Genomic DNA, 111,737 nt, shown 5'->3' on the forward strand with positions numbered 1-111,737 from the left:
AATTCGTGGATTTCCAGCGGCAGATCCGCGCCCCAGAAATAATCGACCTCCTCCATCAGAAAGCCGGTCACGCCCAGACCGAGCATGAGCGTCATCATCAGGAGCATCACCAGCGCGCCCAACGGCGAATGCCCCAGGCGGTGGTAGGGCTGGCCGGCAATCAGCGCACGCAGATGTGCACCGAGGCGTGCCCGAGTCGGCCAGAAATCCGCCCAGCGCGCCGCTGGCGTGCCGACGAAACCCCATACCAGGCGGATCGCCAGCCAGGCCACGGCGTAGTAACCGAACCAGCGATGCCAGTCCTCGCCCTCTTCGGTGAAGAAGTAGTTGGCCAGGAAAGCGCCGGCCAGGGACCAGTGGAACAAGCGCACCACTGGGTCCCACACGCGCACGATCGCGGCGCTCATCAGCCTTCTACGTTGCTCTTGACCGGCTTGCCGCTGACCGGATCGAAGTAGATCTCGACCTTCTTGCCGTCCTTGTCGAAGCCATAGATTTCGTAGCAGTTGCCGCCAGTGACCTTGAACTTGTTGATCTCGTAGCCCTGGGCCTTGAGGTCGGCCTGGAACTTGTCCTGATCCTGCCACTGCGACTTGTCGGCAGTGGTGCATTCGGTCGCGGCGAAGGTCAGCGGGCTGGCCAGAGCCAGAGACAGCAGAAGCAGTTTGCGCATGGTGTAGTCCTCTCGCGTGCAGGGAAAAGTGTGTCTGCTGGGGACTACTCTGGTGCCTGAACCTTAAGACTCTATTAGCGCACGCCAAATCGTAGCCCGGATGCAGTCCAGGGGGATCGGCAGGGATAAGGCTACGAACCATACAACCGCTGGGTGGGACTGGACCTGTGTGGGTCGCAGCTAAAGCCCGTCCCATGGGCGAGCGTCTCAGAAGGCTAATCGACCTGGCCGTCCACTACAGGCCAGCGCTCGCCGACGCTCCAGGCGTCACACTGGTAGCGCCAGACTCGCCCCGCAGCTTGTCGCCCCGATACTGGATGCCGATATCGAGCTGGGGGCTCTTCTCCGGCTTGATGCCAGCGAAGGCGTTGCTCGCGCCAGCTCCCCGGCGACTGGCCAGCCTCTGTCTACCAGGGCCGGGAAATGAGAGAACACCGACAGTAGCCGCAGGCATGCACCTGCACCACGGGGCGACTGACATCGGGCGGCTCGGCACGCAGTGGCGACGCCAGAGGCGCCAGCAGGACAAGAAGTCCATGCTGGGCTGCCACGGCTCGCCTGCGTGCCGTGAACAGCATCAGTGCTGATGCTTGCCGTGGTCGTGAGCCTCGCCATGATCATGGCCTGCCGGCGCGTCTTTCTGCACGGCAACCTCGACCTCGACAGCACCGGCTTTCTCGAAGGTCAGGGTCAGCGGGAAGCGCTCACCGTCCTTGGCCTGCTGCTTCAGGTTGAACAGCATGACGTGATAGCCCATGGGCTCGAACTTCACCTCGCCACCAGCGGGGATGGCCACATCCTGCACCTGCTGCATCTTCATCACGCCACCTTCGTGCACATGCTCGTGCAGCTCGGCCTTGCCGGCTACCGGGGTGCTCACGGCAAGCAGGCGATCGGCTTCGCCGCCCTTGTTGTGGATGACGAAATAGGCGGCGGCAGTCGGCGCCACCGGCGGCATCTCGCGCGACCAGGGGTGGTCGATATGCAGTTGACCGGCTTCGTACTCGTGGGCCTGCACCAACAGCGTCGGCAGCAGCAGGGTGAGGCCGAGCAGGGTTTTCTTCAGGGTCATGGGGTGTTGCCTCCTGGTTTGGAATCGAATCATGAGTCGAGCCTATAGCGTCCTGCGGCGATCGAACTGTTCACTCATGCCAGCGGCCGGGTCGATGGCCGCAGTTGGCGAAAGCGCGAGAGTAGCCAGTCAAGAACGAAGACCAGCAGCAGCGAAGCACCGACCAGCGGGAAGATCACGCCAAGCACCATCATCACGCCGATGGCGGTCTTCCAGCGCGGCAGGTCGTGGCGCAGCGGCGGCACGCCGAAGCGTCCGGCCGGGCGGCGTTTCCACCACAGCACCAGGCCGCTGACGGAGCTGAAGATGATCAGCAGGCACACCGCCGCCATCAGCAGTTGGTTGGCCAGGCCGAACAGCTTGCCTTCGTGCAGCATCACCCCGGTTTCAACGGTTTTCGCCACTGGCCCGTAGTCCTTCCAGCGCACGTCGGCGAGCACTGCGCCGCTATATTGATCGAAGTGCAGCGTGGCATCGTTGCGTGGATCGTCGGCGAACAGGGCGACGGTGTAAACGCCCTGCTCGCCCTGGGGCAGGCTGATGCTGTAACCCGGCTGGACACCGCGCTCGGCGGCGCTGTCGACCACATGCTGCAGCAGGTTGGTGGAGACCGCTGCGGGCTGATGCACGGCATGACCGTGATGCGCAGCATGCGGGTCGGACGCTGGCAGCGGCGTGACCTCCACCGCCCAGGCCACGGTTTGCTGGCTGCTGCTGTTGAGGCTGCCGGTCAGTTGCCCGGACTTGGGCACGTCATCCCACATGGCGGCGGGAAAGTGATTCCAGGCACCGGCGAACTGCGCGCCCCAGTAGCCCGTCCAGGTCATGCCGGTGAGCAGCATGAACAGCAGCAGTGCGCTGCCCCAGAAACCGGTCACCGCATGCAGGTCGCGCCACCACAGGCGCCCACGCGCGCTCAGGCGCGGCCACAGCACACCCGCCCCGCTGCTGCCGCGCGGCCACCACAGGTACAGGCCGGATACCACCAGCACGATGCCCCAGCCGGCGGCCAGTTCGATCAGCCGGTCGCCGACGGTGCCGATCAGCAGATCACCGTGCAGTTTGCGCACCACCGCCTGCAGATTCCACAGCGCGTCCTGACTACCGAGAAGGCTGCCGCTGTAGGGATCGACGAACAGGTTCAGCTCCTGGCCGTCCTGATTGATCACGAACTGCGCGCTGCGATCCTGCGCAGCGGGCGGCAGGTACTTGCTGACCACTACCTGCGGGTAGGCTTCACGGAGGATGGCCAGTTGCTGATCGGCACTCAGGCGCTGCTCGGCGACCGGCACCTGCATCAGGTCGGCGTACATCCAGGTATCGAGTTGCGGTTTGAACAGGTAGATGATCCCGGTGACCGACAGCAGGATCATGAACGGGATGACGAACAGCCCGGCATAGAAATGCCAGCGCCAGGCCAGGTTGTAGAACGAGGTGGACTCACGCATGACAGGTGCCTCCATCAGGGGTTTCATGAAAGGGGTTCACAACGACCCTCCTTCGTTTCGCAGGAGCGTGTTTCTACGGCTCGGCACTCGTGAGCGACGCAAACGTCGCCAGCCCAACACAGTACCGCTGAGACAGATCACCAGACCGCCAAGGCTGAAGGTGATGATCAGGGCTTCGCGCAGCAGCGGGCGCTCCAGTAGCGGCGGCCAGTCCCAGCTATGCAGCAGGTTGAACAGCCAGCGGCCGATACGCTGGCTCTGGTCATGGCGCGCGACCATCTCGCCGCTGGCCGGGTCGAGGTAGACCCAGGTCTGCTCAGGGTCATCGAAGCGCACCCGCAATACTGGCAGCGGCCGGCTCTGGGAGCCGTACATGCTCTGCGCATCGCGGGCGAAGTAGTAGGAATCGAAACGCTCCAGCCAGTCGCTTTGCAGCGCCGTATCCGGCGCCATGAGGCGGGCCGTATCGAGCAGTTGCTCACGGGGGAGCTGACGCAACAGGGTCTCGCCGAGCAACAGGCGGCTATCGCCGCTCGCATCGTGCGCCACCAGATAGGTGCGGCCATCGAGGCGACGCCATTCCAGCTCTACTACGTCCAGCTCCGTGCGCAGCAGTCGCAGGGCGCGGCTAACGTCAGCCGCCCGCAGCGCGCCGCCCTGCATCAGCGCAGCATCTAGGCGCGAACGGCTGTCGGTGGTGCCCCAGGGCCGCATGGACATCAGACCACTGAAAATCCACACCACCAGCACAACGCCGAACAGCAGGCCGCCGATATGGTGCCAACGCCACCAGCCGCCGGAATACGGGCTGCGGGAGCCGTTGCGATAGGGTTTGCGAAAACGCCAGCGCATCAGACCAACCACCATGCCCAGTACGGCCATGGCCGTGCCCAGCAGGGACAGGCCGATCACCAGTACGCGCCAGCCATTGTCGAAACCGAAGCCACCACGTAGCGGATAGAGCCAGTGCAACCAGGCACCCAGCCAGTTCCAGCGCCGCTCCTGCAGGCTGGCGTCACGCACCACTTCGCCAGTCCTGCCCGACAGGTAGAGCCAGGTACGCTCGGCATCGCCCAGCTCGACCAGATGCAGCGGGCGCTCGGCATCCAGCGCACGCGAATGCGTCCAGACATCCTCCTCGAACTGGCCGCGATAGCGCAGCGGCACATCGCCAGCATATTGCCGGGCGCCAGCCAGCGCCCAGGCTTCATCGGCGCGCGCCAAAGGCTCACCGCTACGCGCATCGAGGGTCACGCGGCGCCCGTCGGCCAGCTCCAGCAGATAGAACGGCTGCCCGCCCAGGCTGCTCAGGCGCAGCCGCTGCAACGGCAGCTGTGCCCATTGCGCCGGCACCTCGGCGCAGCAGCTCGCGGGCAGTGCCGGTAGATGCGCGAGGCGCTCGCTGCCGGTCAGCTTGGGATAGCCGACATAGAGCATCACCACCCCGGAGACGAACCACAGCGCCATCAGCAGGCACAGGCCGATACCCAGCCAGCGATGCCAGAGGTACAGCTGGCGTTTCAGCGCCATCAGTAACGCCACTGCACAGCCACTTCCAGGCTGCGCGGCTCACCCAGGTAGTACTGGGTGTTGCTCTGGTGGATGAAGCGGGCGTAGGTCTCGTCAGTGAGGTTGCGCAGCCGCGCGCTCAGTTCGGTGTGAGCATCCAGGTCGTGCTTGAGGAACAACCCGTAGACCGTGTACGACGGCACCCACATGGTGTTGGCGGTGTTGGCGTAGACCGAGGAGACATAACGCGCATCGGCCCCCACCTGCCAGTCCGGTGCGACGTCATAGGTCAGCCAGAGGTTGGCCACGCGCTCGGGGATGTTCACCGGGTTCTTGCCCTTGCGCGATACCGCCACACCGCCGACGTTTTCGTTGAACTCGTCGTATTCGGCACGTACCCAGGCGACGTTACCGGCGGCGAGCAACTGCGGGGTGATCTTGAGCGAAGCTGCCAATTCGACACCGGTAGAGGTCTGCTGCCCGGCCTGCTCGGTGGTGTTCGGCACACTGGAAGACGGCACCGAGATGTTCTTGCGCACGATGCGGTAGGCCGCCGCCGTCGCCGAGCCGCGCCCATCGAGGAAGTCGAACTTGCTGCCCACCTCGACCTGGCGACCGGTGCTCAGGTCGAAATCGGCGACCTGGGCGACCGAGGCGCTGGTCAGGGTGCCGCCTGGCGGTTCGGCCGAGGTGCTGTATTGGGTGTAGAGGCTGATGGCATCGGTGAGGTCATAGACCAGACCGGCCCGTCCGGTGAAGGCATCCCAGCGGCGATCCAGCTCGACGCGGGTTGCATGTTCGACCACCTCGAAGTCGATATGGTCGTAGCGCAGCGCGGTGATCAGCGCCAGACGCTCGGTCAGCCGGGTACGGTTCTCGACGAAGGCCGAGGCGGTATCGGTCCGGGTGCTGCGACCCTTTGTACGCGGGGCGTCCATGCCGGGGATGTCGAGAAACTCGCCTGGATTGAAACCGTTGGGATCTACCGTGTCGAAGTTCGCCGAGATCGAAAGCGGGTAGTTGGTCTGCTGGTTACGGCTGTACTCCAGGCCGAAGGCCCAGTCGCTGGCCAGGCCGAACAGATCGCCGGCATGGGTCAGCTCGAAGCGGTCGCCATTGACCTCCTGATCATGGCGCTGACGGTAAGCGGCAGAGCGGGTCACCTCGGTATTGGCGGCGTTGTAGCGATAACGCTCGAGGTTGCGGTAATCGCGCTGGCCCTTGTAGTGGTAGAAGGTGTTGCGCAGCTGGGTGGCGTCATCGAGGCGGTAGTCGGTGATCGAGCGCAGCCAGCGGGTGCGTTGCTCGTAGCGACCGTCCTCGACGTTGTAGTTGTTGAAACGGTTGTGCTTGTCGATACGCAGCTTGCCACTCAGTGGCTGCAACACCGGCGAGCCCCAGTACGGGCTGTCTTCCTGCTCCTCCAGGTACTCGATGGCCAGGGTGTGGGAGAGCTGGTCGTTGATGTCGCTGAGCAGGGAGAAGGCCAGGTTGCCGGCCTGGTTTTCCTGGCGGTCGATATAGCCGTTGGTGTGGGTGCGGCTGTAATCCAGGCGCGCGTAATGACGCGGCCCGTCGCCCTCATTGAGCGCCTGATTGACGCCGATGGCGGTTTCCCAGGTGTCGTAGCGCGAATAGCTGACGCGCCCTTCCAAGCTGTCCTTATCGCGGCTGGCGAGCTTGGTGATGTAGTTCAGGCTGCCGCCGACCGCGCCACTGCCATTGAGGAAGGATGACGGCCCGCCCAGCAGTTCGACGCGATCATAGATCCAGGCGCCGACAGGACGCGCCGAACCGCCGTACTGCAGGTTGATGCCATTGAACAACTGGCCGATCTGTGCGCCATTGAAACCTCGATAGGCGACGTAGCCGCCCCAGCCGGGTGGTGCCGAGGCGTTCACGCCGGGCAAGGCATTGGCAGCATCCTGAAAGTTGCGTACGCCCAGACGCTCCATGGTCGCCCGATCCGCCACGCTGACCGAGGCCGGATTTTCACGAGCATTGAGATTGAGGCGCGAGCCACTCTCGATGGTTTTATCCAGGTTGATGCCAGTAGCCTCGTCAGGCTCGGCAGCAACGGCAGATACGGTGCTGGCAGGCAGCGTCAAGGCGTCATCTTGCGCCCAGGCAAGGGAGGTGCTGCAGGCGAGCAGCGCCAGGGTGGTCATACGAAACATGTAGGGCTTCCAGGCTTTTGTTCGATAAGCCCGCACGCGACCTGGCCTCAAAGCCAGGTTGAACGGGCGACTTCAGAGTGCAGGAAGCAAGAAGGGAGAAGCGCGGGGATTAGCGGGAGGCCAGCGATAGCGGGCAAGACGCGGAATATGCAGGGCCGCCAGCGGACGCACACGTTCGGCCACGAGCAGGCCGAGCAACCCGAAGAACGCCGCCAGGATGATCGCGCTGAACAGACTGGCCAAGGCGCAACCCGTACCGGTGGCCGGGTTGGGCGCAACGATGCCGGAGCCGTCAAGGTCGGCGCCCGCGCCGAAGTTGCCGTCGAACGAGCAATACTGACCGTCCAGACCACTGAGTTGCATGCCGGCCATCTGACCGTGGCTGATCGCGCAGACGAACGCACTGAACAGGATGCTGAAGTACAGCACCCAGGCGGTCAGTGAGCGGTCTTGGTGGGCCAGTTTCATGGGGCGCGACTCTAAACAGAGGATGGCAGCGCGACACTGCGGTGCGTTGCCGCAGCCGTTGTGTACGAGAGTCTAGCAGGGCTTGCTGGCTTTATCGCATCAAGTGCTAACGCCATGGCGCAGCGTCCAGCAAACGCTGACAGCGCAGCTGCACGAAGTCACGCAGCAGATGCACCGCCTTGCTCAGCTGAGCACGGTGCGCGCACACCAGATACAGAGGCGTCGGCTCGCCCAGCCAGTTCGGCAGCAGCACCTGCAGGCGGCCTTCGCGCACGTCTTCGGCGACATCCAGCCAGGACTTGTAAACGATGCCCCGCCCGGCCACGGCCCAGCGCCGAGTGACATCGGCATCGTCGCAGACCCGGTCGCCCGCGACGTTCATCAGCACTTCGCGCTTGCCATCCTGAAAGCGCCAACGATCATGCGCACGGCCATGCAACATATAAAGCAGGCAGTTGTGCTGATGCAGCTCCTCCACGCTCTGCGGCGAACCGCGCCGGGCGAGATAGGATGGTGAAGCACAGAGCACCCGACGATTGTCCGGTGCCACCGGCAGCGCCACCAGGCTGGAATCCTCCGGTGCGCCGTAGCGCAGGGCGATGTCCACCGGCTCACGGAACAGGTCGGCCACCCGGTCGGCCAGCAGCAGACGCAGCTGCAGTTGCGGATGCTCGTCCTGGAACTCGTCGAGCCAGGGCAACAACGTATTGCGACCCAGATCCGACGGCGCCGACAGCTGCAATACACCGCAAATACCTTCCTGGCTGCCGACCAGTTGCTGACGCCCCTCCTCGAGGCTCTGCAACGCCAACCGGGCGTGCACCAGATACAGCTCGCCCTCGGGCGTCAGGCGCAGACTGCGCGTCGAACGCGCCAGCAGACGCACCTGCAGCTGCTGCTCAAGACGCTTGAGGGCGGCGCTGGCCACGGCTGGCGAAACATCCAGCAGCCGCGCCGCAGCAGAGAGGCTGCCGGTTTCGGCAGTACGCACGAAGAGTTGCAGGTCGTCGAAACGCAGCATGGCCGCTCACTTTCAAAATAATGATGAAAGAGACTCTATTACCCGCTGCTTTTTCTTTCCACACAAATAAAAGAGCATGGTTTCAATTCCCTACAGGAGCCAGCCATGGCCACTGCTCTCACACTGATCGCCACCATCAAGGCCCTGCCAGGTCATGCCGAGGCTGTGGCCGCAGGCCTGCAGCGTCTGGTCACGGCCACCTGCGCGGAGCCCGGATGCCTGCAGTACGCGCTGCACCGCAACAAGCTGGACCCGCACCAGTTCGTGATGATCGAACAATGGCGCGACGCCGAGGCATTGGACCAGCATCGCGCAGCGCCGCACTTCCTACACTTCACCAACGCATTCGGCGAGCGGCTTGCGGGCATCGATCTGCTCCCGCTGCAACCCCTTACCTGATTTCTCACAGAGGACCATTTCCATGAAAGCCATCGCTTACTACCAATCCCTGCCTGTCGACCATCCCGAAGCACTGCAGGACGTGCAACTGGCCGAACCCACTCCGGGTGCGCACGATCTTCTGGTCGAGGTTCGGGCCATCTCGGTCAACCCGGTCGATACCAAGATCCGCCTCGGTGTTAAACCGGAGAATGGTGCCGCCAAGGTGCTGGGCTGGGATGCAAGCGGCGTCGTCAAGGCCGTGGGCAGCGAAGTCAGTCTGTTCCAGCCCGGCGACCGGGTGTTCTATGCCGGCGCCATCGACCGTGCCGGCGCCAACAGCGAACTGCACCTGGTCGATGAACGCATCGTTGGCCATATGCCGGGCAGTCTGTCGTTCGCCGAAGCTGCGGCCCTGCCACTGACCGCCATCACCGCCTGGGAACTGCTGTTCGAGCGTCTGCAGGTTGCCGAGGGCTCGGCCGATCAAGGCCAGAGCCTGCTGATCGTCGGCGCCGCCGGTGGCGTCGGTTCGATTCTCACCCAACTGGCGCGCCACCTGACCGGCCTGACCGTGATCGGTACTGCCTCACGTCCGGAAACCCAGGCCTGGGTCCGTGAACTGGGCGCACATCATGTGATCGATCACAGCAAGCCGCTGAGCGAGGAACTGGCGCGCATCGGCATCGGCCAGGTCACCCATGTCGCCAGCCTGACCCAGACCGACCAGCACTACGCGCAACTGGTCGAATCCCTGGAGCCGCAGGGACGCCTGGCGCTGATCGACGACCCGCTGCAACCGCTGGACGTGATGCAGCTCAAGCGCAAGAGCCTGTCGCTGCACTGGGAGTTGATGTTCACCCGTTCGCTGTACCAGACCGAAGACATGATCGAGCAGCATCGTCTGCTGGAACGAGTATCCGATCTGGTCGACGCCGGCGTGCTCAAGACCACCCTCGGCGAGCATTTCGGCACCATCAATGCCGCCAACCTGCGCCGTGCCCATGCGTTGCTGGAGAGTGGCAAGGCCAAGGGCAAGATCGTGCTCGAAGGGTTCTGAGGCGCGATGGCGTGGTGGGCTGACCCAATCACGTTTCCTTGGCGGTACCGCTTATCGCCAAGCGGCCACCACGCTGGTCGGCTATTTGACTTGGATCAGAAAAAGGTCATGCAAGCGAACTATCCTGACTGTCCCCAACAAGCACCGGCGACTCGTCGCAGCTTAAGGAGGTGGTTCGCATGAAAGTTCTCGTTCAGCCGCGTGATCAGGGCGGCGAATGCCTGTGGCAGGTACGACTGGATCAGCATTGCGTGAGTTTTCGCAGTGAAGAGGAGGCCCGCCAGTTTGCCGCCAGGCTCGAAGCCCGCTTGCGCGCACCACACAACCTGCCCGACTGGCCCGTGCAGCGTCAGGCGAGCTGAATCTCCGCCCTGATTGCAATGGCGTAGGGTGTGCTGTGCGCACCGAAAAAACGGGCTAGCCCTCGGTGCGCACGGCGCACCCTACCTCGCCAGGCATCTGGCAGCCCGTCATCAGGCGCAACGCCGGACTGCGCAGCATATCCAGCACGGTATCGACCAGCGCAGGCGCCTGCTGCGCGAGGTCGAAGTTGGGCACCAGCAACCAGTTGGACTCGATACCTTCCATATAGGCATGCAGACTGACGGCCGCCCGCGCGCAGTCCAGGTCGCTCGGCAACTGACCCTTGTTGACCGCGTTGCTCAGCGCCTTGGCGATACGCTGATCGCATTCCAGGCTCAGCGCCTGCATGCGCTCGCGCAGACCTAGCAGCTCACCGGTGTATTCACACTTGTAGCGCAGGATGTCGTGGGTGCGATGAGTCTGCGGCTCGCAAGCCAGACGCGTCAGCGCCTTGATCAGCAATTCACGCATGCAGCCCAGTGGGTCTGGCTCGTCCTCGCTCTCGCTGGCACGCGCCAGTTCCTCGAGCGGCAGGCGCAGACGTTCGAGCATGGCCTGGAACAGGTCGATCTTGTTCTCGAAATGCCAATAGATGGCGCCGCGGCTGACGCCGGCTTCTTTCGCCACCTCGGCCAGAGACGCACGGGAAACGCCCTGGGCATGGAACACCCGCTCGGCGGCATCGAGTATCTGTACCCGCGTCGCCTGCGCTTCTTCTTTGGTTCTTCTGGCCATCTGTCTACCTGATTTCGCCTCTATGTAAAGCTCCGGTAAAGGAGGACGGACGAGAGTATGCAGGCAGCTTTAGGCATTTACAAACATTCACGTACGTAAGTATATTCCCCATCGATTTTTTCCCCTGCCTTCGTCCCCTTCGCCCCTTGGGCCATGATTCGATAAAAACGAGGTTCTCAGATGCACTCGAAGCCAGCCTTCGCTGTCTTGGTTTCCGCCATCGCCGTGGCAATGCTCAGTCTCACCGGCTGCCAGGAATCCAGCGCCCCACAGACCCAGCAAACCCCGCAAGTCGGAGTGGTAACGCTCGAAGCCAAACCCTTTGCTCTGACCAGTGAAGTGCCGGGGCGCACCAGCGCCTATCGCATCGCCGAGGTGCGCCCACAGGTCAACGGCATCATTCAGAAGCGCCTGTTCACCGAAGGCAGCGAGGTCAAGGCGGGCCAGCAGCTGTACCAGATCGACCCGGCCACCTACGAAGCCGCGTTCAAGAGCGCGCAGGCCACGCAACTGTCCGCCAAGTCCCTGGCTGATCGCTACAAGCTGCTGGTTGCCGACAAGGCCGTCAGCCAGCAGGCCTATGACGAAGCCCGCGCTGCCGGTCTGCAGGCCGATGCCGCACTGGAACAGGCGCGCATCGACCTGCGCTACACCAAGGTGATGGCGCCGATCAGCGGTCGCATTGGCCGCTCCGCGGTGACCGAAGGTGCACTGGTCAGCAACGGTCAAGCCAACGCCATGGCCACCATCCAGCAACTCGACCCGATCTACGTCGACGTCACCCAGTCGAGCAAGGAACTGCTGCGCCTGCGCCGTGACCTGGCCGAGGGCCGTCTGCAGAAGGCCAGCGACAGCGCCGCCAAGGTCGCACTGAAACTGGAAGACGGCAGCCACTACGCCCATGAAGGCACGCTGGAATTCTCCGAGGTGGCAGTGGACGAAAGCACCGGCTCGGTGACCCTGCGCGCGGTATTCCCCAACCCCGATCATCTGCTGTTGCCGGGCATGTTCGTGCATGCCGAGCTGCTCTCCGGGGTCAAGCAGAACGCCATCCTCGCCCCCCAGCAGGGCGTGACCCGAAACCAACGCGGCGAACCCACGGCGATGGTGGTGGGTGCAGACAACAAGGTTGAACTGCGCGTGCTCAAGGCTGATCGCACCGCCGGCAGTGCCTGGCTGGTAGAGGAAGGCCTGAACGAAGGCGACCGCCTGATCACCGAAGGCCTGCAGTTCGTGCAGCCTGGCGCTGAGGTGAAGGCAGTGCCGGCGAGCAACGTCAAGACCGAACAGCCTGCCCAAGACGCCGAACAAGCCAACGGCCAGGACTAACGGAGAAGTACTGAATGTCCAGATTCTTTATCGACCGGCCGATCTTCGCCTGGGTGATCGCCCTGGTGATCATGCTGGCGGGTGGCCTGTCCATCCTCAAGCTGCCGATCAACCAGTACCCGAGCATCGCGCCGCCTGCCGTTTCCATCCAGGTCAGCTACCCGGGTGCCTCGGCGCAGACGGTGCAGGACACCGTGGTGCAGGTGATCGAACAGCAGCTCAACGGCATCGACGGCCTGCGCTATGTCAGCTCGTCGAGCAACTCCGACGGCAGCATGGAGATCATCGTTACCTTCGAACAGGGGGTGAACCCGGATATTGCCCAGGTCCAGGTGCAGAACAAGCTGCAACTGGCTACCCCGCTGCTGCCACAGGAAGTCCAGCAACAGGGCATCCGCGTGACCAAGTCGGTACGCAACTTCCTCATGGTCATCGGCGTGGTGTCGAAAGACGGCAGCATGACCCGTGAGGACCTGTCGGACTACATCGTCTCCAACCTGCAGGACCCGATTTCGCGGACCAAGGGCGTCGGCGACTTCCAGGTGTTCGGCGCCCAGTACGCCATGCGCATCTGGCTCGACCCGGCCAAGCTCAACAGCTTCCAGCTGACCCCGGTTGACGTGCGCAGCGCCATCCAGGCGCAGAACGTGCAGATTTCCTCCGGCCAGTTCGGCGGCCTGCCAGCGGCGCCGGGCAACCAGCTCAACGCCACCATCATCGGTAAAACGCGCCTGCAGACCCCGGAAGAGTTCCGCAAGATTCTGCTCAAGGTGCAGGCCGATGGCTCCCAGGTGCGTCTGGGCGATATCGCCAAGGTCGAGCTGGGCGGCGAGAACTACGCCATCAACGCGCAGTTCAACGGCCTGCCGGCCTCGGGTCTGGCGATTCGCCTGGCCACCGGTGCCAACGCCCTGGACACCGCCAAGGCAGTGCGTGAAACCATCGAAGGCCTGGAGCCGTTCTTCCCGGCCGGCATGGAAGTAGTCTTCCCCTACGACACCACGCCGGTGATCTCGGCCTCCATCGAAGGGGTCGTGCACACCCTGTTCGAAGCCATCGTGCTGGTGTTCCTGGTGATGTTCCTGTTCCTGCAGAACCTGCGCGCCACCATCATCCCGACCATGGCGGTGCCGGTGGTACTGCTCGGCACCTTCGGCATACTTGCCGCGTTCGGTTTCTCCATCAATACCCTGACCATGTTCGCCATGGTCCTGGCCATCGGCCTGCTGGTGGACGACGCCATCGTGGTGGTGGAGAACGTCGAGCGGGTGATGCGCGAGGATGGGCTATCGCCCAAGGAAGCGACGCGCAAGTCCATGGGGCAAATCCAGGGCGCACTGGTGGGCATTGGCCTGGTGCTCTCGGCAGTGTTCTTGCCGATGGCTTTCTTCGGCGGCTCCACCGGGGTGATTTACCGGCAGTTCTCCATCACCATCGTCTCGGCCATGGCCCTGTCGGTGCTGGTGGCGCTGATCTTCACCCCAGCGCTATGCGCCACCCTGCTCAAGCCCATCGACAGCGATCACCACGAGGCCAAGCGCGGCTTCTTCGGCTGGTTCAACCGCACCTTCGAGCGCGGCAGCAATGCCTATCAGCGCGGCGTTGCGGGCATGATCAAGCGCAAGACACCGTACCTGCTGCTGTACCTGGTGATCGTCATCATCATGGCGTGGATGTTCACCCGCATCCCCACCGCCTTCCTCCCCGAGGAAGACCAGGGCGTGCTGTTCGCCCAGGTGCAGACGCCGTCCGGCTCCAGTGCCGAGCGTACCCAGGTAGTGGTCGACGAAATGCGCCAGTACCTGCTGGAAGAGGAAGCGAGCACGGTCAAGTCGGTATTCACCGTCACCGGCTTCAACTTCGCCGGCCGCGGCCAGAGCTCCGGTCTGGCCTTCATCATGCTCAAGCCCTGGGGCGAACGTCCCGGCGCCGAGAACGGCGTAGCCGCACTGGCGCAACGCGCGCAGATGCACTTCTTCAGCTTCCGCGATGCGATGGTGTTCGCCTTCGCCCCGCCGGCAGTGATGGAGATGGGTAACGCCACCGGCTTCAACTTCTTCCTGCAGGACCAGGCGGGCGTCGGCCACGAGGTGATGAACGAAGCACGCGACAAGTTCATCCAAATGGCCAACCAGCATCCGGTGCTCGACAGCGTGCGCGCCAACGGCCTGCGCGACGAGGCCCAGTACCAGTTACTGATCGATGACGAACGCGCGCGCGCACTCGGCCTGTCGCTGTCGGACATCAACAGCACCCTGTCGATTGCCTGGGGCGCCAGCTACGTCAACGACTTCATCGACCGCGGTCGGGTGAAGAAGGTCTACCTGCAAGGCGTGTCCGACGCGCGCATGAGCCCGGCAGACCTGAACAAGTGGTACGTGCGCAACGACCAGGGCCGCATGGTGCCGTTCAGTGCCTTCGCCAGCGGTGAATGGACCTACGGTGCGCCGAAGCTGGCGCGCTACAACGGCGTCTCGGCAGTGGAAATCCTCGGCGCACCGGCGCCCGGCTACAGTACCGGTGATGCCATGGCTGCCGTCGAGGAGATCGCCTCGCAGTTGCCACAGGGCGTCGGCTACTCCTGGACCGGGTTGTCCTACGAGGAACGCCTGGCCGGTTCGCAGACCACCGCGCTGTTCGCGATCTCCGCCATCGTCGTGTTCCTGTGCCTGGCAGCGCTGTACGAGAGCTGGTCGATCCCGTTCTCGGTGATGCTGGTGGTGCCGCTGGGGATCATCGGCGCCTTGATGTTCACCGAACTGCGTGGCCTGTCCAACGACGTGTTCTTCAAGGTTGGCCTGCTCACCACCATCGGTCTGTCGGCGCGTAACGCGATTCTCATCGTCGAGTTCGCCAAGGCCCAGTACGAACAGGGCATGACCTTCGCCGAAGCGGCCATCGAAGCCTGCCGCATGCGCTTGCGCCCGATCATCATGACTTCGCTGGCGTTCATCCTCGGCTGTCTGCCGCTGGCCATCGCCAGTGGTGCCGGCGCGGGCAGCAAGCACGCCATCGGCACCGGGGTGATCGGCGGCATGCTCAGCGCGATGATCCTGGCGATCTTCTGGATTCCACTGTTCTACGTCGTGGTCTGCTCGATTTTCGAGAAGAAGCGCCCCGAGCCGACCCGTGAAAACGAGAAGGAGGTACTGCAATGAGGCAGTCCCTGTTGTCCCTGGCCGTGGCCGCCGCTCTGCTCAGCGGCTGCAGCCTGATTCCCGACTATCAGCGCCCTGACGCTCCGGTGGCCGCCGACTGGCCGCAAGGCGAAGCCTATGGCAGCGCCGCCAGCGAAGGCAGCCGTGCGGCGGCCGACCTGCAATGGCGCGAGTTCTTCCGCGACCCGGCGCTGCAGCAACTGGTGCAGGTGGCACTGGAGAACAACCGCGACCTGCGTGTCGCTGCGCTGAACGTCGAAGCCTATCGCGCGCTGTACCGCATCCAGCGCGCCGACCTGCTGCCGTCGGTATCCGCTGATGGCGCCGGCACTCGCCAGCGCCTGCCGGCCGATCTGAGCCAGACCGGTGAAGCCCGTACCAGCGGTCAGTACAGCGCCACCCTGGGCGTCAATGCCTGGGAGCTGGACTTCTTCGGCCGTATCCGCAGCCTCAGCGAGCAGGCCCTGCAGCAGTACCTGGCCACCGAACAGGCCCAGCGCAGCACGCAGATCAGCCTGGTCGCCAGCGTCGCCAACGCCTACCTGCAATGGCAGGCGGATCAGGCGCTGCTGCAACTGACCCAGGACACCCTGAAGACCTTCGAGGAAAGCTACCAGCTGACCCAGCGCAGCTTCGATGTCGGTGTCGCCGATGCCCTGGCCCTGAGCCAGGCACGCAGCTCGGTGGACAGCGCCCGCGTCAGCCTCGCGCAGTACCAGCGGCTGGTCGCTCAGGATCGCAACGCCCTGATTCAACTGCTCGGCACCGGCCTGCCGGCCAATCTGCCGCAAGGGCTGAAGCTCAATGCAGAACTGCTGGAACAGGTTCCGGCTGGCCTGCCCGCCGACCTGCTGCAGCGTCGCCCCGACCTGCTGCAGGCCGAGTACCAGCTCAAGGCCGCCAACGCCAATATCGGCGCGGCGCGTGCGGCGTTCTTCCCCAGCATCAGCCTGACCGCCAATGCCGGCACCGCCAGCAGCCAGTTGTCCGGCCTGTTCGACGGCGGCTCGGGCACCTGGCTGTTCCAGCCGCAGATCAGCCTGCCGATCTTCAACGCCGGACGTCTGCGCGCCAACCTCGACTATGCCGAATTGCAGAGCGATATCCGCGTCGCCGAGTACGAGAAAGCCATCCAGGTGGCCTTCCAGGAAGTCGCCGACCGCCTCGCTGCACGCACCACCTACCGCCAGCAACTGGACGCGCAGCGCGCCCTGCTGGAAACCACCGAGACCTATTACGACCTGGCCGAACGGCGCTACCGCACCGGCGTCGACAGCTACCTGACCCTGCTCGACGCCCAGCGTCAGCTGTTCAGCGTGCGCCAGCAACTGATCGCCGACCGCCTGGCCCAGCTCAGCAGCGAAGTGGAGCTGTACAAGGCCCTGGGTGGTGGCTGGAGCAATACGGGGAGCAACGCCCCACAAGGTTGACCGCGCGTAACCCGCTTCAAGGACGACCTTATCCCACGCGCCGCCCCCGCAGTCTTTGCGGGGGCGTTTTTTTGCTGGGTCAGTCGGTCAGAGTTCGGACTTGAGCGTCTCGAACGCTTCTTCGAGATAACTGGCCACGGGCTTGGGCTGACCCACCTGCTCCTGCCAGGTCTGGATCGCCAGGCGCATGGCGCCCAGAGACGCCATGGCCACCACGCGCAGGGTCATGCGCCGCTCGGGTTGGCGCCATACCTCACAGAGCGTGGCGAACAGCTGCCTCTCCTGCTCGGCGTAATGCGCCTGCTTGCGTGCCAGCAGCGACTCGCTGGAGCGCATCAGCCGGTCGATGGCCGCCATCTGCTCGGTGGTGTAGCGGGAAATATGACTCACCAATACATCGCGCACGGCGTCCAGCGGCGCGATATCCGGCGACACCTGCAGCAGCTCGCTATGGATGCTGGCCCAGCCGGCCTCCTGCCAGGACAGGATGACGTCATCCTTCGACTTGAAATAGGAAAAGAAGGTACGCCGCGAGATACCAGCCTCGGCGGCGATCGCGTCGAGCGTGGTGCTTTCGTAACCATTTGTGAGAAACAACTGCAGCCCGACTTCGGCGATACGCTGCCGAGTAGCCCGGCGCTTGCGCTCTCGCAGGCCTTCGGCAGGCGCATTGCCCTCGGGAGGGAGAGATTCGGACATTCCAATAGCCTATTGCGATAATTGCACTGAGTGCACTAATGCTTGCACTCAGTGCAATTATTTATGCATTCAGATTAGCGCCCCATTCTGAGGTAAGGCAACGATCATGGCCAACTGGACCGCTTCCGATATTCCCTCGCTACACGGTCGCACCGCCGTCATCACCGGCACCGGTGGGCTCGGCTTCGAAGACGCAAAAGCCCTGGCCGAAGCGGGAGCGCGGGTGATACTCGCCGGCCGCAACCCTTCGCGTGGCGCGGCTGCCGTCGAGCAGATCCGCCAACTCAATCCGGGTTCAGACGTCTGCTTCGAGCAGTTGGACCTGGCCAGCCTCGACTCCATCGACGCGTTCGCCAAACGCCTTGGCGACTCCGATAGCCACATCGACCTGCTGATCAACAACGCCGGGGTGATGACGCCGCCGCAGCGCCAGGAGACGGCCGACGGCTTCGAACTGCAATTCGGCACCAACCACCTCGGTCACTTCGCCCTGACCGCCCAACTGTTGCCGCTGCTGCGCAAGGGCGATCAGCCGCGCGTTGTCAGCCTCTCGAGCATCGCTGCCAGGCAAGGCGCCATCGACCTGAGCGACCTGCAATCCACCCGTGACTACAAGCCTATGGTCGCCTACAGCCAATCCAAACTGGCCTGCCTGATGTTCGCCATGGAGCTGCAACGCCGCAGCAACGCGGCTGGCTGGGGTATCCGCAGTATCGCGGCGCATCCGGGTGTGTCACGTACCGAACTGCTGCCCAATGGCGCCGGCAAGTGGAGCGCGGCCGGCAGTGCCCGGCGCCTGCTCTGGTTCCTGTTCCAGCCAGCGGCTCAGGGCGCGCTGCCGACGCTGTTCGCCGCTACCGCCCCGCAAGCCCAGGGCGGCGCCTACTACGGCCCGAACAGGCTGAGCGAAACCCGCGGCTATCCCGTTCTCGCCAGAACGCCTCTGCAGGCAATGGACCTGGGTATGGCCAGACGCCTGTGGAACGAATCCGAACGCCTCACCGGCATGTCATTTCCCGCCGCGCCTTTGCGGGTCACCAAGCCCTACCAACTCTTTCCATAGCCTGAACAGCCGCCAGGGAATCCGCACCACGATGAACTCGACTCTGAAATACCAAGCCAGCAGCGACGACCTTGACCTTACCGACTCCGCCGACTTCGTCGCACAACCACGACGCAGAGGCTGGAAGATGCTGGCAAGCGCATTGCTGGCCATGCTGGCCGTATCGAATACGGCCACGGCCAATACCACCGAAGCAGAGGAGTCGGCCTACGAAATCAGCGATTTCGACTGGCTCGATCAGACCCGCTCGCGCGCCGTTCCGGTACGCCTTTACTGGCCGGCCAACGTGCAGCCAGGCGCCAGCGTGCCGCTGGTGGTGTTCTCCCATGGCATCGGCGGCTCACGCAAAGGCTACAGCTACCTCGGCAAGCACTGGTCGAGCCACGGCGTCGCCAGCCTGCACGTGCAGCATGTCGGCAGTGATTCTGCGCTGTGGCGGGGTAACCCGTTCGCCGTGGTGGAGCGCCTGCACGATGCCGCCCAGGAGAGCGAAGCGATGGCCCGTGCCAGCGATGTGAGCTTCGCTCTCGACCAGATGCTTTCCGCTGCGACAGGGAAGATGGGCGCTGCGGTCGACCCACAACGTATCGTCATCGCCGGACACTCCTACGGCGCCAACACGGCGCTGCTCACTGCAGGAGCACAGGTGGTCAGGGATGGCCAGGTCATCAGCTACCGCGATCCTCGCTTTGCCGCCGCGGTGATCATCTCGGCCCCGCCGTTCTATGGTGAAAACAACCTGGCAGCGGTGCTCGGTCAGGTTTCGGTACCGACCCTGCATGTGACCGCCACCGATGACGTGATCCAGATTCCGGGTTATCGCTCTGGCGCGGATGACCGCCTGGCAATCTACGATGCGGTGGCCAACCCGACCAAATTGCTGGCGGTATTTCGCGATGGCTCCCACAGCATCTTCACCGATCGCTCGTTCACCGGCGGCCCCTCGCTCAACGCCAAGACCAAGGCAGCCACGGCCGACCTGAGCCTGGCTTTTCTCGACCTGGTATTTCGCGGCGATGGCGCGGCACTGACGCAGTGGCGCAGCGACTGGCAACCCATCCTCGCTCAGGCTCGGGGCATGGACACCGCATCAGTCACAAGCCGACAACACGCCGTCAATAACTGAGACCTCGCCGCTCAGCCCAACCCCGCCAACAGCTGCGCGCAATCCTGCGCGTGCAGCCCGGTCAGCTCCGGCCAGGGGTTGTCCGGCAGGTTGACCAGCACGCTGCGCGCACCGGCGGCCTGGGCGCACTCCAGGTCGAAGCGGTAGTCGCCGACCATTACCAGCTCACGCGGCGTAACGCTCCAGCGCTCGGCGAGGTGCAGCAGCCCACCCGGATGCGGTTTGGGTGGAGCCTCGTCGCGGCCAAGAATATCCGCCCTGGCAAAGCAGTCATCCAGGCCGATGGCCTGCAACGTCAGCAACGCCAGCGAGTGAGCATTGCGCGTGAGGATGCCGAGCTGGCAGCCGCGCTCGCACAGGGTGCGCACCAGCTCGATGGCACCCGGCGCCGGGCGCGAGGCCACCGCCAGTTCGCGCTCGTGCTCGAGCAGCCAGGCATGCTTGGCCGCGGCCTCTTCTGCCGGTAGCGCCGCCAGGTGATGAAGGATGTCATCCTCCTGGGGAATGCCCAGCGCCCGCTTGATCGCCGGGAAATCATGCACGGCCAGGGTCAGGGTGCCATCCATGTCGAACACCCAGTGACGTGCTTCGCGCAGTGTTCTCACTTCCAGTCCTCACGCACGCGCGTCAGACCTTCCTGGGCTGCCGAGGCCACCAGTTCGCCCTGGCGATTGTAGATGCTGGCGCGGGAGAAGCCGCGGGCGTTGCCGGCCCAGGGGCTGTCCATGGCGTATAGCAGCCAGTCGTCCATGCGCAGGTTGCGGTGGAACCACAGCGAATGGTCGAGGCTGGCCACCTGCATGAACTTCTGGAACACCGACACACCATGCGGCTGCATCGAGGTGGTCAGCAGGTTGAAGTCGCTGGCATAGGCCAACAGGTACTTGTGCAGCTGCGGGTCGTCCGGCAGCTCGCCGGCGGCGCGGAACCACACGTACTTGACCGGTTCGCAGGGCTGCGGGGCAAAGGGGTTGATCAGAGTGACCGGGCGGATCTCGATCGGCTTGTCGCTGATCAAGCGCTCACGCATGCGCTCGGGAATCATCGGCGCCACCATGCGCGCCAGTTCGGTTTCCGACTTCAGGCCCTCGGGGCCGGGAACGTCCGGCATCTGGTTCTGGTGATGAAAGCCTTCCTCGTCGTACTGGAAGGACGCACTGCAGAAGAAGATCGGCTGGCCCTTCTGCACCGCCACCACGCGGCGGGTGCTGAAGCTGCCACCATCGCGGGTGCGCTCGACCTGATAGACCACCGGCAGGCTGGCATCGCCCGGGCGCAGGAAGTAACCGTGCATGGAGTGCACGTGGCGCGCCTCCTCGACCGTCTGGCTGGCAGCGGAAATGCATTGGCCAAGCACCTGGCCGCCGAACAGCTGGCGAAAACCGAGATCCTGGCTGCGGCCACGGAACAGGTTTTCCTCGATCTGTTCCAGGCTCAGCAGCGCGACCAGATCGTCGAGTACCTGGGTCATGGAGTCTCTCCTTGTGCAGGGGTTGGTAATCGCGGTTGGGAATAGGCCGGCAGGGACGTCAGGCGTTCATCCCATACAGCGCGGCCAAGGGTGAAATGGTAAAGACTTTGCCAGCCGCTGTCGGCATCGCCGAGCAATTCCCGCAAAGCGTCGTCGAAATAACAACCGATGCCAGTACCCGAAAGCCCGGCCGCCTCGGCTTCCAAATAGAGCACCTGACCAATCTGGCCACATTCCCAGTAGAGCCGTGGATAACGCCAGGCACCATCCGTCACGGCGCGCTCCACCCGCGCCAGCATGGCCAAGGCTACACAGCCGTCAGCGGCGATGTCCTGGCCACAACTGAGGAACCCCGCCAGGCCACGGGCGTCGCCTTCGAGCAGACGATACAGCGGCAGCTCCTCGTCCACCCGCTGCCACAGGTAATCCTCGCGTAACGGCTGCACACCGCTGCCCGTGCGATCCAGCCAGTACAGGCCAGGTTGCAGACCCTGCACGCGATGGACGAACAGCAGCAGGTCGATCTCGCTCCGCTCACCGCTCACGGCAAAGGGCACCGGTGACTGCTGCGGCATAAGGCGGTGCAGCCAGGCCAGCAGCAGTGCAGCCTGGATGCCGCTGCGACCGTCCATGGCCTGCGCGCTACGCCGACGATGCAGGATCGGCCTCAAGGGCAGGCCGGGGTTGTCATTGCGAACACCAGCAGCATCTACGCTCCAGACGGAGCGAGGACGTGCCGGCGCACGGCATAGCCCATGTATGCGCTGCAACTCGGGCCAATGGCGATACTCACGGGACAGGCGATTGGGCGCACCACTACGCTCAAGCTGTGCCAACGCTGTCAGCAGGGCCTCGGGCAGCGCGAATTCCATCGTCTGCGCCGGACCGATCCACAGCAGGCAGTCGCCGTGTTCGGCTTCGTGAAAGTCGTCTCCGTCCAGTCCCAGCAGTCCGTCCAGACGCGCCTCGGCCACGCCGTGCAGCATGCGCACCTGCCAGCCCTGCACGCTGGCGGCGATGGCCAGCGCCGCCAGGGCATGCCCCAGGTCGTGCTGGCAATAGCGGTAGGCTCGCTCGCCGTACTTCCAGGCTTCGCGCCAGGCAATGCTGCTCAGGCCGAGGAGAAAGCCGCCCGGCGGCAGGCAATCGGCAAGCTGCCGGCCAAGCGGCGGCGGCAGCTCGCTACGTATCTCCAGGGCATGGATATCCGGTGCGTAGTGAGCGAGCACAGCGGCTTCAGCCACGACACCCGGCGGCAACAGCAGATAAGCCTCGGTCGGGTGCAGGTTGCCGGACGACGGGTTGACCCGCAGCGCCCAGCGGCTGCCGCCAGCCTCCTTCCAGGCGGAAATGGCCAGGCTGTCGTACAGCAGTTGCGAGACGCTGGCTCGATTCAGTGGTGCGGGCGGCGTCTGCGGCCCGACGAATGCAACATCGTAGGCCGGCCCCTCTTCCAGCGGGCGGTGGTACAGCTCGATCAGCCGGGCACCGTTGTAGCGACGAAACGGTGCCGGCTGAGTCGCCCAATCCAACTGCCCCGGTCCCGGTGCGAAGCGCTCGGGGGCGTGTTTGCTGAGCTGGTGATAGGCGAGCACGTCCGTCATCGCTGCGCCTCCCACTGCTCGCGGCTTATGCGGTAGAGCACGTGCGGCTGCAAGGGATGACCGGACGGCACGCGCGGATGGAGAAAATCGCCGCTCTCGTCGCGCTGCATACCGATGCTACGCATCACCGCCTGCGACGGCAGGTTGGCCGGCACGGTGAAACTCAATACCTCGTCCAACCCAAGCTGCTCGAAGGCCACCGCCAGTGACGCGCGCGCCGCCTCACCGGCATAACCCTGGCGCCAGTGCGCCCGCGCCAGACGCCAGCCGATCTCCACAGCCGGTACGAACGGCGCATCGAAGCCGACCTGTGCCAGGCCGGTGACACCGATCAGCTCGCCAGTGTCGCGCCGCTCCAGCGCCCAGAAGCCAAAGCCGTGCTCATCGAAATGCGCCCGGATGCGCGCCAGCAGTTGTGCGCTCTGCTCGGCGTCCATAGGCGCGGGAAAATGACGCATCACCTCGACATCGGCATTGAGTGCGGCCAGCGCCGGCAGGTCACTGTCGCGCCAGGCACGCAGCAAGAGGCGCTCGGTGGAGGTTTCGATCAGGGGCATGGCGATTGTCTCGATTGGCTGCGACCATATGGCGTCGACTCGATGAGCACCTATTGTATGCCGCTTACAGCCTGCCCTTCGCGGCCAGGCATCCTTCCCCATGGAGAAATTCCGCCTGCTGCGTGATCACCTGGTCGACCGCGGCCTGAGTACCGATGCCGAACTGCATCATCCCAAATAATCTCCAGCGGAGGCCCTCGCCCTTCGACTACATCGCTTGCTACATGGCTGGCGAACTGTCATACGAGAACCCGCACAGAAAAGGTCTGGCAAGGCCAGGCGTAACGGACGACGACAGATAGCATGTACCACGGAGAAAAATTCAACGCCTGGAGCCACCTGATCGGCGCCGTTCTGGCGGCCATCGGTGCAATATGGCTATTGGCGCTGGCCAGCTCCACGGGCGACGTCTGGAAAATCGTCGCCGTGGCCATCTACGGCGTCACCCTGATATTGCTGTACAGCATCTCCACCCTCTACCACAGCATGCGCGGCCCGGCGAAACGGGTGATGCAAAAACTCGATCACCTGTCGATCTACCTGCTGATTGCCGGCAGTTACACCCCGTTCTGCCTGGTAACCCTGCGCGGCCCCTGGGGCTGGACCTTGTTCGGTATCGTATGGAGCCTTGCGCTGATCGGCATGCTGCAGGAAATCAAACCCCGCTCCGAAGCACGCGTGCTGTCGTTGATCATCTACGCGGTGATGGGTTGGATCGTGCTGGTGGCGGTAAAGCCCTTGATCGCCGCCCTGGGTATGACCGGTTTCAAATGGCTGGCGGCTGGTGGTGTGCTCTACACCGTAGGCATCATCTTCTTCGCCTACGACAGCCGCTTTCGCCATTGGCATGGCATCTGGCACCTGTTCGTCATGGCCGGCAGCCTGCTGCACTTCGTGGCGATCCTGTTCTACGTGCTGTAACGATTTTCTTGCGCCGATTGAAAGACGTTCAACATGGCCAGTCTTTTTCGCCTTTGCTGATAAAGCCAAACTGAGCCTCACTGCCTGCCGGCCTCAGGGTGAATGTTCTCCGCTATTGATCACCGAGGCAGCCGCAACGGCGGATAACGCTTGTATAGCGCATTCGCCCTTCCCAGTGCACAACAGGAAACCTGCAATGACGTCTCTTTCTCGCCCCATCCGCCGTGCGGCCAGCGCCACACTGCTGGCTCTTTCCATACCATTTTTCAACCCGGCCCTTGCTGCCAAGGTCGGCGACCTGGAAGTGGTCGCCGAACTGCCGATCCGCCCCGGCAACGTCGCCCCCAGCGCGGACAACCGGGTGTTTGCCACGGTCCATCCCTTCGGCGCGCCCGCTGCCGCTCAACTGATCGAAATCACCGGCCGCGACAGCTACAAACCCTGGCCCACCGGCAAGTTGCAACGCGGCACCGCCTCCGCCAACGATGCGCAGATCGATACACCGCTGGGCATCGCCATCGATGGCAAGAACCGCCTGTGGATAACCGACATGGGCCTGAACCTGGGCAAATCCCGTCTGTGGGGCTTCGATGTTGCGACTGGCGATGAGCTGTATCGCATCGAGCTGCCTTCCGATATCGCGCCCAAAGGCAGCTTTATCCAGGACCTGGCCGTCGACGACAAAGAGGGCTGGATCTACCTGGCGGACATTGCCAACCCCGGCCTGATCGCCGTAGAGATCAGCAGCGGCAAGACACGGCGCTTCAGCGGTCATGCCGCGTTGCAGGCAGAACCCGACGCCAGGATGGTCATCGGCGGCGTGCCGATTCAGTTCCAGGGCAAGCCTGCCAACGTGGCGGTCAATCCGATCACCCTGTCGGCCGACCATGCCACCCTGTTCTTCGGCGCCATGAACGGCAAGACCTGGTACTCGTTGCCCAGTAAGCTGCTGCGTGACGGCGCCAGCGACGAGCAGATCGCGGCGGCCATCCAGCGAGTCGGTGCCAAGCCGGTTTCCGACGGCGCCGGCACCGACGCCAAGGGCCGGCATTTTTTCACCAACCTCAACGACAATGGCATCGACCTGCTCGACACCGACGGCGTGCTCAAGCCGCTGGTACGCGACGCCCGACTGGACTGGCCGGACAGCGTGCATGTGGGTCACGACGGCTGGCTGTATATCTCGGTCAATCAGCTATACAAAACCCCGGCCTTCACCGGCGGCGCCGACAGCGGCACACCGCCTTATCGCGTGATGCGCGTATGGCCGGGAGAATAAGCCCCCCGCAGCCACGGCCCGCATCATCCGTGCTCTGACAACGATCATCGTTGTGCCTATCGGTTTGATCACCGATTACAAGACCGGAGTCGTTACCCACCAAGCCACTTCCACAGCGCTGGCCCTGGCCGGCACTGTGGGCAGTGGACATCATTGGAGATATTCAGCTTTAGCTCGGAGCAGGTTTCGATCAGGGGGCATGGCGATTGCCTCGATTGGCTGCGACCATAGGGCGTCGATTCGATGAGCACTGCCTGTATGCCGCTACCGCTGGTCTACCATGAGGATTACAGCCCGCCCTTCCCAACCGGGCATCGCTTTCCCATGGAGAAATTCCGCCTGCTGCGCGATCATCTGGTCGACAGCGGCCTGACCACCGATGCCGAACTGCAGCGTCCCGAACTCTGCCCAGCGGAGATCCTCTCCCTGGTTCACTGCCCCGACTACATCGCCCGCTACATGGCCGGTGAGCTGTCATACGAGGACCAGCGCCGCCTCGGCCTGCCCTGGAGCGATGCCCTGGCACGGCGTACCGTGCGCGCCGTGGGCGGCTCGCTGCTGACCGCCGAACTGGCACTGCGTCACGGCCTGGCCTGTCACCTGGCTGGCGGCACGCACCACGCGCACTACGACTTCCCCTCCGGTTTCTGCATTTTCAACGACCTGGCGGTGATCGCCCGCTATCTGCTCGAAGCGGGCCGCGTGCACCGCGTACTGATTTTCGACTGCGACGTGCATCAGGGCGACGGCACCGCGCGGCTGCTGGAAGACGAACCGGACGCCGTTACCGTGTCGCTGCATTGCGAGCAGAACTTCCCGGCACGCAAGGCGCAGAGCGACTGGGATATCCCCCTGCCGCGCGGCATGGGCGACGAGGATTACCTGAAGGTGGTAGACGACATCCTCAACTACCTGCTGCCAATCTACCAACCGGACCTGGTGCTCTACGATGCGGGCGTCGACGTGCACAAGGACGATGCCCTGGGCTACCTGCAACTCACCGACGCGGGCCTGGCCGCGCGTGACGAAGCCGTGCTGCAGCATTGCCTGGACCGCGATATCCCAGTACTCGGGGTAATTGGCGGCGGCTACTCCAAGGACCATGCAGCCCTCGCCCGCCGCCACGGCATCCTGCATCACAGCGCGGCCCGGGTGTGGGCGGCGCGAGGGTTGGGCTAGCCCCTCGTAAGGCGGGTGAAACCGGCCACAGATGAACTGGCGGGTTGCACCCGCCCTACGCAGTCCTGACGATCAGCCGGCCAGCACCTTGTCCAACGCCTGCTCCAGGGTCGCCACGGTACGCTCGATATTGCCCAGTTTGTCCAGGCCGAACAGGCCCAGACGGAAGGTCTGGAAGTCCGCCGGTTCGTCGCATTGCAGCGGCACGCCGGCGGCGATCTGCAGACCGACGGCGGCGAACTTGGCGCCAGTCTTGATCTGCCCGTCATCGGTGTAGCAGACCACCACGCCCGGTGCCTCGAAGCCCTCGGCCGCGACGCTCTTGAAGCCGTGCGCTGCCAGCAGCGCACGCACCCGGTCGCCAAGCTCCTGCTGTTGCTGGCGTACACGGTCGAAACCGAGCGCCTTGGCTTCCAGCATGGCATCGCGAAAACGCGCCAGGGCGTCGCTGGGCATGGTGGCGTGATAGGCATGGCCGCCCTGTTCGTAGGCCTGCATGATCTGCAGCCACTTCTTCAGGTCACAGGCGAAGCTGCTGCTCTGGGTCGCCTCGACACGCGCCTGCGCCGCCTCGCTCAGCATCACCAAGGCGCAGCACGGCGAGGCGCTCCAGCCCTTCTGCGGCGCGCTGATCAGCACGTCGATGCCACAGGCCTGCATGTCCACCCACAGCGTGCCGGAGGCGATGCAGTCGAGCACGAACAGGCCGCCGACCGCGTGCACCGCGTCGCTCACCGCGCGCAGGTAGTCGTCCGGCAGGATCATGCCCGAGGAGGTTTCCACGTGCGGGGCGAACACCACCTGCGGTTTCTCGGCAGCGATGGTGGCCAGCACCTCCTCCAGCGGCGCCGGGACGAACGCAGCCTGATGGCCTTCGGCGACCGGACGCGCCTTGAGCACCCGCGCCTCGGCGGGAATCCGGCCCATCTCGAAGATCTGCGTCCAGCGGTAGCTGAACCAGCCGTTGCGGATTACCAGGCACTTCTGATCGGTCGCCAACTGCCGCGCCACCGCCTCCATGCCATAGGTGCCGCTGCCCGGCACTACTGCCACGGCGTGGGCGTTGTAGACCTGTTTCAGGGTGGCAGAGATATCGCGCATCACGCCCTGGAACGACTGCGACATATGGTTCAGCGAGCGGTCGGTGTAGACCACCGAATATTCGAGCAGGCCATCGGGATCGATGTCGGGGCAGATTTGGGACATAACAGGCTCCAGCCGAAAAGGTTCGAGCTGAACCTGCCCCAACCCTGGGCAAATGACAAGGCCGGGGAGCACTCGGGTAGAATGCCCAGCCGTTCCCTCACCGCCCCGCCACCATGACCACAGACAGCCCGACCACCGCTCATCACGTCGCCATCATCGGCGGCGGCCCTGCCGGGCTGATGGCTGCCGAGGTGCTGGCGCAGGCCGGCGTGCGCGTGGAGCTGTTCGATGCCATGCCCTCGGTGGGGCGCAAGTTCCTGCTGGCCGGGGTGGGCGGCATGAACATCACCCACTCCGAGCCCAAGAACGCCTTCATCGGCCGCTACGGCGAGCACCAGGCCGAAGTCGCGGCGCTGCTGCGCGAGTTCGACGCCGACGCCCTACGCGCCTGGATCCATGGCCTGGGCATCGATACCTTCGTCGGCACCTCCGGCCGCGTATTCCCCAGCGACATGAAAGCCGCGCCGCTGCTGCGCGCCTGGCTGCGCCGCCTGCGCGAACTGGGCGTGACGATCCACACGCGCAGCCGCTGGCTCGGCTGGAACGCGGATGGCAGCCTGCGTATCGCTGGCTCGGATGGTGAGCGCGCACTGGTCGCCGATGCCTACCTGCTGGCACTGGGCGGCGGCAGCTGGGCTCGGCTGGGTTCCGACGGTGCCTGGGTGCCCCTGTTGCAGGCACGCGGCATCGAAGTGGCAGCGCTGAAGCCAAGCAACTGCGGTTTCGAGGTGGCCGGCTGGAGCGAGTATCTCAGGGAGAAATTCGCCGGTGCGCCACTGAAGAACGTAGCGCTGAGCCTGCCCGGCCAGGCGCCTCGCATCGGCGAGTTCGTGCTCACCGCAGGCGGTGTCGAAGGCAGCCTGGTGTACGCCTTTTCCGCCAATATCCGCCGCGCCATCGAGGCCGACGGCCAGGCCGTGGTTCACCTCGACCTGTTGCCGCAGATGCCATTGGTCAAGCTGCAGCAGGCGCTGGGCAAACCGCGCGGCAAGCACTCGATGGCCAAGCATCTGCATCGCCAGGCCGGGCTGGACGGCGTTAAGGCTGCCCTGCTGCGCGAGTTGGCGCCGACCGAAGCCTTCGTCGACCCAGCCGCCCTGGCGCCGTGGATCAAGGCGCTGCCGATCACCCTGTTGCGCACCCGCCCACTGGACGAGGCGATCAGCTCCGCCGGCGGCGTCCCCTTCGCGGCATTGGATGACGGCCTGATGCTCAAAGCCTTGCCCGGCGTGTTCTGCGCTGGCGAAATGCTCGACTGGGAAGCCCCCACTGGCGGCTACCTGCTCACCGCCTGCTTCGCCAGCGGGCGGGTCGCGGCGCAGGGCTTACTGGCCTGGTTGAAACCGTAGGAGCGATCACGACGCCAGGTACAGTGCGCGACGGCTGAAAAAGCACTGAAACCGTCGTGACGCCGTACGGGCTGAGGCTATGCTCAGAATTAGCGCTCTCCACACAGGTAATTCCCCGCCGTGATCCCGCTGCTGGTCTGCGACGACTCCAATATGGCGCGCAAGCAACTGATCCGCGCCCTGCCGCCGGAATGGCCGGTTTCCCTTAGCCAAGCCAACAACGGCGAGGAGGCGCTGGCCTTGATCCGCCAGGGTCTGGGCCATGTCATGCTGCTCGACCTGACCATGCCGGTGCTCGATGGCTACCAGACCCTGGCCGCGCTGCGCGCAGAAGGGCTCAGCAGCAAGGTCATCGTGGTGTCCGGCGACGTGCAGGAAGAAGCCGTGCGCCGCGTGCGCGAGCTGGGCGCGCTGGCCTTCATCAAGAAACCCGCCGACCCCGAAATCCTGCGCCAGACGCTGATCGAGCTGAAGCTGTTCGACCCGCAGGCGACACCCGCAGCGCAGGCCCAGGCCGCTGCGCTATCGGAACTCAAGGTCAGCTTCCGCGATGCCCTGCGCGAGGTAAGCAACGTCGCCATGGGCCGCGCCGCCGCGTTGCTGGCCAAGGTACTGGGTGTATTCGTGCAGTTGCCGGTGCCGCAGGTGAATATCTTCGAAGTCAGCGAGCTGCACATGACCCTCCTCGACGCCCAACGCGGCGAGCGCTTTAGCGCCATCTGCCAGGGCTTCATCGGCGAGGCCATCGCCGGAGAGGCGCTGCTGCTGTTCCATGACTCGGAAGTGGACGACATGGCGCGCCTGCTCGGCTGGCAGCCGGAGAACGAAGCGCAAACCTCGGAGATGTTGCTGGACCTGGCCAGCATCCTGACCGGCGCCTGCCTGGCCGGCGTCGCCGAGCAACTCGACCTGCGCTTCTCCCAGGGCCACCCGCAGTTGCTCGGCCAGCATGCCAGTCTCGACCAGCTGATCCAGGTCAACCGCCAGCGCTGGCGCAAGACCCTGGCCGTGGAGATCAGTTACAGCCTGGAAGGCCATGCCATCCACTTCGACCTGCTGTTGTTGTTCACCGAAGATTCGATCAAACGCCTGACCGACAAGATCGGCTACCTGATGGAGTGAGGCGATGCCCGCACAGATCGATATCAAGGAAGTTCACTGGCTGCTCGACATCGTGCAATGCATCGACGTCGGCGTGGTGGTGCTCGACCGCCAGTACCGCGTCGAAGTGTGGAACGCCTTCATGGAGAACCACTCGGGGCTGGGGCCGGACCAGGTACAGGGGCGTTCGTTGTTCGAGCTGTTCCCGGACATTGACCGCCCCTGGCTGGAGCGCAAGGTGGAAAGCGTGGTGCAATTGGGCACCCGTGCCTTCAGCCTCTGGCAGCAACGCCCCTACCTGATGCGCTTCAAGAGTTACCAGCCGATCACCGGCCAGGCCGATTTCATGTACCAGAACGTCACCCTGTTGCCGCTGGCCGGCCAGCCGGTGGAGCATGTGTGCCTGGTGATCTACGACATGACCGCTGCAGCCGTGGCGGCACTGGCGCAACCGGTTCGATAAAAACGCCGTAGCCCTGATGCAATCCGGGGCCGGCGGCAGGTGCTCCCGACTTGCATCCGGGCTCTGACGAAAAAGGAATTTACATGCTGCGCAGCGTTGAACTGAAAACCTTCGTCCCGGCACGGGACTTCGCCCTGAGCATGGATTTCTACCAGGCCATGGGCTTCAGGCGCGGTTGGTCGGACGAACAGATGGCCTATTTCAACCATGGTGATCACTGCGCCTTTCTGCTGCAGAACTTCTACGTGAAGGAACAGGCGGAGAACTTCGTCATGCACCTGCTGGTGGAAGAAGTCGATGCCTGGTGGCAGCAGATTCAGGCAGCCCGCCTGGATGAGCGGTTCGGCACGCGACTGATCGCGCCGCAGGATCAGCCCTGGGGCATGCGCGAGTTCATGGTGTTCGACCCCAGCGGCGTGCTCTGGCGCATCGGCCAGAACATCGACTAGTCGCGGCTAAAGCCCCTCCCACAGCGTGCCGTAGGGCGGGAGCAACCCGCCAACAGAGATTTCCAACTACTTCTTGCCGCCCTTGGGCTTGCTGCCAAAGCTCGGCACCTTGCGCACCGCCTTGGCCTTGGGCTTGGCGTCCTCTTCCTCGAACCAGCGGCCGAGGTGAATATTGCCCTTGCCGGCAGGCTTGGCCGCACCGGGGATCAGCTTCTGTTTGGGCTTCTTCGGTTTTTTCAGTACCTGGCCACCGACCGCAGTCAGCGGTACGCGGTGATCGGGAATGAAGTCCGGCTCATCGACACGCTTGATCAATTGCTGGGTCAGGTTCTCGATCGCCGCCAGCTGATCCACCTCGTCGGCGCAGACCAGGGAGATCGCCTCGCCCGTGCTGCCGGCGCGGCCGGTACGGCCGATACGGTGCACGTAGTCTTCGGCGTTGATCGGCAGGTCGAGGTTGACCACCAGCGGTAGGTCATCGATATCCAGGCCACGCGCGGCCACGTCTGTGGCCACCAGAATCTGCACCTCGCCAGCCTTGAAGCGCTCCAGTGCGCGCAGGCGGCTCGGCTGTGGCTTGTCGCCATGAATCGAATCGGCTGACACGCCCATGGCCAGCAGCTCCTGCTCGAGCTGATCGACACCCTTGCGGGTCTTGGCAAACACCAGCACCTGGCCCCAGCGTTTTTCCTGCAGCAGGTGCAGGAACAGCTCACTCTTGCGCTTCTTGTCTACCGGAATCAGCCACTGCTTGACGCTCTTGGCGGCAGCGTTGCGTGGGCTGACTTCCACCGACAGCGGGTCGCGCAGCAACTCGCCGGCCATCTGCCGGATAGCATCGGAGAAGGTGGCGGAGAACAGCAGGGTCTGGCGCTTTTTCGGCAGTGCGCTGAACAGCTCGTCCAGCTCGCGGGCAAAACCCAGGTCGAGCATGCGATCAGCTTCATCCAGCACCAGGGTCTGCAACTGGGAGAACTTCACCGCGTTCTGCCGATACAGGTCGAGCAGTCGCCCCGGCGTGGCCACCAGCACGTCGACACCCTTGCGCAGTTTCATCATCTGCGGGTTGATGCTGACGCCGCCGTACACCGCATAGCTGGTCAGGGGCAGGTGCTGGCCGTAGCTCAAAAAGCTCTGCAGCACCTGCTCGGCCAGTTCGCGGGTCGGCGTCAGCACCAGCGCACGCACGCTGTTGCTCGCCACCTGCGGCCCTTCCAGAGTCAGACGCTGCAACACCGGCAAGGCGAAGCCGGCAGTCTTGCCGGTGCCGGTCTGCGCAGCAGCCATCAGGTCGCGCCCCTTGAGCACGGCGGGAATGGCCTGGCTCTGCACCGGGGTCGGGGTCTGGTAGTCGAGTTCGGTGAGGGTGCGCAGCAGCGGCTCGATCAAACCGAGGGAGGCGAAGGTCATGGAGGGTAACCGAAGGAAGTAGGAAAACTGGCGCGTAGTTTACCCGTTCGTGCCCGTAAAGCACCGCTCTGTAGCCCGGATGCAATCCGGGCTACGACGGCTAAGCCGCGGCCAATAGCGCACGCACCTTGGCGGCAGAGAGGTTCTGCAACTGGCAGAGAAAGGCATGATCGGCCTGGTGCCGGCCATGGCGCTCGCGCAGCAGGCCGAACAGGTGCAGTGTCAGGTTCGCTGCCATCTCGGCGTCGGCCAGGGCACGGTGAGCGCGGCCGGTATCCGGCAGACCGGCCCAGGTGTTGAGATTGCCCAGCTTGTGGCTTGGCGCCTCCGGTAGCAGACGGCGCGACAGCAGCAGCGAACAGGCGAAGGGCTGCGCACGACGCCGACGCACGCGCGCCAGCTCGGCGTCCCAGAACTTCTGGTCGAAGGATGCGTTATGCGCCAGCAGCGGCCTTTCGCCGATGAAGTCGGCCACCTCGTTCATCACCTGATCCGACGGCGGCGCCTTGCGCAGCATGGCGTTGCTGATACCGGTGAGCTGCTCGATGAATGGCGGCACCCAGGCACCGCTATTCATCAGACTCTGGTAGCGGTCGACGATGCGCCCGTCCTCGATGATCGCCACGCCGATCTCGGTGGCGCGCGCCTGGGTCGGCGACACGCCAGTGGTTTCGAAATCGATTACTGCAATGGATTCCACGTACGCCTCAATGATTACGGAGCAAAAGTTCACCCTCGATGGGCACGTACAGGCTGGCGGCGCGAATCAGCGACTGCGCCGTCAGCCCGGGCGCGCCATAAGCGATGGCCTCGACGCCACGACTGCGCACACGCTCGAGCAACAAGTCGAAATCACCATCGCCAGAGGCCAGAACGATCTCGTCGACGCGCTCAACCGCGTCGAGCACGTCGATGGTGATGCCGACGTCCCAGTCGCCCTTGGCCGAGCCGTCGCTGCGCTGGATGTAGGGTTTGAGCTTCACGGTAAAGCCCAGCTTGCGCAGGATCTGCTGGAACTGCTGCTGCTTGGCGTCGCCACGGTCGATGGCGTAGGCGTAGGCCTCGGCGATCACGCCACGGCGACTGACTTCGGCCCACAGCACGCTGTAGTCGAAATGGCAGCCATAAACCTGGCGCACCGTGTAGTAGAGGTTCTGCACATCGGCGAATACGGCGATCTTCTTCACCGGGAGTCCTCGGGGCGACGAAGGCGCCAGTATGCCAGAGCTGGGCCGCGGATGCGGCCGGGGACTGGCCCGGGCGTGGCACAGCCCCTATCCTAGCCGCCATGACGCCTCTACAACTGCTGTGCCAGCGCAACCTCGACCTGCTGCAACGCCTGGATATCGCCCATCGCCTGGTCGAGCACGAGCCGGTACTGGATTACCCCACCGCCCATGCCGTGCGCCAGCGTTTCGGTCTGCGCGGCGTGGAGAGCAAGAGCCTGTTCCTGCGCTTCGGCGCCGAACGCTACGCCATGCTGATCAGCCTCGAAGGCGCTCGCGCCGACTGGACCAGGCTCAAAGCGCTGCTGGGCAGCCGCCCGCGCATCGCCAGCGACGAGGAACTGATCGAACACACCGGCTGCGTACCGATGTGCGCCTGTCCGTTCGGCCATGACGCTGACATCACCCTGCTGATCGACCGCGCGGTGCTGGCCTGCGACTTTCTGCAGTATTCACCCGGCCCACCCGAGCTGACCCTGGAAGTGCCCGGCAGCGAACTGCCGCGTCTGCTCGCCGCGCTACCCAATGCGCAGCTGGAGTACCCTTGAACCCATTCGACTGCCCTGGCGCATGGCTACAGAGCCCACGCCCCGACACTTGGTAACCTGCCGATGAGCCCTCTTTCCATCCTCCGTGATGCCTGGTTTTTCTCCAGCCACAACCTGGCGGCCATTGCCCGCCTGACCCTGCCGCTGTTGCTGCTCGAAGCCATCGCCCAGACGATCCTCGCCGCCCAGCTCGGCGAAGACGCCAACCCGGCCTATGGTGTGCTGCTCGGCATTCTCTTCTACCCGCTGTACGCGGCGCCGCTGATTCTCTTCCTGCATGCACGCAGCATCGGCCAGACGCCCGGCAACGCGCAGCTGTTCGCAGCCGGCCTGCAACTGTGGCCGACCTTCGCCCTGATGACCGGATTGAGCACCCTGGCAATCATGCTCGGCCTGTCGCTGTTCATCGTGCCGGGCATCTGGATCATGATGCGCCTGGCCTTCTCCGAACTGATTCTGGTACTGCGCCAGGAGCCGCCGCTACGCGCGTTGCAGGCCAGCTTCACGTTGACCGAAGGGCGCTTCTGGCCGGTGTTTGCCTGCCTGGCCAACGTGCTGGTGCCCTTGTGGCTGCTCGACTGGTGGACGCAACCGAGCCAGAGCGACACCCTGCTATGGGTGCTGCATCAGACTGGCAACGGCTTCCTGCAGCTGTTCGCCATCGTGGTGCTGTTCCGCCTGTTCATGCTGCTCGAACCGCAGCAGGCGGCAAAAAGCGAAAACAGTGACTAGCAGGCTGTTGAAAAAACTACCTGCTAGGCTTGCAGTTTTGGCCTGCGTAAGGAGAGCGCCATGAGCGAAACGAACCTTAGCATCCTGTCCCACGTGTCCATCGGCACCAACGATTTCGATGCCGCCAGTGCCTTCTACGCCAAGGTGCTGGCTACCCTCGGCTGTCGGGAAATCATGCGCCATCCCGGGGCGGTGGCCTTCGGCCGCGAGTACCCGGAGTTCTGGGTGCAGACGCCAATCAATGGTCAGCCGGCGACTCTCGGCAACGGCAGTCACTTCGGTTTCGTCGCCCCGAACAAGGCCTCGGTGCATGCCTTTCACGAGGCAGCTTTGGCAGCCGGCGGCCAGGACGAAGGCCAGCCAGGCCCGCGCCCGGACTATGGCGAGCCCTACTACGGTTGTTTCGTCAGGGACCTCGACGGTCACAAGATCGAGGCGGCTTACTGGGATATGGAGCTGATGTACGAGCTGTACGTCGAGCCGCACGAGCATGGCTGACACAACCTGCTACTGATGCGCCACCACCGTCTGATAACGCCGTGCCGCTCGCGCTACCCAGCCCTCGCGTAGCAGGGTCTCCAGCGCAGCCGCAAGCTGCGGCAGACGCGCCAGGCGCTGACGGGAAAAGCCGATATAGAGTTCGGTGCGCGCCTCGGGACGGTAGGCTGCCTTGACGATGCGACCGCCCAGTTCGGGGGTAAGCAAGGCGTAGTCGACCTGGCAGTCGGTGCCCACCAGTACGTCGATGCGGCCACGTGCGAGCATCTGCAGCAACTGGCTCTCGTTACTGACACCGACCTTGTTCAACTGCTGATCGCCATCGAACGGCTGGAAGTACACCGATTCCAGCACATGGCCGATGCGCAGCCCGCGAAGTTTCTCGTAGCTGTCCAGGCGCGTGGCCAGCGCCGGATTGGCGTAGAAACGCGGCGAGCAGGCGTAGTACGGCGCTTCCAGATACTGAATATAGCGCTCACGCTCCGCCGTCCTGGCCAGCCCGGTCATCAGATCGGCCTTGCCCTGTTCCAGCGCAGCCAGACCTCTCGCCCAGGGCGCGCGCTCCACATCGAAACGCAGCCCAGTGCGCCGTGACAGTTCGGCCAGCAGATCGATATCCAGCCCCTGCAACTGACCGTTCTCATCCTCCATGCGAAAGGGCGGCCAGAGATCGGTCATCACCCGTAGGGGTTCGCCTTCGCCAGCCCGGCACAGAGGCGTCAGAATCAACAGTGCGAGTAGCCAAAGACGCATCAATTGCGCCCCGAACGCTGTGGTCGCAACCCGGAAAGCCGCGGTAGCAACACCCGCTCGAACAGCCTCGGGAAGAAGCGCGCCAGCACCCGGGCACGCCAATCGACGTTGGACAACACCAGCAGACGCCGACGCTTGAGTGCCCCATGATAGATGGCCTCGGCGACATCCTGCGGCGAAGCCACCTTGCCCATCGCCAAGGGAGGTTGGGCAGCCACCGAGCCGTCACCGACCAGAGCGTTCTTGCGCAGGTCTGTCGCGGTAAAACCTGGGCACACCAGCATCACGTTCACGCCCGAGCCCTTGAGCTCAAAGCGCAGCGTCTCGAACAAGCCGTGCAGCGCGTGCTTGCTGGCGTTGTAAGCGCTGCGGTAGAGCAACGGCGCGATACCCGATAGTGAGCTGAGCACGATTATCTGTCCGCCGCGGGCAATCAGGCTGGGCAGCGCTGCCTGGGTGCAGTAGAGCGCGCCGAAATAGTTGACCGCCATGACCCGCTGGAACACGTCCAGACTGGTCTCGGCGAAGGTGCTGCGATGAGTGATCCCGGCATTGTTGACCAACACATCGATACCGCCGAAACGCTCCACCGCCAGCGCCACCGCGCGCTGCACCGCTTCGGCGTCAGCCACGTCGCAGAGCAGCCCAAGAGCCTCGGCGTTGTGATGATCGGCCAGGTGCTGCACCAGGCTGTCCAGCGCTGCCTGCTGCAGATCGAGAATCACCAGGCGCGCACCAGCCTGGGCCAGGCGCATCGCCAAGGCGCGACCGATGCCGGCACAACCTCCCGTGATGAGTACGACCTTGCGGTCGAACACCTTGTTGGCGAATACCTTGCGATACATGCATTGCTCCCGCTGCCCTGGCCTCGGCGACACTACAACCTGTTATGGCTGCCATCGCAACAGGGCGGCGTGGCTGTGTGCTTGCAACCACAGAAAAATACCCGTTCGGCGCGCTCGGCATGGTACCTCTGTGGCGTCAGTCCACTGCCCTTGTGGCTGCCATCGCAGAATGGCTGGCTGGCGCTGTGCCCACAACGGCACCAGAAATAATCCCGCCCGGCCTCCACATCCACCGCGTAGGGGCCATGCTGGGCGATCAGTGGCTGGTTCATCGCAACCTCCCGGCAGGATCGCGCATGCCTGGGCCGACAGGCCGCAGTCAGGTATCCTCGCCTCCTTCCAGCATAGCCGCCCGTTTCGCCATGTCCCTGCCTCGCCCGCTTCGCCTGCTCCTGCTCATTGTGTTGCCATTGCTCGCTGTGCTGATTGCGCTGGTGTACAGCCTGACATGGCGCCCGCTGCCCCATGAAGAAGCAGCCGTGTCATGCAGCGGGCAGGTGGCGCAGCTGCAGCCCGGCCAGGCACTCAAAGTGATGACCTGGAACGTGCAGTACCTGGCTGGCAAGCGCCATGTATTCTGGTACGACCTGCCCGGCGGTGATGGACCGGACGAGCGCCCGAGCAGCGCCGACCTGGCCATCACCCTGGATGAAGTGGTGCGCGTGCTGCGCGACGAACAACCGGATGTCGTACTGCTGCAGGAGCTGCACGACAACGCCAAGGCCAGCGACTACCAGGATCAGTTGGCCCTGCTGCAGGCACGCCTGAGCGACCTTTACCCCTGCAGCACCCAGGCCTTCTACTGGAAGGCTGGTTTCGTTCCGCACCCGCGAATCCTCGGCAGCGTCGGCATGAAACTCGGCACCCTCAGTCGCTTCCAGATCGCCCGCGCCGAACGCCTGCAATTGCCCATGCTCGATAGCGACCTGCTGAGCCGCCAGTTCCAGCTCAAGCGCGCCTTGCTGATCAGCTACCTGCCGATTCGTGGTGGCGACGAACTGGTGGCGATCAACACCCATTTCGATGCCTTCGCCCAAGGCGCGGACACCATGCAGCGCCAGGTAGAGATGACCGACGGTTTACTCCAGCAGCTGCAAACCAGCGACAAAACCTGGGTGCTGGGCGGCGACCTCAACCTGCTGCCACCCGGTCAATTCCAGCATCTGCCGGAGGATCAACGTAGCTGGTACGCCGCCGACAGCGAATTGCAGGACCTGGCCCGTCGCTACCCGATGATCCCCAGCCTGCAACAGGCCAGCGGCGCACAGCAGGCGCAGTGGTACACCCATTACCCCAACGATCCAGCCGCCAGCGGCCCGGATCGCACCCTCGACTACCTGTTCTACAGCCCACGCCTGACCCCGCTCGCCAGCCAGGTTCGCCAGCGCGATACCTTGGCGATCTCCGATCATTTACCGGTGATCGGTCGTTTTTTCCTGCCAAGTCAGGAATAAACCGTGCAGAACTGGACAAGTCCAGCGCGACTTGTCCATGCTCGTTAGGCACCACTCGATAACAACGAAAAGACGGCGAAGAGCCGCGATAACCGGATGCCAAGACGCTTCTGCCTGATATTCATCGCCCTGCTATGGCTACACGCCGCTCATGCTGCCGAGGCCAGGCAACGCGTTCACGTGGGTTACTACGAGTTTCCGCCCTATTCCTATACCGACGCGCAAGGCCAGCCCAGCGGCTCGGGCCTGGAGCTGGCCGCGCGCCTGCTCGACGAAGCGGGATACCAGGCAGACTTTCGCTCCTACCCCGGCGCCCGCCTCTACAGCGGTCTGCTCGATGGCAGCATACATATCTGGGCCGGCGCCTCAGGCAAGCCGGAGCTGGTCGAGCACACCCTCGAAGGCAAGCATCTGCTGGGGGAGATCACCCTCAACCTGTACTTTCGCCACGACACACCTGCACCGCGCATTCCGGATGATCTGCAGGATCGTGGGGTGATCCTGATCACCGGCTACAGCTACTGGCAAGACGTCAATCAATGGCTGGAAGATCCGGCGCGCAATATCACTCATCACCGTACCGCCAACCACACCTCGGCCCTGGAAATGCTCCAGCGCCGACGCGGAGACTACCTGCTGGACTATCAGGCCCCAGTCGAACAGGCCAAACGCACACTGGGCATGGGCGAACTGCCCTTCGTCGAGGTACAGCGTCTGCCGCTGCGGCTGATCTATTCGCGACGTGCGCCTGACGCCGAGCGCCTGCGCGAGGACCTGGATCGGGTGTACCAGCAGTTGCAGGATGCCGGCGAGGATCTGTGGTTGTATTGACGCGTCAATCGCCCCGCAATCGAGCCAGCGCTCGCTCCAGGCTGGCATGCGACAGCTCGCCCAGGTGACTGCCTACTTGCCGCCCCTCTGCATCGTAGAAAAGCGTGGTGGGTAACGCCCGCGAGCCCACCAACTGACCCAGCTGCACCTGATCGTCGAGCAGCAGATTGTCCAGACTCAGTTGCTGCGCGGCGAGGAACTCACCCACCAGCGCAGCACTTTCCCCCTGGTTGACGAACAGGATGGTGATAGCAGCCTCACGCTGCTGCGCCTGCATCAGCACCGGCATCTCACGTCGACATGGCGGGCACCAGGTGGCCCACAGGTTGACCACCAGCGGCTGGCCGGCGTAGTCACGCAGGTTCACCGGATTGCCCTGCATATCCCGCACCTGCAGGTCAGGCAGTCGCGTACCCTGCTCCAGCGCATGCAACATCAGGTTGCCGCCCAGCCACAGCGCCAGGCCGACGCCCATCGCCACGCCCAACGGCCAGCGCAATTGTGCCTGGCGCCAGAGATACCAGGCGCCCAGCACAAGTCCCGCGAGCACACCCGGCCAGGCGATGAAGCCGCCATCACGGATATCCACCACCCGCCACGGCTCATCGCGGTAATACTCGGCATACACCAGCACGAACGCCAGCCGCGCCACCAGCAAGCCCAGCATCAGCATCCGGAACAACTGGCTTTCCGGATTGCAGCCGTGGCGACGACCGATCAACCAGCCAACCAGTGTGGCCAGCAGCAGGCTGCCGAGCAGTAGTACATGGGAAACACCAAGGGCCAAGGGCCCGACGTCCAGAGTCAGCATCGACTTCTCATTTTCTCGGTTTGGCTCGCGCCGTGGGTTCGGCGATCAGCGGGTCGTCAGGCCAGTAATGCTTGGGATAGCGGCCCTTGAGGTCCTTCTTCACCTCCAGATAGGTGTTGGCCCAGAAGCTGGCCAGGTCCTGAGTCACCTGCACCGGACGACGTGCCGGCGACAGCAAATGCAACTTGAGGCCCAGACGACCACCGGCGATGCGCGGCGTCGCGGCCAGGCCGAACAACTCCTGCAGGCGCACGGCGAGCACTGGCGGGTGCTCCGTGTAGTCGATGGCGATGCGCGAGCCGGACGGCACGCTCAGCGCTCTCGGCGCCAGCTCGTCAAGGCGTTGCGGCAGCGGCCAGGGCAGGAGCGTCTGCAGGATCAAGGGCAGGTCGAGATTGGCGAAATGGCTGAGGCGGTTGACCTTGCCCAGGAAGGGCGTCAGCCACTGCTCGAGGCTGGCCAGCAGCGTAGCATCGGACAGATCCGGCCATTCGCTCTGTCCCTGTTGCTGCAAATCCAGCTCGCGCAGCAGCGCCACGCGTGCCTGCCACTGGCGCAGCTCCGGCGTCCAGGGCAGCAGTTCCAGGCCCTTGCGCCGTACCAGGCCGACCAGGGCGCGGCCGCGCGCCGCCTCGTCCAGCGCGGCCAGCGCCTGGCGTTCCAGCACCAGCTCACCCACCTTGCGCTGACGTTCGGCGCGCAGCACGCCTTCACGCTCGTCCCAGTCGAGCACGTCCAGCGTCGCGACCTGCTCGGCGAGTTCACGCTCGAACAGCACCGGGTCGAGATCGGCGGCGAGATAGATGCGCTCCTCGCGCTGGCCCTGGCGGCTGCCCAGATCGGCCACCACCAGCCATTCGTGCTTCATCAGGGCATCGGTTTCACCGAACTGCGCCGCGCGACCATTGGCCAGGCGATAGTCAGCGCCACCGGCGCGGCGCTGCTGGGCGATACGGTCGGGGTAAGCGAAGGCCAGCAGGCAGCCGAGCCAGCGCGAGTGTCCAGGGTCACTCACTGCCTGGCTGACGGCCCGGCCATTGATCAGCCCCTGGAACTGCTTCGCCAGTTGCCGCGCCCGCTGCACGCCCCCTTGGGCCGAGCGCATGGCGCGGCTTTCGCCGCTGAGCAGGGCCAGACGACTGTGCAAGTCGGCGCCACCTCCGCGCAGGATATCGCGCTCGGACAACAGCGCCGCCAGATCGCAGGCCAGCCCACCAAGCCCCAGCGCCTGGCCACGTAGCAGCAGATGGGCAATACGTGGATGGCTCGGCAGCTCGGCCATGGCCTGACCGTGGGCATTGAGTGCACCACGTTCATCGAGGGCGCCCAGGCGACCAAGCAGATCCAGCGCCTGGGCGTAGGCGGCCGGCGGTGGCACGTCGAGCCAGTTCAGCTCCTGCGGTGTCACGCCCCAGCGCAGCAGTTGCAGGGCTAGTCCGGCCAGGTCCGCCTGGAGGATCTCCGCACTGGAATAGGCGCTGAGCTGTTCGTGCTGCGCCTGCGACCACAGCCGATAGCACACGCCCGGCTGCAGGCGCCCGGCACGGCCGGCGCGCTGTGTCGCGGAGGCACGGGAGATGCGCTGGGTGTCGAGGCGGGTCATGCCGCTGGCCGGGTCGAAGCGCGGCACCCGCGCCAGGCCGGTATCGATGACCACACGCACGCCGTCGATGGTCAGGCTGGTCTCGGCGATGTTGGTGGCCAACACCACCTTGCGCTTGCCGGCCGGGGCCGGCTCGATGGCAGCACGCTGGGCGGACAGATCCAGCTCGCCATGCAGCGGACAGAGCAGGATGTCGTCGTGCCCGCTCAGCGCCTCGCCCAGTTGCTCGGCCACGCGGCGAATCTCGGCCTGCCCCGGCAGGAACACCAGCAGGCTGCCCGGCTCGTCGGCCAGCGCCTGCTGTACCGTCTGCACTACCCGCGGCTCGATCCACTCACCGGGCGCCAGCGGCGCGCTCCAGCGGATATCCACCGGGAACATGCGCCCTTCGCTGCGCAGCACCGGCGCATCGCCAAGCAATGCCGACAGGCGCTCGCCTTCGAGAGTGGCGGACATCAACAGCACCTTGAGCGGCACCTCGCCGCTGCCTTCGCCGCGGAACATGGTGCGGCCGTTGAGCGTCAGCGCCAGGGCCAGGTCAGCATCGAGGCTGCGTTCGTGAAATTCGTCGAAGATCACCAGACCGACGCCATCCAGCGCCGGATCGTCCTGCAGGCGGCGGGCAAGAATGCCTTCGGTGACCACCTCGATGCGCGTGTTCGGCCCCACCTTGCTGTCCAGGCGAATGCGGTAGCCGACCGTCTCGCCGACCCGTTCGCCCAGCTCGCTGGCCAGGCGCTCGGCGGCAGCACGTGCTGCCAGGCGACGCGGCTCGAGCATGAGGATGGTTTGCCCAGCCAGCCAGGGCGCATCGAGCAATGCCAGCGGTACGCGGGTGGTCTTGCCGGCACCGGGCGGCGCCTCCAGCACCACTTCGTGGCGGGCGCTCAGCGCATTGCGCAAATCAGGCAGCAGCGAATCGATCGGCAGGGTATTCATCATTTCTCCACAGCAGACCGGCAATTATAACGGCGAACCGCCTGCCAACTTGCTGGTCTGAAACAGCGCGCTGCAGTTTTGCAATCATCGCCTTGCTATAGTTGCGCCACTTTTTTCTGGAGGTGCTCATGCGCACGAAATCCCGCTTCATCGCCGGCATTGTCGCCGCGACCCTGCTCGCCCAACTGACTGCTTGCGGCTCGATCTTCTACCCGGATCGCCGCGGCCAGATCGAAGGCCGGATCGACCCGGTGATCGCCGGGGCCAACGCCATCGGCATCCTGTTCTACGTGATTCCTGGCCTGATCGCCTTTGCCGTGGACTTCGCCACCGGCGCCATCTACCTGCCCGAAGGCCAGACCGCCCAGGTCGACCCGCAGCAGCTCAAGCAACTGATTGGCGAAGACGGCAAGGTCGACCAGTACGCGCTCAAGACCCTGATCGAAACCAGCACCGGCCACCAGCTGCCGCTGGACGACCCACGCCTGATCCAGCACAGCGGCAGCGCCGAACAACTGGCAGCCTACGGCCTGCATCCGGCTGCCTGAGTTCATGCATGACCCACAGCACGCCAGGCTGATGCGCCTGGCCACCCGGGCAGCGCTGACGGTGGCGCTGACCCTGGTGCTGGCCAAGGCGATTGCCTGGTGGCTGAGCGGTTCGGTCAGCCTGCTGGCCGGCCTCACCGATTCGCTGCTCGATAGCGCCGCCTCGCTCATCAACCTGGTTGCCGTGCACTTCGCCCTGCGCCCTGCCGACGAGGATCACCGCTACGGCCACGGCAAGGCCGAGGCGTTGGCCGGACTGGGCCAGGCGCTATTCATCGGTGTCAGTGCCGTGCTCATTGGCCTGCAGGGCGTCGAGCGCCTGCAAGTGCCACAGCCGCTGGAGGCCGAAGGTATCGGCATCGCCGTCATGCTGCTGTCGCTGGCCTTGACCGTCGCCCTGCTGAGCTTTCAACGCAGGGTGGTACGCGAGACCGGCTCCACCGCGATTCACGCCGACTCGTTGCACTACCGCTCCGACATCCTGCTCAACAGCAGCATCCTCCTCGCCCTGCTACTGACCCGTTTCGGCTGGCAGCAGATGGATGCGATCTTCGCCATCGGTATCGCCTTCTACATCTTCTGGAGCGCCATCAGCATCGTGCGCGGCGCAATCGGCGTGCTGATGGACGAGGAGCTACCCAGCGAAACCACTCAGCATATGTACCAGCTGGCCACCTCGGTGCCGGGCGTGCTCGGCGCGCACGATCTGCGTACACGCATTTCCGGTACGCGCTGGTTCGTACAGTTGCACCTGGAGCTGCCGGGCGAGATGAGCCTGTCCGACGCGCATGCGCACTGCGAGGCCGTGGAAAAGGCGATCCAGGAGCGCTATCCACGCGCCGAAGTGCTGGTACACGCCGATCCGCCGGAAGTGGTCCGGCACTGAATACACCCCCCGCCTCTCGAAAATCGCCAAGACCCACGAGCCTTCTGCAGAAATCCCAGACAATAAAAAAGGGGCCTTGCGGCCCCCTCGGGAAATCTGTCCGGTGCTGGCGATGCTGTCGCCGCTTTCTTCGCCCGCCTGGTTGGGCAGTGCGGACCCGGGTGCCGGTGCGATCCGGTAGGACCGTCGGCGCCGGCTCACCTGGTTGGGCGAGGCCGGTAGGACTTGTCGTCCGGGCCGTGAAACTGAGAGAAAGCTTACGCCTGCCGCGCCGAAATAAGATTGCTAAGATTGCTTACAAACTTACCAATTGCGCAATTAACAACTAAAGGAGCACTATCTAGCGCAATCCAATAATGAGCCAGTTAAAAAATGGACAAACTCGACCGTTACGACCTGAACATTCTCGCCGAATTGCAGCGCAACGCTGCCCTGTCCAACCAGGAACTGGCCGAACGTATCGGCCTGTCGCCCTCGCCCTGCTCGCGTCGGGTCAAACAGCTGGAAGACGATGGCTACATCACCGGCCAGGTCGCCCTGCTCGACCGCAAGAAGCTTGGCCTCAGCCTGACCGCCTACGTGCTGATCGGCATGGACCGGCACACCCCCGAGCGCTTCGAGCACTTTCAGGACGAAATCCGCAAATGCCCCGAGGTGCTGGAATGCTGCCTGGTGACCGGGATGGACGCCGACTACCAGCTCAAGGTAGTGGTGCCGGACATGGACCATTACCAGAAGCTGCTGCTCGGCACCCTGACTCGCATCGATGGTGTTTCCAGCGTGCGCTCGAGCTTCGTACTGCAGCAGATTCTCTCCAGCACGCAGTTGCCGTTGCAGCACCTGCGCGACTGAAAGTCGCAGGGTGAAGCGGATCATGCCGCGCTCTGGGTCAGGGCGCGTATAATTCCCGCCCTGCGTTTTCCGTCCGAATCATGAGGCACCATGGAAACCGAACAATTTGAAGCCCTGATGATGTACGTCCTGGTGGGCGGCCTGATGCTGTTCATGTTCTTCATCATCTGGGACCTCGCGAAGAAGTCCAAGGCCGGCCGCCTCGGCACCGCCATCCTGTTCCTCGGCCTGGGCCTGTGCCTGTTCGCCTTCCTCGCCAAGCCGATCATCACCTACATCATCGAGACCGCGCGCGGCATTCACGGCTAAGCCACTCGGCCAGCGCACGACGTCTGATTGAAACCAGTCCATCGTCTCGATGCGACCTGCCGCCTATTCAAGGAGTTACACATGAGCGCCGCCAATCTGGTGATGCAGAGCTATGGACGCTGCTGCGCCAGCCTGGATTTCTTCGACAGTTTCTACCGCCACTTCCTCGCCAGCTCGCCGCTGATTCGCGAGAAGTTCGTCGACACCGACATGAGCGCGCAAAAGCAATTGCTGCGCCAGGGCATTCTCAATCTGGTGATGCACGCGCGCGGCATGCCCGACACCAAACTGCGCGCCCTCGGCGAATCGCACTCGCGCCAGCATCTGGACATTCGCCCCGAACTCTACGACCTGTGGCTCGACGCGCTGCTGGCGGCCATCAGCGAACACGACAAGGAGTGCGACGCAGAGGTACGCCAGGCCTGGCGTGAAGTGCTGAACAAAGGTATCGCCGTGATCAAGGCCGGTTATTGATTCAGGTCATGTCGCCATGGGCTCCGGCCCTGCGACAAATCGACCGGCACTCACCCAGCAGACCACCGGGTGCTGCGCATGGTCTCTGGATACACTGAAACAGTCGTCATTCCCGCGAAGGCGGGAACCCAGAAGCTGCGAAGAAACTGGGCTCCCCTACGGCAGTTGCGCCGGGATCTCGCGCCACTGACCAGGCTGCAGGCCATCAAGTCTCCAGGGACCGATGGCCACGCGCACCAGGCGCAGGGTCGGCAGGCCAACCGCAGCGGTCATGCGCCGCACCTGGCGATTGCGCCCTTCGCGGATCACCAGTTCCAGCCATGCTGTCGGCACGCTCTTGCGAAAGCGTACCGGCGGGTTGCGCTCCCACAGCTCGGGCTCGTCCAGGCGCCGCGCCTCGGCTGGCAGGGTCGGGCCGTCATTGAGCGTCACGCCATCGCGCAACTGCTGCAGTTGCACATCGCTCGGCTCCCCTTCCACCTGCACCCAATACGTCTTCGGCAGCTTGTGCTTGGGGTCGGCGATACGCGCCTGCAGATGGCCATCGTTGGTCAACAAGAGCAGGCCTTCGCTATCGCGATCCAGGCGACCCGCCGGGTACACACCGGGCACATCGACGAACTCCTTGAGCGTGACGCGGCCCTGCTCATCGTTGAACTGGGTGAGCACGTCGAACGGCTTGTTCAATACCAAAAGGCGCGGTTGCGCAGGCGGCGCCTTGGCCACTCGGCGTGGGGCTGCAGGGCGGCGATTGGCGGGAGTACGAGGGCGTGACATGCAACTGGCTTCGGTGGCACTGGGGCGCGCAGTGTAACCCACGATAAGCGGCGCTGATGGTACTTCCACGTCCTGCCGGAGCGACTAAGCTGCGGATTCAACCCCTGCGATCAGGAGCCACCGATGAGCAACAACGCCGAACTCGCCACCTTCACTGGCTGGGCCGCCACGACGGCCAAGGCACCATTGGAGCGCCTGAGCTACGACCCCGGCCCGCTCGGCGCCGAAGAGGTGGAAGTGGCGGTGGAATACTGCGGCATCTGCCATTCCGACCAGTCGATGATCGACAACGAATGGGGCAATGCGCGCTACCCCTTCATCCCCGGCCATGAGGTGGTCGGCACCATCGTCCGTCTTGGCGAGCAGGCGCGCGGCCTCAAGCTGGGTCAACGGGTCGGCATCGGCTGGTACAAGGGCAGCTGCATGCACTGCGGTTCGTGCATGGAAGGCTCACACCAGCTGTGCCGCTCGGTGAAGCCGACCATCGTTGGCAGCCACGGTGGTTTCGCCGACCGCCTGCGTTCGCACTGGGCCTGGGCTGTGCCACTGCCCGATGGCCTCGACCCGGCGCTGGTCGGCCCGCTGTTCTGCGCCGGTTCGACGGTATTCAGCCCGCTGCTGGAATTCGACATCAAGCCTACGGATCGCGTCGGCGTGGTTGGCATCGGCGGCCTCGGCCACCTGGCGCTGCGCTTTCTCAATGCCTGGGGCTGTGATGTGACCGCCTTCACCTCGTCACTGAACAAGCAGGACGAAGCCAAACGCCTGGGCGCGCACAAGGTGGTGGCTTCCACCGACAGCGCGGCGATGAAGGCGATTGCCGGCAGCCTGGATTTCCTTCTGGTCACTGCCAGCGCCGATCTGGACTGGCAGGCGCTGATCGGCACCCTGCGCGGCAAGGGCCGCCTGCACTTCGTCGGCATCGTGCCCAGCGCCATCCCGGTGCACGTGTTCAACCTGATCCCGCAGCAGAAGAGCCTGTCCGGCTCACCGGTGGGCTCGCCCTCAAGCATGGCGACCATGCTCGAGTTCTGCGCGCGTCACCAGATTCTGCCGCAGGTCGAGCACTTCCCCATGAGCCAGGTGAACGCGGCCATCGACCACCTGCGCAGCGGCAAGGCGCGCTATCGCGTGGTGCTCGACGCCAGCAAATGACAGCACGGGCGCAGAGCTGGCATGCTCTGCGCCCCGTTTCATCCAAGATGCCTGCCGTTATGCCGCTGACTCTCGACACTCCCACCGCTGCCGAACTGCCCACCCTGGTGGAAATCTGGGAGGCGGCCGTGCGCGCCACCCACCACTTCCTGCCGGAAAGCGACCTGCAGGTGATCAAGCCCTTGCTGCGCGAGCAGTATTTCCCGGCCGTGCAATTGACCTGCGCACGTGCCGAGTCAGGGCGAATCCTGGGTTTTCTCGGCACCAGCGAAGGCATGGTGGAAATGCTCTTCGTCGACCCGGCCTGCCACGGCCAGGGCGTGGGCAAGCAACTGATGCGCCACGCCATCGACGCGCTGGGCACCAGGCGCGTCGACGTCAACGAGCAGAACCCGCAGGCCGTCGGGTTCTACCAGCACCTGGGATTCGTCGTGACTGATCGCTCGCGCCTGGACGGCGGCGGGCGGCCGTTTCCGATTCTGCATATGAAACTCGCAAGGGCGTAGGGCGGTCCGGGACGCCCTACCGCCCTACATGTGGCACTCAACCGATAGGCCAAGCCGCCACGATCCCCTCCAACGCCTGCTTGAGTTCGACCCGGCTGGCCGCCGCCGCAAGGCTGACACGCACCGCATGCCCCGGATTGGCTTCCACTGCGAACACCTCGGCCGGCACCACCTCCACGCCATGCTGTCGACAGGCCTCGGCCAGACCCACCGGCGCAGCACTATCGAGCCACAGGTGCGGCGCCACCGCCCTGCCCTGCGGCATGCGCGGCCCGAGCACGCGTGCGGCCAGGCGCCAACGCAGCTGCAGTTCCTCGATCTGCCAGGCCAGGCGCTGTTCGGCGATGCCGCTTTCGATCCACTCACAGGCCAGCGCCAGACTCAGTGGCGTCACCGCCCAGCGGGTGGCCTGGGCTTCGGGATCGATAAGTTCGAGCAGTTCCGGCGCACCGGCGATAAAGCCCAGGCGTAAGCCGGGTGCGACGCTCTTGGACAGGCTGCTGATCAGCAGACAGCGTTCGGGCACCTGCACCGCCAGCGGCGCCGCGCTGCCGAGCACGCCGTAGACGTCATCCTCGACGATCCACAGGCCGCGTCGGCGCGCCACCTCGGCAATGGCTGCGCGGCGCTCGGCGTCCAGACTGGCGCCAGTGGGGTTCTGCAGGCAAGGCGTAAGAACCACTACGCGAGCGCCGGTGGCACGCGCCTGGCGGTCTAGGTCATCAGGCAGGATGCCGCGTTCATCCATCGCCACACCGTGCAGCGGCAAGCGCAACTGGCGCGCGGCGGCCTTGATCCCCGGTGCGGTGAAGCGCTCCACCAGGATCGGCTCGCCCGCCTCGCACAGCGCCAGCAGCGCCGCCGATACGCCCTGCTGGGCACCAGCGCAAAGCAGCAGGCCGTTCGGCGCCAGTTCCAGGCCACGGCGGCGTAGCCAGGTGGCGCCCGCCAGGTGCGCACGCTCGACCAGCGCTGCCGTGGGATAAGCCTGCAACGTGTCCAGCTCGCTGCGCGCAGCCAGCGCGGCAAGGCTGACGGACAGGTCGCGGTTGTCCGGATCGTGCACCGGCACGTTGGTCGACAGGTCGATCAGTGCGCCCTGCGCGGCCGGTTGCTTGAGGCGGAACAGGCTCGCCTCACGGCTACCGGCCAGCACATAGGTACCGCGGCCGACCTCGCCGGAAACCAGATGCCGACGCGCCGCCTCACGGTAGGCGAGCATCACCGTGCTCGGGTTGATACCCAGCGTCCAGGCCAGGCGCCGCTGCGGCGGCAGGCGTTCGCCGGGCTTGAGTTCACCGCGACCGATGGCGGCGGCGATGGCCTCGACCAGGGCGAGGTAAGTGGGCAGGGAACTGCTGGAAAGGTCAGGGAGCCACATTGCTTGCCATGCAATATAAATATTTACCCATACAATGCGCCGCACTAGCATCGGGGTCAACACCACTCGGAGCACAGCCCATGTTCGACCTCGCCCAACTGCGCCAGAGCGCTGAACTGGTTCACCGCCATATGGCGCCGACGCCGCAACTGGCCTGGCCGCTGCTGTGCCAGCGCACGGGTTGCGAGCTGTGGGTCAAGCACGAGAACCATGCCCCTACCGCCGCCTTCAAGGTGCGTGGCGGGCTGGTCTATATCGACGCCCTGCTGCGCCGCGAGCCGCAGGTGCGCGGCCTGGTCACCGCCACCCGCGGCAACCACGGCCAGAGCCTGGCACTGGCCGCGCGCCAGGCTGGTCTGGCGATCCGCATCCTGGTACCGCATGGCAACGCCCGCGAGAAGAACGCGGCGATGCGCGCCCTCGGCGCCGAGGTGATCGAACATGGCCGCGACTTCGACGAAGCGCGCGCCGAAGCCGCGCGTATCGCCGAACGCGACGGCCTGCACTGGGTGCCGTCATTGCACGAAGACCTGGTGCGCGGCGTAGCCACCTATGCACTGGAGCTGCTGGAAGCGGTACCGAACCTGCGCCGGGTGTACGTGCCCATCGGCCTCGGCTCGGGCATCTGCGGGATGATCCGCACCCGCGACCTGCTCGGCCTCGACACTGAGATCGTCGGCGTGGTCGCCAGTGGCGCCGATGCTTATGCACGGAGCTTCGAACAAGGCCGCCTGGTGCAGACCGAACGCGCCGAGACACTGGCCGACGGCATGGCCTGCCGCCAGCCCCAGGAATTGGCGCTGGGCATGATCCGCACCGGCGCGGCACGCATCGTGCGCGTGAGTGATGAAGAGATTCGCGCCGCCATCCGCGCCTATCACGAGGACACCCACAACCTTGCCGAAGGCGCCGGCGCGGCGGCGCTGGCCGCCCTGATGCAGGAGCGCGAAAGCAACGCCGGCCAGCGCGTGGCCGTGGTGCTCAGCGGCGCCAATATCGACCGCGCAGCACTGGCCGAGTTGCTGCGTGACGAGGCGCCGGTCGCGGCCTGACTCAGCGGAACGGCGGCTCGTCGAAGCTGCGCAACTTGCGCGAGTGCAGCGAGTTGAGCTGGCTGCGCATCAGCTCCAGCGCCGCGATACCGATATGCAGATGCTGGGTCACCGCGCGCTCGTAGAAAGCGCCGGCTGCGCCGGGCAGCTTGATCTCGCTGTGCAAGGGTTTGTCCGACACGCACAGCAGCGTGCCGTAGGGCACCCGCAGACGGTAGCCTTGCGCGGCGATGGTGCCGCTTTCCATATCCACCGCCACCGCACGCGAGAGGTTGATCAGCGGCCGTTCCTGGGCCCAGCGCAGTTCCCAGTTGCGATCGTCGTAGGTCAGCACGGTGCCGGTGCGCAGGCGTTTCTTCAGCTCGTCGCCCTCTTCGCCGGTAACCAGCTTGGCGGCTTCCTGCAGCGCCTGCTGCACCTCGGCCAGCGCCGGCAGCGGGATATGCGGCGGCAGTACGCGGTCGAGAATGCCGTCGCGGCGCATATAGGCGTGGGCCAGCACGTAGTCACCGATGGTCTGCGACTGACGCAGGCCGCCGCAGTGGCCGATCATCAGCCAGCAGTGCGGACGCAGCACGGCCAGGTGGTCGGTGATGTTCTTGGCGTTGGACGGGCCAACACCGATGTTGACCAGGGTGATGCCGTGGCCGTCCGCTGCCTGCAAGTGATAGGCCGGCATCTGGTAGCGGTGCCAGACCACGTTCTCGATGATCGCCTGCATCTCGCCTTCGGCCATGCCACGCTCGATCACCACGTTGCCTGGCAGCACCATGCGCGTGAAGCGCGAGTCGCCCACCAGCATGTCCAGACCGTGGCGGATGAACTGGTCGACGTAGCGGTGGTAGTTGGTCAACAGAATCCACGGCTGCACATGGCGCCAGTCGCTGCCGGTGTAGTGCTGGATGCGCTTGAGCGAGAAATCGGTGCGCGCCGCGTCGAACAGTGCCAGCGGCAGCGGGTCGATGTTCTCCCAGTCGTACAGGCCATCGGCGGTGCCGTCGGTGGCGGCGGACAGATCGGTGCTGGGGAATACCCGCGCCAGCTCGGCGGCGGTCACGCCACTGCCGGCCAGCTCATCGCCGCCCTCGACCACGTAGGGATAGGGAATGTTCTGCTGGCTGCGGCCGACCTCGACGCGCAGGGTGAAGTCGTTCATCAGCGGGCGCAGTTGCTCCAGCAGGTATTTGCGGAAGGCCGCCGGCTGGGTCACGGTGATCGCGTAGGTGCCTGGCACCTGCACCTTGGCATAGGCACGCACGGTGGTCGGCACCTCGCCCTGGCACAGGTAGGTCAGGCGCAATTCGGGGTAGCGGAACAGGCAGTGCTCGCTGGCATCGGGACGGATGCGCTCCTTGAGGTAGCGTTTGAGCGCCTGGCTCAACGCACCGGTGGCTTCCTGGTGCAGGGCGGCGAGGCGGTCGACGGCCTCTTCGGGGGTGTAAGCAATGATGAAATCATCTGAGCAGGCTTTCACTGTGCATCTTCCTGACTGAACGTACGCGCCTATCTTGCCTGCATACGTTGACGAAAACATAGCGCGATCCCCCGCCTATCGCTGCCAACGGCTAGGCTTGGATCAATTCGTCGGAGGTCACCATCATGCCTCGTGCAATCGTTCTGCTGTTGGCCATGGCCTCATGCTCAAGCGTTCAAGCCGGTGAACTCGATGGCCACTACCGGGCCACGCTCGACGGTCAGCCGAGCGAGCTGATCCTGCGCCAGAACGACGCCGTGGTGGAAGGCGAGTACGTAGAGGGCCAGCACCTGCGCCTGGTCGTCAAAGGCCGCTACGACGGCAAGTTGCTGCGCGCCGAGATCAGCGACCCGCAATCGGGCCTGCTGCTGGCGAACATGAACGCGACCTACGCCAACGCGATGCTCAACGCCAGTATCGCTGCGCGTAATCCAAGAAACGGGGAGATCTTGGAACGCCAGGCGCTGTTTCAGCGCGAGGCGGCGATTGCGACGCCACCTACGTCAGGCACTTTGGACCCGACACTGGTCGGCACCTGGGTACACGAGAAGATCATCAATAGCGGCGGTGCCAGCTTCGCCTCGTTCAACACTCTGATGACCCTGCAGTTGAATGCCGACGGCAGCGTCACCCAGTGGAGCCGCTCGATCGGTGGCGGAGGCGACTGGAGCTACGACAGCCCAGGCGAGATGCAGTACAGCGGCCACTGGCGCAGCCAGGGCGGCATGCTGATGGTGCGCCTGGCTGGCGCCGCCGACTATCAACCCGCCGCCTACTACCGCTTCAGCGACCAGTACCTGGTCACAGAGAGCAATACCGGCAAGATGATCTGGCAACGCCGCCGCTGAGCGACCGGCTCAGGCCGGCTGATGCAGGCGCACGTTGAACAGCGGCCCCTGGCTGAAACGCGACAGCGCCTTGGCAGCGGCCAGCACCCCCAGGTCGATCAGCGGCTCGACCAGGATCACGCTCATGTAGGCCAGGCCGAAGCTGCCCACGGCCGCCAGGTTCTCGCTGGAGAAGCCATGACCGTAGAAAGCCCAGAACGCGACCCAGGCGACGATGCCGCCCTGATAAGCGGTCGAAAGCGCCAGCGCCTGCTTGTAGGAAAGATCGACGTAAGCCGTGCCCGGCGCGACGATGCGCTTGGCCAGCAGGCTGATACCCCACAGCGGGATCAACAGCGTGGTGACGTTCATGCCGTACTGCGGCAGGTCGAACTGAGCGAACAGCAGCCCCTGCAACAACAGGCCAGCGGCCAGACCAATGGCGGCAGCACCGGCGCCGAACAGCAGCAGCAGGGTCGAGCCGAGGATCAGGTGCACCTCGGAAACGCCCACCGCATGATGCGGGAACACTTCGAAGAAGCAGAACACCAGAGCGGTGGTCAGCAGGCTGCGTAGCGCCAGGGCGGCGACACCGCCGTTGTTGCGGACGCTGCCCAAAGCTAGCTTGGCGGTCAGGCCGAAAGCGGTGACGGCCGTTGCGTAGCTGAGCAGGATTTTGGCGCCTTCGACGACACCAGGTTCGATATGCATGCGAGCTCCTTTGCCGCGCCCACCGCGCGACGATTCGGATAAGGGGGTAGGCGAAACGCCCGTTGTCGATGGCAGGTCTCCTGGCTCACGGCTTGGCACTTCGCCCGCCTTCCCGACCGAAGTCAGTGGCATGAGGGCGTCGTTCGCCGCTTACAGTTGCGGGGGCAGCCAGGGCATTGGCGAGATTCGCCGCACCCTGTTCCCTTTTCATCCACACGCGCCAAGGCGAGCGGAACCATCGGCGGCAACCTTACTCCGCAGCTCGGGCAAAAGACAGTACTCGCGCTCAAGGCACCGCCCACCTCCTCGGCAAAGATCCGGGCCTGCCATCTAAGCGCGACAGGCAGCGCAACACTCCCAAAATGCTCTCATCTGCCCGAAGCCCCTCCACCTGAACAGATACTGTCTTGAATACAGCCGGCGCCACCGAGAATGCGCAATTCATCACGCCCAACCCATGCAGATGTAACTTTTTATTACAAATCATGCGTAATCTTTCCGCACTCGCCCCCGGCTGCTGGCCACGCGAGCTGTAGATCCATCATCCAGTAAGAGAGCGCATATGAAGAAGACCCTGCTCGTTGCGTTGACTGCACTGTTCGCAACCGGCGCCATGGCGGCCGAACAGCAACCGCACTGGAGCTACAAAGGCAAGGAAGGCCCCGAACACTGGGCCCAGTTGGACCCAGGCTACGAAACCTGTGCACTCGGCCATGCACAATCGCCGATCGACATCAGCCATGCGACGCGCGCATCGCTGCCTCGCCTCGCCTTCGACTACCAGGCCAGCTCGGCTGAAGTGGTGAATAACGGTCACACCGTCCAGGTGAATCTGGCCAATGCTGGCGGCATCGAAATCGACGGCAAGCCTTATCGCCTGGTGCAGTTCCATTTCCATACACCCAGCGAGGAGCACATCGCCGGCAAGGGTTTCCCGATGGTGGCGCATTTCGTCCACCAGGCCGCCGATGGCCACTTGGCGGTAGTGGCTATGCTGTTCAAGGAAGGTGAGAAAAATCAGGCACTGGAGTCCGTGTTCGATGCCATGCCGCCCAAGGCAGGCGAAAAAGTCGAACTGGCAGGCAGCTTCGCCCCGCAAACCGTACTGCCGCAGCAACAGGGTTACTACGCCTTCGCCGGCTCGCTGACCACACCGCCATGCAGTGAGGACGTGCAATGGCGCGTACTCAAACAACCGGTCGAGCTGTCCCATGCGCAACTGGCGCAGTTCCAGCACCTGTATGCGAAGAACGCCCGCCCGATACAAGCGCTCAACGGCCGAGAAGTACTGGAGAGCGACGACTGACCCCTGAGGCGCCGGCTGGATGGCCGGCGCACTGTCACGCCGCTATCGCGCTAGCCCTCACAGTAGATGCGGCGTGCTACGCGCCAGCAGCGCCTCGACATCGACACCGCGCGGCAGGGTGCCGTAGACGCGGCCGCGGCCTTCCAGGCGGCTGGCGATAAAGGCGTCGCTGACCACGCTGTTGCCCGCCTCAAGCAGCAGCTTGGCCTGCAGTGCCACGGCCATGTCTTCGGTGAGCTGGCGGGCGCGGTACTGGATATCGGCTGTATCAGCGAAATCTGCCTTGAGCCGCTGGATATGCGCCTTCAGGCGGGCATCGCCATGGCCATCACCCAGTTCGGCGAACAACGCGTCGAGCACGCCCGGCTCCTTGGACAGTGCACGCAGCACGTCCAAACATTGCACGTTGCCCGAGCCTTCCCAGATCGAGTTGACCGGCGCTTCGCGGTACAGGCGCGGCATGATGGTTTCCTCGACATAGCCTGCGCCGCCCATGCACTCACTGGCCTCGTAGATCATTTCCGGCGCGCGCTTGCAGATCCAGTACTTGCCCACGGCAGTGACCAGACGGGCGAACTTGTCTTCCTGCGCGTCATGCGCGTGATCCAGCGCGCGGCCCATGCGCATGCACAGGGCCAGCGCCGCTTCGCTCTCCAGCGCCAGGTCGGCCAGCACGTTCTGCATCAGCGGCTGGTTGGCGAGCAGCTTGCCACCCACCTGGCGATGCGCACAGTGGTGCGCAGCCTGGGTCAGCGCCTGGCGCATCAGGCTGCTGGAGCCGACCATGCAATCGAAGCGAGTCATGGCCACCATCTCGATGATGGTCGGCACGCCGCGCCCTTCCTCGCCGAGCATCCAGGCGAAAGCGCCACGGTATTCCACCTCGCTGGAGGCGTTGGCCCAGTTGCCCAGCTTGTTCTTCAGGCGCTGGATGTAGAAGGCGTTGCGCGTGCCGTCCGGGCGGTGACGCGGCAGCAGGAAACACGACAGGCCCTTGTCGGTGTAGGCCAGGGTAAGGAAGGCATCGCACATCGGCGCCGAGCAGAACCATTTGTGGCCCACCAGCTCATAGCCCTGCCCCGGCCCGCCGAGGCCGATGGGATAAGCGCGGGTGGTGTTGGCACGCACGTCGGTGCCGCCCTGCTTCTCGGTCATGGCCATACCGATGGTCACGCCAGTCTTCTGCTCCATCGGCAGGTTGCGTGGGTCGTACTCGGTGGCGAGGATCTTCGGCAGCCATTGCTCAGCCACGTTGGGCTGCAGGCGAATGGCCGGCACAGCGGCGAAGGTCATGGTCAACGGGCAGCCGCTGGCCGCTTCGGCCTGGCTATGCATATAGGTCAGCCCGGCACGGGCAACATGGGCACCGGCGCGCGGGTCGTTCCAGGGCAGCGAGGGCAGGCCGTGCTCGACCGCCGTGCGCATCAGCTCGTGGTACGCCGGGTGAAACTCGACCAGGTCGATGCGATTGCCGTAGCGGTCGTGGCTCTTGAACACCGGTTTGTTCTCGTTGGCAAGAAAGCCGGCCTGCATCAGGGCGCCGCCGGCCAGCGCGCCATAGGCGCTCAAACGCTCGTGGGCCCAGGCGCCATCGTAGCGGCGAATCCACTCCTGCAGCGGCAGGTCGAGGCGATAGAGATTGGCGCCATCGAGGCTCGGTACCTGGTTGAACACCTCGTGGGTTTCGGCATACAGGCTGGGTTTCATCGCGTGGACTCCTTGGCGCCGACGGCGCGCAGGCAGAAGGTGGCAAGGCTGGCGCTGACCTGCGCCAGCTCTAGGGTGGGTTGGCCTGCTTCGCGAGCGGCGCGAGCAGGTGGCGACAGGGGGCCGACCAGCGCTTCGGCAATGGCGCCGACCAGGCAGGCCGCCATCAGACCGATCTGCTCGACGCGAAACTCACCAGCGCCGGCACCCTCCTCCAGCAGATCGATGAACAGCTCGGCGTAGGCTTCGCGATAGAGCAGGCGCTGCTCATCGACTTCCGGGTCGACCGGTTCGGCAATCAGCGCGAAGGCCAGGCGGCGGCTATGCCAGGCGCGGGCAGCGAACTGTTCCAGGCCGATGCGCAGGCGCTCGCTGGCGCTGCCCGGCCCACGCAAGGCAGCGGCCAGAGCATCTACCTCACGCTGGCTGGCGCTGGCGAATACCTCGGCGGCCAGTTCACCCTTGCTGCGAAAGTGGCGGTACAGACTACCGGTGGCGATGCCAACATCGTCGGCCAACGCCTGCATGGTCAGGGCGGCGAAACCGCCCTCGGCCACTCGCAGCAAGGCGCAGTCGAGAATACGCGCGCGCAGCGCTTGGTCGCGGTCGAGTCGAGCTTCGGTGGTGCGATAAGCCATGGTCTGAATCCTGATTCACCTGCATGCAGTGAATCAGGATTCAGACCATGGCTAAAGGGACGATCCGGCCAAATCTGCCGCCGAATCGGGAAACAGGTAGCTCGTACAAAGCCGCACGTGCAGGAGCCTACAGGGCAGAGCGACTTGATTACGCCCTGCGAAGAAGAGTCAGACCGGCGCGGCGCCACCAGAGACCGCTGCCGGGCGGCACAGCACCCAGTCATGCAGCAGTACGCGTAACTCGTCGAATTTCACCGGTTTCGCCAGGTAGTCGCTCATGCCCGCAGCCAGGCAGCGCTCGCGGTCGCCACTGTGACTGTGCGCAGTGATCGCCAGCACCGGCAACTCGGCGCAGCCCGGCAGGGCGCGCAGTGCGCGACAGGTGGCAAACCCGTCCATTACCGGCATCTGGCAGTCGAGGAGCACCGCATCCACCGTCTCGCTGCGCAGCAATTCGAGGGCCTCGGCGCCGTTGTCGGCAGTGCGCACGCGGTAGCCGAGCTTGAGCAGCATGCCGCGAGTGACCAGTTGGTTGATCGCATTGTCCTCGACGATCAGTACCGTGCATTGCTGCGCCTGACGCTGCAGCGCGCCGCCCTGCGGCCGTGCCGGGCGAACATCGCTGGCCTGCGGTTGCAGCGGCAGGGTCAGCGGCACATCGAGGCGAAACCGACTGCCCTGCCCCGGCTGCGACTCGTGACTGAGCACGCCACCAAGCAGGTGGACCAGTTGCCGACAGATCGCCAGGCCGATGCCCAGGCCGCCGTACTTGCGTGTCATCGAGCCATCGAGTTGATGAAAGCGCTGATACAGGTCGCCGTCGCCGGGCGCGAAACCGATCCCCGTATCGCTGACCACCACACTCAACGGCAGGTTGCTGCCCACGCTGCCGGCGCGGCCGACCTGCAAGGTCACGCCGCCCTGGCTGGTAAACTTGATGGCGTTGTCCAGCAGATAGCCCAGCGCCTGCGCCAGCTTGGCCGCGTCCCCTTCCAGGGTGTCGGGCAGGTTGTCGTCCAGCTCCAGGGCGAACGTCAGCCCCTTGTCTTCGGCGCGCGCCGCATACTGGGCACGCAGACCATCGAACAGCCCGCGCAGGCTGAACGTCTCGCGCCGCGGATAGAGCTTGCCGGCCTGCAATTCGGTGAGCGCGAGGATGTCGTTGACCATGCGCATCATGTCGCGCGCGGACGCTGCCGCGGTCTTCTGGTACTGCTCCAGTTCGATGTCCATCTTCACCGTCTGCATCAGCTCCAGCGAGCCGATCACCCCGTTCATCGGCGTACGCAGCTCATGGGTCACGGTGGCGAGGAATTCATCCTTGAAACGGTTGCTGTCGGCCAGTTCCTGGTTCAGCGTTTCGAGCTTGCGTCCGGCCTCCTGGAGGATGCGCGTGCGCTCTTCCTTCATCGCGTTGATGCGGTCGGCCAGCGCCAACGACAGCAGGCCCACTTCCAGCGCCGAGCCGATCTGGCTGGCGTACATGGTAAGAAAGACGTTGGGCAGGTAGCCCAGCACCATCAGCGTGTTGACGATGCCGCCGATGAGAAAGGCGGTCCAGGCGAAGATGAAGTAACGCGCCACGCGCATACCGCGCAGCCAGGCAAGCACTCCGGCAGCGAAGATCACCACGGTGAACAGCAGGGCCAGGTAGGTGGCCAGACGCAATGCCGTGGCATAACTGACGCTCAGTGCCAGGATCATCACCCCGGCGCCGCAGGCCATCAGCAGCAGCAACAGGCGATCGACCCAGGGACTGTGTTCGCCAGTGTGCAGGAAGCTGCGGGCGAACTGGCAGCCGAACAAGGCGGCCGAGCCGATCAGAAATGGCGTCGCGGCATTGGCCCACCAAGGGTTGTTGGGCCAGAAATACTCGATGCCGGCACCGTTGACCGAGACCTGATACAGGCCGAACGAGGCGATATAAAGAATGTAATAGAGGTAGCTGGTGTCACGCACGCTGAGGAAGATGAACAGGTTGTACACCAGCATCACCAGCAGCACGCCGTAGATGATGCCAAGCACGTAGATACGCGCGGGCTGCTCTTCCAGATAGGCGTTGGGCGCCCACAGGGTCAGCGGCGCCTGGATCGAGCCCTGGCTTTCCAGGCGCAGATAGATGCGCTTGTTCTGGTTCGGCTCGAGGTTCAGCTCGAACAGGTAATTGTGCTGGCGGATCTGGCGGGTGTCGAAAGGCAACGAATCGCCTGTACGCTGAGCCAGTGCGAAGCCGCCGGCCTCGTCGGGGAGGTAGAGTTCAAGGTGATCGAGCGGCGGATAAGCCAGCTCCAGCAACCAGTTGCGGTCACCCTGCGCCTCGCGCGGCAGATAGTGCAGGTCCAGCCGCAGCCAGAATACCGAGCGTGAATAGCCGGCGTTGAGCACGGGTTTGTCATGCAGACGGAAACTGCCTTGCACGGCGGGCGAGGCGATGTCGTCGATGCTGGCATCGCCGCGCACGTCCTCGAACACGTACATGCTCTGCCCCAGAGGCAGAGTACGCATATGTTCGTCGAAGGTAACGGCGCCCACGAGCGAGGAAAAAACGAGGCTCACGATGAGCAGGAGCAGCCGGTACATACGACTCCAAAACCCTGTCGGACAACGCCCAGGCCCCCATTAGCCCATCAGATGGCGCCGTCACGCACGGCAGACTTATATTCGAATCGCTCTACTCTAGGGACTGTTGGGGCGCTTTTCCAGATTCAGACGGTAGTTTAAGCAGCGCTTCACCTATGGCCTCGGCCAGATACTGCAGGGAAAACACGCCGCCATAGGTCCAGGTCGAGGGCATCGCGGCGAAGCGCTGCTCACGCACGAAAGGCATCGCCTGCCACAATGGTGAGGCGAACAACTGCGCTTCCTGGGCAAAGGGTTCGATATGCAGCACGACGCCCTCTTCGATGCGACCGAGCGCGGTGATCGGTACCTGAGTGATGCCCCAGGGGCTCGGCGCCAGGTCCATCGCAGGCTGAAGGCCGAGCAGCGCCAGCGCATGTTGCGGCATGGAGTTGGGACCGTTGATGAAGGCGGCCGTCGGCGACGAGAGACGTATCACCGTGACGGCCGGCAGGCGCTCCCCGTAATGAGCCCGCAGCCGCTCGCGCCATTGCGCCAGCTCGGCGTCCATCGCCTGCAGGCGTTGCCTGGCCAATGCCTCGCGGCCGAGCGCACGCGCCAGGTCGAGAAACGCCTCGCGCTGCACCTGCAGATTGTCGTGCTGCTGGCTGAAACCTTGGTACACCTGAACCGGCGCAATACGCTCCAGCAACGGGCGGATGTCTTCCAGCAAAGGAGGGATGACGATCAACTCAGGCTGCAACTCGGCCAGCAATTCGAGGTTGGGCTCCAGGCGCGAGCCGGCCGAAGGCACGTCTGCGGGCAGCGTCGGCCGCACCACCCAGGCGCGGTAGTCACCGGCATCGGCGACGGTCAACGGTGTCACATCGAGCATCAGCAAATGCTCGGTGGCCTCCCAGCTCAGCGCGGCCACCCGTGGCTCAGCGCTGGTCCAGGCAGGCGTCAGCCATAGCAGCAGAAAGCAGAGCAAGCAACGCTTCACGCCAGCCTCCCACGGATGAGCAGGTAGACGAAATAGCTGCCACACAACACCGAGGCGACAATGCCCACCGGAATCTGCAACGGGAAGATCAGGGTGCGACCGGCCCAATCGGCCAGCAGCATCAGCACCGCGCCCAACGAGGCCGCCAGCAGCAACTGCGGCAGCACCCGGCGCGCGCCAAGCATCACCGCGATATGCGGGGCCAAAAGCCCCAGAAACGCCACTGGCCCTAGCAGGCTGGTAACCAGCGCACAGAGCAGCGCCACCAGCACCAGCAGTGCCAGACGCAAGCGCGGCACGTTCAGGCCACGGCTGGCGGCCACCCCGTCGCCGATGCCGATCAGCGTCAGCGCACGCTGGAACAGCAATGCCAGCGCGCCGAACAGCAGCACGCCGACCGTCAGCCACAATGCCTGTGCCGGTGTGGCGCGGTAGGTGGAGCCGGCCAGCCAGCCGAGCAACGCGAACGAGTCACCGCTGCCCTTGGCCAGCACGAACTGCAAGGCGGCGTTGAGCAGCGCACCGAGGGAAATACCCAGCAGCGCCATCAATGCTGGTGAGTAGTGATGACGCCGGCCCAGCAGCATCAACACCGCTAGCACCGCCAGGCTGCCGACGAAGGCAGCCAGCGGCGCGACCGCTCCGAACATCGCGCCACCGAAGACGATCAGCGCCAGCATAACCGCCAGCGTGGCACCCGCGGATAGACCGAGAATATCGGGGCTGGCCAGCGGGTTACGCAGCAGGCGCTGCAGCAGCAGACCGGAAATCGCCAGGCCGGCACCGGCCGCGGCGGCAGTGAGCACACGCGGCCAGCGCAGCGACCAGACCAGCGCCGACGGCCACTGCAGGTGCCAGCCATCGACACCACGCGCCAGCCCGAGCGCCACGGTCAGCGCCAGTACGGCGAGAAGTGCCACCCACAGCGCACTGCGCCAGCCGAAACGCTCGGCGCCGCGCGGCAACTGCAGGCCACGCGGGTCTTCCGCAGCCAGGTGGCGGCGCGCCAGCCACAACAACACTGGCGCACCGATCAACGCCGCCGCCGCACCACTGGGTACCAGTTGGCCGCTGACACGATTGGCCAACAGCGCCAGGGCGTCGGTGCCGAGCAGCAGCAAGGCACCGAGCAACGCGCTGTAGAACAGTTCATCACGCGCCGTGCGGGCACCAAGCATCTTCGCCAGATTCGGTGTGAGCAGGCCGATGAAACCGATCAGGCCGACCGCCGTGATCGACACCGAACATAGCCAAAGCGCCGCCAGGAACAGCACCAGCATCACCGGCCACAGCGCCAGGCCACGGGCCTGAGCGGCATCACTACCGAGCTGCAACAGGCTCAACGGTCGTGGTGCCAGCACCAGCAGTGGCAAGGCTAATAGCAGCTTGGGCCACAACCACTGCACCCAGTGCCAGTCGATCTGCGCCAGATCACCCGCACCCCAGACGAACAACCCCTGGGTGTACTGGTTGTTGATCAGCACCAGGCCGGCAGCCAATGCGCCGAGCAACAGGTTCATGGCCATGCCGCCCAGCACCAGCGGCAGCCCGCCAATACCGCTGCGCCCGGCAATCAGCAGCACCAGACCGACCGCCACCAGTGCGCCGAGCAGGGCCGCCCATTGTCCGTTGCTGGCCGCGAAGGTCGGCACCAGCAAGGTGGCCAGCACCAGCCCGAGCCAGGCCCCGGACGAGGCGCCGATGGTCATGGGCGACACCAGGCGATTCTGCGTGATCTGCTGTAGCAGGCTGCCGGACAGTCCCAGCGCAGCGCCCGTGAGCAGCGCCATGCTCAGCCTGGGTAGAGCCGACAGTTGCAGCTGTAGAAACTCGAAGCTGTGTTCGGCAGAAGCCAGCATCGCCCACAGTTCGAACGGATCAAGATCGGCCGCCAGCCACAGGTGCAGGAGTGCCAGGGGCAGCAGCGCGAGCAACGTCAGAAGGTGGCGTGACGGCGCCGAAACTGCCGCCATGCTCAGGCCACCACGGCAATCTTGCGGGCGCTGCTGGGCTGCTCGATCAGTTCGATATCGATGTCGTAGAGCTGGCTGAGCAACGGCCCGCTGAGCAACTCGTCCGGGCTGCCGTCGAAGAAGATCCGCCCCTGCTTGAGGGCAATCACCCGGTCGGCATGCCGCGCCGTGAGGTTGATGTCGTGGAGGATGGCAACGATACCGCGCCCGCTGTCGCGATTGAGCTGGCGCAGCAGGCCCATCAACTCGTACTGATGCGCCAGGTCCAGCGCCGAGGTTGGCTCGTCGAGCAGCAGCAGCGGCGATTGCTGGGCCAGCAGCATGGCGATCCAGGCGCGTTGGCGCTCGCCGCCGGACAGACTGTCGGCCAGGTGATCGGCGTAATGGGCGACATCGGTCTGGGCCAGCGCCAGATCGACGGCGGCATGGTCCTCGGCGCGCCAGCGGCCGAGCAGCCCGCGCCAGGGGAAGCGCCCCAGACGCACCAGTTCGCGAACGGTCAGGCCAGCGACATCGGGCAGGTGTTGCGGCAGAAAAGCCACACGGCGGGCGAAGTCACGGGCGGAAAAATCGGCCAAGGTACGCCCGTCCAGTTGCAGCGAGCCTCGGGTCGGCTGCAGCTGCCGCGCCAGCAGGTTCATCAGGGTCGACTTGCCCGAGCCGTTGTGGCCGAGGATCACGGTGAAGCGATCACCTTCGAGGTGCAGTTCGTCCAGCGCCAGCGTCACCCGCTCGCCGCGGCGTACTTCGATATCACGCAACGTCAACATGCCAGGGCCAGCTCCTCGCGCAGACGCAGCAGGCGCTCGTCACGCCGCAGCTTCGGGCAGGTGCTGCACAGCTCGCCGTCGCAACGCCGAAAATGCTGACAGCAGGCCTTGCGCTCCAGAGTCAGGCAGCCGCGGCCATCGTCCAGGCGCACTTCCAGCAGCTCACTGGCGCCGCGCAGGCCCAACGCGTCCAGCCAGCGTACCGCCAGCGCGCGAAGTTGCTGGTTATCCAGAGTCAGTTGGCGCTGTACCAGCAACAAGGCGGCCAGCACGTAGTCGGCAGCGAGGCGCTGGGCCAGCTTGCCGTGAATGCTTTGTACCTGGCAGAACTCGGCGTGCTGGCGGCGCAGCAGTTGCTCGAGCTGGCTGGCAGCCAGGCCGATCAGCTGATCTTCCGTAGCCTGCTGCGGGCAATGCTCGGGCAGACAGAAACCCGACACCACGCCGCCCTGCACCGCCTGCCCCAGGCTCGCCAGACAGGGCACGCGCTGCGCCAGGTGTACGCCGAGCAAGGTCAGGTAGATGGGCTGCCAGACCAGGTAGGTCCAGCTGCGCACCGTCCAGTAATGCGGCCCGGCCTCGGGATGAGCCTGCTGCCAGTGCTGGTAGAGCGCGGCGATACGCCGGTCGTTGCCCTCGCTGCCGCACACCAGCAGGTCAGCCCCGGCATGCCCGATCCGCCCTTGCAGCCCGGGCAGGCTGCGGGAAATGACATCGAGCAGGTGGTGGAGGTCTTGCATCGCGGCGAACCCGGACGACGGCGGCAGTGCGGAGGGCGAATTTAATCACCGAAACGCATCTGCATCAAATTATCATTCGCCACTCAAGACTCAGGCCGTGCGCGGTTTACGTACCAGCAATGGGAATAGTGCAGCCGTCGCCAGCAGGCCGGCAGCACCGACCCAGAACGGCATGGCCTGGCCGTAATGGCTGACCAGTAGGCCCGCGCCGTAGGCCGAGCCCATGTTGCCCAGGCACTGGAAGATATTGATCTTGCTGAAGTCCACCGCGTAGTGCTCCGGCGAGCTGAGCTCGAACAGCAGTGCGTCGAGACGCACGGTGACCTGATACAGCGCCCAGCCGAACAGCACACGGCCGAGCAGGATCAGCCACTGATCACCAAAGCCCTGAATGAAGGTGGCCGCCGCGCCCAGCAGCAGACCGGCAAGAATGCCGTCACGGGTATTGCCCTGCTTGGTCGCGCGGCGCCCCCACCACAGCGCCACCACGGCCACCGCGCCGGGCAGGGCATAGACGAAGCCGGCCGCCATCTCGCTGTTCCAGTGCGCCACCTGCTGCCAGTACACAGCAAAGAACGGCCGCGTGACGTAACCGACGAAGTAGAACAGCAGCATCACCAGGCACAGGCGATAGATCGCTGGCAGGCTGCGCGACTCGTTCTTCACCGGCGCCTCGTCGCTCGCTGGCTGCTCGCCTGGTGCCGGCAGATAGCCACGCACCAGATGCATGCAGATGGCCATCTGGATGAAATCGCCGGCGGCCATCACCAGAAACACATCGCCAATGTTCATGATCTGCAAAATCAGGCCGCCCAGCGCGGCGCCGAGAATGGCGCCGAAATGCACCACCACCGACAGGGTGCCGATGGTCTGGGTGTGGTTGTCCTGCTGCTGCAGGCTCATCACGTAGGGGTACATCAGCAGGTAGCTGCCCTTGAACACCACCATCAGCAACGACACCACCCAGAACAGCGGCAGCGAGTCGATGAAATAGCAGGCGGCGGTCAGGCTACCGGCCATCAGCTGCGCGCTGATCAGGATGCGCACCGGGTGCACGCGCTTGGCCAGACGCGCCCAGAGCGGGAACACCGCCATCACCACCAAGCTGACCACCGCCAGATACAGGCCGACGTGCTGCTCCGGCGGATTATCGAAGCGCTCGGCGAAGTACTGCGGATAGAAGGGAATGATCAGGTTATCGGTGATCACCGCCAGGGCGGTCATCATGATCAGGCAGGTACGCAGCGTCATCGGAGGCAGTCGGGCAAGGCGGCATGGCCGCGCATGATGCCATTTCCAGACCAGATAACGCCAATACGCACGAGAATCAGAAAGGCTAACGACCGGCATGGCGTGCAGCGACTTGAGGCTTGTTAGTGATAAGCTCGCGCACCATGAAAACGCCAAACTTCCGCCCCGTAGTGCTATGCATGTCCGGTCACGACCCCAGTGGTGGTGCTGGTCTGCAGGCCGATATCGAAGCCCTGCTGGCCCAAGGCTGCCACGCCGCACCGACGGTGACCGCCCTGACCGTGCAGGACACCGTCAACGTCTCCGACTTCCGCGTCCTCGACCGCGACTGGGTGCTGGCCCAGGCCCGCGCGGTCATCGCCGACATGCCCGTGGCCGCCGTCAAGCTGGGCATGCTCGGCTCGGTGGACATGGTCGACACCGTGCTCGAGGTGATGAGCCAGCTGCCGGGCGTGCCACTGGTCTGCGATCCGGTGCTGCGCGCCGGCGGCGGCGGCTCGCTGGGCAAGGACGACGTCGGCTATGCCATGCGCGAGCGCCTGTTCGCCGTCTCCACCATCGCCACGCCGAACCTGCCGGAAGCGCGCATCCTCGCCGAACTGCCGCAAGGCAGCGCCGACGAGTGCGCCGAGAAGCTGCTGCCTTTTATAGAACACCTGCTGATCACCGGCGGCCACGGCGACGAAGCCGAAGTGCACAACCGCCTGTACTGCCGTGACGGCAGCCGCCACACCTTCACCTGCGCGCGCCTGCCCGGCAGCTACCACGGCTCCGGCTGCACCCTGGCCAGCACCCTGGCCGGTCGCCTGGCCCTGGGCGAGGAACTGGTCAGCGCCGTGAAAAGTGCCCTGGACTATACCTGGCGCACCCTGCGCGACGCCGAACAACCCGGCCATGGCCAATACGTGCCGCGCCGCCTGCCTTTGGACTTCGGGGCATGAATCTTCGCGGTCTCTACGCCATCACCGACACCCCGCTGCTGGCCGGCGGCAAGCTGCTGCCCTATGCCGAAGCGGCGCTGATCGGTGGCGCGCGCCTGCTGCAGTACCGCGACAAGTCGGGTGATGCCATGCGTCGCCTCGATGAAGCCCAGGCACTGGCCGAACTGTGCCAGCGCCATGGCGCCACGCTGATCATCAACGATGACCTGGAGCTGGCCGCGCGCCTGGGCGTCGGCCTGCACCTGGGCCAGAGCGACGGCTCGCTGGCCGCCGCTCGCGCCTGCCTCGGCGCAGAAGTCGTGATCGGCGGTACCTGCCACGCCCAGCTGGAACTGGCCGAACGCGCGGTCGCCGAAGGCGCCAGCTACATCGCCTTCGGCCGCTTCTTCAATTCCAACACCAAACCCGGCGCTCCGGCTGCCACCGTGGAGCTGCTGGATCAGGCACGCGCGCGCTTTGCCCAGCCCATCGTCGCCATCGGCGGCGTGACCCTGGAAAACGCCCCCTGCCTGATCGCCCGGGGCGCCAGCATGGTTGCCGTGATCCACGCCCTGTTTGCCACGGACTCCGCCACCGAGGTGGAAGACCGCGCCCGCGCCTTTGCCGCGCTGTTCGACTGATTCGTTTCCAGAGAGACCTGCCATGTCCCGTTCCGAAATTCTCTTCGCCAACGCCCAGAAACACATCCCTGGTGGCGTCAACTCGCCGGTGCGCGCCTTCCGCAGCGTCGGCGGCACGCCGCTGTTCTTCAAGCACGCCGAAGGCGCCTATGTCGTGGACGAAGACGACAAGCGCTACGTCGACTACGTCGGTTCCTGGGGCCCGATGATCCTCGGCCACAGCCACCCTGAAGTGCTCGACTCGGTGCGTCGTCAGTTGGAACACGGCCTGTCCTACGGTGCGCCGACCGCGCTGGAAACCGAAATGGCCGAGCTGGTGTGCGGCCTGGTGCCGTCGATGGAAATGGTGCGCATGGTCAGCTCCGGCACCGAGGCGACCATGAGCGCCATCCGCCTGGCCCGCGGCTACACCGGCCGCGACAGCATCATCAAGTTCGAGGGCTGCTACCACGGTCACTCCGACAGCCTGCTGGTCAAGGCCGGCTCCGGTGCCCTGACCCAGGGCGTGCCGAACTCCGCCGGCGTGCCGGCGGCCTTCGCCAAGCACACCCTGACCCTGCCGTTCAACGACATCGACGCCGTGGCCGAGTGCCTGGCGCAGGTGGGTAAGGAAGTCGCCTGCATCATCGTCGAGCCGGTGGCCGGCAACATGAACTGCGTGCCGCCAGCGCCGGGCTTCCTCGAAGGCCTGCGCGAGCAGTGCGACAAGCATGGCGTGGTGCTGATCTTCGACGAGGTGATGACCGGTTTCCGCGTCGCCCTCGGCGGTGCCCAGGCGCACTACGGCGTCACCCCGGATCTGACCACCTTCGGCAAGATCATCGGCGGCGGCATGCCGGTAGGCTGCTTCGGCGGCAAGCGCGCGATCATGGAATGCATCGCCCCGCTCGGCCCGGTCTACCAGGCCGGCACCCTGTCGGGTAACCCGCTGGCCATGGCCGCTGGCCTGACCACGCTGAAGCTGATCAGCCGTCCGGGCTTCCACACCGAGCTGACCGACTACACCACGCGCATGCTCGATGGCCTGCAACAACGCGCCGATGCCGCCGGCATTCCCTTCGTCACCACCCAGGCCGGCGCCATGTTCGGTCTGTATTTCAGCGGCGCCGACGACATCGTCACCTTCGCCGACGTGATGGCTAGCGACAGTGCGCGCTTCAACCGCTTCTTCCATCTGATGCTGGACGGCGGCGTATACCTGGCACCGAGCGCCTTCGAAGCGGGCTTCACCTCCATCGCCCATGGTGAAAAAGAGCTGGAAATCACCTTCGCTGCCGCCGAGCGCGCCTTCGCCGAGCTGAAAAAAGCCTGATGCAATACAGCACCGCCTTCAGTGATGCATTGCTGGCGCTGGCCTGCGGGGTTTGTGTCTGGCTGATCGGCCGGGTACGCGGGCGCTACGGCGAGGGCGACCAGCCGGCGCTGTTCTGCGCCCTGCTCGGTTTTCTGCTTCCGGCTGCGGCGGCCAGCGTCGGCGTGATTCGTTACGGCTTCGACCCGAACTGGCAGCCAGCGCACCTGTGGCTCTCGCAGGCCAGCAGCTTTCTCGGCCTGCCGCTACTCGGCGCCGCCGCACTGGCGCTGGGCCGTGGCTGGGCCTGGAGCCGGCCGAACTGGGGCCGAATCCTGCTCGGCCTGTGCGCCTTCTTCGAGCTGTTCCGCCAGCTTGGTTATATGGAGGACTACCGCCTGGCGCTGAACCTGGCCACGCTGGTGCTGATTCTCTATGCCGGCGCAGTCCAATGGCCGCGCCGCGCGCCTGCTGTAGTCGCAGCCGTGGTGGTGGGCCTGTTCCTGCTGGCCGGTGTGGCAGTCGGTACCGAAGGCGTGATCGGGCCGCTGCGCCGCATCGACCTGTTCCACGTGCTGCTGGCGCCAGCTTACCCGCTGCTGGCCTGGCTGCTGCTGAACCTGCCGGGAAGTGCGAAACGACAGACCGGGTAACAGGCTGTTGAAAAACGTAGGCGACGACTGCATGGATGCAGGAGGTAGAGCGAAGCAGGAAGCCCGAGCCGAGGCAGGCAAGACAATACCGATGGCGGCCCCGCAAAAACGGCCGAAGAAGCGCAGTTTAAGTGCTGTAAATGAGCATTTTGAGGCCGGCTTTAACGCAGTATTGCCAACGCAGGTAGTTTTTCGACAGCCTGGTAAAGCCTTTGTAACAAGCCCGCGGTTATTCCATAATGCGACGGTCGGCACGTTTTGCGCCGACCGGGCACGTCACCCGCCCTGAACTGCCGAGGTCCCGTTATCCAGATGAACCGCACCGGCCGCACCCTGTCCCTGGGCTGCCTGTTGCTTTTCCTCCCGCTGTTTGCATTCGCAGGCGGCAATTCGCTGTTGATCCCCGCCAGCGGCAGCTGCGCGCTGAACGCCTCCCCCGAAGAGATGCCCGATGCCCTGGCCAGCTGCCAGGAAATGGCACGCGCCGGCAACACGCAGGCGGCCTATGAGCTGGGTGAGTACTACTACGACGGCAAGCGCACCCCGCGCGATCTAAAGCAGGCCCTGACCTGGTTCGAGCGCGCCTCACTGCAGGGCCACGCCGAAGCGCAGCTGCGCCTGGGCACGATGTTCTTCCGTGGCGAAGGCGTACCGGCCAACAACGTGCAGGCCTACATCGTATTGAAGATGGCATCGGTCAATGGCTCGGACGAAGCCATGGACAGCGCCGACCTGGTGTCGGCGCAGATGCGTCGCGATGAACTGGAAATCGCCAGCCAGGTGCTGGGACAGATCTTCCGCAGCTACCTGCTGGAGCTGCAGACCGCCGAAGGTCGTTCACCTTTCGCGCCCTTGCCCTGACCCCACAGGGTGGGCCGGGCGGCGTTCCGCTTCAGCCCACCAGGTGGCATCGCGATACCGCTGTTGGGCTGAAGCCCACCCTACTTCGCTGCCTTAAGCACCATTAAAAGCTGGTGCGCGCGGCACACCCTACGATTCTGCGCTTACTTGTCCGGCATCGGCATGGGGAATGGCATCACGTTGCCGCCGCCCTTGGCCTCGCTGATCTTCGCCGTGCCCAGGCGCTCCACCTCGTCGATGCGGATGATCGCGTGCATCGGCACGAAGCTGCGCACTACACCCTCGAACTGGGCCTTGAGCTTCTCCTCGCTGGGATCGACCACCAGTTGGCTGCGCTCGCCAAAGACGAACTCCTCCACCTCCAGAAAACCCCACAGATCGCTCTGATAGATCTGCTTGGCATACATCTCGTACACCTGGCCCTGGTTGAGGAAAATCACCTTGTAGATGGGATCGCGCTTGCTCATGAAGACTCGAAGTCAGGAAAAACAGGGCGCGCAGGATAGCACAGCGGAGCATGCGTAGCCCGGATGCAAACCGGGGATGGACGGCGCAAGACGCCGGATTGCATCCGGGCTACGGGAACTGAGCGGTAGCATCCCCCTTGGCACACGCCTATAATGCGCGGTCATTTTTTAACCACCTCAGACAGTGCCATGACCAAGAAGCTCTATATCGAAACCCACGGTTGCCAGATGAACGAGTACGACAGCTCGCGCATGGTCGACCTGCTGGGCGAGCATCAGGCCCTGGAGGTCACGGAAAAACCCGAAGAAGCCGACGTGATCCTGCTCAATACCTGCTCGATCCGCGAAAAGGCGCAGGACAAGGTGTTCTCCCAGCTCGGCCGCTGGCGCGAGCTGAAGCAGGCCAACCCGGATCTGGTGATCGGCGTCGGTGGCTGCGTGGCCAGCCAGGAAGGCGCGGCGATCCGCGACCGCGCGCCCTATGTCGACGTGGTATTCGGCCCGCAGACCCTGCACCGTCTGCCGGAGATGATCGACGCCGCGCGCACCACCAAGACCGCGCAGGTCGACATTAGCTTTCCAGAGATCGAGAAATTCGACCGCCTGCCCGAACCGCGCGTCGACGGCCCCAGCGCCTTCGTCTCGGTGATGGAAGGCTGCAGCAAGTACTGCACCTTCTGCGTGGTGCCCTACACCCGTGGCGAGGAAGTCAGCCGTCCGCTGGTCGACGTGCTGATGGAAATCACCTCCCTCACCGAGAAGGGCGTGAAGGAAATCACCCTGCTCGGGCAGAACGTCAATGGCTACCGTGGCGAAGCGCCGGACGGCCATATCGCCGATTTCGCCGAGCTGCTACATGCCGTGGCTGCGCTCGATGGCGTCGAGCGTATCCGCTACACCACCAGCCACCCGCTGGAGTTTTCCGACGCGATCATCCAGGCCCACGCCGAGATCCCGCAGTTGGTGAAATACCTGCACCTGCCGGTGCAGTCCGGCTCCGACCGCATCCTCGCGGCGATGAAGCGCAACCACACCGCACTGGAATACAAGTCGCGCATCCGCAAGCTGCGCGCTGCCGTGCCGGACATCCTGATCAGCTCGGACTTCATCGTCGGCTTCCCCGGCGAAACCGAGAAGGACTTCGAGCAGACCATGAAGCTGATCGAGGACGTCGGTTTCGACTTCTCCTTCTCCTTCATCTACAGCTCGCGCCCCGGTACCCCGGCCGCCGATCTGGTGGACGACACCCCGGACGAGGTGAAGAAGCAGCGCCTGGCCCTGCTCCAGCACCGCATCAACCAGAACGGCTTCGAGAACAGCCGGCGCATGGTCGGCACGGTGCAGCGCATCCTGGTCAGCGACTACTCGAAGAAGGACCCGGGCATGCTCCAGGGCCGTACCGAGCAGAACCGCATCGTCAATTTCCGCTGCGACAATCCACGCCTGATCGGTCAGTTCGTCGACGTGCATATCGACGACGCCCTGCCCCATTCGCTGCGCGGCACCCTGCTGGATGCCGACACCCTCCACTAACGTAGCGGGCGCCCCCACTTTGCGTTGCGGGCGCCCGGCGTTATGCTGCCTTTCAATACCCAGACAAGTGACGATCACACCATCACCTTGAACACCTCTCTAGAACCTCATCGTTTTACCCTCGAACCTTTCGAGGCCCGCCGTTTCGCCAATCTCTGCGGCCAGTTCGACGAGCATCTGCGCCTGATCGAAGAGCGCCTCGGCCTGGAAATCCGCAACCGTGGCAACCAGTTCGAGATGCTCGGCGCCGCCGAAAAGACCCAGGCCGCCGAAACCCTGCTGCGCAAGCTGTACCGCGAAACCAAAGCTACCGAGCTGTCGCCCGACCTGGTGCACCTGTACCTGCAGGAGTCCGGCGTCGAGGAACTGGTCAACCCCAGCAACCTGCCGCAGGTCACCCTGCGCACCAAGAAGGGCGTTATCAAGCCACGCGGCGTCAATCAGCAGCGCTACGTCAAGGCGATCCTCGACAACGACATCAACTTCGGCATCGGCCCAGCCGGCACCGGCAAGACCTACCTGGCCGTGGCCTGCGCGGTGGACGCCCTGGAGCGCGAGCAGGTACGACGCATCCTGCTGGTGCGTCCGGCGGTCGAGGCCGGCGAGAAGCTCGGCTTCCTGCCCGGTGACCTGGCGCAGAAGATCGACCCCTACCTGCGCCCGCTGTACGACGCGCTCTACGAGATGCTCGGTTTCGAATACGTGGCCAAGCTGATCGAGAAGCAGGTGATCGAGATCGCACCGCTGGCCTACATGCGCGGCCGCACCCTTAACAACAGTTTCATCATTCTCGACGAGAGTCAGAACACCACCGTCGAGCAGATGAAGATGTTCCTCACCCGTATCGGTTTCGGCTCCACCGCCGTGATCACTGGCGACATCACCCAGGTCGACCTGCCGCGCGGCACCAAGAGCGGCCTGACCCACGTGATCGACGTGCTACGCGACGTGCCCGGCATCAGCTTCACCCACTTCAAGCCCAAGGACGTGGTGCGTCACCCGTTGGTGCAGCGCATTGTCGAAGCCTACGAGCGCCACGACGCGCGCCTGCACGGCAAGGTCGACAGCCACGATGCTTGAACTCGACCTGCAACTGGCCACTGACGGTCAGCACCCGGACGAAGCGCAGCTGCGCCGCTGGTGCGAACTGGCGCTGCGCCAGCGCACGGCCGACTCCGAACTGACCATCCGCCTGGTCGATGAAGCCGAAGGCCGCGAACTGAACCACACCTGGCGGCACAAGGACTACGCTACCAACGTCCTGTCATTCCCTGCCGAGATTCCTGACGGAATCCTCGACATTCCGCTGCTGGGCGACCTGGTGATCTGCGTACCGGTGGTCGAGCGCGAAGCTGCCGAGCAAGGCAAGACATCGCAAGCGCACTGGGCCCACCTGGTGATCCATGGCTGCCTGCACCTGCTGGGCTATGACCACATCGAGGAAGACGAAGCCCTCGAGATGGAAGATCTGGAACGACAATTGCTCGCCGAACTGGGTCATCCCGACCCGTATGCCGGTGATGAATCTCCTAATGAAAAGGACCCCGAGTAAAACGCCATGAGCGAAGACCGATCGAGCAACGAGCAGAAGTCCTGGTTCAACAAGCTGACCCAGGCTTTTGCTCATGAGCCGAGAAACCGCCAGGAACTGCTGGAAGTCCTGCGCGAAGCCCATCAGAACAAGCTGCTCGACAGCGAAGCACTGGCCATCGTCGAAGGCGCCATTCAGGTCGCCGACCTGCAGGTACGCGACATCATGGTGCCGCGCTCGCAGATGATCAGCATCAAGGCCAGCCAGACGCCCCGCGAGTTCCTGCCCGCCATCATCGACGCGGCGCACTCGCGCTACCCGGTGATCGGCGAGAGCCTCGACGACGTCATCGGCATCCTCCTGGCCAAGGATCTGCTGCCGCTGATCCTGCAGGGTGAACAACCCAACTTCAACATCAAGGACTTGCTGCGCCCGGCCACCTTCGTGCCCGAGTCCAAGCGCCTGAACGTGCTGCTGCGTGAGTTCCGCGCCAACCACAACCACATGGCCGTGGTCATCGACGAATACGGCGGCGTCGCCGGCCTGGTGACCATCGAGGACGTACTCGAGCAGATCGTCGGTGACATCGAGGACGAGCACGATGTCGAGGAAGACGGCTACATCAAACCGCTGCCCTCCGGCGACTACCTGATCAAGGCACTGACGCCCATCGACAGCTTCAACGAAACCTTCGACAGCCAGTTCTCCGACGACGAGTACGACACCGTCGGCGGTCTGGTAATGAGCGCCTTCGGCCACCTGCCCAAGCGCAACGAAGTCACCGAGATCGGCGAGTTTCGCTTCCGCGTGCTCAACGCCGACAGCCGTCGCATCCACCTGCTGCGCCTGACGCCAGTCAGCCGCTGACGGCTGCTATCCGGGGATGGCAACCGAGCCTCCCCGGATTGCATCCGGGCTACCACTTGCCGCCTACCACTTGCCGCCTACCACTGCCTCCCCCTACCCTTGCGCCACCCCGACTCCAAGGATCACCCCATGCTGCAATGGATCACTCGTCCGGGCTGGCCCGGCCACCTGCTCGCCTGCGGCGCAGGCGCCCTGACCACCCTGGCGCTCGCCCCCTTCGACCTGTGGCCGCTGGCCGTGCTGTCCATTGCCCTGTTCTATCTCGGCCTGCGCGAACTGCGCCCGGGCCAGGCGGCGCTGCGCGGCTGGAGCTACGGCTTCGGCCTGTTCGCCGCCGGCACCAGCTGGGTGTATGTGAGCATCCACGACTATGGCGCCGCCTCGCCGGCGCTGGCAGGCATTCTCACCCTGGGCTTCGTCGCCGGGCTGGGCCTGTTCTTCGCCCTGACTGCCGCTCTCTGGGCGCGCTGGATACGCCGCAACGAGGCGCCGCTGGCCGACGCCCTGGCGTTCGCCGCACTATGGGTCGCCCAGGAAGTGTTGCGCGGCTGGTTCCTCACCGGCTTCCCCTGGCTGTATGCAGGCTACAGCCAGCTCGACGGTCCGCTGAGTGGCCTGGTGCCGATAGGCGGAGTCTGGCTGTCATCCTTCGTCATCGCGCTGTCGGCCGCGCTGATCATCAACCTGGAGCGCCTGCGTCCGCACAAACCGCGCTACATCTGTGCCCTGCTTCTGCTGCTGAGCCCCTGGCTCGCCGGCCTGGCGCTGCAGGGCCACAGCTGGACGCGCCCGGCAGGCGACAGCCTGACGGTGGCCCTGGTACAGGGCAACGTCGAGCAGAACCTGAAATGGGACCCGGCCCAGCTCAACGCACAGCTGGCGCTGTATCGCGATCTCAGCTTCAGTGCCAGGCAGGTCGACATTCTGGTCTGGCCGGAAACGGCGATCCCGGTGCTCAAGGACATGGCCCAGGGTTATATCGGCGTGATGGATCGCTTCGCCCGTGACCGCAACAGCGCGCTGATCACCGGCGTACCGGTGCGACAGTCCAACGAACGCGGAGAGATTCGTTACTACAACGCCATCACCAGCTTCGGCGAAGGCCAGGGCACCTATCTCAAGCAGAAGCTGGTGCCATTCGGCGAATACGTGCCCCTGCAGGAAGTGCTGCGTGGCTTGATTGCTTTCTTCGACCTGCCCATGTCCGACTTCGCCCGCGGCCCGGCCGACCAGCCACCGCTGCTGGCCAAGGGGTATCGCATCGCACCATTCATCTGCTACGAAGTGGTCTACCCGGAGTTCGCCGCAGCACTGGCAGCGGACAGCGAGATCCTCCTGACGGTGAGCAACGATGCCTGGTTCGGCACCTCCATCGGCCCGTTGCAGCACCTGCAGATGGCGCAGATGCGCGCGCTCGAGGCCGGACGCTGGATGATCCGCGCCACCAACAACGGCATGACCGTGGTGATCGACCCGCAGGGCCGTATCCAGTTCGGCTTGCCGCAGTTCGAACAAGGCGTGCTCTATGGTGAAGTGCTGCCCATGCAGGGGCTCACGCCTTATCTGCAATGGCGCATCTGGCCGCTGGCGATTCTCTGCGCCCTGTTACTGGGTTGGGCCCTGCTGGCCAGCCGCATGGCCAAGACCCTGTAGGGCGGTCTCGCGAGCGAAGCGAGCAGCCCGCCAACCCTCGGAACGCAAAATCCGCAGGCGTACTGCCTGCGGCGAGTACGCCCTACTGCTTGCCGTAGACGATGGGATACGCCAACAGGCCGATGGCTTCGTTGAGCAACTGACTGCTCTGCCAGATCACCCGCGACTCCGGCAGCCAGCCACCCAGCGGGCGCTCATAGCCGGCACTTAGGTAACCCATCGGCGCCGTGATCACCTCGAAGCCGGCCTGCTCGAAACTCCGGCGGGCACGCGGCATGTGCCAGGCCTGCGTTACCAGCACCACGCGACGCACCCCCTGAGGCTGCAATAGTTCAGCGCTGAGCGTCGCATTTTCCCAGGTAGTGCGGCTCTCCTCCTCCAGCCAGCGGATCTCCAGCCCGTAGTCGCGGCGCATGGCATCGGCCATCAGCGCTGCTTCACTGGGCGGCTGGCCGTAATGCAGGCCACCGCTGGCAGCCAGTGGCAGACCGGACGCGCGCGCCAGACGAGCTGCATAGCGCAGGCGCTCCAACGCCATCAGGCCGGGCTGATCGGTGCGCCCCCAGCCCGGATCGTTCTGCTCACGCCCGGCACCGAGAATCACGATGGCGTCGGCACGCTGCGCCAGCGTCGTCCACTGCGCCTGCTCCAGCACCGGCTCGCGCTCGAGCAACCCCGCGCCCCACTGCATCACCGCCGGCAGACTCATCAGCCAGAGCCCGCCAAAACCCATCGCGAAACAGACCACCGCCACACGCGGAAACCGACGGCGCAACCACCAGCCCAGCAGCATCAGCAGAAGCAGGACGCCTGGCGGCATCAACAGTTGTTTGAGGATGTAGCGAATCGGCATCAGGCACCTCCTGGGCGCCCTAGCCTAGCAGGCTGCTGAAACCGTAGGCGACGACTGTATGGATGCAGGAGTAAAGGCGAAACAGGAAGCCCGAACCGAAGCAGCTAGCGGGAATTGCCACTGCGAAACAGCTTCGAACCGCAGGCCTGACAGGCCTGGGCATTCTGGCCTCGCTGCCAGGTCACCGGCGTACCGCACAGAGCACAGCACAAGGCCTGGCGCCGCTTGAGAAGGGGCTTGGCCTTGGCCACCGGACGGGCAGAGACGCCCTTGCCCATGCGAATTGGCTGGCGCTGTATCAGCGCCAGCTCCTCGGCCGCCGCATGCCAGCCACGCAGCCAGTGCAGGTCACGGTTGAGATAGGCACGAATCAGGTCCAGCTCCGCCGGACTCAACCCATCGAGCTCCAGCTCGCGCAGCGGCTCGGCATGCAGGCGGCTGGCGGTATCAGCTTCCTCCAGCGCCAGGGCAAGCCTTTGCAACAGTCGCTCGTAAAGGCCACCACCCCGTTCCGCCTGCCGTACATCCGCCATCTAACACCTCGCGAGCCCCGACAACCGCGGGCCTTGAATAAAGCTTAGCGAAGGCCCCGCGCGCAGCCCGGCGCCGCGACAAACGGCGGACGCGGCACAATCTGGGTTTCCCTCGATAGACGGCGCTCATGTATGCTACGACGTTTTCCGCAAGCCCCATTCCTTCAGCGCCAGAGCCATGCACGAACAGTACTCGCCCCGTGAAATAGAAGCCGCCGCGCAGTCCCACTGGGACGCGCAGAAATCCTTCGTCGTCAGCGAACAACCCGGCAAGGACACCTTCTACTGCCTGTCGATGTTCCCCTACCCCAGCGGCAAGCTACACATGGGGCACGTGCGCAACTACACCATCGGTGACGTGATCGCGCGCTACCAGCGCATGCAGGGCAAGAACGTGCTGCAGCCGATGGGCTGGGACGCCTTCGGCATGCCGGCGGAAAACGCCGCGATGAAAAACCAGGTAGCGCCAGCCAAGTGGACCTACGAAAACATCGCCTACATGAAGTCCCAGCTCAAATCGCTGGGCCTGGCCATCGACTGGACGCGCGAAGTCACCACCTGCAAGCCGGACTACTACCGCTGGGAACAGTGGCTGTTCACCCGCCTGTTCGAAAAGGGCGTGATCTACCGCAAGAACGGTACCGTCAACTGGGACCCGGTGGACCAGACCGTACTGGCCAACGAGCAGGTCATCGACGGCCGTGGCTGGCGTTCGGGCGCGCTGATCGAGAAGCGCGAAATCCCGATGTACTACTTCAAGATCACCGCCTATGCCGAAGAGCTGCTGAGCAGCCTGGATGAGTTGGATGGCTGGCCCGAGCAGGTCAAGACCATGCAGCGCAACTGGATCGGCAAGAGCTTCGGTGCCGACATCGTGTTCGACTACGACGTTGCCAGCATCGGCATCGACGGCCAGCTCAAAGTCTACTCGACCCGCCCCGACACCCTGATGGGCGCGACCTACGTCGCCGTGGCCGCCGAGCATCCGCTGGCCCAACGCGCCGCCGAGGGCAACCCGGCCATCGCTGCGTTCATCGCCGAATGCAAGGCCGGCTCCGTGGCCGAGGCCGACATGGCCACCATGGAGAAAAAGGGCCTGGCCACCGGCCAGTTCGTGATCCACCCGCTGACCGGCGACAAACTGCCTGTGTTCGTCGCCAACTACGTGCTTTGGGGCTACGGCGAAGGCGCGGTAATGGCCGTGCCGGCGCATGACGAGCGCGACTTCGAATTCGCCAACAAGTACGACCTGCCGATCACCCAGGTGTATGCCGGTGAAGGCAAGGACTACGACGCCAGCGCCTGGCAGGACTGGTACGGCGACAAGGCCGGCCTGACCACCATCAACTCCGGCAAGTACGACGGTCTGGATTTCAGCGCCGCCTTCGACGCCATCGTCGGCGACCTCGAAGCCAGCGAACACGGCGCGCGCAAGACCCAGTTCCGCCTGCGCGACTGGGGTATCAGCCGCCAGCGCTACTGGGGCTGCCCGATCCCGATCATCCACTGCGATAGCTGCGGCGATGTGCCGGTGCCGGAAGACCAGTTGCCGGTGGTGCTGCCCGAAGACGTGGTGCCGGACGGCGCCGGTTCGCCGCTGGCGAAGATGCCCGAGTTCTACGAGTGCAGCTGCCCGAAATGCGGCGCACCGGCCAAGCGCGAAACCGACACCATGGACACCTTCGTCGAGTCGTCCTGGTACTTCGCCCGCTACGCCAGCCCGCACTACGAGGGCGGCATGGTCGACCCGCAGGCCGCCAACCACTGGCTGCCGGTGGATCAGTACATCGGCGGCATCGAACACGCCATCCTGCACCTGTTGTACGCGCGCTTCTTCCACAAGCTGATGCGCGACGAAGGTTTGGTGTCATCGAATGAGCCGTTCAAGAATCTGCTGACCCAGGGCATGGTGGTTGCCGAGACCTACTACCGCACCCTGGAAAACGGCGGCAAGGACTGGTTCAACCCGGTCGACGTCGAGGTCGAGCGTGATGCCAAGGCCAAGGTCATCGGCGCCAAGCTGAAGAGCGACGGTCTGCCGGTGGAGATCGGCGGCACCGAGAAGATGTCCAAGTCGAAGAACAACGGCGTCGACCCACAGGACATGATCGACCAATACGGCGCCGACACCTGCCGCCTGTTCATGATGTTCGCCTCGCCGCCCGACATGAGCTGCGAATGGTCGGATGCCGGCGTCGAGGGTGCCAACCGCTTCCTGCGTCGTGTCTGGCGTCTGGCTCAGGGCCATGTCAGCGCCGGTCTGCCGGGCAAGCTGGATGTCTCCGCTCTCACCGACGAGCAGAAAGCCGTGCGCCGCGCCATTCACCTGGCGATCAAGCAGGCCAGCAACGATATCGGTCAGCACCACAAGTTCAACACCGCCATCGCCCAGGTGATGACCCTGATGAACGTGCTGGAAAAGGCCGCCACCGCTACCGAACAGGACCGCGCGCTGGTGCACGAAGGTCTGGAAATCGTCACTCTGCTGCTGGCACCAATCACCCCGCACATCAGCCACGAGCTGTGGCAGCGCCTGGGTCATGCCGATGCGGTGATCGACGCGCAGTGGCCGCAGGTCGATGAATCCGCCCTGGTTCAGGACAGCCTGACGCTGGTGGTACAGGTCAATGGCAAACTGCGCGGCGAGATCATCGTTGCGGCCAGCGCCAGCCGCGAAGACGTCGAGGCCGCCGCTCGTGCCAACGAGAACGTCCTGCGCTTCACCGAAGGTCTGAGCATTCGCAAGGTCATCGTGGTGCCAGGCAAGCTGGTCAACATAGTCGCCAACTGATTAAGCTCGGCGCCACACATGTGTGGCGCCGTGATCCGCCAAGGGGATATGAGAATGATGAAACGGAATCTGCTGGTCATCGGCCTGGCTGGCCTGCTCAGCGCATGCGGCTTCCAGCTGCGTGGCACCGGCGATGTGCAGTTCGCCCTCACGGAACTCGACGTCAGCGCGCGTGATGCCTACGGCGACACCGTGCAGCAAGTACGTGAAGTGCTGGAGAACAACGACGTTCGCGTCTACTCCGGCGCCCCCTACAAGCTGGTGATCGCCCGCGAGACCGAGAATCGTCGCGGCGCCAGCTACAGCAGCGGCGCACGTACCGCCGAGTACGAGCTGACCATGGGTCTGGAATACGAAATCCGCGGTGCGAAGAACCTGCTGCTGACCGGCAACAAGGTGGAAGTGCAGAACTACTACCAGCAGGACGACAACAACCTGGCCGGCTCCGACCAGGAAGCGGCTCAGCTGCGTAGCGAGCTGCGCCGTGAAATGATCCAGCAACTGATGTTCAGCCTACAGCAGATCACGCCCGAGCGACTGGACCAACTGCAGCAGACCGCCGAAGCCCGCGCCAAGGCCGAAGCCGAAGCCCTGGAAGCGCAGCGCCGGGCTCGTGAGAGCCAGGTCGCGCCGCAGCAGTCGCCGATCGAACTGCCGTCCCGCTAAAGGCCCAAGGGCCGCAGCCGCGGCCCGACGCCCTGCCCCTGATGACATCAACCCGATGAAGCTTGCCCCAGCGCAACTCGGCAAACACCTGCAAGGCGCACTGGCACCTGTCTATGCGATCAGCGGCGACGAGCCATTGCTGTGCCAGGAAACCGCTGACGCCATTCGCAATGCCTGCCGCCAGCAGGGGTTCGGCGAACGCCAGGTGTTCAATGCCGAAGCCAACTTCGACTGGGGCAACCTGCTACAGGCTGGCGCCAGCCTCTCGCTGTTCGCCGAGAAACGCCTACTGGAACTGCGCCTGCCTTCCGGCAAGCCAGGCGACAAGGGCACAGCCGCCCTGCTCGAGTACCTGGCCCGGCCGCCCGAGGACACCGTCCTGCTGCTGAGCCTACCCAAGCTCGACGGCAGCACGCAGAAATCCAAATGGGCCAAGGCGCTGATCGACGGTCAGGTGAGCCAGTTCATTCAGATCTGGCCGGTAGACGCCAACCAGTTGCCGCAGTGGATTCGCCAGCGCCTCGCTCAGGCCGGCCTGAGCGCCAGCGCCGATGCCGTGGACATGATCGCCGCGCGCGTCGAAGGCAACCTGCTGGCCGCCGCCCAGGAAGTGGAAAAGCTCAAGCTGCTCGCCGAAGGCAACCAGGTGGATGCCGAAACCGTGCAGGCGGCCGTGGCCGACAGCGCCCGCTTCGACGTATTCGGCCTGATCGACTGCGCCCTGGCTGGCGATGCCGCCCACGCCCTGCGCGTACTCGAAGGCCTGCGTGGTGAAGGCGTGGAAACCCCGGTGATTCTCTGGGCGCTGGCCCGCGAGATTCGCCTGCTGGCCGGCATCGCCCACCAGCAAAGCCAGGGCATCCCGCTGGACAAGGCCTTCTCCAGTGCCCGCCCCCCCATCTGGGACAAGCGCCGTCCGCTGGTTTCCAAGGCGTTGCAGCGCCACAGCAGCAAGCGCTGGGGCCAGTTATTGCAGCAGGCGCAACTGATCGATGCGCAGATCAAAGGCCAGGCGGCTGGCGATCCGTGGAGCGAGCTGGCCATGCTGACCCTGCAACTGGCCGGACAGCGGCTACGTCTCGCAACGTAGCGCGGGTACAAACCACCACTTGGTGATGGCGGCTGCACTCGCTCTGAGCCCCATCTGGACATTTTCTGTACAGCGGCGCATAGTCCTCGCCGCCTGCATAGGCGCAGGCCAGTCTGCATGAGGAAATGCCATGAGCAAGAAAACCGGCAAACGGCCGAACAAGGCCAAATCCATCGTCGCCCAACCGCTGTTTCGCTCCCGCCAGGAACGACCACAGAAAGGCAAAGGCAGCTACCGCCGCGAAGCCTCCCACAATTGGGAGGCTTCTTGCTTTATGGGGTATGTCGACTCACTGATGGCCCTGCCTGTTGCCCGAGCATGCTAAGGTAAGCGCCTGCTTAAACGTCCTGAGATAGACATGCCACACCAGCTTCCTCGTCGCGTCCTGGCTCTGCTTCCTCTTCTGCTGCTGGCGGCCTGCGCCCAGGCCCCGGCGGAAAATCTGCCTACCGCCACAGCCCCTGCAGCGGTTCAGACTGCCACCGAAACAACCTTGCCCAGTTTCGCCGACTGGCGTCAGGCCATGCGTAGCGAAGCGATTGCCGCCGGCATCGACGCGGCGCTGTTCGATCGCGTATTCGCTGGCGTCACCCCTGACCCTGCGGTGCTCAAGGCAGACAGCAGTCAGCCCGAGTTCACTCGCCCGGTATGGGAATATCTCGACGGTGCCGTCTCCTCCAGCCGCATCGGCCGCGGCCGAGTATTGCTGGCCCAGCACAACGCCATGCTGCAACGCATCGAGCAGCAATATGGTGTCGAAGCGCAGATCCTGGTGGCCATCTGGGGCCTGGAGAGCAACTTCGGTAACAATATCGGTAGCCACAGCGTCATCCGCTCCCTCGCCACCCTGGCCTATGACGGCCGCCGCCAGGGCTTCTGGCGTGCTCAGTTACTGGCCGCCCTGCAAATCCTGCAGAACGGCGATGTGCCCAGCGAACGCATGATCGGTTCCTGGGCTGGCGCCATGGGCCAGACCCAGTTCATGCCCACCACCTACAACCAGCATGCGGTCGACTTCGACGGCGACGGCAAGCGCGATCTGTGGAACTCCCAGGCCGACGCCCTGGCCTCGGCCGCCCACTATCTGCAGGCGTCAGGCTGGCAGCGTGGGCAGCCTTGGGGCTTCGAAGTGAACCTGCCAAGCGGCTTCGACTACGCCCTGGCCGACCCGGATCAGCGCCGCACATTGGCCGAATGGGCAGAGCTCGGCGTTCGGCCTCTGGCACCGACAGGCGCAGCGGCGAGCTCCCGTGCCAGCCTGCAGCTGCCTGCAGGGCATCAAGGCCCGGCCTTCCTGCTGCTGGACAACTTCCGCAGCATCCTCAAGTACAACAATTCCACGTCCTACGCGCTGGCCATCGGCCTGCTCGCCGACAACCTGCTACGCACCACCGAAATCAAGGGGCAATGGCCCCGGGGTGAGCGTCAGCTGGGGCGTAGTGAACGTGTCGAACTGCAGGAACTGCTGGCCCAGGCCGGCTTCGACCCAGGCCCGGCCGACGGCATCATCGGCGCCAATACGCGCAAGGCCATTCGCGCCCTGCAACTGCAGTTAAACTGGCCTGCCGATGGCTACCCCAACACCCAACTGCTGCAACAGCTGCGCACACGCTGAATCCAGCACTGACACCTCAGAGGGGCTTACCATCATCGGCAAGCCCCTTGCCGACCGGTCACAGCGCCGCCTCCCCAAAACGCCTTGGCGGTGTTTTGTCGACAGGCGGCCCCAGCGTCTGCATACACCTTCTGTGATAGACTGGCCGGCGGCCAAAAGCCACCTGCCCACGGAGCCTCTACCGGAGCCCAGATTTCCGATGTCCGACACCTCCTCGCCCAAATCCGTCGCCAGCGGCGAAAAATTTCGCACCGCCCAAGGCATTACCGCGATCAAGGATGGTCAGAAGCGCCGCGCCTCGGCCGAACCCCAGGTTTTCGAACCCAAGCCCAAGTGGCTGCGGGTCAAGGCTCCTGGTGGTAGCCGTTTCGAGGCGGTCAAGCGCAACGTCGGCGAACACCGCCTGAGTACCGTCTGCCAGGAATCGCACTGCCCGAACATGGGCGAATGCTGGTCCAACGGCACGGCCACCATCATGCTCATGGGCTCGGTATGCACCCGCGCCTGCCGCTTCTGCGCCGTGGACACCGGCAATCCCAATGGCTGGCTTGACCTGGAAGAGCCGCAGAACACCGCCAAGTCGGTGGAGCTGATGGCCCTGCGTTATATCGTGCTGACCTCGGTGGACCGTGACGATCTCGAAGATGGCGGCGCCAGCCACTACGCAGCCTGCGTGCGAGCGATCAAGGAAAACACCCCGCAGGTGGTGGTCGAAGCCCTGACCCCGGATTTCGATGGCGATCATCAGGCCATCGAGCGCGTGGTCGACTCCGGTCTCGAAGTCTTTGCGCAGAACGTCGAGACAGTCAAACGCCTCACCTATGTGGTTCGCGATCCACGCGCCGGCTACGAGAAGACCCTAAAGGTGCTCGAGCACGCCAAGAAGCACCGCCCCGACGTGCTGACCAAGACCAGCCTGATGCTCGGCCTGGGTGAAACCGACGAGGAAATCCTCGAGACCATGGATGACCTGCGCGCCATCGGCGTGGACATCCTCACTCTCGGCCAGTACCTGCAACCCACGCGCAACCACCTCAAGGTGCAACGCTGGGTCAGCCCTGAAGAATTCAACCGCTTGCGCGACATCGGCCTGGAGAAAGGCTTCATGGAAGTCGCCGCTGGCCCGCTGGTGCGCTCCAGCTACCGCGCCGACCGCGTGTTCGAGAAGAACAACCTGGGTCTCGCCGCTCCGGTTCCGGTGCCTGGCCAGGAAGTTAATGCCAGCCTGATTCCGGCACTGAATCTGAACTGAGACAAATCCCCAGGGAAAACGAAAGGGACGCCTCGGCGTCCCTTTTTCGTTGCTTGCAGTAGGCTGCGCCGTGCGCACCAAGAAATCGCCGATGGGTGGCGACGTGCTACGCGTAACCCAGACGGACACGCAGTACCTGCTCCAGACGTCGCGACACCTCGTCGAACGCAGGCGGCGATTGCAGCAGGTCACGCATCTGCACCATCTTCAGCCCCGCGTAGCCGCATGGGTTGATGCGCAGGAAAGGCGACATGTCCATATCGACGTTCAGCGCCAGGCCATGGAAGGAGCAGCCACGGCTGACGCGCAGCCCCAGCGAGGCGATCTTGTCACCTGCCACATAGACGCCCGGCGCATCCGCTTTGGGCGCCGCCTCGATGCCATAGCTGGCCAACAGCTCCACCAGGCTCTGCTCCATGGCGGTGACCAGTTCACGCACACCAAGGTCAAGGCGACGCAGATCCAGCATCAGATAGGCCACCAATTGCCCGGGGCCGTGGTAGGTCACCTGCCCGCCGCGCTCGACCTGAATCACCGGAATATCGCCGGCAGCGAGTACATGCTCGGCCTTGCCAGCCTGGCCCTGAGTGAACACCTTGGGATGCTGCAGCAACCAGATTTCGTCCGGGGTCTGCGCATCGCGCTCATGGGTCAACTCGCGCATGGCTTCCAGCGTGGGCTGGTAGTCGACCAATCCTAGGTGACGGACGACAAGCTCGGGCATGGCTATCACAGCACCATATGCACGCGGCCGGTGGCACGCAGGTCGACGTGAATCGCCTGCAATTGCTCGACACCGGTGGCTGTGATCAGCACCTGGACGGAAATGAAGTTACCGTTGCGGCTGTCACGCATCACCAGCGTGGAGGCATCCAGATCGGGGGCGTGGCGCTGGATCACTTCGATCACCAGGTCGGCGAAACCCTCACCAGCGGTGCCGATAACCTTGATCGGGTAACGCTCGCAGGGGAATTCGATTTTTGGCGGTTGAACGTCGCTATCGGTCATGGCATCAGCGGGCTTGTGGCCCGTCCAGAAAGGGCCGCTCCGGATTGGAGCGGCCGGGCTAAATCGGAGGCCTCTAAAGCGCAGACGGAGCAGTCAGGCGAAGAAGCGCGGCTTACAGCATGTAAATGGGCACTGCTGCAGCCTGTTTCAACGCCATGACGACAACGCTGGTCGCTTTCGGAGGTGGCCGTCAGTTGAACAGGCCGAAGAAGAACATCCGAATGCTATCCCACAGACGACGCAGCAAGCCGCCCTCTTCAACCGATTCCAGCGCTACCAGGTCAGTGCTGCGCACCACCTCGTCACCCAATTTGACTTCGACCTTGCCGATCACATCGCCCTGCTGGATCGGTGCGATCAGTTGCGGATTGAGGGTCATGCTGGCCTGCAGTTTTTCCAGTTGGCCCTTGGGCATGGTCAGGGTCAGGTCTTCGGCGAGGCCGGCCTTGACCTGATGCGCAGTGCCTTTCCAGACGGTGGCCTGAGCCAGCTCGGCGCCTTTCTGATAGAAGGTGCGGCTTTCGAAGAAACGGAAACCATAGGTCAGCAGCTTCTGCACTTCGGCAGCACGGGCCTGTTCACTGACGGTACCGAACACCGCCGCAATCAGACGTTGGCCGTCACGCACGGCGGAAGCCACCAGGCAGTAGCCCGCTTCCTCGGTGTGACCGGTTTTCAGGCCATCAACCGTGTTGTCGCGCCACAACAGCAGATTGCGGTTGGGCTGCTTGATGCCGTTCCAGAAGAATTCCTTCTGCTTGTAGATATCGTAGTGAGCCTGATCTTCGTAGATGATCGCGCGGGCCAGTTTGGCCATGTCGTGGGCCGAGGAATAGTGCTCCGGATCCGGCCAGCCAGTGGAGTTCATGAAGTGGGAGTTGCTCATGCCAAGACGCTGGGCATGAGTATTCATCATGTCGGCGAAGGCATCTTCACTACCGGCGATGTGCTCGGCGATGGCAATACTGGCATCGTTGCCGGACTGAATGATGATGCCGTGCAGCAGGTCATCCACCGAGACTTCCTTGCCCACCTCGATGAACATCTTCGAACCGCCCTTGCGCCAGGCCTTTTCGCTGACGCGGACCATGTCGCTTTCCTTGATCTGGCCCCGGTTGATCTCCAGAGTCGCGATATAGGCGGTCATCAGCTTGGTCAGGCTGGCCGGCGGCAGACGCTGATCACCGTTGTTCTCCACCAGGACCTGGCCGCTGGCGGCATCCATCAGGACATAGGAAGTCGCCGCCAATTGCGGGGGCGCGGGGACCACTTGCTGGCTGGACCAGGCGAGCGGAGCGCTCAGCAGGCCCAGGAAGAGGAAGGCACGTTGCGCGAAGCTGGTGATGTTCATCCGTCTCTCGAGATTCATTACTTGGGTTTAGCGACCCATATGGGCCATCGGACAGCTCGCCGCGAACGGCGAGCCTCGGATTTAGTCCGGCAAACGCCGGTTAAGTTGCCCTCAGTCGGCACGTACCAGCGTGGGCTGCCCCAGATTGGCCAGGCGCACGCTGCTCTGCAGCTGCTCAGCCTCGCCCTGGTTGCTGATCGGCCCCATGCGCACCCGATGCAGAATCTGCTGGTCGCGCACCACTGAGCTGATGAACACCGGCACACTGCTGGTCTGGGTCAGCTTGGACTTGAGCAGCTCCGCAGCGTCCGGATTGGCGAAGGCTCCCACCTGGAGATACAGGCCAGAGGCTCCGAGTGAATCGTTTTTTTTTGCGTCGATCTGCACCGGCACCACCGCAGCGGCGTGCTGTGTCGGCGGCGGCGAGTAATGCTCGACAGGCTGCGGCACAGGCTGCGCGACGGGCTGGGCAACGGCAGCCTTGGCCGGCTGATTGTTGGCCAGCACCAGCGGCACCGGACGGCCCTGCTGCGCCCACCACTCATGCGGATCGATACCTTCGACCTTGACCCGCGCGGTACCTTTCTCGGCATAGCCGAGCTTCTTCGCCGCTGCGAAGGACAGGTCGATGATGCGGTCGGAGTAGAACGGCCCACGGTCGTTGACCCGCAGGATCACGACCTTGCCGTTCTCCAGGTTGGTCACCCGCACGTAACTGGGCAGCGGCAGCGTCTTGTGTGCTGCGGTCATGCCGTACAGGTCGTAGGTCTCGCCGTTGGCAGTGGCCTGGCCATGAAACTTGGTGCCATACCAGGAAGCCGGACCGACCGCCTGGTAGCGACGAGCGTCCTGAATCGGGTAGTACTGTTTGCCGAACACCACATAGGGGCTGGCCTTGACCGGCCCGTAATGGGGCATGGGGATGGCGTCCTGAATCTTCGACACGTCGACGTCCCACCAGGGCGCGCCATCCTTGTGCGGTCGATTGAAATCATCCGGACCGGAGATGCCAGTCGACTGACCGGGCACCACCGCAGGCTGCGGCGCTCGACTGGACGAGCAGCTTGCCAGCAACAGCGCAGCCGTTACACAGGCAGTCAGTGGCAGCAGTTTGGACACACTCATTGTTTACTCCGCGCTTCGACCAGCAGCTCGGCCAGTTGGTTGACCGCCATGGCATACATCACGCTGCGATTGTAGCGGGTGATGGTGTAGAAGTTGGGCAAACCGAACCAGTATTCGTCGCCTTGCGCGCCTTCCAGACGAAACGCGGTCACCGGCAGGTCTTCAGCCAGTTCGTCCTGGCTGTTCCAGCCCAGCTCGCGTAGCTCGGCGACGTTCTTGATCGGGTCCAGCCCCTGGGTCAGGCCTTCGTCGACGCGAGCCCCGCTGACCTCGACACGGCTGGCGACCTGACCGCCGGCCTGCCAGCCGTGACGCTTGAAATAGCTGGCAACGCTGCCGATGGCATCGGTCGGGTTGCTCCAGATGTTGATATGCCCGTCGCCATCGAAGTCCACGGCGTAAGCACGGAAACTGCTCGGCATGAACTGTGGCAAGCCCATGGCGCCAGCATAAGACCCCTTGAGGGTGATCGGGTCGACCTGCTCCTCACGGGTCAGCAGCAGAAATTCGCGCAGCTCCTTGCGGAAGAACGGCGCGCGTGGCGGGTAGTCGAAGGCCAGCGTGGACAGCGCGTCCATCACTCTCCAGCTGCCGGTGTTGCCACCGTAGAAGGTTTCCACGCCGATGATGGCGACGATGAACTGAGGCGGCACACCGTACTCGGCCTCGGCCTTTTCCAGCGCAGCCTGGTTCTTGCTCCAGAACTCCACGCCCTGGGCGATGCGCTTGTCGGTAATGAAGATCGGCCGGTATTCCTTCCAGGGCTTGACCTTCTCTGCTGGGCGCGAAATGGCATCGAGGATCGCCTGCTTGCGCTCGACCTCGGCGAACAGACTGATCAGTTGCTCGCTGGCGAAGCCATAGTCGCGGGTCATTTCCTCGACGAACTCGGCCACCTGCGGCGACCCGTCGTAATCGGCCGCCAGCGCGTGTGCACCAGTACCAAGCGCGCCGGCGATACCGACTCCAATGAGCGTACGAGCAGCCCAACTACGCAGAGAATGCATTAACTCAAAACCCCCAAAATCAAACCTGAGCGATCCACTTTCTGTGGGTGTGGATCGCCATCAATACCCCGAAGCCTGACAACAGCGTGACCAGATGGGTTCCGCCGTAACTAATGAAGGGTAGCGGCACCCCAACCACCGGCAGCAGCCCGCTGACCATGCCGATGTTGACGAATACGTAGACGAAGAAGGTCATGGTCAGCGCCCCGGCCAGCAGTTTGCCGAACAGCGTCTGTGCCTGGGCGGTAATCACCAGGCCACGCGCCAGCAGCAGCAGATAGAGCAGCAACAACAGACAGACGCCGACCAGACCGAACTCCTCCGCGAGCACGGCAATGATAAAGTCCGTATGGCTTTCCGGCAAAAAATCCAGGTGCGACTGGGTACCCAGCAACCAGCCCTTGCCCAATACGCCACCAGAACCGATCGCCGCCTTGGACTGGATGATGTTCCACCCCGACCCCAGCGGATCGCTCTCAGGGTTGAGGAAGGTCAACACACGGCGCTTCTGGTAGTCATGCATGACGAAGTACCACATGCCCACCGCGATCGGTACCACCGCGGCAGCGGCACCAATGATCCAGCGCCACTGCAGGCCGGCCATGAACACCACGAAGGCGCCAGAGGCCAGGATCAGCAGCGAGGTACCCAGATCAGGCTGCTTGGCAATAAGCACAACAGGCACGCCGATCATCGCCAGGCTGATGGCGATATGCTTGAAACGCGGCGGCAGGTTGTGCCGCGACAGGTACCAGGCGATGGTCATAGGCATGATGATCTTCATCAGCTCCGAGGGCTGGAAGCGGATCACCCCGGGAATGTTGATCCAGCGCGTGGCCCCCATCGCCGTGTGCCCCATCAGCTCGACCACCATCAACAGGCCGACGCCCGCCACGTAGGCCAAGGGCACCCAGCGTGCCATGAAGCGCGGGTCGAACTGGGCGATCACCACCACCGCGAGCATGCCGATGCCGAAAGACGAGGCTTGCTTGAGGAGCAGGTCGACGTTCTTGCCACTGGCCGAATAAAGAATGAACAGGCTGCCAGTACCCAGGATCAGCAGCAGCAACAGCAACCAGCCATCGATATGCATGCGCTGCAACAGGCTGGCGCGACGACGCAGTACGTCCTCGTCGGACAGGGTGCGGTCGAAATTGCTGATCATCGCTGGCTGACCTCGGCAGTCTGGGGCAAGGCGAATTCGGCTTTGAGCTGACCGGTCTCTTTATCCAGCAGCCAGGCGTCCATCACCTGCTTGACCACCGGGGCGGCGACACCGGAACCGGACTCGCCGTTTTCCACCATGACCGCTACGGCGATCTGCGGCTTCTGCGCCGGCGCAAAACCAATGAACAGGGCGTGGTCACGATGGCGCTCCTGCACCTTGTTGCGGTCGTACTTCTCACCCTGCTTGATCGCCACCACCTGCGCCGTACCGCTTTTTCCAGCGATGCGGTAGACCGAACTGTCACCGACCTTGCGCGCGGTACCGCGCGGGCCGTGCAATACCTCTTCCATGCCGTTAATGCCGTAATCCCAGAATTTCGGATCACGCAGGACGATATCGGGCATCGGATTGGGGTCCGCGGGCAGGCGGCCGTCGATGCTCTTGGCCAGGTGCGGGCGAATCCACTTGCCGCGCGTGGCCATCAGCGCGGTGGCCTGCGCCAACTGCAGCGGCGTGGTCTGCATGTAACCCTGACCGATACCGAGAATCAGCGTCTCGCCCGGGTACCAAGGCTGACGATAACGTGCCCGTTTCCAGTCACGCGAGGGCATCAGGCCGGCGGTTTCCTCGAACATGTCCAGCGCCACGCGCTGCCCGAGGCCGAAGCGGCTCATGTAGTCATGCATGCGGTCGACGCCCATCTTGTGCGCCAGATCGTAGAAATAGGTGTCGTTGGAGCGAGCAATGGCCAGGTTGAGATCGACCCAGCCGTCACCTGTGCGGTTCCAGTTACGGTATTTGTGGCTGTGATTGGGCAACTGGTAGAAGCCGGGGTCGAACACCCGCGAAGTGGGGGTGACCACGCCGGCATCGAGACCGGCCACGGCCACCATCGGTTTGATGGTCGAGCCTGGTGGATAGAGGCCACGCAGCACCCGGTTATACAGCGGCTGATCGATGGAGTCGCGCAACTCGCCATAGGCCTTGAAGCTGATACCGGTGACGAAGGGATTGGGGTCGAAGCTGGGCTGGCTGACCATCGCCAGCACTTCACCATTGTTCGGATCGATGGCCACCACTGCTCCACGTCGACCACCCAGGGCGTTCTCGGCCGCCTCCTGCAGCTGTACATCGAGGCTGAGAACGATGTCCTTGCCCGGTTTCGGGTCGACGCGCTTGAGCACCCGCAAAACGCGGCCACGCGCGTTGGTCTCTACCTCTTCGTAGCCGACCTCACCGTGCAGCTCGTCCTCGTAGAAACGCTCGATACCGGTCTTGCCGATATGGTGGGTGCCGGCGTAATCGGTCGGGTCCAGGCGCTTGAGTTCCTGCTCGTTGATGCGCCCGACGTAGCCGACCGAATGAGCGAAGTGTTCCTGCTGCGGGTAATGACGCACCAGTTGCGCGGCCACCTCGACGCCCGGCAGGCGGAACTGATTGACGGCGATACGCGCGATCTGTTCTTCGGACAACTCAAACAGGATCGGCACCGGCTCGAACGGGCGCCGCCCCTGGCGCACGCGGCGTTCGAACAGCGCCCGGTCGTCATCGGCAAGCTCCAGTACCTCGACCACCGTATCGAGCACGCTCAACCAGTCACCGGCGCGCTCACGGGTCACGGTCAGGCTGAAGCTGGGACGGTTGTCGGCAATGATCACTCCATTGCGGTCGAAGATCAGCCCACGGGTCGGCGGCAGCGGCTGCACATGGATGCGATTGTTTTCCGCCAGGGTGCTGTGATGCTCGTACTGCACCACCTGCAGGTAGTACATGCGCATGATCAACAGGCAGGTCAGCACGATGATGGCCACAGCACAGAACACCACCCGGCGCTTGACCAGGCGAGCGTCCTTTTCGTGATCCTTGAGGCGAATCGGCTGCGGCATGACTAGGTGATCACTTGTGATACGGGTGGCCGGACAGTACGGTCCAGGCTCGGTAGATCTGCTCGCCGAGCAGAATACGCACCAGCGGATGCGGCAGGGTCAGTGGCGACAGCGACCAACGCTGTTCGCTACGCGCACAGACCTCCGGCGCCAGCCCTTCCGGACCGCCGACCATGAGGTTGACGTTGCGCGCATCGAGACGCCAGCGCTCCAGCTCCGCCGCCAGTTGCTCGGTGCTCCATGGCTTGCCATGGACCTCCAGCGTGACGATACGTTCGCCAGGCTGCACCTTGCTCAGCATGGCCTCACCCTCCTGACGGATCAGGCGGGCAACGTCGGCATTCTTGCCGCGGGTATTGAGGGGGATTTCCACCAGTTCCAGCGGCAGTTCGGCAGGCAGACGCTTGACGTACTCCTGCCAGCCCTCCTCGACCCAGCGCGGCATGCGCGAACCGACGGCGATCAACTTGATCCGCACGATCCAGGCTTACTCGGCGCTGTGCTGGGCGCGGCTCTGCTCGGCGCCTTGCCACAGGCGCTCGAGGTCGTAGAACTGACGCGCGGTCGGCAGCATCACGTGCACGACGATGTCGCCCAGGTCGAGCAGGGCCCATTCGCCGCTGTCCAGACCTTCGCTACCGATCGGACGCACGCCCTGCTCCTTGACCTTTTCCAGCACGTTTTCCACCAGCGACTTGACCTGACGGCTGGAGCTACCGCTGGCGATCACCATGAAGTCGGTGATGCTGGTCTTGTCCTTGACGTCGATCACGGTGATGTCGGTCGCCTTGATTTCTTCCAGCGCCGCCACGGCGATCTTGACCAGCTCTTCGCTGGGCATGTTCTGCTTGCTCATATAAAACTCATTTGCCTCGTGTAATGGACGCCAGCGCACATGCGCGGCGTTTCAAGCATTGGGCGCACGGTACAGATCGTGCGCCTGGATGTAGGCCAGTACCGCATCCGGCAGCAGATATCGCGCCGAGCGGTCGGTTGCCAGTAGATGGCGAATCTGCGTGGCGGAAATCGCCAGCGGAGTCTGCCAGATAAAACTGATTTGCCCGCCTGCTCCCTGCAAGCTCAGCGGGTCGCTGACACTGCGCGCGGCCAGCAGATCGCGCAGCGCCTCCGGCGCTTCGCTGTCGGCATCCGGCCGTTGCAGCACCAACAGGTGGCAATGCTCGAGCAGTTCCTGCCAGCGATGCCAACTCGGCAAGCCGCAGAAAGCGTCCCAGCCGAGCAGCAGAAACAGCTGATCGTCTGCTGCCAGCTCGGCGCGCACCGACTCCAGCGTGTCCACCGTGTACGACGGTTTGTCGCGGCGCAGCTCGCGATCATCGACCGTAAGCCGCGGCTCGCCGACCACCGCCAGCTCGACCATGGCCAGACGCTGCTCAGCTGTTGCCTGTGGCGTGTCGCGATGCGGCGGCCTGGCGCTGGGAATCAGCCGCAGCTGGTCCAGCGCCATGAACTCGGCCACTTCCAGTGCGGCACGCAGATGCCCGATGTGCACCGGGTTGAAGGTACCGCCGAGCAGGCCGATGCGTCGGGCGCCGATCCGTTTCATTTATGTGCGAATGTGTCCATCGCCGAAGACCACGTACTTTTCGCTGGTCAGCCCCTCCAGGCCAACCGGGCCACGGGCGTGCAGCTTGTCGGTGGAGATGCCGATCTCCGCGCCCAGGCCATATTCGAAACCATCGGCAAAGCGGGTCGAGGCATTGACCATCACCGAAGCGGAATCCACCTCGGTGAGGAAGCGACGAGCATCGCTGAAGTTCTCGGTGATGATCGAATCGGTGTGCTGCGAGCCGTAGTGGTTGATGTGTTCGATGGCCGCATCCAGCGAGTCGACGATACGAATCGCCAGGATCGGCGCGTTGTACTCGGCGAACCAGTCGTCCTCGCTCGCCTCCAGCACGTCGCTGCCGAGCAGTTCGCGGGTCGCGGCATCGCCACGCAGCTCTACGCCCTTGTCACGGTAGATGGCGGCCAACGGCGGCAGCACACGCGCGGCGATGGCCTGGTGCACCAGCAGGGTCTCCATGGCGTTGCACGGCGAATAGCGCTGGGTCTTGGCGTTGTCGCAGACGCGGATGGCCTTGTCGAGATCGGCAGCGACGTCGACATAGACGTGGCAGACGCCGTCCAGGTGCTTGATCACCGGTACCTTGGCGTCGCGGCTGATGCGCTCGATCAGACCCTTGCCACCGCGCGGCACGATCACGTCGACGAACTCCGGCATGCTGATCAGCTCACCGACGGCAGCGCGGTCGGTGGTTTCCACCACCTGCACGGCGGCGGCCGGCAGATCCGCTTCGGCCAGGCCCCGCTGGATGCAGCGGGCAATCGCCTGGTTGGAATGAATGGCCTCGGAGCCGCCACGCAGGATGGTGGCGTTGCCGGACTTCAGGCACAGACTGGCCGCATCGATGGTCACGTTCGGCCGCGACTCGTAGATGATGCCGATCACGCCCAGCGGCACACGCATCTTGCCGACCTGGATGCCGGACGGCAGGTAGCGCATGCCCTGAATCTCGCCGATCGGATCGGGCAGGGTCGCTACCTGGCGCAGACCTTCGATCATGCTGTCGATCACCTTCGGCGTCAGCGCCAGGCGGTCGACCATGGCCGGCTCCAGACCGCTGGCGCGGGCGGCAGCCAGGTCCAGTTCGTTGGCGGCAGTCAGTTCGGCGCGAGCAGCGTCGAGGGCATTGGCAGCGGCCTGCAGCGCGCGATTCTTCTGCGCGGTGCTGGCACGGGCGAGCACCCTGGACGCCTGGCGGGCGGCCTGGCCCAGGCGGGTCATGTAGTCGTGCACGGACTCGGTCATGGCGGCGGAGGTCTGGCAGTTGGAAAAAGGGGCTGATTATAGCGGGCTCGCAAGGCCACGCCCAGCGGCGTCTGGCAAGCGGTAGGCAGCTCGTCCGCCAGGTGATGAATGCTGGGCAAAGCCGGGGCTTGCCGAGGTAGTGCACCGATGGGCAAACATGGGTACCAAGGGTGCTGGAACGTTCAGGCATTTTTAAGCTTCTTGTTGTTATGCTCGCCGCCCGATACCCAGCCACCGTGCGACAGATGAAGCCTGCTGAACCCACCCTCAGTTTACCCTGGCCCGGCGCCAGGCCATTGCCCGATACCTTCTTTGATCGCGATGCCCAGTTGCTGGCCCGCGAGTTGCTCGGCAAGGTCATCCGCCATCGCGTCGGCGCGCTGTGGCTGAGTGCACGGATCATCGAGACCGAGGCCTATTACCTGGTCGAAAAGGGCAGCCACGCATCGCTCGGCTACACCGAGAAGCGCAAGGCACTGTTCGCTGATGGCGGACATATCTACATGTACTACGCGCGCGGCGGCGATTCGCTGAACTTCAGCGCTCATGGGCCTGGCAACGCGGTACTGATCAAATCCGCGCATCCCTGGGTCGACGCCATCAGCGGCCCCGATGCCCTGGCGGCAATGCAACGCAACAACCCAGGTAGCCTCGACCAGCCCCGCGCCCCCGAACGTTTGTGCGCCGGGCAGACGCTGCTGTGCAAAGCGCTGGGCCTGAAAGTAGCGGACTGGGATGCGCGTCGCTTCGACCCGCAGCAGCTGTTCGTCGAGGATGTCGGCGAACGCCCGCACGTGATCATCCAGTGCGCGCGCCTGGGCATTCCCAAGGGCCGCGACGAGCACCTGCCCTACCGTTTCGTTGACGCCACCTACGCACGCCATTGCACACGCAACCCTTTGCGTCGTGGTCAGGTCGAAGGGCGTGATTATCGATTGTTGAGTGTTTCGGGAGCAGAACGATGAGTGTCTGGCTGGACAACCTGACCACCTGGCTTAGTGGCAACCCGCAGTGGCTGGGTCTGGCGATCTTCCTTATCGCCCTGCTCGAGTGCCTGGCACTGGTCGGCATTGTGCTGCCCGGTGTGGTGCTGCTGTTCAGCGTCGCGCTGCTGGCCGGCAGCGGCGTACTGACGTTGTGGCAGACGCTGCTGCTGGCCTACGCCGGCGCGCTGTGTGGCGACATGATTTCCTATTCGCTGGGCAGACGCTTCAAGCACAACATCGGCCGCCTGCCGGTGCTCCGTCACCACCCGCAGTGGATCCTGCGCGCCGAACTTTATTTCCGCCATTACGGCGTGGCCAGCCTGCTGGTCGGTCGCTTCATCGGCCCGCTGCGCCCCATGCTGCCACTGGTAGCCGGCATGCTGAGCATGCCGCTGCTGCGCTTCGTTCTGGTCAGTCTGGTGGCAGCTGCCGGCTGGGCGGTGGCGTACCTGCTACCGGGCTGGGCGACCGGTGCGGCCCTGCGCCTCCCCATGGCAGAAGGTTTCTGGACAGAAGCGGCGGTGCTGCTGGCGGGTATCGTAGTGATTCTGCTGCTGACCATCCAGGCCAGCCTGGCGGAAAAACCGCGCGCCAGCCTGCTCGGTGGCGGTCTCAGTCTGTTGCTGTTATTGGCCATCGTCATCGGCTGGCCGCATCTCGACGCACTGGATCAGGGCCTGATGGCCCTGGTCCAGGAACAGCGCCAGACGCACCTGGATCGCTGGATCGGCACCATCACTCGACTGGGCGATTTCCATATCCAGCTGGTAGCCGCAGCGGTGCTGTGCATCCTGCTGCTACTGGCACGCCGCTGGCGTCACCTGCTGTTCGCCGGCTCGACCCTGCTGGTCACGGCGCTGGGCAACACCACGCTCAAGCATGGTTTTGCCCGGGCGCGCCCCGACGTGCTGAGCGAGCCACTGACCACCTTCAGCTTTCCCAGCGGGCATAGCTCGGCAGCCTTTGCCTTCTTTCTGGTGCTGGGTGTGCTGGCCGGCCGTGGTCAATCGGCACGCCTGCGCCTGGCCTGGCTGGTGGTGGCGAGCCTGCCGGCCTCGGCGATCGCTCTGTCGCGGGTCTACCTGGGTGTGCACTGGCCCAGCGACATCATCGCCGGCGCCCTGCTGGCCTCGGCCGTCTGCGGCCTGAGCCTGGCGCTGTGTCAGCGCCAGGAAACGCTGCCGGCGCTACCGGCGCGCCTGTGGTGGATTGTCCTGCCCGCCTGCCTCGCGGTCCTGGGCGCCATGGCGACCTGGCAGCTGTCATCGGCGCTGCTGCGCTATGCGTATTGACACGTCGCTTCAGACATCGCCCTGGAGCATTTCCAGCATGACGTGCAGTTGCTCCAGACGCAGAGCGGGGTCATCGAGTTGAAGTAGCTGCAGTTTCTGCGCAGGCTCCAGTGGCAACAGATAGGCCAGCTGATTGGCCAGTTGCTGCTGACCGGCGACCACGCCTTCCATGGCCAGCCCCGCCACCAGCGGATGCTCGGCCAGGGCAGCGTGCAGGGCGGCCAGATCGGCGTGCTCGGCCTGCAGCGGGCTGTCTGGCTGTTCCTCAAGCCACTGCACCTCGGCGACGGTCAGTTGGTCAGGCAGAACCTGGGCACGCTCGACACGAAAACGCCGCCCACCTTCGACGCGAATACCCAGCAGCCCATTGGTACGCTGCTGAAAGTCGCGCACCAGGGCCTCGCAGCCAATCGCGGCAAAACTACTGGCGGCTGCGCCCACTTCAGCGCCCTCGACGATGCACACCACACCGAAACCACTGCCCTGCTTCATGCAGCGACTGATCATGTCCAGGTAGCGCGCCTCGAATATCTGCAGGTCGAGCACACAGCCGGGAAACAGTACGGTATTGAGCGGGAACAGCGGGAGCTTCATGGTTTACGGCCTGTTATCTACGCAAGGCTGCCGGAACATCAGGGATGGTCAGGCAGGCTCTCACAGGAGCATGACAATCGCCAGAGGCAACAGTACGGCGGTGATCACCCCCATCAGACTCATCGCCAATGCCGCGAAGGCACCGCACTCATCGCTCTCCTGTAGTGCCCGCGCGGTACCCACGGCATGCGCGGTGATGCCCAGGGCCATGCCCTGCGCCGCCGGATGATGAACCCTGCACAGACGCAGAATGGACGGCCCGACGATGGCACCGATAACCCCGGTGATCATCACGAACACCGCCGCCAGCGCCGCGATACCGCCGATCTGATCAGCCACCAGCATGGCGATAGGCGAGGTCACCGACTTGGGCGCCATGCTCATCAGCATCAGCCGCTCGGCACCGAACAACCAGGCCAGCCCCGCACCGAGCACGGTGGCGAAGGTGCCGGCAACCAGCAAGGTCAGGATGATCGGCCAGAACAGCTGACGAATCCGCCGCAGGTTGAGATACAGCGGCACCGCCAGGGCCACGGTGGCCGGGCCGAGCAGCAGAGTCAGCGCCGCAACGCTGCTCCGGTATTCGGCAAAACTCAGACCGCACAGCAGCAGGATGCCAATGACCGTGAGCATCGACACCAGCACCGGCTGCAGGAATACCCAGCGAGTACGCTCGTAGGCGGCCATGGCCAACTGATAGGCGCCCAGAGTGATGCCGATGCCGAACAACGGGTGATGCGTCAGCGCCTGCCAGGCGCCCTGCCAATCGGGACTCATACGTCCTCCCGGCGCTGCTGGCGCTCGATCAGTTTCTGCATCAGCCAGCCGGCGAAGGCCAGCGATACCAGCAGCGACAGCACCAGCGCGCCGACCACGGCCCAGAAATCGGCGGCGATATCGCTGGCATAGGCCATCACACCCACGGCGGGTGGCACCAGAATCAGCGGCAGGTATTTGAGCAGGCTGCTGGATGCAACGCTCAGCGGCTCGCCCACCTCGCCGCGCAGCATGAGAAAAACGAACAACAGCAGCATGCCGATGATCGGCCCTGGCAACATCGGTAACAGCAGGACGTTGAGAACGGTACCCAGCAACTGGCACAGCACCAGCCAGGAAAGGCCGCGAAGCAGCATGTTTGAGGTCTCCAGAAGACGAGCGATGGCCGTATTCCCGCTCGCGAGTAGGCCGTTGAAAAACGTAGGCGAGGCAGTCAGTGCAATACCGGTGGCGGCCCCGCAAAAACAGGCGAAAAAGCGGAGTTTACGAGCTGTAAATGAGAATTTTGAGCCTGTTTTTAACGCAGCAATGACAACACAGGTAGTTTTTCAGCGGCCTACTAGAGGGGATTCCGGGCATCTATTGAGGCATGTCAGCCATTATAGGCGCGCTGGCCTCTGTATTGCTTCGTCAGGCTGGCCTATGCCGCGTCATTCATTACGCCAAGGCAGGCTTGACCCGCTGCCGGCCCCGTGATGATCTAGGCCGCAACGGTTTCACGCACACAAGAAAAACACCCGCGTCCTCAAGGAGGAACTATGCCGTTCGTACCCGTAGCAGAGCTCAAGGACTATGTTGGCAAGGAACTTGGCAAGTCCGAGTGGCTGACCATCGACCAGCAGCGCATCAATCAGTTCGCCGAGTGCACCGGCGACCATCAGTTCATCCATGTCGACCCGGAAAAGGCCAAGCTGACCCCCTTCGGCACCACCATCGCCCACGGTTTCCTGTCGTTATCGCTGGTGCCGATGCTGATGGAAAAGATCATGATCATGCCGCAGGGCCTGAAGATGGCGGTGAACTACGGTCTCGACAGCGTGCGTTTCATCCAGCCGGTCAAGGTCGACTCCAAGGTGCGCCTGGTGGTCACCCTGACCGACGCCAGCGAGAAGAATCCCGGCCAGTGGCTGCTCAAGGCCCGCGCCGTACTGGAGATCGAAGGCCAGGAGAAGCCGGCCTATATTGCCGAACCCTTGACCCTCTGTTTCGTCTGACCCCTGCCTGTTCCCGTTTCCGGTGTCATCCGCCGGAACGGGAGCGTTCTCACATCAGCAAAGCGTGCGACTCGGCAACGCAAGCGTCCAGGCTTGCGGCATACTGCGGACAAAGCACCGACCTGGACGTCCCTCATGAATCCCCTTGCCCTGCGCTTGCTGCCTCTTTGCCTGTCTCTGCTGCTCGCCGGTTGCGACGAAGCACGCCCGCTGCTGCCGGCCAATGCCACCCTGCCGGATGGTGGCCAGTATCGCGGCGAGATAGTCGACGGCCTGTTGCAAGGGCCGGGACGCCTGGACTACCGCAACGGCAGCTGGTTCGTCGGCCAATTCAAGGACGGCATGCTCGAAGGCAGCGGTGAATGGCAAGGCCCAGGTGGAGAGCACTATCTGGGCGAGTTCCACGAAGGCATGTTCCATGGCCAGGGCACCCTGACCTACAGCGATGGCAGCCGCTACCAGGGCGGTTTCGAACGCAATAGATTCAGCGGCGTCGGCCTGCTGGAACAGGGCGGCCAACGCTACCAGGGCGAATTTCTCAACGACCGCTTCCATGGCCTGGGCAAACTGGAGATGGCCGACGGCAGCAGCTTCCAGGGCCAGTTCGTCAACGGTCAACCAGAGGGCCAGGGCGTGCGCAGCGACGCCTACGGCAACCAGTACAGCGGCGTGTTCGCCCAGGGGCTGCTCAGCGGCCAGGGCAGTTACCAGAATGCCGATGGCGACAACTACAGCGGCGGTTTCCAGAATGACGAATTCCACGGCAAGGGCCGCTACCAGAGCGCCAGTGGCGAAACCTGGGCCGGGGAGTTCATCGAGGGCGTGATGCAGGGCCCCGGTGAATATACCGACGGCGCCGGCACCCGCTACCTCGGCGAGTTCGCCGACTGGCAGTATGAAGGTGAAGGCCTGCTCACGCTGAGCGATGGCAGCGCCTACCGGGGCCGCTTCTCGGCTGGCGAGTACAGCGGTACAGGTACCCTGACCCTGGCCGATGGCAGCCGCCAGTCCGGCACCTGGCAACGCGGCCGCCTGGTACGTGACGAACAGGGCCAGGTGTTGCCCGATAGCCTCGAGCTGGGCCTGCTGCAACAAGGGCACCTGCTCGATGAAGCCATCGCCGCGATTCCAGAATCGACACCGGCGCGCGAGTTGTATGCGCTGACCCTGGCCGGCGACGGCAAGCAGAGCGTATTCATGCGCGAAGCCGACTACGTCAGCCGGCTGATGCGCGAGCGCTTCGGCGCCCATGGCAGCATCAGCCTGATCAACCACCGCGACCATCTCGCCGACCGCCCACTGGCCACCCGCGAGAATCTCACCCGCGTGGTGCAGGCGCTGGCCGAACGCAGTGGCGAAGAAGACCTGATCTTCATCTATCTGACCAGCCACGGCTCGCGCCGTCACGAGCTCAATCTCGACCAGCCGCGCCTGCAACTGGCCGACCTGCCCGCCAGCGAGTTGGCTGCCCTGCTAGCTCCACTCAAGCAGCGCAACAAGGTGGTGGTGATCTCTGCCTGCTATTCCGGCGGATTCATCCCGCCACTGAAAGACGAAAAGACCCTGGTGATGACCGCCGCACGTGCCGACCGGGTGTCCTTCGGTTGCAGTGAAGAGAACGACTTCACCTACTTCGGTCGCGCCCTGTTCGCCGAGGCGCTGGGCGAAACCGACAACCTCGAGCGGGCCTTCGAGCTGGCCAAGGAACGCGTCGCCGAGCGTGAGCAGAGCGACGGCTTCGAACCTTCCGAACCGCAGATCTGGGCGCCACGCGGCGTACTCCAGCACTGGCGCAACCTGCGTCAGAGCCAGGCCGAGCGTGCGCTCAGTGCCTTGGCCAGTGGCCCGGCAAAGGACTAAGCTGAACTGTAACGGACAAGAGACAACTGCATGTACCTGACCCCGCAGCACATCCTTATCGCTGGCGCCACCGGACTCACCGGTGAACACCTGCTCGACCGCCTGCTCAGCGAGCCGACGGTCGCCCGCGTGCTGGCACCTACGCGCCGCCCACTGGCCGCGCACCCGCACCTGGAAAACCCGGTGGGCGACCTGCAAGCGCTGCTGCCGCAGCTGTCCGGCCAGGTCGATACCGCTTTCTGCTGCCTGGGCAGCACCATCAAGCAGGCCGGCTCGCAGGAAGCCTTCCGTGCCGTCGATCATGACCTGGTGCTGGCCTTCGCTCGTCGCGCTCGCGAGCTGGGCGCACGGCATCTGGTGGTGATCAGCGCCCTCGGTGCCAACCCCGGATCAAAGGTGTTCTACAACCGCATCAAAGGCGAGACCGAAGAGGCGCTGAAAGCCATGGACTGGCCGCAACTGACCATCGCCCGCCCGTCGCTACTGCTCGGCGCGCGGCACGAATTTCGTCTCGGCGAGCGCCTCGCCGCCCCGTTGCTGCGCTGGCTACCAGGCAAGTATCGCGGCATCGACGCCTGCGCCCTGGCCCGCGCACTGTGGCGCCTGGCCCTGGAAGAGGAAGACGGCGTGCGCGTGATAGAGTCTGCCGACCTGCGCCGGCTGGGGCGCTGATACCGTGGATGAAACGATGAAACCCACAAGCCTGATCGAGGCCCTGCAAGACGCCGACATGCTCGAGATCGACGGCCTGTACGCCTGGCAGTTCGACCTCGACACCGAATTGCTGGCGCAGATCAGCGCCGGCACGGCTGGCAGTGACAGCGCCGCCAAACCCCTGCTGCAAGTACATTGCATCGACGGCCGTGAACGCCGCCTGTGGAAGTTTTCCCTGGCGTCGGTGCAGGCTGCGCGCTACAGCGAAGCGGACGACAGCTGGCTGATCGAGGGCAGCGAAGTCAGCCATAGCCTCAAGTGCTTCGCTGCCTATCGCGGCGACAACGATGACGGCGACGACGAGCAAGACGAAGCCTGAACCATGCGCCTATATGACCGCCACGTGCTGCCGTATCTGATCGATTTCGCTTGCGGCATGGGCGCGGTCATGAAAGCCCGCTCGCAGATCGTGCCGCTGGCGCACGGACGCGTGCTGGAAATAGGCATCGGCAGCGGTCTCAACCTGAGCCTCTACGATCCGCAGCGGGTCGAGGTGATCGTTGGCGTCGACCCGTCCGCCGACATGCAGCGCCTGGCCCGTGAACGCGCCGCGCGCTGCCAGGTGCCGGTGGAAATGATCGCCCTGGAGCTGGGGCAGATTCGGGCCGAGGACGCCAGCTTCGACGACATCGTCTGCACCTTCACCCTGTGCACCATCCCCGATGCGCTGGCCGCACTCAGGGAAATGCGCCGGGTGCTGAAAGCCGGTGGTCGTCTGTTGTTCTGCGAACATGGCCTAGCGCCGGATCTGCCTGTGGTGCGCTGGCAGAAACGCCTGACGCCGCTGTGGAAACCGCTGGCCGGCGGCTGCCATCTGGATCGAGACATACCCGCACTGATCGAGGCCGGGGGCTTTCATATCCGCCAACTGGATACCGGCTACCTGAAAGGCCCCAGGCCCATGACCCATGTCTATCGCGGCTGGGCCGACTGAGCACCGTCCTGAGCTCGCATACTCGGTATAGACGGCCATACTGCAGAACAGGCTCTGGAATTCTGTCCATGGAAGTCGACCCGCGCATGATGCCCCTCTCGTCACCCCGCCTCGTTAACCTGCTGCTGTGTCTGTGCCTGCTGGGCTGCGCCTGGAGCAGCGCCGCAGAGGCACGCACGGTCAGGGTCGGCGTGTACGCCAACGAGCCAAAGATCTTTGCTGATGCCAGCGGGCAACCATCAGGCATTCTCGGCGAACTGCTGCAGGCCATTGCCAACGAGGAACGCTGGCAACTGCAGGCCGTGCCCTGCGCCTGGCAGCAATGCCTGCAACTGCTGCAGGACGGCGAGATCGATCTGCTGCCGGATGTCGCCTTCAGCGAGGAGCGGGCACAACTGATGGACTTCCACCAGGTGCCTTCGCTATTCAGCTGGTCACAGCTGTACAGCCACGAAGAGCTGCGCCTGCAGAGCGTGCTCGACCTGCGCGGCCTGCGCATCGCAGCACTGGAGGGGTCGATTCAGTTCCAGTATCTGCAGAGCCTGCTCGATAGCTTCGGTCTGCAGGCGCAGATGATTCCGCTCAGCGACCTGAGCCAGGGCTTTGCCATGGTGCTTGCCGAACAGGCCGATGCAGTGGTGGCCAATCAGCTGTTCGGTGACTATCACGCCGCCAACTACCGCCTGAGCGCGACACCGATCATGTTCCAGCCCGCACAGCTGTTCTACGCCACACGCAAGGGCGAAAACGCCGAGCTGCTAAGCGTCATCGACCAGCACCTGCAGCGCTGGCAGGCGCAGCCCGGTTCGGTCTACTTCCAGGTACTGCAACGCTGGCGCGGTGAAACGCAATCGCGCAACGTGCCCATCCTGTTCTGGTGGGGGCTGGCACTACTTGCCGCACTGCTGGTGCTGGCCATTGGCGGCAGCCTACTGTTGCGCCGCCAGGTCGCAGACAAGACCCGACACCTAAAGACCAGCGAAGCGCGCCTCAATACCATCCTCGACAGCGTCGAGGCGCATATCTACATCAAGGATCCGCAACTGCGTTATCAGTACGCCAATCGCAAGGTCTGCGAGCTGTTCGGACGCAGCGCCGAACAGGTCATCGGTCATAGCGATGCCGACTTCTTCGACAGTGACACGGCGCAAGCACTGGGCATCAACGACCGACGCGTACTGGCTGGCGAGCGCATCGAGAGCGAGGAAACCAACCGTGATCGCTACGGCCGTAACGAGCGCACCTACTTTTCGGTGAAGCTGCCTCTGCGTGCGGCCGATGGCAGCATCTATGCCCTGTGCGGCATTTCCACCGACATCACCGAGCACAAGAAGAACCTCGAACAGATCCATCAACTCGCCTATTACGACGCGCTCACCGGCCTGCCCAATCGCCGCCTGCTGCTCGAACACCTGCAGTTCGCCCTGGCCCGCAGCGCACGCAGTCGACGTGAGGGCGCGCTGCTGTTCATCGATCTGGACAATTTCAAGCAGCTCAATGACACCCTCGGCCACGACATGGGCGATCTGCTGCTGCAACAGGTCAGCGAGCGCCTGCTCAATCAGGTGCGCCTCGAAGACAGCCTGTCGCGCCTCGGCGGCGACGAATTCGTATTGATCCTGGAGAACCTCGAGCCCGAGCCTCAGGCTGCCATCGCCACTATCGAGCATGTCGCAGAAAAGCTGCTGCGCGCTCTGGCCACCCCGTTCGAGCTGCCCGGCTATAGCCACAGCGGCAGCGCCAGCATCGGTGTCGCACTATTCTCGCAGCCCCATGACAGGCCCGAGGAGTTGCTCAAGCACGCCGACCTGGCGATGTATGAAGCCAAGGCCGCCGGGCGCAATACCCTGTGCTTCTTCGACCCGCGCATGCAGCAGGCACTGGCCGCCCGCGCCACCCTGGAGCACGAGCTGCGCCGCGCGCTGAGCGAAGCTCAGCTGCTTCTGCACTACCAACCGCAGGTGAATGATCGGGGTGAGCTGCTCGGCGCCGAGGCGCTGGTGCGCTGGCAGCACCCGCAGCGTGGTCTGGTACCGCCTGGCGAGTTCATCCCACTGGCGGAAAGCACCGGGCTGATCCTGCCCATGGGCCGCTGGATCCTGCACACCGCCTGCCAGCAACTCGCCTCATGGGCCAATGACCCGCAGCGCGCCGAGCTGACCGTGGCGATCAACGTCAGCGCCCGCCAATTCCATCATCCGGACTTCGTCACCGACGTACTCAGCGCGCTACAGAAGACCGGAGCCAACCCGCACAAGCTGGAGCTGGAGCTGACCGAGAGCCAGCTGGTGCAGGACATCGAAGCGCTGATCAACAAGATGGAGCAACTCAGGGCTCGTGGCGTGCGCTTCTCGCTGGACGACTTCGGCACCGGCTACTCATCACTCAGCTACCTGAAACGCCTGCCACTCGACCAGTTGAAGATCGACCGCAGCTTCGTTCGAGACCTGCTCGACAATGCCAGCGATACCGCCATCGTGCGGACCATTCTCGCCCTGGGGCAGGCGCTGGAGTTGCGCGTCATCGCCGAAGGCGTAGAGAGCCAGGCACAGCGCGATGCTCTGCTACGCCTGGGCTGTCGCCACTTCCAGGGCTACCTGTATGGCGTCCCGCAGCCGGCCGAACAGATCGGCGCCTATGGCCGAGCCACCCTCGACCTGCGCCAGGGCTCCGCCTGAAGGCTCAGGCGCGCACCGGCTCACGCAACGCCAGGCTGTCCACCAGACCGGCGGCGATAGCCATACCCACCAGCTCGGCCAGCGTCTCGGCCTGCATGCGTTTCATCACTCGTGAGCGATAGAGGTCGACGGTTTTCACACTGATATCGAGTTGCTCGGCGACTTCACGGTTGGTGTAGCCGCGCACCAATGGCAACAGCACGTCACGCTCACGCGGGGTGAGTTGATCGAGCCGCGCCTGTACCTCGGCCAGACGCGGATCGCGCCTGGTTACAGGCTTACGGCGCTCCAGCGCCTGCTGCACGCTGTCGAGCAGCAGTTGCTCGTTGTAGGGCTTCTCGATGAAATCCACCGCGCCGGCCTTGAACGCGCGCACCACGATGGGCACGTCGGCGTGACCGCTGACGAAAATTATCGGCAGGTCGATACCCCGTGCGCGCATCTCCTCCTGCACATTGAGCCCACCCATACCCGGCATGCGTACATCGAGCAGCACGCAGGCATTGGCCGCCGGGTCGCAGGCGTCGAGAAAGGCACGACCGCTGGTAAACGGCACGCCCTTGAGCCCCACCGACTCCAGCAGCCAGAGCGTCGAGTCGAGCATGCCCTGGTCGTCATCGACCACATAAACCAGTTGTTGCATCTACGTGCTGCTCCTCTTGTTGTTATCAGTTCGTGGGGCGGACTCAGGAGCGACGCGAACAGTCCGTTTTTTTGGCGTCTCTCGAATCCATCGGCGTACTGCTTCGCGAGTACGCCCTACATCCAGTACGCCCTACACCTGGGTACGCCTTGCCTCGGCTTAACCCTCGCTTTCCTCAACCCTGCCCAACGGCAAACGGCACTCCAGGCACAACCCGCCGCCCTCGACCGGCAATGCCTCCAGCGCCCCGCCAAAGCCTTCGACGATGCTGCGGCTCATGGATAGACCAAGGCCCAGGCCGTCCTCCTTGCTGGTGTAGAAGGGGATGAACAGCTTGCCCATCTGCTCATCGCTGACACCCGGCCCCTGATCGATCACCCGGATCGTCAGGCTGCCGTCGGCTTCGCCGGCCTCCAGACGCACCTGCGAAGGCGCGCCCGGGTGACGTTCGCGGTTGGCATCGATGGCGTTGCGCAGCAGGTTGAGCAGCACCTGTTCGAGCAACACACGGTCGGCGAATACCGGCGGCAGATTGTCCGGCAAGGCGTCGCTGACCGCCACCTGCGCAGTGCTCGCCTCCCAGTTGCACAGACGCACCGCTTCGCGCGCCACCTCGGCCAGATTGAGCGCCTGCATGCGCCGCTGGCCCTTGCGCAGGAAGGCGCGCAGGCGCTTGATCACCACCGAGGCGTGATTGGCATGTTCGGTGATGCGCGCCAATCCCCGAGCCACCTTCTCGACACCCACCGGATCGCCGCCGACACCCTGCAGGTAGCGCTGGCTGGCGCTGGCGTAGTTGACCACTGCTGCCAGCGGCTGGTTGATTTCGTGGGCGATGCCCGAGGCCAGCTCGCCCAGGGTGATGAGACGTGTGGTATGCGCCAGCTCGTCCTCCAGACGGCGCTTGTTCTCCTCGGCCTGGATGCGCGCGGTGATGTCGCGCGACACGCTGACCACCTCGACCACCGCGCCGGTGTAAGTCTCACGAATGGCACGACTGGCGGTCTCGAACCACAGGTAATGGCCGTCGCGATGACGAATGCGATAGCTCATGGTGTGGTAGCCGTCCTGCTCCAGCGCCTCGCGCGCCTGCTTGGCCTGCTGCAACTGGTCCTGCGGATGCAGCAGACTGTCGACCGCCAGGCCGCGCAGCTCCTCCGGCCAGTAGCCGAGCAACGTCCAACTGGCGGGCGTGGCATCGAGAAACACGCCGTCCGGGGTATGGCGGGAGATCAGGTCGGTGGTGTTCTCGGTGATCAGCCGGTACAGCCGTCGCGCCCGCGCGGCCTCGCGCTGCTCGCGAATCTCCTGGGTCGCTTCGCGGCAGCGCGCCAGCACTCGCAGCTCAGCCACATCGGGAATAAAGCTCCAGATCAGGATGCGCTCGCCGTCCTGCGCCTCCACCGCCTCGATGGCACGGGCCTGCTGCAGGCAGGCGCGCACCAGCGGCAGATGATTGACCGGCAGCAGTTCGCCGACCTGCGCCAGCGAACGCTCGCCGAGCAGCGCCTGCAACGCTTGGTTGAACTCCAGCGGCCGTGCGTGGGCATCGAGCAGCAATGCCGGCTGCGGGTCAGCCGACAGCAGCGGCGCACTGCGGCTCATGCCACCAGCCAGACCGACCAGTTGTGCCAGCAACTCGCGCAGCCAGGGCAACCATTCCAAGCCGGCGTTTTCGTCCACCTGCAGCAGCAACAGACCGGCACCGCCCTCCTCCAGACTCAGCGCCAGCGCCTGACCGTGATGAATCGCGGCGCGGCGCAGTCGCCCGGCCAGCCAGCAGGGCAGTTGACGCACTGCTTCCAGGCTCAGGCAGGGCTGTGCCGTCAGCGCCTCGAACAACTCCTGATCGCTGGCGGCCAGAGGATCACCCTGCCCCGGCGGCAAGCGTGGCCCGCCATCTTCCTGGGCATAGGTACGGCTGACCGGCTGCCAGGTCAGGTACCAGGCCTGGCGTACCTGTGGGCAGCCGAGCACGGCACGGCGCAAAGCCGCCGCCCGCTCGTTGAGGGATGGCGCTTCGCGCTGGATACGCAGCCAGGCCTGCAGCGGCACGGCCGCCTGATCACTCGAAAGAGTCATATAGTAATTATTCTATAAAACCTTGGTATAACTTCCATATAAAATAGAAATAATCTATAAATTACCGCCAGCAAGCTTCGGTAATGCCTGCATCATTACCGGAATAACCAGAGCTAACAATCAGCCAAAGGTGTATCCGCCATGTCGATCTACGAGCAGGGCCTCGGCCGCGCCGCCGTCAACCACGTCGCCCTCAGCCCCCTGAGCTTCATCGAACGTACCGCGGCGGTATACCCGCACTATCCGGCGGTGGTGCATGGCTCGATTCGCCGTAACTGGGCCGAGACCTACGCGCGCTGCCGACGCCTGGCCTCGGCGCTGGCAGGCCGTGGCATCGGCAAGGGCGACACGGTGGCAGTGATGCTGCCGAACATTCCGGCCATGCTCGAGGCGCATTTCGGCGTGCCGATGATCGGCGCGGTGCTCAACACCCTCAACGTGCGCCTGGATGCCGAGGCCATCGCCTTCATGCTGCAGCACGGCGAAGCCAAGGTGGTGATCGCCGACCGCGAGTTCTTCGATGTCATCCACGCCGCCATCGGCATGCTCGACCACCCGCCACTGGTGATCGACGTCGACGACCCCGAGTACGGCGAGGGCCAGGCGGTCAGCGACCTGGATTACGAGGCCTTCCTCGCCGAGGGCGACCCCGAGTTCGCCTGGCAGTGGCCCACCGACGAGTGGCAGGCCATCAGCCTCAACTACACCTCGGGCACCACCGGCAATCCCAAGGGCGTGGTCTATCACCACCGCGGTGCCTTCCTTAATGCCATGGGCAACCAGATGACCTGGGCCATGGGCAACCACCCGGTCTACCTGTGGACCCTGCCGATGTTTCACTGCAATGGCTGGTGCTACCCCTGGACGATCACCGCCCTGGCTGGCGTGCATGTGTTCCTGCGCCGCGTCGACCCGGCGAAGATCCTCACCCTGATCCGCGACGAGCAGGTCACCCACCTGTGCGGCGCGCCCATCGTTCTCAACGCCTTGGTGAACATGCCGGACGAGGCCAAGGCGGCCATTGATCACCCGGTCAAGGCCATGGTCGCCGGCGCCGCGCCGCCCGCGAAGGTGATCGGCGCGGTGGAGGAGATGGGCATCCATGTCACCCATGTGTACGGCCTGACCGAGGTCTACGGCCCGGTGACCCTGTGCGCGTGGCACGCCGAATGGGACGAACTGCCGCTGGAAGAACGCGCCACCATCAAGGCGCGCCAGGGCGTGCGCTACCCCACTCTGGAAGGGGTGATGGTGGCCGACCCGAAAACCCTGGAGCCGGTGCCGCGCGACGGCCAGACCATCGGCGAGATCTTCATGCGCGGCAACACTGTGATGAAGGGCTACCTGAAGAACCCCAGCGCCACCGCCGAAGCCTTCGAGGGCGGCTGGTTCCACACCGGCGACCTGGGCGTGTGCCACGCCGACGGCTACGTGGAAATCCGCGACCGCCTCAAGGACATCATCATCTCCGGCGGCGAGAACATCTCCACCATCGAGGTCGAGGGCGTGCTCTATCGCCACCCGGCGGTGCTGGAGGCGGCGGTGGTCGCCCGCCCGGACGAGAAATGGGGCGAGACGCCCTGCGCCTTTATCACCCTGAAGACCGGCCAGCAGGCCAGTGAAACCGAGATCATGACCTTCTGCCGCGAGCACCTGGCCGGCTTCAAGGTGCCCAAGACCGTGGTCTTCACCCAGTTGCCCAAGACCAGCACCGGCAAGATCCAGAAGTTCGTCCTGCGCGATATGGCCAAGGCGCTGTAGAAGCGCCCTCTCCCCCGGCCCCTCTCCCGCAAGCGGGAGAGGGGTGAATGAACCGTTTGCACAACAACAAGAACCGGCCCAAGCGGCCGACGGAGAACCCTCATGCAAATTTTCAAGCGCCGTGACGGCGACGAGCAACCGCACTGGCCCCTCGGCCCGTTCAAGGTGCGCCTGCCCTTCGTGCATTACCGTTGGGAAACCGCCGAGATGCTGCAGGCACTGATCATGTTCGTGGTCAGTCTGGCGATGATCCCGCTGCTGGAGAAATACCTCGGCCTGCCCTACGACGTGGCCCTGGCCTACGTGGTGGTTTGCGGTATCGGCTTCATGCTGCCGGCGCTGCTCGGCGTGCCGCTGGTACCCGGCTGGATCACTCCCGGCATTCCTGTAGTGCTGCTGTTTCTCGGCAACTACGAGCCCGGCCCACAAGCCATCCAGGCGCTGTTCGCCCTGCAGTTCCTGGTGTTCGTGATTTTCCTCTTCCTCGGCGTCACCCGCCTGGGCAGCGCCCTGGTGCGGCTGATCCCCAACTCGATGAAGGGCGGCATCATCATCGGTGCCGGCATCGCCGCACTGATGGGCGAGATCAGCGCCGGCGGCCGCCTGGCCAACACGCCGATCTCTCTGGTTCTCGGCAGCCTGATCTGCCTGTACCTGATGTTCTCGGTGTCGTTCAAGGGCCTGACCGAGCGCGTGCCCTTCGCCCGCAAGATCGTCAACTACGGCATGGTGCCGGGCATGCTGATCGCCATCTTCATCGGCATCGCCGT

Annotated in this window: 110 protein-coding genes, 1 pseudogene and 1 riboswitch (2 of these 112 running past the window's edge); of the genes and pseudogenes, 56 read left to right on the forward strand and 55 right to left on the reverse strand. The window is 64.3% G+C overall.

Annotated elements, in window-relative coordinates; all coding sequences use genetic code 11:
• From BM186_RS15695 to BM186_RS15730, 8 genes are all read right to left on the reverse strand, one after another.
• On the reverse strand, positions 1-407 hold the 5' portion of the coding sequence (locus BM186_RS15695) for a cytochrome b/b6 domain-containing protein (protein WP_072424342.1). Its footprint begins 130 nt before the window's first position; the window shows 407 of its 537 coding nt (coding positions 1-407); its start codon is at positions 405-407; its stop codon lies off the left edge, out of view.
• A complete protein-coding gene (locus BM186_RS15700) occupies positions 407-673 on the reverse strand; it encodes a PepSY domain-containing protein (protein WP_017675426.1) in 267 nt (88 codons plus the stop codon). Before BM186_RS15700 ends, BM186_RS15695 begins: the two co-directional genes overlap by 1 nt.
• Positions 674-1,250: 577 nt before the next feature.
• The gene (locus tag BM186_RS15705) at positions 1,251-1,745 is read right to left on the reverse strand and encodes a copper chaperone PCu(A)C (protein WP_072424343.1); all 495 of its coding nucleotides are present in this window, start codon (positions 1,743-1,745) and stop codon (positions 1,251-1,253) included.
• A 74-nt stretch (positions 1,746-1,819) separates the two neighbouring features.
• On the reverse strand, positions 1,820-3,193 hold the full coding sequence (locus BM186_RS15710; RefSeq protein ID WP_074916755.1) for a PepSY-associated TM helix domain-containing protein: 1,374 nt from the start codon (positions 3,191-3,193) through the stop codon (positions 1,820-1,822).
• Positions 3,194-3,229: 36 nt separating this feature from the next.
• Positions 3,230-4,717 carry a PepSY domain-containing protein gene (locus BM186_RS15715; RefSeq protein WP_074916757.1) on the reverse strand — a complete coding sequence of 496 codons (1,488 nt, stop codon included), beginning with the start codon at positions 4,715-4,717 and terminating at the stop codon, positions 3,230-3,232.
• Positions 4,718-4,722: 5 nt separating this feature from the next.
• Positions 4,723-6,879, reverse strand: coding sequence for a TonB-dependent receptor (locus tag BM186_RS15720; protein WP_074916450.1), 2,157 nt, complete (start codon positions 6,877-6,879; stop codon positions 4,723-4,725).
• A 72-nt stretch (positions 6,880-6,951) separates the two neighbouring features.
• Positions 6,952-7,347 carry a DUF2946 domain-containing protein gene (locus BM186_RS15725; RefSeq protein WP_072424345.1) on the reverse strand — a complete coding sequence of 132 codons (396 nt, stop codon included), beginning with the start codon at positions 7,345-7,347 and terminating at the stop codon, positions 6,952-6,954.
• 106 nt (positions 7,348-7,453) lie between these two features.
• Positions 7,454-8,368: a LysR family transcriptional regulator gene (locus BM186_RS15730; RefSeq protein WP_072424346.1), complete on the reverse strand. Its 915-nt coding sequence runs from the start codon at positions 8,366-8,368 to the stop codon at positions 7,454-7,456.
• A 105-nt stretch (positions 8,369-8,473) separates the two neighbouring features.
• Here BM186_RS15730 and BM186_RS15735 point away from each other — a divergent pair, with 105 nt between their 5' ends.
• From BM186_RS15735 to BM186_RS15745, 3 genes are all read left to right on the forward strand, one after another.
• Entirely contained in the window at positions 8,474-8,767 is a 294-nt protein-coding gene (locus tag BM186_RS15735; RefSeq protein WP_072424347.1) for a putative quinol monooxygenase, read from the forward strand.
• Positions 8,768-8,789: 22 nt separating this feature from the next.
• The gene (locus BM186_RS15740) at positions 8,790-9,806 is read left to right on the forward strand and encodes a zinc-binding alcohol dehydrogenase family protein (RefSeq protein WP_072424348.1); all 1,017 of its coding nucleotides are present in this window, start codon (positions 8,790-8,792) and stop codon (positions 9,804-9,806) included.
• A gap of 179 nt (positions 9,807-9,985) precedes the next feature.
• Complete coding sequence (locus BM186_RS15745; RefSeq protein ID WP_072424349.1) at positions 9,986-10,168, forward strand: hypothetical protein; 183 nt, start codon at positions 9,986-9,988, stop codon at positions 10,166-10,168.
• 55 nt (positions 10,169-10,223) lie between these two features.
• Here the strand turns inward: BM186_RS15745 and BM186_RS15750 are convergent, their stop codons facing one another.
• On the reverse strand, positions 10,224-10,904 hold the full coding sequence (locus BM186_RS15750; RefSeq protein ID WP_074916452.1) for a TetR family transcriptional regulator: 681 nt from the start codon (positions 10,902-10,904) through the stop codon (positions 10,224-10,226).
• A 180-nt stretch (positions 10,905-11,084) separates the two neighbouring features.
• Between BM186_RS15750 and BM186_RS15755 the strand changes: the two genes are divergently transcribed.
• From BM186_RS15755 to adeC, 3 genes are read left to right on the forward strand one after another with little or no spacing between them, the layout of a single operon-like run.
• On the forward strand, positions 11,085-12,233 hold the full coding sequence (locus BM186_RS15755) for an efflux RND transporter periplasmic adaptor subunit (RefSeq protein ID WP_074916454.1): 1,149 nt from the start codon (positions 11,085-11,087) through the stop codon (positions 12,231-12,233).
• Between the two features lie 14 nt (positions 12,234-12,247).
• Entirely contained in the window at positions 12,248-15,391 is a 3,144-nt protein-coding gene (locus BM186_RS15760; RefSeq protein WP_074916455.1) for an efflux RND transporter permease subunit, read from the forward strand.
• On the forward strand, positions 15,388-16,821 hold the full coding sequence (adeC, locus tag BM186_RS15765; protein WP_074916457.1) for an AdeC/AdeK/OprM family multidrug efflux complex outer membrane factor: 1,434 nt from the start codon (positions 15,388-15,390) through the stop codon (positions 16,819-16,821). Before BM186_RS15760 ends, adeC begins: the two co-directional genes overlap by 4 nt.
• 87 nt (positions 16,822-16,908) lie before the next feature.
• Here adeC and BM186_RS15770 read toward each other — a convergent pair whose 3' ends face one another.
• Positions 16,909-17,520, reverse strand: a complete 612-nt coding sequence (locus BM186_RS15770; RefSeq protein ID WP_072424352.1) for a TetR/AcrR family transcriptional regulator — start codon at positions 17,518-17,520, stop codon at positions 16,909-16,911.
• Between the two features lie 106 nt (positions 17,521-17,626).
• On the opposite strand from BM186_RS15770, the gene BM186_RS15775 reads away from it, so the two are divergent.
• Positions 17,627-18,583, forward strand: a complete 957-nt coding sequence (locus tag BM186_RS15775) for an SDR family oxidoreductase (RefSeq protein WP_074916459.1) — start codon at positions 17,627-17,629, stop codon at positions 18,581-18,583.
• Positions 18,584-18,614: 31 nt separating this feature from the next.
• Positions 18,615-19,709 carry an alpha/beta hydrolase family protein gene (locus BM186_RS15780; protein ID WP_074916461.1) on the forward strand — a complete coding sequence of 365 codons (1,095 nt, stop codon included), beginning with the start codon at positions 18,615-18,617 and terminating at the stop codon, positions 19,707-19,709.
• 11 nt (positions 19,710-19,720) lie between these two features.
• Here BM186_RS15780 and BM186_RS15785 read toward each other — a convergent pair whose 3' ends face one another.
• From BM186_RS15785 to BM186_RS15800, 4 genes are read right to left on the reverse strand one after another with little or no spacing between them, the layout of a single operon-like run.
• Complete coding sequence (locus BM186_RS15785; RefSeq protein ID WP_072424355.1) at positions 19,721-20,314, reverse strand: HAD family hydrolase; 594 nt, start codon at positions 20,312-20,314, stop codon at positions 19,721-19,723.
• Positions 20,311-21,180 carry an acyl-CoA thioesterase II gene (gene tesB / locus BM186_RS15790; RefSeq protein ID WP_017675445.1) on the reverse strand — a complete coding sequence of 290 codons (870 nt, stop codon included), beginning with the start codon at positions 21,178-21,180 and terminating at the stop codon, positions 20,311-20,313. The genes BM186_RS15785 and tesB overlap by 4 nt, the downstream gene beginning before the upstream one ends.
• The gene (locus BM186_RS15795) at positions 21,177-22,784 is read right to left on the reverse strand and encodes a SagB/ThcOx family dehydrogenase (protein ID WP_074916462.1); all 1,608 of its coding nucleotides are present in this window, start codon (positions 22,782-22,784) and stop codon (positions 21,177-21,179) included. Before BM186_RS15795 ends, tesB begins: the two co-directional genes overlap by 4 nt.
• Positions 22,781-23,341, reverse strand: coding sequence for a GNAT family N-acetyltransferase (locus BM186_RS15800; protein WP_074916465.1), 561 nt, complete (start codon positions 23,339-23,341; stop codon positions 22,781-22,783). Before BM186_RS15800 ends, BM186_RS15795 begins: the two co-directional genes overlap by 4 nt.
• A gap of 303 nt (positions 23,342-23,644) precedes the next feature.
• On the opposite strand from BM186_RS15800, the gene trhA reads away from it, so the two are divergent.
• The 3 genes from trhA (at position 23,645) to BM186_RS15815 (ending at position 26,720) form a co-directional block, all read left to right on the forward strand.
• Positions 23,645-24,262, forward strand: a complete 618-nt coding sequence (gene trhA, locus BM186_RS15805) for a PAQR family membrane homeostasis protein TrhA (protein ID WP_074916467.1) — start codon at positions 23,645-23,647, stop codon at positions 24,260-24,262.
• A 196-nt stretch (positions 24,263-24,458) separates the two neighbouring features.
• Complete coding sequence (locus tag BM186_RS15810) at positions 24,459-25,541, forward strand: L-dopachrome tautomerase-related protein (RefSeq protein WP_074916479.1); 1,083 nt, start codon at positions 24,459-24,461, stop codon at positions 25,539-25,541.
• A 258-nt stretch (positions 25,542-25,799) separates the two neighbouring features.
• Positions 25,800-26,720, forward strand: a complete 921-nt coding sequence (locus BM186_RS15815; protein ID WP_074916481.1) for a histone deacetylase family protein — start codon at positions 25,800-25,802, stop codon at positions 26,718-26,720.
• Positions 26,721-26,792: 72 nt separating this feature from the next.
• On the opposite strand, the gene BM186_RS15820 is transcribed toward BM186_RS15815, so the two are convergent.
• On the reverse strand, positions 26,793-27,926 hold the full coding sequence (locus BM186_RS15820) for an aminotransferase class V-fold PLP-dependent enzyme (RefSeq protein WP_074916483.1): 1,134 nt from the start codon (positions 27,924-27,926) through the stop codon (positions 26,793-26,795).
• A 113-nt stretch (positions 27,927-28,039) separates the two neighbouring features.
• Here BM186_RS15820 and BM186_RS15825 point away from each other — a divergent pair, with 113 nt between their 5' ends.
• The 4 genes from BM186_RS15825 (at position 28,040) to BM186_RS15840 (ending at position 31,288) form a co-directional block, all read left to right on the forward strand.
• Positions 28,040-29,275, forward strand: coding sequence for a TIGR03862 family flavoprotein (locus BM186_RS15825; RefSeq protein WP_074916485.1), 1,236 nt, complete (start codon positions 28,040-28,042; stop codon positions 29,273-29,275).
• A gap of 120 nt (positions 29,276-29,395) precedes the next feature.
• The gene (locus BM186_RS15830) at positions 29,396-30,397 is read left to right on the forward strand and encodes a response regulator (protein WP_074916487.1); all 1,002 of its coding nucleotides are present in this window, start codon (positions 29,396-29,398) and stop codon (positions 30,395-30,397) included.
• Positions 30,398-30,401: 4 nt separating this feature from the next.
• A complete protein-coding gene (locus tag BM186_RS15835; RefSeq protein ID WP_074916489.1) occupies positions 30,402-30,839 on the forward strand; it encodes a PAS domain-containing protein in 438 nt (145 codons plus the stop codon).
• Between the two features lie 83 nt (positions 30,840-30,922).
• Positions 30,923-31,288, forward strand: a complete 366-nt coding sequence (locus tag BM186_RS15840; protein WP_074916491.1) for a VOC family protein — start codon at positions 30,923-30,925, stop codon at positions 31,286-31,288.
• Between the two features lie 66 nt (positions 31,289-31,354).
• Here BM186_RS15840 and BM186_RS15845 read toward each other — a convergent pair whose 3' ends face one another.
• From BM186_RS15845 to BM186_RS15855, 3 genes are all read right to left on the reverse strand, one after another.
• A complete protein-coding gene (locus tag BM186_RS15845; RefSeq protein WP_074916493.1) occupies positions 31,355-32,698 on the reverse strand; it encodes an RNA helicase RhlE1 in 1,344 nt (447 codons plus the stop codon).
• 100 nt (positions 32,699-32,798) lie between these two features.
• Entirely contained in the window at positions 32,799-33,398 is a 600-nt protein-coding gene (locus BM186_RS15850; protein WP_074916495.1) for a 3'-5' exonuclease, read from the reverse strand.
• A 7-nt stretch (positions 33,399-33,405) separates the two neighbouring features.
• A complete protein-coding gene (locus BM186_RS15855; RefSeq protein ID WP_074916497.1) occupies positions 33,406-33,885 on the reverse strand; it encodes a LabA-like NYN domain-containing protein in 480 nt (159 codons plus the stop codon).
• Positions 33,886-33,986: 101 nt separating this feature from the next.
• Between BM186_RS15855 and BM186_RS15860 the strand changes: the two genes are divergently transcribed.
• The 3 genes from BM186_RS15860 to BM186_RS15870 all read left to right on the forward strand — a co-directional run bounded on the left by BM186_RS15860 (position 33,987) and on the right by BM186_RS15870 (position 35,702).
• Positions 33,987-34,472, forward strand: coding sequence for a YbaK/EbsC family protein (locus BM186_RS15860; RefSeq protein ID WP_074916499.1), 486 nt, complete (start codon positions 33,987-33,989; stop codon positions 34,470-34,472).
• A gap of 63 nt (positions 34,473-34,535) precedes the next feature.
• On the forward strand, positions 34,536-35,204 hold the full coding sequence (locus BM186_RS15865) for a YciC family protein (protein WP_074916500.1): 669 nt from the start codon (positions 34,536-34,538) through the stop codon (positions 35,202-35,204).
• A gap of 60 nt (positions 35,205-35,264) precedes the next feature.
• Positions 35,265-35,702, forward strand: a complete 438-nt coding sequence (locus BM186_RS15870) for a VOC family protein (RefSeq protein WP_074916502.1) — start codon at positions 35,265-35,267, stop codon at positions 35,700-35,702.
• Between the two features lie 9 nt (positions 35,703-35,711).
• Here BM186_RS15870 and BM186_RS15875 read toward each other — a convergent pair whose 3' ends face one another.
• Genes BM186_RS15875 through BM186_RS15885 form a run of 3 tightly spaced genes read right to left on the reverse strand, consistent with a single transcriptional unit; the run spans position 35,712 to position 37,572 of the window.
• Positions 35,712-36,455 carry a substrate-binding periplasmic protein gene (locus tag BM186_RS15875; protein WP_074916504.1) on the reverse strand — a complete coding sequence of 248 codons (744 nt, stop codon included), beginning with the start codon at positions 36,453-36,455 and terminating at the stop codon, positions 35,712-35,714.
• Positions 36,455-37,300 carry an SDR family oxidoreductase gene (locus BM186_RS15880; RefSeq protein WP_072424371.1) on the reverse strand — a complete coding sequence of 282 codons (846 nt, stop codon included), beginning with the start codon at positions 37,298-37,300 and terminating at the stop codon, positions 36,455-36,457. The genes BM186_RS15875 and BM186_RS15880 overlap by 1 nt, the downstream gene beginning before the upstream one ends.
• A gap of 32 nt (positions 37,301-37,332) precedes the next feature.
• Positions 37,333-37,572 (reverse strand): CDGSH iron-sulfur domain-containing protein, encoded by a 240-nt coding sequence (locus BM186_RS15885; RefSeq protein WP_072424372.1) that lies wholly within the window; start codon positions 37,570-37,572, stop codon positions 37,333-37,335.
• Between the two features lie 90 nt (positions 37,573-37,662).
• On the opposite strand from BM186_RS15885, the gene BM186_RS15890 reads away from it, so the two are divergent.
• Together BM186_RS15890 and BM186_RS15895 are read left to right on the forward strand one after the other, a co-directional pair.
• Positions 37,663-38,754, forward strand: a complete 1,092-nt coding sequence (locus BM186_RS15890; RefSeq protein ID WP_074916759.1) for an endonuclease/exonuclease/phosphatase family protein — start codon at positions 37,663-37,665, stop codon at positions 38,752-38,754.
• 96 nt (positions 38,755-38,850) lie between these two features.
• On the forward strand, positions 38,851-39,585 hold the full coding sequence (locus BM186_RS15895; protein WP_074916506.1) for a substrate-binding periplasmic protein: 735 nt from the start codon (positions 38,851-38,853) through the stop codon (positions 39,583-39,585).
• Between the two features lie 4 nt (positions 39,586-39,589).
• On the opposite strand, the gene BM186_RS15900 is transcribed toward BM186_RS15895, so the two are convergent.
• The 3 genes from BM186_RS15900 to BM186_RS26640 are packed head-to-tail and all read right to left on the reverse strand — an operon-like array spanning position 39,590 to position 43,068.
• A complete protein-coding gene (locus BM186_RS15900; protein ID WP_074916508.1) occupies positions 39,590-40,396 on the reverse strand; it encodes a TlpA disulfide reductase family protein in 807 nt (268 codons plus the stop codon).
• Positions 40,397-40,403: 7 nt separating this feature from the next.
• Complete coding sequence (gene hrpB, locus BM186_RS15905; protein ID WP_074916510.1) at positions 40,404-42,938, reverse strand: ATP-dependent helicase HrpB; 2,535 nt, start codon at positions 42,936-42,938, stop codon at positions 40,404-40,406.
• Complete coding sequence (locus BM186_RS26640; RefSeq protein ID WP_158234277.1) at positions 42,904-43,068, reverse strand: hypothetical protein; 165 nt, start codon at positions 43,066-43,068, stop codon at positions 42,904-42,906. Before BM186_RS26640 ends, hrpB begins: the two co-directional genes overlap by 35 nt.
• Between BM186_RS26640 and BM186_RS15910 the strand changes: the two genes are divergently transcribed.
• From BM186_RS15910 to BM186_RS15930, 5 genes are all read left to right on the forward strand, one after another.
• Complete coding sequence (locus tag BM186_RS15910; RefSeq protein ID WP_074916512.1) at positions 43,067-43,486, forward strand: polyribonucleotide nucleotidyltransferase; 420 nt, start codon at positions 43,067-43,069, stop codon at positions 43,484-43,486. The genes BM186_RS26640 and BM186_RS15910 overlap by 2 nt on opposite strands.
• 4 nt (positions 43,487-43,490) lie before the next feature.
• Positions 43,491-44,372 carry a cation diffusion facilitator family transporter gene (locus BM186_RS15915; protein WP_074916514.1) on the forward strand — a complete coding sequence of 294 codons (882 nt, stop codon included), beginning with the start codon at positions 43,491-43,493 and terminating at the stop codon, positions 44,370-44,372.
• Between the two features lie 372 nt (positions 44,373-44,744).
• The gene (locus tag BM186_RS15920) at positions 44,745-45,224 is read left to right on the forward strand and encodes an Lrp/AsnC family transcriptional regulator (protein ID WP_004424680.1); all 480 of its coding nucleotides are present in this window, start codon (positions 44,745-44,747) and stop codon (positions 45,222-45,224) included.
• Between the two features lie 90 nt (positions 45,225-45,314).
• Positions 45,315-45,533, forward strand: coding sequence for a DUF2788 domain-containing protein (locus BM186_RS15925; protein WP_003240295.1), 219 nt, complete (start codon positions 45,315-45,317; stop codon positions 45,531-45,533).
• Positions 45,534-45,614: 81 nt separating this feature from the next.
• Positions 45,615-46,007 carry a globin gene (locus tag BM186_RS15930; protein ID WP_074916516.1) on the forward strand — a complete coding sequence of 131 codons (393 nt, stop codon included), beginning with the start codon at positions 45,615-45,617 and terminating at the stop codon, positions 46,005-46,007.
• A gap of 156 nt (positions 46,008-46,163) precedes the next feature.
• On the opposite strand, the gene BM186_RS15935 is transcribed toward BM186_RS15930, so the two are convergent.
• Positions 46,164-46,784, reverse strand: a complete 621-nt coding sequence (locus BM186_RS15935) for a pseudouridine synthase (protein WP_074916518.1) — start codon at positions 46,782-46,784, stop codon at positions 46,164-46,166.
• 123 nt (positions 46,785-46,907) lie between these two features.
• On the opposite strand from BM186_RS15935, the gene ahr reads away from it, so the two are divergent.
• Together ahr and BM186_RS15945 are read left to right on the forward strand one after the other, a co-directional pair.
• The gene (ahr, locus tag BM186_RS15940; protein WP_072424388.1) at positions 46,908-47,939 is read left to right on the forward strand and encodes an NADPH-dependent aldehyde reductase Ahr; all 1,032 of its coding nucleotides are present in this window, start codon (positions 46,908-46,910) and stop codon (positions 47,937-47,939) included.
• A 59-nt stretch (positions 47,940-47,998) separates the two neighbouring features.
• Positions 47,999-48,445 carry an acetyltransferase gene (locus BM186_RS15945; RefSeq protein ID WP_074916520.1) on the forward strand — a complete coding sequence of 149 codons (447 nt, stop codon included), beginning with the start codon at positions 47,999-48,001 and terminating at the stop codon, positions 48,443-48,445.
• Between the two features lie 37 nt (positions 48,446-48,482).
• Here the strand turns inward: BM186_RS15945 and BM186_RS15950 are convergent, their stop codons facing one another.
• The gene (locus BM186_RS15950; protein ID WP_074916522.1) at positions 48,483-49,826 is read right to left on the reverse strand and encodes an aminotransferase-like domain-containing protein; all 1,344 of its coding nucleotides are present in this window, start codon (positions 49,824-49,826) and stop codon (positions 48,483-48,485) included.
• Positions 49,827-49,906: 80 nt separating this feature from the next.
• Between BM186_RS15950 and BM186_RS15955 the strand changes: the two genes are divergently transcribed.
• Positions 49,907-50,878: a threonine dehydratase gene (locus BM186_RS15955; RefSeq protein ID WP_074916524.1), complete on the forward strand. Its 972-nt coding sequence runs from the start codon at positions 49,907-49,909 to the stop codon at positions 50,876-50,878.
• A gap of 1 nt (position 50,879) precedes the next feature.
• Here the strand turns inward: BM186_RS15955 and amn are convergent, their stop codons facing one another.
• Positions 50,880-52,352 carry an AMP nucleosidase gene (gene amn, locus BM186_RS15960; protein ID WP_021489460.1) on the reverse strand — a complete coding sequence of 491 codons (1,473 nt, stop codon included), beginning with the start codon at positions 52,350-52,352 and terminating at the stop codon, positions 50,880-50,882.
• 125 nt (positions 52,353-52,477) lie between these two features.
• Here amn and BM186_RS15965 point away from each other — a divergent pair, with 125 nt between their 5' ends.
• Complete coding sequence (locus BM186_RS15965) at positions 52,478-53,200, forward strand: hypothetical protein (RefSeq protein ID WP_074916525.1); 723 nt, start codon at positions 52,478-52,480, stop codon at positions 53,198-53,200.
• Between the two features lie 9 nt (positions 53,201-53,209).
• Here the strand turns inward: BM186_RS15965 and BM186_RS15970 are convergent, their stop codons facing one another.
• Positions 53,210-53,890: an energy-coupling factor ABC transporter permease gene (locus BM186_RS15970; RefSeq protein WP_074916527.1), complete on the reverse strand. Its 681-nt coding sequence runs from the start codon at positions 53,888-53,890 to the stop codon at positions 53,210-53,212.
• A 53-nt stretch (positions 53,891-53,943) separates the two neighbouring features.
• Positions 53,944-54,145, reverse strand: a riboswitch (cobalamin riboswitch).
• A gap of 307 nt (positions 54,146-54,452) precedes the next feature.
• On the opposite strand from BM186_RS15970, the gene BM186_RS15975 reads away from it, so the two are divergent.
• On the forward strand, positions 54,453-55,196 hold the full coding sequence (locus BM186_RS15975; protein WP_074916529.1) for a carbonic anhydrase: 744 nt from the start codon (positions 54,453-54,455) through the stop codon (positions 55,194-55,196).
• A 57-nt stretch (positions 55,197-55,253) separates the two neighbouring features.
• Here BM186_RS15975 and BM186_RS15980 read toward each other — a convergent pair whose 3' ends face one another.
• The 8 genes from BM186_RS15980 to BM186_RS16015 form a co-directional block, all read right to left on the reverse strand.
• Complete coding sequence (locus BM186_RS15980; RefSeq protein ID WP_074916531.1) at positions 55,254-56,903, reverse strand: acyl-CoA dehydrogenase family protein; 1,650 nt, start codon at positions 56,901-56,903, stop codon at positions 55,254-55,256.
• Positions 56,900-57,541, reverse strand: a complete 642-nt coding sequence (locus BM186_RS15985) for a TetR/AcrR family transcriptional regulator (protein ID WP_074916533.1) — start codon at positions 57,539-57,541, stop codon at positions 56,900-56,902. The genes BM186_RS15980 and BM186_RS15985 overlap by 4 nt, the downstream gene beginning before the upstream one ends.
• A gap of 168 nt (positions 57,542-57,709) precedes the next feature.
• Positions 57,710-60,121, reverse strand: coding sequence for a hybrid sensor histidine kinase/response regulator (locus tag BM186_RS15990; protein ID WP_074916535.1), 2,412 nt, complete (start codon positions 60,119-60,121; stop codon positions 57,710-57,712).
• Between the two features lie 91 nt (positions 60,122-60,212).
• Positions 60,213-61,103, reverse strand: coding sequence for an ABC transporter substrate-binding protein (locus BM186_RS15995; RefSeq protein ID WP_074916537.1), 891 nt, complete (start codon positions 61,101-61,103; stop codon positions 60,213-60,215).
• On the reverse strand, positions 61,100-63,076 hold the full coding sequence (fhuB, locus tag BM186_RS16000; protein ID WP_074916539.1) for a Fe(3+)-hydroxamate ABC transporter permease FhuB: 1,977 nt from the start codon (positions 63,074-63,076) through the stop codon (positions 61,100-61,102). The genes BM186_RS15995 and fhuB overlap by 4 nt, the downstream gene beginning before the upstream one ends.
• A gap of 2 nt (positions 63,077-63,078) precedes the next feature.
• A complete protein-coding gene (locus BM186_RS16005; RefSeq protein ID WP_074916541.1) occupies positions 63,079-63,846 on the reverse strand; it encodes an ABC transporter ATP-binding protein in 768 nt (255 codons plus the stop codon).
• Positions 63,840-64,586, reverse strand: coding sequence for a siderophore ferric iron reductase (locus BM186_RS16010; protein ID WP_074916543.1), 747 nt, complete (start codon positions 64,584-64,586; stop codon positions 63,840-63,842). The genes BM186_RS16005 and BM186_RS16010 overlap by 7 nt, the downstream gene beginning before the upstream one ends.
• Positions 64,587-64,676: 90 nt before the next feature.
• Positions 64,677-65,837 (reverse strand): MFS transporter, encoded by a 1,161-nt coding sequence (locus BM186_RS16015; RefSeq protein ID WP_074916544.1) that lies wholly within the window; start codon positions 65,835-65,837, stop codon positions 64,677-64,679.
• A 143-nt stretch (positions 65,838-65,980) separates the two neighbouring features.
• On the opposite strand from BM186_RS16015, the gene BM186_RS16020 reads away from it, so the two are divergent.
• The 5 genes from BM186_RS16020 (at position 65,981) to BM186_RS16040 (ending at position 70,203) form a co-directional block, all read left to right on the forward strand.
• Positions 65,981-66,778, forward strand: a complete 798-nt coding sequence (locus BM186_RS16020) for a hydroxymethylpyrimidine/phosphomethylpyrimidine kinase (RefSeq protein ID WP_074916546.1) — start codon at positions 65,981-65,983, stop codon at positions 66,776-66,778.
• The gene (gene thiE, locus BM186_RS16025; RefSeq protein WP_074916548.1) at positions 66,775-67,398 is read left to right on the forward strand and encodes a thiamine phosphate synthase; all 624 of its coding nucleotides are present in this window, start codon (positions 66,775-66,777) and stop codon (positions 67,396-67,398) included. The genes BM186_RS16020 and thiE overlap by 4 nt, the downstream gene beginning before the upstream one ends.
• 22 nt (positions 67,399-67,420) lie before the next feature.
• Positions 67,421-68,710, forward strand: a complete 1,290-nt coding sequence (hemL, locus tag BM186_RS16030; protein ID WP_074916550.1) for a glutamate-1-semialdehyde 2,1-aminomutase — start codon at positions 67,421-67,423, stop codon at positions 68,708-68,710.
• The gene (locus BM186_RS16035) at positions 68,710-69,342 is read left to right on the forward strand and encodes a DUF6962 family protein (RefSeq protein WP_074916552.1); all 633 of its coding nucleotides are present in this window, start codon (positions 68,710-68,712) and stop codon (positions 69,340-69,342) included. Before hemL ends, BM186_RS16035 begins: the two co-directional genes overlap by 1 nt.
• 312 nt (positions 69,343-69,654) lie before the next feature.
• Positions 69,655-70,203 (forward strand): tetratricopeptide repeat protein, encoded by a 549-nt coding sequence (locus tag BM186_RS16040; protein WP_074916562.1) that lies wholly within the window; start codon positions 69,655-69,657, stop codon positions 70,201-70,203.
• Between the two features lie 143 nt (positions 70,204-70,346).
• Here BM186_RS16040 and BM186_RS16045 read toward each other — a convergent pair whose 3' ends face one another.
• On the reverse strand, positions 70,347-70,670 hold the full coding sequence (locus BM186_RS16045) for a DUF1820 family protein (protein WP_013717157.1): 324 nt from the start codon (positions 70,668-70,670) through the stop codon (positions 70,347-70,349).
• Between the two features lie 189 nt (positions 70,671-70,859).
• Between BM186_RS16045 and miaB the strand changes: the two genes are divergently transcribed.
• From miaB to lnt, 5 genes are all read left to right on the forward strand, one after another.
• A complete protein-coding gene (gene miaB / locus BM186_RS16050) occupies positions 70,860-72,203 on the forward strand; it encodes a tRNA (N6-isopentenyl adenosine(37)-C2)-methylthiotransferase MiaB (RefSeq protein WP_074916563.1) in 1,344 nt (447 codons plus the stop codon).
• A gap of 87 nt (positions 72,204-72,290) precedes the next feature.
• The gene (locus BM186_RS16055; RefSeq protein ID WP_072424516.1) at positions 72,291-73,283 is read left to right on the forward strand and encodes a PhoH family protein; all 993 of its coding nucleotides are present in this window, start codon (positions 72,291-72,293) and stop codon (positions 73,281-73,283) included.
• A complete protein-coding gene (gene ybeY / locus BM186_RS16060; protein WP_072424409.1) occupies positions 73,276-73,755 on the forward strand; it encodes an rRNA maturation RNase YbeY in 480 nt (159 codons plus the stop codon). Before BM186_RS16055 ends, ybeY begins: the two co-directional genes overlap by 8 nt.
• Positions 73,756-73,761: 6 nt before the next feature.
• The gene (locus BM186_RS16065) at positions 73,762-74,601 is read left to right on the forward strand and encodes an HlyC/CorC family transporter (RefSeq protein WP_072424410.1); all 840 of its coding nucleotides are present in this window, start codon (positions 73,762-73,764) and stop codon (positions 74,599-74,601) included.
• Between the two features lie 129 nt (positions 74,602-74,730).
• Positions 74,731-76,254 carry an apolipoprotein N-acyltransferase gene (gene lnt, locus BM186_RS16070; protein ID WP_074916565.1) on the forward strand — a complete coding sequence of 508 codons (1,524 nt, stop codon included), beginning with the start codon at positions 74,731-74,733 and terminating at the stop codon, positions 76,252-76,254.
• Between the two features lie 82 nt (positions 76,255-76,336).
• On the opposite strand, the gene BM186_RS16075 is transcribed toward lnt, so the two are convergent.
• Complete coding sequence (locus BM186_RS16075) at positions 76,337-77,107, reverse strand: YdcF family protein (protein WP_074916567.1); 771 nt, start codon at positions 77,105-77,107, stop codon at positions 76,337-76,339.
• Positions 77,108-77,211: 104 nt separating this feature from the next.
• Positions 77,212-77,640, reverse strand: coding sequence for a hypothetical protein (locus BM186_RS16080; protein WP_074916569.1), 429 nt, complete (start codon positions 77,638-77,640; stop codon positions 77,212-77,214).
• Between the two features lie 178 nt (positions 77,641-77,818).
• Between BM186_RS16080 and leuS the strand changes: the two genes are divergently transcribed.
• From leuS to lipA, 6 genes and pseudogenes are all read left to right on the forward strand, one after another.
• Positions 77,819-80,431, forward strand: coding sequence for a leucine--tRNA ligase (gene leuS, locus BM186_RS16085; protein ID WP_074916571.1), 2,613 nt, complete (start codon positions 77,819-77,821; stop codon positions 80,429-80,431).
• A gap of 54 nt (positions 80,432-80,485) precedes the next feature.
• Complete coding sequence (locus tag BM186_RS16090; protein ID WP_072424415.1) at positions 80,486-81,097, forward strand: LPS-assembly lipoprotein LptE; 612 nt, start codon at positions 80,486-80,488, stop codon at positions 81,095-81,097.
• A gap of 55 nt (positions 81,098-81,152) precedes the next feature.
• A complete protein-coding gene (gene holA, locus BM186_RS16095; protein WP_074916573.1) occupies positions 81,153-82,187 on the forward strand; it encodes a DNA polymerase III subunit delta in 1,035 nt (344 codons plus the stop codon).
• Positions 82,188-82,317: 130 nt separating this feature from the next.
• Positions 82,318-82,464, forward strand: a pseudogene (gene arfA, locus BM186_RS16100) (alternative ribosome rescue factor ArfA); the annotation flags it as partial.
• An 81-nt stretch (positions 82,465-82,545) separates the two neighbouring features.
• Positions 82,546-83,802 (forward strand): lytic murein transglycosylase, encoded by a 1,257-nt coding sequence (locus tag BM186_RS16105; protein ID WP_064494968.1) that lies wholly within the window; start codon positions 82,546-82,548, stop codon positions 83,800-83,802.
• A 199-nt stretch (positions 83,803-84,001) separates the two neighbouring features.
• Positions 84,002-85,054, forward strand: coding sequence for a lipoyl synthase (gene lipA / locus BM186_RS16110; protein ID WP_021489488.1), 1,053 nt, complete (start codon positions 84,002-84,004; stop codon positions 85,052-85,054).
• 106 nt (positions 85,055-85,160) lie between these two features.
• Here the strand turns inward: lipA and lipB are convergent, their stop codons facing one another.
• The 11 genes from lipB to BM186_RS16165 form a co-directional block, all read right to left on the reverse strand.
• A complete protein-coding gene (gene lipB, locus BM186_RS16115; protein WP_074916575.1) occupies positions 85,161-85,778 on the reverse strand; it encodes a lipoyl(octanoyl) transferase LipB in 618 nt (205 codons plus the stop codon).
• Positions 85,779-85,783: 5 nt separating this feature from the next.
• Positions 85,784-86,062 carry a DUF493 domain-containing protein gene (locus tag BM186_RS16120; protein ID WP_074916576.1) on the reverse strand — a complete coding sequence of 93 codons (279 nt, stop codon included), beginning with the start codon at positions 86,060-86,062 and terminating at the stop codon, positions 85,784-85,786.
• A gap of 190 nt (positions 86,063-86,252) precedes the next feature.
• Positions 86,253-87,413: a D-alanyl-D-alanine carboxypeptidase family protein gene (locus tag BM186_RS16125; RefSeq protein ID WP_021489490.1), complete on the reverse strand. Its 1,161-nt coding sequence runs from the start codon at positions 87,411-87,413 to the stop codon at positions 86,253-86,255.
• Positions 87,414-87,524: 111 nt separating this feature from the next.
• Positions 87,525-88,538 (reverse strand): septal ring lytic transglycosylase RlpA family protein, encoded by a 1,014-nt coding sequence (locus BM186_RS16130; RefSeq protein ID WP_074916578.1) that lies wholly within the window; start codon positions 88,536-88,538, stop codon positions 87,525-87,527.
• Complete coding sequence (gene mltB, locus BM186_RS16135; protein WP_074916580.1) at positions 88,535-89,545, reverse strand: lytic murein transglycosylase B; 1,011 nt, start codon at positions 89,543-89,545, stop codon at positions 88,535-88,537. Before mltB ends, BM186_RS16130 begins: the two co-directional genes overlap by 4 nt.
• Before the next feature lie 19 nt (positions 89,546-89,564).
• Complete coding sequence (rodA, locus tag BM186_RS16140) at positions 89,565-90,710, reverse strand: rod shape-determining protein RodA (protein WP_072424423.1); 1,146 nt, start codon at positions 90,708-90,710, stop codon at positions 89,565-89,567.
• The gene (mrdA, locus tag BM186_RS16145) at positions 90,707-92,599 is read right to left on the reverse strand and encodes a penicillin-binding protein 2 (RefSeq protein ID WP_074916582.1); all 1,893 of its coding nucleotides are present in this window, start codon (positions 92,597-92,599) and stop codon (positions 90,707-90,709) included. The genes rodA and mrdA overlap by 4 nt, the downstream gene beginning before the upstream one ends.
• Before the next feature lie 10 nt (positions 92,600-92,609).
• On the reverse strand, positions 92,610-93,077 hold the full coding sequence (rlmH, locus tag BM186_RS16150) for a 23S rRNA (pseudouridine(1915)-N(3))-methyltransferase RlmH (RefSeq protein WP_003240195.1): 468 nt from the start codon (positions 93,075-93,077) through the stop codon (positions 92,610-92,612).
• Positions 93,078-93,086: 9 nt separating this feature from the next.
• A complete protein-coding gene (gene rsfS, locus BM186_RS16155) occupies positions 93,087-93,440 on the reverse strand; it encodes a ribosome silencing factor (RefSeq protein ID WP_003240193.1) in 354 nt (117 codons plus the stop codon).
• A gap of 66 nt (positions 93,441-93,506) precedes the next feature.
• Positions 93,507-94,166: a nicotinate-nucleotide adenylyltransferase gene (gene nadD / locus BM186_RS16160; RefSeq protein ID WP_074916584.1), complete on the reverse strand. Its 660-nt coding sequence runs from the start codon at positions 94,164-94,166 to the stop codon at positions 93,507-93,509.
• Positions 94,167-95,432 carry a glutamate-5-semialdehyde dehydrogenase gene (locus BM186_RS16165; protein ID WP_074916586.1) on the reverse strand — a complete coding sequence of 422 codons (1,266 nt, stop codon included), beginning with the start codon at positions 95,430-95,432 and terminating at the stop codon, positions 94,167-94,169.
• A gap of 245 nt (positions 95,433-95,677) precedes the next feature.
• On the opposite strand from BM186_RS16165, the gene BM186_RS16170 reads away from it, so the two are divergent.
• Entirely contained in the window at positions 95,678-96,397 is a 720-nt protein-coding gene (locus BM186_RS16170; protein WP_074916761.1) for a DNA-3-methyladenine glycosylase, read from the forward strand.
• Positions 96,394-97,710: a bifunctional DedA family/phosphatase PAP2 family protein gene (locus BM186_RS16175; protein ID WP_074916588.1), complete on the forward strand. Its 1,317-nt coding sequence runs from the start codon at positions 96,394-96,396 to the stop codon at positions 97,708-97,710. The genes BM186_RS16170 and BM186_RS16175 overlap by 4 nt, the downstream gene beginning before the upstream one ends.
• Before the next feature lie 9 nt (positions 97,711-97,719).
• Here BM186_RS16175 and BM186_RS16180 read toward each other — a convergent pair whose 3' ends face one another.
• From BM186_RS16180 to BM186_RS16190, 3 genes are read right to left on the reverse strand one after another with little or no spacing between them, the layout of a single operon-like run.
• Positions 97,720-98,304, reverse strand: a complete 585-nt coding sequence (locus BM186_RS16180; protein ID WP_074916590.1) for an LON peptidase substrate-binding domain-containing protein — start codon at positions 98,302-98,304, stop codon at positions 97,720-97,722.
• Between the two features lie 60 nt (positions 98,305-98,364).
• Positions 98,365-99,081, reverse strand: a complete 717-nt coding sequence (locus BM186_RS16185) for an LrgB family protein (RefSeq protein WP_072424429.1) — start codon at positions 99,079-99,081, stop codon at positions 98,365-98,367.
• Complete coding sequence (locus BM186_RS16190) at positions 99,078-99,437, reverse strand: CidA/LrgA family protein (RefSeq protein ID WP_003463039.1); 360 nt, start codon at positions 99,435-99,437, stop codon at positions 99,078-99,080. Before BM186_RS16190 ends, BM186_RS16185 begins: the two co-directional genes overlap by 4 nt.
• 402 nt (positions 99,438-99,839) lie before the next feature.
• Between BM186_RS16190 and BM186_RS16195 the strand changes: the two genes are divergently transcribed.
• From BM186_RS16195 to BM186_RS16220, 6 genes are all read left to right on the forward strand, one after another.
• Positions 99,840-100,295: a MaoC family dehydratase gene (locus BM186_RS16195; RefSeq protein ID WP_017675516.1), complete on the forward strand. Its 456-nt coding sequence runs from the start codon at positions 99,840-99,842 to the stop codon at positions 100,293-100,295.
• 135 nt (positions 100,296-100,430) lie between these two features.
• Positions 100,431-102,155: a C13 family peptidase gene (locus tag BM186_RS16200; protein ID WP_072424430.1), complete on the forward strand. Its 1,725-nt coding sequence runs from the start codon at positions 100,431-100,433 to the stop codon at positions 102,153-102,155.
• Positions 102,156-102,185: 30 nt separating this feature from the next.
• The gene (locus BM186_RS16205) at positions 102,186-102,827 is read left to right on the forward strand and encodes an oxidoreductase (protein ID WP_074916592.1); all 642 of its coding nucleotides are present in this window, start codon (positions 102,186-102,188) and stop codon (positions 102,825-102,827) included.
• A 16-nt stretch (positions 102,828-102,843) separates the two neighbouring features.
• Positions 102,844-103,188 carry a DUF5629 family protein gene (locus BM186_RS16210; RefSeq protein WP_017675519.1) on the forward strand — a complete coding sequence of 115 codons (345 nt, stop codon included), beginning with the start codon at positions 102,844-102,846 and terminating at the stop codon, positions 103,186-103,188.
• 3 nt (positions 103,189-103,191) lie between these two features.
• Positions 103,192-103,803, forward strand: coding sequence for a class I SAM-dependent methyltransferase (locus tag BM186_RS16215; RefSeq protein WP_072424432.1), 612 nt, complete (start codon positions 103,192-103,194; stop codon positions 103,801-103,803).
• Between the two features lie 68 nt (positions 103,804-103,871).
• Positions 103,872-106,481, forward strand: a complete 2,610-nt coding sequence (locus BM186_RS16220; RefSeq protein WP_206602770.1) for an EAL domain-containing protein — start codon at positions 103,872-103,874, stop codon at positions 106,479-106,481.
• Positions 106,482-106,485: 4 nt separating this feature from the next.
• On the opposite strand, the gene BM186_RS16225 is transcribed toward BM186_RS16220, so the two are convergent.
• Both BM186_RS16225 and BM186_RS16230 read right to left on the reverse strand, forming a co-directional pair.
• A complete protein-coding gene (locus BM186_RS16225) occupies positions 106,486-107,124 on the reverse strand; it encodes a response regulator transcription factor (RefSeq protein WP_074916594.1) in 639 nt (212 codons plus the stop codon).
• Positions 107,125-107,283: 159 nt separating this feature from the next.
• A complete protein-coding gene (locus BM186_RS16230) occupies positions 107,284-109,206 on the reverse strand; it encodes a sensor histidine kinase (RefSeq protein WP_083431611.1) in 1,923 nt (640 codons plus the stop codon).
• 141 nt (positions 109,207-109,347) lie between these two features.
• Here BM186_RS16230 and BM186_RS16235 point away from each other — a divergent pair, with 141 nt between their 5' ends.
• Both BM186_RS16235 and BM186_RS16240 read left to right on the forward strand, forming a co-directional pair.
• Complete coding sequence (locus tag BM186_RS16235; protein WP_074916596.1) at positions 109,348-110,967, forward strand: acyl-CoA synthetase; 1,620 nt, start codon at positions 109,348-109,350, stop codon at positions 110,965-110,967.
• Between the two features lie 102 nt (positions 110,968-111,069).
• A protein-coding gene (locus BM186_RS16240; RefSeq protein ID WP_074916598.1) for a solute carrier family 23 protein crosses the window boundary here: on the forward strand, positions 111,070-111,737 show its 5' portion. Its footprint extends 706 nt past the window's final position; 668 of the gene's 1,374 nt are visible here — the first part of the coding sequence; it begins with the start codon at positions 111,070-111,072; the stop codon falls past the right edge of the window.

Origin of the sequence: Ectopseudomonas toyotomiensis, assembly GCF_900115695.1 — a bacterium.
GTDB classification, from domain to species: Bacteria; Pseudomonadota; Gammaproteobacteria; order Pseudomonadales; family Pseudomonadaceae; genus Aquipseudomonas; species Aquipseudomonas toyotomiensis.

Coding starts and splice junctions, on each gene's coding strand:
- BM186_RS15700 (WP_017675426.1), bottom strand. CDS start 673: ATGCGCAAACTGCTTCTGCTGTCTCTGGCTCTGGCCAGCCCGCTGACC.
- BM186_RS15705 (WP_072424343.1), bottom strand. CDS start 1,745: ATGACCCTGAAGAAAACCCTGCTCGGCCTCACCCTGCTGCTGCCGACG.
- BM186_RS15710 (WP_074916755.1), bottom strand. CDS start 3,193: ATGCGTGAGTCCACCTCGTTCTACAACCTGGCCTGGCGCTGGCATTTC.
- BM186_RS15720 (WP_074916450.1), bottom strand. CDS start 6,879: ATGTTTCGTATGACCACCCTGGCGCTGCTCGCCTGCAGCACCTCCCTT.
- BM186_RS15725 (WP_072424345.1), bottom strand. CDS start 7,347: ATGAAACTGGCCCACCAAGACCGCTCACTGACCGCCTGGGTGCTGTAC.
- BM186_RS15730 (WP_072424346.1), bottom strand. CDS start 8,368: ATGCTGCGTTTCGACGACCTGCAACTCTTCGTGCGTACTGCCGAAACC.
- BM186_RS15735 (WP_072424347.1), top strand. CDS start 8,474: ATGGCCACTGCTCTCACACTGATCGCCACCATCAAGGCCCTGCCAGGT.
- BM186_RS15740 (WP_072424348.1), top strand. CDS start 8,790: ATGAAAGCCATCGCTTACTACCAATCCCTGCCTGTCGACCATCCCGAA.
- BM186_RS15745 (WP_072424349.1), top strand. CDS start 9,986: ATGAAAGTTCTCGTTCAGCCGCGTGATCAGGGCGGCGAATGCCTGTGG.
- BM186_RS15750 (WP_074916452.1), bottom strand. CDS start 10,904: ATGGCCAGAAGAACCAAAGAAGAAGCGCAGGCGACGCGGGTACAGATA.
- BM186_RS15755 (WP_074916454.1), top strand. CDS start 11,085: ATGCACTCGAAGCCAGCCTTCGCTGTCTTGGTTTCCGCCATCGCCGTG.
- BM186_RS15760 (WP_074916455.1), top strand. CDS start 12,248: ATGTCCAGATTCTTTATCGACCGGCCGATCTTCGCCTGGGTGATCGCC.
- adeC (WP_074916457.1), top strand. CDS start 15,388: ATGAGGCAGTCCCTGTTGTCCCTGGCCGTGGCCGCCGCTCTGCTCAGC.
- BM186_RS15770 (WP_072424352.1), bottom strand. CDS start 17,520: ATGTCCGAATCTCTCCCTCCCGAGGGCAATGCGCCTGCCGAAGGCCTG.
- BM186_RS15775 (WP_074916459.1), top strand. CDS start 17,627: ATGGCCAACTGGACCGCTTCCGATATTCCCTCGCTACACGGTCGCACC.
- BM186_RS15780 (WP_074916461.1), top strand. CDS start 18,615: ATGAACTCGACTCTGAAATACCAAGCCAGCAGCGACGACCTTGACCTT.
- tesB (WP_017675445.1), bottom strand. CDS start 21,180: ATGACCCAGGTACTCGACGATCTGGTCGCGCTGCTGAGCCTGGAACAG.
- BM186_RS15795 (WP_074916462.1), bottom strand. CDS start 22,784: ATGACGGACGTGCTCGCCTATCACCAGCTCAGCAAACACGCCCCCGAG.
- BM186_RS15800 (WP_074916465.1), bottom strand. CDS start 23,341: ATGCCCCTGATCGAAACCTCCACCGAGCGCCTCTTGCTGCGTGCCTGG.
- trhA (WP_074916467.1), top strand. CDS start 23,645: ATGTACCACGGAGAAAAATTCAACGCCTGGAGCCACCTGATCGGCGCC.
- BM186_RS15810 (WP_074916479.1), top strand. CDS start 24,459: ATGACGTCTCTTTCTCGCCCCATCCGCCGTGCGGCCAGCGCCACACTG.
- BM186_RS15815 (WP_074916481.1), top strand. CDS start 25,800: ATGCCGCTACCGCTGGTCTACCATGAGGATTACAGCCCGCCCTTCCCA.
- BM186_RS15820 (WP_074916483.1), bottom strand. CDS start 27,926: ATGTCCCAAATCTGCCCCGACATCGATCCCGATGGCCTGCTCGAATAT.
- BM186_RS15825 (WP_074916485.1), top strand. CDS start 28,040: ATGACCACAGACAGCCCGACCACCGCTCATCACGTCGCCATCATCGGC.
- BM186_RS15835 (WP_074916489.1), top strand. CDS start 30,402: ATGCCCGCACAGATCGATATCAAGGAAGTTCACTGGCTGCTCGACATC.
- BM186_RS15840 (WP_074916491.1), top strand. CDS start 30,923: ATGCTGCGCAGCGTTGAACTGAAAACCTTCGTCCCGGCACGGGACTTC.
- BM186_RS15845 (WP_074916493.1), bottom strand. CDS start 32,698: ATGACCTTCGCCTCCCTCGGTTTGATCGAGCCGCTGCTGCGCACCCTC.
- BM186_RS15860 (WP_074916499.1), top strand. CDS start 33,987: ATGACGCCTCTACAACTGCTGTGCCAGCGCAACCTCGACCTGCTGCAA.
- BM186_RS15865 (WP_074916500.1), top strand. CDS start 34,536: ATGAGCCCTCTTTCCATCCTCCGTGATGCCTGGTTTTTCTCCAGCCAC.
- BM186_RS15870 (WP_074916502.1), top strand. CDS start 35,265: ATGAGCGAAACGAACCTTAGCATCCTGTCCCACGTGTCCATCGGCACC.
- BM186_RS15875 (WP_074916504.1), bottom strand. CDS start 36,455: ATGCGTCTTTGGCTACTCGCACTGTTGATTCTGACGCCTCTGTGCCGG.
- BM186_RS15880 (WP_072424371.1), bottom strand. CDS start 37,300: ATGTATCGCAAGGTATTCGCCAACAAGGTGTTCGACCGCAAGGTCGTA.
- BM186_RS15885 (WP_072424372.1), bottom strand. CDS start 37,572: ATGAACCAGCCACTGATCGCCCAGCATGGCCCCTACGCGGTGGATGTG.
- BM186_RS15890 (WP_074916759.1), top strand. CDS start 37,663: ATGTCCCTGCCTCGCCCGCTTCGCCTGCTCCTGCTCATTGTGTTGCCA.
- BM186_RS15895 (WP_074916506.1), top strand. CDS start 38,851: ATGCCAAGACGCTTCTGCCTGATATTCATCGCCCTGCTATGGCTACAC.
- BM186_RS15900 (WP_074916508.1), bottom strand. CDS start 40,396: ATGCTGACTCTGGACGTCGGGCCCTTGGCCCTTGGTGTTTCCCATGTA.
- hrpB (WP_074916510.1), bottom strand. CDS start 42,938: ATGAATACCCTGCCGATCGATTCGCTGCTGCCTGATTTGCGCAATGCG.
- BM186_RS15910 (WP_074916512.1), top strand. CDS start 43,067: ATGCGCACGAAATCCCGCTTCATCGCCGGCATTGTCGCCGCGACCCTG.
- BM186_RS26640 (WP_158234277.1), bottom strand. CDS start 43,068: ATGAGCACCTCCAGAAAAAAGTGGCGCAACTATAGCAAGGCGATGATT.
- BM186_RS15915 (WP_074916514.1), top strand. CDS start 43,491: ATGCATGACCCACAGCACGCCAGGCTGATGCGCCTGGCCACCCGGGCA.
- BM186_RS15920 (WP_004424680.1), top strand. CDS start 44,745: ATGGACAAACTCGACCGTTACGACCTGAACATTCTCGCCGAATTGCAG.
- BM186_RS15925 (WP_003240295.1), top strand. CDS start 45,315: ATGGAAACCGAACAATTTGAAGCCCTGATGATGTACGTCCTGGTGGGC.
- BM186_RS15930 (WP_074916516.1), top strand. CDS start 45,615: ATGAGCGCCGCCAATCTGGTGATGCAGAGCTATGGACGCTGCTGCGCC.
- BM186_RS15935 (WP_074916518.1), bottom strand. CDS start 46,784: ATGTCACGCCCTCGTACTCCCGCCAATCGCCGCCCTGCAGCCCCACGC.
- ahr (WP_072424388.1), top strand. CDS start 46,908: ATGAGCAACAACGCCGAACTCGCCACCTTCACTGGCTGGGCCGCCACG.
- BM186_RS15945 (WP_074916520.1), top strand. CDS start 47,999: ATGCCGCTGACTCTCGACACTCCCACCGCTGCCGAACTGCCCACCCTG.
- BM186_RS15950 (WP_074916522.1), bottom strand. CDS start 49,826: ATGTGGCTCCCTGACCTTTCCAGCAGTTCCCTGCCCACTTACCTCGCC.
- BM186_RS15955 (WP_074916524.1), top strand. CDS start 49,907: ATGTTCGACCTCGCCCAACTGCGCCAGAGCGCTGAACTGGTTCACCGC.
- BM186_RS15965 (WP_074916525.1), top strand. CDS start 52,478: ATGCCTCGTGCAATCGTTCTGCTGTTGGCCATGGCCTCATGCTCAAGC.
- BM186_RS15970 (WP_074916527.1), bottom strand. CDS start 53,890: ATGCATATCGAACCTGGTGTCGTCGAAGGCGCCAAAATCCTGCTCAGC.
- BM186_RS15975 (WP_074916529.1), top strand. CDS start 54,453: ATGAAGAAGACCCTGCTCGTTGCGTTGACTGCACTGTTCGCAACCGGC.
- BM186_RS15980 (WP_074916531.1), bottom strand. CDS start 56,903: ATGAAACCCAGCCTGTATGCCGAAACCCACGAGGTGTTCAACCAGGTA.
- BM186_RS15985 (WP_074916533.1), bottom strand. CDS start 57,541: ATGGCTTATCGCACCACCGAAGCTCGACTCGACCGCGACCAAGCGCTG.
- BM186_RS15990 (WP_074916535.1), bottom strand. CDS start 60,121: ATGTACCGGCTGCTCCTGCTCATCGTGAGCCTCGTTTTTTCCTCGCTC.
- fhuB (WP_074916539.1), bottom strand. CDS start 63,076: ATGGCGGCAGTTTCGGCGCCGTCACGCCACCTTCTGACGTTGCTCGCG.
- BM186_RS16005 (WP_074916541.1), bottom strand. CDS start 63,846: ATGTTGACGTTGCGTGATATCGAAGTACGCCGCGGCGAGCGGGTGACG.
- BM186_RS16010 (WP_074916543.1), bottom strand. CDS start 64,586: ATGCAAGACCTCCACCACCTGCTCGATGTCATTTCCCGCAGCCTGCCC.
- BM186_RS16015 (WP_074916544.1), bottom strand. CDS start 65,837: ATGACGCTGCGTACCTGCCTGATCATGATGACCGCCCTGGCGGTGATC.
- BM186_RS16020 (WP_074916546.1), top strand. CDS start 65,981: ATGAAAACGCCAAACTTCCGCCCCGTAGTGCTATGCATGTCCGGTCAC.
- thiE (WP_074916548.1), top strand. CDS start 66,775: ATGAATCTTCGCGGTCTCTACGCCATCACCGACACCCCGCTGCTGGCC.
- hemL (WP_074916550.1), top strand. CDS start 67,421: ATGTCCCGTTCCGAAATTCTCTTCGCCAACGCCCAGAAACACATCCCT.
- BM186_RS16035 (WP_074916552.1), top strand. CDS start 68,710: ATGCAATACAGCACCGCCTTCAGTGATGCATTGCTGGCGCTGGCCTGC.
- BM186_RS16040 (WP_074916562.1), top strand. CDS start 69,655: ATGAACCGCACCGGCCGCACCCTGTCCCTGGGCTGCCTGTTGCTTTTC.
- BM186_RS16045 (WP_013717157.1), bottom strand. CDS start 70,670: ATGAGCAAGCGCGATCCCATCTACAAGGTGATTTTCCTCAACCAGGGC.
- miaB (WP_074916563.1), top strand. CDS start 70,860: ATGACCAAGAAGCTCTATATCGAAACCCACGGTTGCCAGATGAACGAG.
- ybeY (WP_072424409.1), top strand. CDS start 73,276: ATGCTTGAACTCGACCTGCAACTGGCCACTGACGGTCAGCACCCGGAC.
- BM186_RS16065 (WP_072424410.1), top strand. CDS start 73,762: ATGAGCGAAGACCGATCGAGCAACGAGCAGAAGTCCTGGTTCAACAAG.
- lnt (WP_074916565.1), top strand. CDS start 74,731: ATGCTGCAATGGATCACTCGTCCGGGCTGGCCCGGCCACCTGCTCGCC.
- BM186_RS16075 (WP_074916567.1), bottom strand. CDS start 77,107: ATGCCGATTCGCTACATCCTCAAACAACTGTTGATGCCGCCAGGCGTC.
- BM186_RS16080 (WP_074916569.1), bottom strand. CDS start 77,640: ATGGCGGATGTACGGCAGGCGGAACGGGGTGGTGGCCTTTACGAGCGA.
- leuS (WP_074916571.1), top strand. CDS start 77,819: ATGCACGAACAGTACTCGCCCCGTGAAATAGAAGCCGCCGCGCAGTCC.
- BM186_RS16090 (WP_072424415.1), top strand. CDS start 80,486: ATGATGAAACGGAATCTGCTGGTCATCGGCCTGGCTGGCCTGCTCAGC.
- holA (WP_074916573.1), top strand. CDS start 81,153: ATGAAGCTTGCCCCAGCGCAACTCGGCAAACACCTGCAAGGCGCACTG.
- BM186_RS16105 (WP_064494968.1), top strand. CDS start 82,546: ATGCCACACCAGCTTCCTCGTCGCGTCCTGGCTCTGCTTCCTCTTCTG.
- lipA (WP_021489488.1), top strand. CDS start 84,002: ATGTCCGACACCTCCTCGCCCAAATCCGTCGCCAGCGGCGAAAAATTT.
- lipB (WP_074916575.1), bottom strand. CDS start 85,778: ATGCCCGAGCTTGTCGTCCGTCACCTAGGATTGGTCGACTACCAGCCC.
- BM186_RS16120 (WP_074916576.1), bottom strand. CDS start 86,062: ATGACCGATAGCGACGTTCAACCGCCAAAAATCGAATTCCCCTGCGAG.
- BM186_RS16125 (WP_021489490.1), bottom strand. CDS start 87,413: ATGAACATCACCAGCTTCGCGCAACGTGCCTTCCTCTTCCTGGGCCTG.
- BM186_RS16130 (WP_074916578.1), bottom strand. CDS start 88,538: ATGAGTGTGTCCAAACTGCTGCCACTGACTGCCTGTGTAACGGCTGCG.
- mltB (WP_074916580.1), bottom strand. CDS start 89,545: ATGCATTCTCTGCGTAGTTGGGCTGCTCGTACGCTCATTGGAGTCGGT.
- rodA (WP_072424423.1), bottom strand. CDS start 90,710: ATGATCAGCAATTTCGACCGCACCCTGTCCGACGAGGACGTACTGCGT.
- mrdA (WP_074916582.1), bottom strand. CDS start 92,599: ATGCCGCAGCCGATTCGCCTCAAGGATCACGAAAAGGACGCTCGCCTG.
- rsfS (WP_003240193.1), bottom strand. CDS start 93,440: ATGCCCAGCGAAGAGCTGGTCAAGATCGCCGTGGCGGCGCTGGAAGAA.
- nadD (WP_074916584.1), bottom strand. CDS start 94,166: ATGAAACGGATCGGCGCCCGACGCATCGGCCTGCTCGGCGGTACCTTC.
- BM186_RS16165 (WP_074916586.1), bottom strand. CDS start 95,432: ATGACCGAGTCCGTGCACGACTACATGACCCGCCTGGGCCAGGCCGCC.
- BM186_RS16170 (WP_074916761.1), top strand. CDS start 95,678: ATGAAGCCTGCTGAACCCACCCTCAGTTTACCCTGGCCCGGCGCCAGG.
- BM186_RS16175 (WP_074916588.1), top strand. CDS start 96,394: ATGAGTGTCTGGCTGGACAACCTGACCACCTGGCTTAGTGGCAACCCG.
- BM186_RS16180 (WP_074916590.1), bottom strand. CDS start 98,304: ATGAAGCTCCCGCTGTTCCCGCTCAATACCGTACTGTTTCCCGGCTGT.
- BM186_RS16185 (WP_072424429.1), bottom strand. CDS start 99,081: ATGAGTCCCGATTGGCAGGGCGCCTGGCAGGCGCTGACGCATCACCCG.
- BM186_RS16190 (WP_003463039.1), bottom strand. CDS start 99,437: ATGCTGCTTCGCGGCCTTTCCTGGCTGGTGCTGTGCCAGTTGCTGGGT.
- BM186_RS16195 (WP_017675516.1), top strand. CDS start 99,840: ATGCCGTTCGTACCCGTAGCAGAGCTCAAGGACTATGTTGGCAAGGAA.
- BM186_RS16200 (WP_072424430.1), top strand. CDS start 100,431: ATGAATCCCCTTGCCCTGCGCTTGCTGCCTCTTTGCCTGTCTCTGCTG.
- BM186_RS16205 (WP_074916592.1), top strand. CDS start 102,186: ATGTACCTGACCCCGCAGCACATCCTTATCGCTGGCGCCACCGGACTC.
- BM186_RS16210 (WP_017675519.1), top strand. CDS start 102,844: ATGAAACCCACAAGCCTGATCGAGGCCCTGCAAGACGCCGACATGCTC.
- BM186_RS16215 (WP_072424432.1), top strand. CDS start 103,192: ATGCGCCTATATGACCGCCACGTGCTGCCGTATCTGATCGATTTCGCT.
- BM186_RS16220 (WP_206602770.1), top strand. CDS start 103,872: ATGGAAGTCGACCCGCGCATGATGCCCCTCTCGTCACCCCGCCTCGTT.
- BM186_RS16225 (WP_074916594.1), bottom strand. CDS start 107,124: ATGCAACAACTGGTTTATGTGGTCGATGACGACCAGGGCATGCTCGAC.
- BM186_RS16230 (WP_083431611.1), bottom strand. CDS start 109,206: ATGACTCTTTCGAGTGATCAGGCGGCCGTGCCGCTGCAGGCCTGGCTG.
- BM186_RS16235 (WP_074916596.1), top strand. CDS start 109,348: ATGTCGATCTACGAGCAGGGCCTCGGCCGCGCCGCCGTCAACCACGTC.